At 50.7% G+C, this 115,343-nt stretch carries 98 protein-coding genes, 3 tRNA genes and 1 rRNA gene (1 of these 102 running past the window's edge); 49 read left to right on the plus strand and 53 right to left on the minus strand.

The features are described 5' to 3' along the window. The 6 genes from BM185_RS07095 to BM185_RS07120 form a co-directional block, all read right to left on the minus strand. Positions 1–128 (minus strand): 16S ribosomal RNA (locus BM185_RS07095); the annotation flags it as partial. 522 nt (positions 129–650) lie between these two features. After that, the gene (prpF, locus tag BM185_RS07100) at positions 651–1,829 is read right to left on the minus strand and encodes a 2-methylaconitate cis-trans isomerase PrpF (RefSeq protein ID WP_091961373.1); all 1,179 of its coding nucleotides are present in this window, start codon (positions 1,827–1,829) and stop codon (positions 651–653) included. Positions 1,830–1,978: 149 nt separating this feature from the next. Then, positions 1,979–4,579, minus strand: a complete 2,601-nt coding sequence (gene acnD, locus BM185_RS07105) for a Fe/S-dependent 2-methylisocitrate dehydratase AcnD (protein ID WP_091962700.1) — start codon at positions 4,577–4,579, stop codon at positions 1,979–1,981. A gap of 24 nt (positions 4,580–4,603) precedes the next feature. Then, a complete protein-coding gene (prpC, locus tag BM185_RS07110) occupies positions 4,604–5,758 on the minus strand; it encodes a bifunctional 2-methylcitrate synthase/citrate synthase (RefSeq protein WP_091961375.1) in 1,155 nt (384 codons plus the stop codon). 34 nt (positions 5,759–5,792) lie between these two features. Next, complete coding sequence (gene prpB / locus BM185_RS07115; protein ID WP_091961378.1) at positions 5,793–6,686, minus strand: methylisocitrate lyase; 894 nt, start codon at positions 6,684–6,686, stop codon at positions 5,793–5,795. A gap of 36 nt (positions 6,687–6,722) precedes the next feature. After that, on the minus strand, positions 6,723–7,409 hold the full coding sequence (locus tag BM185_RS07120; protein WP_091961380.1) for a GntR family transcriptional regulator: 687 nt from the start codon (positions 7,407–7,409) through the stop codon (positions 6,723–6,725). Positions 7,410–7,714: 305 nt separating this feature from the next. On the opposite strand from BM185_RS07120, the gene pabB reads away from it, so the two are divergent. Continuing rightward, positions 7,715–9,043: an aminodeoxychorismate synthase component I gene (gene pabB, locus BM185_RS07125; RefSeq protein WP_091961383.1), complete on the plus strand. Its 1,329-nt coding sequence runs from the start codon at positions 7,715–7,717 to the stop codon at positions 9,041–9,043. Here the strand turns inward: pabB and BM185_RS07130 are convergent. From BM185_RS07130 to ppc, 7 genes are all read right to left on the minus strand, one after another. Then, a complete protein-coding gene (locus tag BM185_RS07130) occupies positions 9,040–11,844 on the minus strand; it encodes a response regulator (protein ID WP_091961386.1) in 2,805 nt (934 codons plus the stop codon). The two genes, pabB and BM185_RS07130, sit on opposite strands and share 4 nt — an antisense overlap. Further along, positions 11,828–12,694, minus strand: coding sequence for a nucleoside triphosphate pyrophosphohydrolase (gene mazG / locus BM185_RS07135; protein WP_281247331.1), 867 nt, complete (start codon positions 12,692–12,694; stop codon positions 11,828–11,830). Before mazG ends, BM185_RS07130 begins: the two co-directional genes overlap by 17 nt. A gap of 15 nt (positions 12,695–12,709) precedes the next feature. Next, complete coding sequence (gene relA / locus BM185_RS07140; protein ID WP_091961389.1) at positions 12,710–14,968, minus strand: GTP diphosphokinase; 2,259 nt, start codon at positions 14,966–14,968, stop codon at positions 12,710–12,712. 33 nt (positions 14,969–15,001) lie between these two features. Continuing rightward, positions 15,002–15,910 (minus strand): cysteine synthase CysM, encoded by a 909-nt coding sequence (gene cysM, locus BM185_RS07145; RefSeq protein ID WP_091961392.1) that lies wholly within the window; start codon positions 15,908–15,910, stop codon positions 15,002–15,004. A 41-nt stretch (positions 15,911–15,951) separates the two neighbouring features. Beyond that, positions 15,952–16,416 carry a YaaR family protein gene (locus BM185_RS07150; protein ID WP_091961394.1) on the minus strand — a complete coding sequence of 155 codons (465 nt, stop codon included), beginning with the start codon at positions 16,414–16,416 and terminating at the stop codon, positions 15,952–15,954. Further along, positions 16,413–16,937: a DUF2489 domain-containing protein gene (locus BM185_RS07155; protein ID WP_091961397.1), complete on the minus strand. Its 525-nt coding sequence runs from the start codon at positions 16,935–16,937 to the stop codon at positions 16,413–16,415. The genes BM185_RS07150 and BM185_RS07155 overlap by 4 nt, the downstream gene beginning before the upstream one ends. Before the next feature lie 90 nt (positions 16,938–17,027). Next, entirely contained in the window at positions 17,028–19,682 is a 2,655-nt protein-coding gene (gene ppc / locus BM185_RS07160) for a phosphoenolpyruvate carboxylase (RefSeq protein ID WP_091961399.1), read from the minus strand. A gap of 153 nt (positions 19,683–19,835) precedes the next feature. On the opposite strand from ppc, the gene BM185_RS07165 reads away from it, so the two are divergent. The 5 genes from BM185_RS07165 (at position 19,836) to BM185_RS07185 (ending at position 21,131) form a co-directional block, all read left to right on the plus strand. Beyond that, positions 19,836–19,912: transfer RNA gene (locus BM185_RS07165), tRNA-Met, on the plus strand. A 91-nt stretch (positions 19,913–20,003) separates the two neighbouring features. Further along, positions 20,004–20,079 (plus strand) — tRNA-Asn (locus tag BM185_RS07170). Positions 20,080–20,116: 37 nt separating this feature from the next. Then, positions 20,117–20,192 (plus strand) — tRNA-Asn (locus tag BM185_RS07175). Positions 20,193–20,281: 89 nt separating this feature from the next. Then, positions 20,282–20,689, plus strand: coding sequence for a hypothetical protein (locus BM185_RS07180; RefSeq protein ID WP_091961402.1), 408 nt, complete (start codon positions 20,282–20,284; stop codon positions 20,687–20,689). Continuing rightward, positions 20,682–21,131: a YqaA family protein gene (locus tag BM185_RS07185; protein WP_091961405.1), complete on the plus strand. Its 450-nt coding sequence runs from the start codon at positions 20,682–20,684 to the stop codon at positions 21,129–21,131. Before BM185_RS07180 ends, BM185_RS07185 begins: the two co-directional genes overlap by 8 nt. A gap of 6 nt (positions 21,132–21,137) precedes the next feature. Here BM185_RS07185 and BM185_RS07190 read toward each other — a convergent pair whose 3' ends face one another. Continuing rightward, a complete protein-coding gene (locus tag BM185_RS07190) occupies positions 21,138–22,445 on the minus strand; it encodes a M18 family aminopeptidase (protein WP_091961407.1) in 1,308 nt (435 codons plus the stop codon). Positions 22,446–22,607: 162 nt separating this feature from the next. Between BM185_RS07190 and BM185_RS07195 the strand changes: the two genes are divergently transcribed. Then, positions 22,608–24,680, plus strand: a complete 2,073-nt coding sequence (locus tag BM185_RS07195; protein ID WP_245751727.1) for a carboxy terminal-processing peptidase — start codon at positions 22,608–22,610, stop codon at positions 24,678–24,680. Positions 24,681–24,716: 36 nt separating this feature from the next. Here the strand turns inward: BM185_RS07195 and BM185_RS07200 are convergent, their stop codons facing one another. Next, complete coding sequence (locus BM185_RS07200) at positions 24,717–25,454, minus strand: class I SAM-dependent methyltransferase (RefSeq protein WP_091961410.1); 738 nt, start codon at positions 25,452–25,454, stop codon at positions 24,717–24,719. Between the two features lie 140 nt (positions 25,455–25,594). Here BM185_RS07200 and miaB point away from each other — a divergent pair, with 140 nt between their 5' ends. The 6 genes from miaB to BM185_RS07230 all read left to right on the plus strand — a co-directional run bounded on the left by miaB (position 25,595) and on the right by BM185_RS07230 (position 32,837). Continuing rightward, positions 25,595–26,947: a tRNA (N6-isopentenyl adenosine(37)-C2)-methylthiotransferase MiaB gene (gene miaB, locus BM185_RS07205; RefSeq protein ID WP_091961412.1), complete on the plus strand. Its 1,353-nt coding sequence runs from the start codon at positions 25,595–25,597 to the stop codon at positions 26,945–26,947. Between the two features lie 31 nt (positions 26,948–26,978). After that, a complete protein-coding gene (locus BM185_RS07210; RefSeq protein ID WP_091962707.1) occupies positions 26,979–28,082 on the plus strand; it encodes a PhoH family protein in 1,104 nt (367 codons plus the stop codon). Beyond that, positions 28,079–28,588, plus strand: coding sequence for an rRNA maturation RNase YbeY (gene ybeY / locus BM185_RS07215; RefSeq protein ID WP_091961415.1), 510 nt, complete (start codon positions 28,079–28,081; stop codon positions 28,586–28,588). Before BM185_RS07210 ends, ybeY begins: the two co-directional genes overlap by 4 nt. Further along, positions 28,585–29,463 (plus strand): CorC family transporter, encoded by an 879-nt coding sequence (locus BM185_RS07220; protein ID WP_091961419.1) that lies wholly within the window; start codon positions 28,585–28,587, stop codon positions 29,461–29,463. The genes ybeY and BM185_RS07220 overlap by 4 nt, the downstream gene beginning before the upstream one ends. Then, positions 29,453–30,976, plus strand: a complete 1,524-nt coding sequence (lnt, locus tag BM185_RS07225) for an apolipoprotein N-acyltransferase (protein WP_091961421.1) — start codon at positions 29,453–29,455, stop codon at positions 30,974–30,976. The genes BM185_RS07220 and lnt overlap by 11 nt, the downstream gene beginning before the upstream one ends. A 304-nt stretch (positions 30,977–31,280) precedes the next feature. Next, the gene (locus BM185_RS07230; RefSeq protein WP_091961424.1) at positions 31,281–32,837 is read left to right on the plus strand and encodes a methyl-accepting chemotaxis protein; all 1,557 of its coding nucleotides are present in this window, start codon (positions 31,281–31,283) and stop codon (positions 32,835–32,837) included. 10 nt (positions 32,838–32,847) lie between these two features. Here BM185_RS07230 and BM185_RS07235 read toward each other — a convergent pair whose 3' ends face one another. Together BM185_RS07235 and BM185_RS07240 are read right to left on the minus strand one after the other, a co-directional pair. Beyond that, positions 32,848–33,378 carry a zinc ribbon-containing protein gene (locus BM185_RS07235; RefSeq protein WP_091961426.1) on the minus strand — a complete coding sequence of 177 codons (531 nt, stop codon included), beginning with the start codon at positions 33,376–33,378 and terminating at the stop codon, positions 32,848–32,850. Positions 33,379–33,412: 34 nt separating this feature from the next. Beyond that, entirely contained in the window at positions 33,413–35,134 is a 1,722-nt protein-coding gene (locus BM185_RS07240) for a bifunctional protein-serine/threonine kinase/phosphatase (protein ID WP_091961429.1), read from the minus strand. Positions 35,135–35,327: 193 nt separating this feature from the next. Here BM185_RS07240 and ppa point away from each other — a divergent pair, with 193 nt between their 5' ends. Then, positions 35,328–35,855, plus strand: coding sequence for an inorganic diphosphatase (gene ppa, locus BM185_RS07245; RefSeq protein ID WP_091961432.1), 528 nt, complete (start codon positions 35,328–35,330; stop codon positions 35,853–35,855). Here ppa and BM185_RS07250 read toward each other — a convergent pair. Then, the gene (locus tag BM185_RS07250) at positions 35,843–37,795 is read right to left on the minus strand and encodes a putative bifunctional diguanylate cyclase/phosphodiesterase (protein WP_091961436.1); all 1,953 of its coding nucleotides are present in this window, start codon (positions 37,793–37,795) and stop codon (positions 35,843–35,845) included. The two genes, ppa and BM185_RS07250, sit on opposite strands and share 13 nt — an antisense overlap. A gap of 112 nt (positions 37,796–37,907) precedes the next feature. Between BM185_RS07250 and BM185_RS07255 the strand changes: the two genes are divergently transcribed. Further along, the gene (locus BM185_RS07255) at positions 37,908–38,300 is read left to right on the plus strand and encodes a DUF3135 domain-containing protein (RefSeq protein ID WP_091961439.1); all 393 of its coding nucleotides are present in this window, start codon (positions 37,908–37,910) and stop codon (positions 38,298–38,300) included. Here BM185_RS07255 and BM185_RS07260 read toward each other — a convergent pair. Both BM185_RS07260 and BM185_RS07265 read right to left on the minus strand, forming a co-directional pair. Continuing rightward, positions 38,297–39,196, minus strand: a complete 900-nt coding sequence (locus BM185_RS07260; RefSeq protein WP_091961441.1) for a LysR family transcriptional regulator — start codon at positions 39,194–39,196, stop codon at positions 38,297–38,299. The genes BM185_RS07255 and BM185_RS07260 overlap by 4 nt on opposite strands. A 99-nt stretch (positions 39,197–39,295) precedes the next feature. Then, positions 39,296–40,702: a solute carrier family 23 protein gene (locus BM185_RS07265; RefSeq protein WP_091961443.1), complete on the minus strand. Its 1,407-nt coding sequence runs from the start codon at positions 40,700–40,702 to the stop codon at positions 39,296–39,298. A gap of 373 nt (positions 40,703–41,075) precedes the next feature. Between BM185_RS07265 and ppnN the strand changes: the two genes are divergently transcribed. Continuing rightward, positions 41,076–42,461, plus strand: a complete 1,386-nt coding sequence (gene ppnN / locus BM185_RS07270; protein ID WP_091961445.1) for a nucleotide 5'-monophosphate nucleosidase PpnN — start codon at positions 41,076–41,078, stop codon at positions 42,459–42,461. Positions 42,462–42,572: 111 nt separating this feature from the next. Next, complete coding sequence (locus BM185_RS07275) at positions 42,573–42,863, plus strand: hypothetical protein (RefSeq protein ID WP_091961448.1); 291 nt, start codon at positions 42,573–42,575, stop codon at positions 42,861–42,863. Here the strand turns inward: BM185_RS07275 and BM185_RS07280 are convergent. Beyond that, on the minus strand, positions 42,847–43,302 hold the full coding sequence (locus BM185_RS07280) for a flavodoxin domain-containing protein (protein WP_177203505.1): 456 nt from the start codon (positions 43,300–43,302) through the stop codon (positions 42,847–42,849). The genes BM185_RS07275 and BM185_RS07280 overlap by 17 nt on opposite strands. Positions 43,303–43,379: 77 nt before the next feature. On the opposite strand from BM185_RS07280, the gene BM185_RS07285 reads away from it, so the two are divergent. Further along, entirely contained in the window at positions 43,380–43,577 is a 198-nt protein-coding gene (locus tag BM185_RS07285; protein ID WP_091961453.1) for a DUF2788 domain-containing protein, read from the plus strand. A 49-nt stretch (positions 43,578–43,626) separates the two neighbouring features. On the opposite strand, the gene BM185_RS07290 is transcribed toward BM185_RS07285, so the two are convergent. Continuing rightward, a complete protein-coding gene (locus BM185_RS07290) occupies positions 43,627–43,941 on the minus strand; it encodes a hypothetical protein (protein WP_091961456.1) in 315 nt (104 codons plus the stop codon). Positions 43,942–44,165: 224 nt separating this feature from the next. Here BM185_RS07290 and bioA point away from each other — a divergent pair, with 224 nt between their 5' ends. Continuing rightward, positions 44,166–45,428, plus strand: coding sequence for an adenosylmethionine--8-amino-7-oxononanoate transaminase (gene bioA / locus BM185_RS07295; protein WP_091961459.1), 1,263 nt, complete (start codon positions 44,166–44,168; stop codon positions 45,426–45,428). Here bioA and BM185_RS07300 read toward each other — a convergent pair. From BM185_RS07300 to BM185_RS07310, 3 genes are read right to left on the minus strand one after another with little or no spacing between them, the layout of a single operon-like run. Beyond that, positions 45,410–48,013, minus strand: a complete 2,604-nt coding sequence (locus tag BM185_RS07300) for an EAL domain-containing protein (protein ID WP_218149414.1) — start codon at positions 48,011–48,013, stop codon at positions 45,410–45,412. The genes bioA and BM185_RS07300 overlap by 19 nt on opposite strands. 34 nt (positions 48,014–48,047) lie before the next feature. Then, positions 48,048–48,860, minus strand: coding sequence for a response regulator (locus BM185_RS07305; protein ID WP_091961462.1), 813 nt, complete (start codon positions 48,858–48,860; stop codon positions 48,048–48,050). 40 nt (positions 48,861–48,900) lie between these two features. Then, positions 48,901–49,230 (minus strand): hypothetical protein, encoded by a 330-nt coding sequence (locus tag BM185_RS07310; RefSeq protein ID WP_091961465.1) that lies wholly within the window; start codon positions 49,228–49,230, stop codon positions 48,901–48,903. A 253-nt stretch (positions 49,231–49,483) separates the two neighbouring features. Between BM185_RS07310 and BM185_RS07315 the strand changes: the two genes are divergently transcribed. Next, the gene (locus BM185_RS07315) at positions 49,484–51,199 is read left to right on the plus strand and encodes a FapA family protein (protein WP_091961467.1); all 1,716 of its coding nucleotides are present in this window, start codon (positions 49,484–49,486) and stop codon (positions 51,197–51,199) included. On the opposite strand, the gene ung is transcribed toward BM185_RS07315, so the two are convergent. The 5 genes from ung to BM185_RS07340 are packed head-to-tail and all read right to left on the minus strand — an operon-like array spanning position 51,196 to position 54,445. Further along, positions 51,196–51,885, minus strand: a complete 690-nt coding sequence (ung, locus tag BM185_RS07320) for a uracil-DNA glycosylase (protein WP_091961469.1) — start codon at positions 51,883–51,885, stop codon at positions 51,196–51,198. The two genes, BM185_RS07315 and ung, sit on opposite strands and share 4 nt — an antisense overlap. Further along, positions 51,882–52,499, minus strand: coding sequence for a riboflavin synthase subunit alpha (locus BM185_RS07325; RefSeq protein ID WP_091961473.1), 618 nt, complete (start codon positions 52,497–52,499; stop codon positions 51,882–51,884). The genes ung and BM185_RS07325 overlap by 4 nt, the downstream gene beginning before the upstream one ends. Before the next feature lie 15 nt (positions 52,500–52,514). Next, on the minus strand, positions 52,515–53,087 hold the full coding sequence (locus BM185_RS07330) for a 2-hydroxychromene-2-carboxylate isomerase (RefSeq protein ID WP_091961475.1): 573 nt from the start codon (positions 53,085–53,087) through the stop codon (positions 52,515–52,517). Positions 53,088–53,115: 28 nt separating this feature from the next. Further along, positions 53,116–53,604, minus strand: a complete 489-nt coding sequence (locus tag BM185_RS07335; RefSeq protein ID WP_091961478.1) for a hypothetical protein — start codon at positions 53,602–53,604, stop codon at positions 53,116–53,118. A gap of 1 nt (position 53,605) precedes the next feature. Then, positions 53,606–54,445, minus strand: coding sequence for a TatD family hydrolase (locus BM185_RS07340; RefSeq protein WP_091961480.1), 840 nt, complete (start codon positions 54,443–54,445; stop codon positions 53,606–53,608). Between the two features lie 100 nt (positions 54,446–54,545). On the opposite strand from BM185_RS07340, the gene BM185_RS07345 reads away from it, so the two are divergent. From BM185_RS07345 to BM185_RS07360, 4 genes are read left to right on the plus strand one after another with little or no spacing between them, the layout of a single operon-like run. Then, a complete protein-coding gene (locus tag BM185_RS07345) occupies positions 54,546–55,502 on the plus strand; it encodes a chemotaxis protein (protein ID WP_091962712.1) in 957 nt (318 codons plus the stop codon). Beyond that, positions 55,499–57,403 (plus strand): ATP-binding cassette domain-containing protein, encoded by a 1,905-nt coding sequence (locus BM185_RS07350; RefSeq protein WP_091961482.1) that lies wholly within the window; start codon positions 55,499–55,501, stop codon positions 57,401–57,403. Before BM185_RS07345 ends, BM185_RS07350 begins: the two co-directional genes overlap by 4 nt. 32 nt (positions 57,404–57,435) lie before the next feature. Next, positions 57,436–58,443 (plus strand): diguanylate cyclase, encoded by a 1,008-nt coding sequence (locus BM185_RS07355; protein WP_091961485.1) that lies wholly within the window; start codon positions 57,436–57,438, stop codon positions 58,441–58,443. After that, positions 58,443–58,970 (plus strand): YgjV family protein, encoded by a 528-nt coding sequence (locus BM185_RS07360; RefSeq protein ID WP_091961487.1) that lies wholly within the window; start codon positions 58,443–58,445, stop codon positions 58,968–58,970. Before BM185_RS07355 ends, BM185_RS07360 begins: the two co-directional genes overlap by 1 nt. Positions 58,971–59,001: 31 nt before the next feature. Here BM185_RS07360 and BM185_RS07365 read toward each other — a convergent pair whose 3' ends face one another. Further along, positions 59,002–60,177, minus strand: coding sequence for a PQQ-dependent sugar dehydrogenase (locus tag BM185_RS07365; protein ID WP_091961490.1), 1,176 nt, complete (start codon positions 60,175–60,177; stop codon positions 59,002–59,004). Between the two features lie 137 nt (positions 60,178–60,314). Between BM185_RS07365 and BM185_RS14660 the strand changes: the two genes are divergently transcribed. The 3 genes from BM185_RS14660 (at position 60,315) to BM185_RS07375 (ending at position 61,944) form a co-directional block, all read left to right on the plus strand. Further along, complete coding sequence (locus tag BM185_RS14660) at positions 60,315–60,488, plus strand: hypothetical protein (RefSeq protein WP_177203506.1); 174 nt, start codon at positions 60,315–60,317, stop codon at positions 60,486–60,488. Further along, positions 60,481–60,906 (plus strand): bacteriohemerythrin, encoded by a 426-nt coding sequence (locus tag BM185_RS07370; protein ID WP_091961493.1) that lies wholly within the window; start codon positions 60,481–60,483, stop codon positions 60,904–60,906. Before BM185_RS14660 ends, BM185_RS07370 begins: the two co-directional genes overlap by 8 nt. Positions 60,907–60,990: 84 nt before the next feature. After that, positions 60,991–61,944 (plus strand): bile acid:sodium symporter, encoded by a 954-nt coding sequence (locus BM185_RS07375; RefSeq protein ID WP_091961495.1) that lies wholly within the window; start codon positions 60,991–60,993, stop codon positions 61,942–61,944. Positions 61,945–62,011: 67 nt separating this feature from the next. Here BM185_RS07375 and BM185_RS07380 read toward each other — a convergent pair whose 3' ends face one another. Then, a complete protein-coding gene (locus tag BM185_RS07380) occupies positions 62,012–62,896 on the minus strand; it encodes a LysR family transcriptional regulator (protein WP_091961497.1) in 885 nt (294 codons plus the stop codon). A gap of 100 nt (positions 62,897–62,996) precedes the next feature. On the opposite strand from BM185_RS07380, the gene BM185_RS07385 reads away from it, so the two are divergent. Then, positions 62,997–64,193, plus strand: a complete 1,197-nt coding sequence (locus BM185_RS07385; RefSeq protein WP_091961500.1) for an MFS transporter — start codon at positions 62,997–62,999, stop codon at positions 64,191–64,193. A gap of 157 nt (positions 64,194–64,350) precedes the next feature. Here the strand turns inward: BM185_RS07385 and BM185_RS07390 are convergent, their stop codons facing one another. Further along, on the minus strand, positions 64,351–65,109 hold the full coding sequence (locus BM185_RS07390) for a sulfite exporter TauE/SafE family protein (RefSeq protein WP_091961502.1): 759 nt from the start codon (positions 65,107–65,109) through the stop codon (positions 64,351–64,353). A 74-nt stretch (positions 65,110–65,183) separates the two neighbouring features. Here BM185_RS07390 and BM185_RS07395 point away from each other — a divergent pair, with 74 nt between their 5' ends. Further along, a complete protein-coding gene (locus tag BM185_RS07395) occupies positions 65,184–65,828 on the plus strand; it encodes an MBL fold metallo-hydrolase (protein WP_091961505.1) in 645 nt (214 codons plus the stop codon). On the opposite strand, the gene BM185_RS07400 is transcribed toward BM185_RS07395, so the two are convergent. Further along, positions 65,825–66,169, minus strand: coding sequence for a 4a-hydroxytetrahydrobiopterin dehydratase (locus BM185_RS07400; RefSeq protein ID WP_091961508.1), 345 nt, complete (start codon positions 66,167–66,169; stop codon positions 65,825–65,827). The genes BM185_RS07395 and BM185_RS07400 overlap by 4 nt on opposite strands. Before the next feature lie 107 nt (positions 66,170–66,276). Between BM185_RS07400 and BM185_RS07405 the strand changes: the two genes are divergently transcribed. The 7 genes from BM185_RS07405 (at position 66,277) to BM185_RS07435 (ending at position 75,805) form a co-directional block, all read left to right on the plus strand. Beyond that, positions 66,277–67,392: a WD40/YVTN/BNR-like repeat-containing protein gene (locus BM185_RS07405; protein WP_091961511.1), complete on the plus strand. Its 1,116-nt coding sequence runs from the start codon at positions 66,277–66,279 to the stop codon at positions 67,390–67,392. 12 nt (positions 67,393–67,404) lie between these two features. Next, entirely contained in the window at positions 67,405–69,744 is a 2,340-nt protein-coding gene (locus BM185_RS07410) for an efflux RND transporter permease subunit (RefSeq protein WP_091961514.1), read from the plus strand. A 167-nt stretch (positions 69,745–69,911) separates the two neighbouring features. Continuing rightward, positions 69,912–71,981, plus strand: a complete 2,070-nt coding sequence (locus tag BM185_RS07415; RefSeq protein WP_091961517.1) for an NHL repeat-containing protein — start codon at positions 69,912–69,914, stop codon at positions 71,979–71,981. 2 nt (positions 71,982–71,983) lie between these two features. Further along, on the plus strand, positions 71,984–72,241 hold the full coding sequence (locus BM185_RS07420; protein ID WP_091961520.1) for a hypothetical protein: 258 nt from the start codon (positions 71,984–71,986) through the stop codon (positions 72,239–72,241). A 50-nt stretch (positions 72,242–72,291) separates the two neighbouring features. Next, on the plus strand, positions 72,292–73,914 hold the full coding sequence (locus BM185_RS07425; RefSeq protein WP_218149415.1) for a methyl-accepting chemotaxis protein: 1,623 nt from the start codon (positions 72,292–72,294) through the stop codon (positions 73,912–73,914). Positions 73,915–73,945: 31 nt separating this feature from the next. After that, positions 73,946–74,647: a crotonase/enoyl-CoA hydratase family protein gene (locus tag BM185_RS07430; protein ID WP_091961527.1), complete on the plus strand. Its 702-nt coding sequence runs from the start codon at positions 73,946–73,948 to the stop codon at positions 74,645–74,647. Positions 74,648–74,899: 252 nt separating this feature from the next. Continuing rightward, positions 74,900–75,805, plus strand: a complete 906-nt coding sequence (locus BM185_RS07435; RefSeq protein ID WP_245751728.1) for a homocysteine S-methyltransferase family protein — start codon at positions 74,900–74,902, stop codon at positions 75,803–75,805. Between the two features lie 4 nt (positions 75,806–75,809). On the opposite strand, the gene BM185_RS07440 is transcribed toward BM185_RS07435, so the two are convergent. Further along, positions 75,810–76,349 (minus strand): NUDIX domain-containing protein, encoded by a 540-nt coding sequence (locus tag BM185_RS07440; protein ID WP_091961530.1) that lies wholly within the window; start codon positions 76,347–76,349, stop codon positions 75,810–75,812. 168 nt (positions 76,350–76,517) lie between these two features. Beyond that, positions 76,518–77,447, minus strand: a complete 930-nt coding sequence (locus BM185_RS07445; protein WP_245751729.1) for a LysR family transcriptional regulator — start codon at positions 77,445–77,447, stop codon at positions 76,518–76,520. A gap of 124 nt (positions 77,448–77,571) precedes the next feature. On the opposite strand from BM185_RS07445, the gene BM185_RS07450 reads away from it, so the two are divergent. After that, entirely contained in the window at positions 77,572–78,567 is a 996-nt protein-coding gene (locus BM185_RS07450; RefSeq protein ID WP_091961533.1) for an NADP-dependent oxidoreductase, read from the plus strand. Between the two features lie 177 nt (positions 78,568–78,744). Here BM185_RS07450 and BM185_RS07455 read toward each other — a convergent pair whose 3' ends face one another. Beyond that, positions 78,745–79,080, minus strand: coding sequence for an Mpo1-like protein (locus tag BM185_RS07455; protein WP_091961536.1), 336 nt, complete (start codon positions 79,078–79,080; stop codon positions 78,745–78,747). A 259-nt stretch (positions 79,081–79,339) separates the two neighbouring features. Here BM185_RS07455 and murI point away from each other — a divergent pair, with 259 nt between their 5' ends. Further along, positions 79,340–80,221: a glutamate racemase gene (gene murI, locus BM185_RS07460; RefSeq protein WP_245751730.1), complete on the plus strand. Its 882-nt coding sequence runs from the start codon at positions 79,340–79,342 to the stop codon at positions 80,219–80,221. Positions 80,222–80,252: 31 nt separating this feature from the next. Then, the gene (gene trmA, locus BM185_RS07465; protein ID WP_091961539.1) at positions 80,253–81,395 is read left to right on the plus strand and encodes a tRNA (uridine(54)-C5)-methyltransferase TrmA; all 1,143 of its coding nucleotides are present in this window, start codon (positions 80,253–80,255) and stop codon (positions 81,393–81,395) included. Here the strand turns inward: trmA and BM185_RS07470 are convergent. From BM185_RS07470 to BM185_RS07510, 9 genes are read right to left on the minus strand one after another with little or no spacing between them, the layout of a single operon-like run. Then, entirely contained in the window at positions 81,392–82,621 is a 1,230-nt protein-coding gene (locus BM185_RS07470) for an FAD-dependent oxidoreductase (protein ID WP_091961544.1), read from the minus strand. The two genes, trmA and BM185_RS07470, sit on opposite strands and share 4 nt — an antisense overlap. Positions 82,622–82,679: 58 nt before the next feature. After that, on the minus strand, positions 82,680–83,108 hold the full coding sequence (locus BM185_RS07475) for a secondary thiamine-phosphate synthase enzyme YjbQ (protein ID WP_091961547.1): 429 nt from the start codon (positions 83,106–83,108) through the stop codon (positions 82,680–82,682). A 12-nt stretch (positions 83,109–83,120) separates the two neighbouring features. Further along, positions 83,121–84,653: a nitric oxide reductase transcriptional regulator NorR gene (gene norR, locus BM185_RS07480; protein ID WP_091961549.1), complete on the minus strand. Its 1,533-nt coding sequence runs from the start codon at positions 84,651–84,653 to the stop codon at positions 83,121–83,123. A 25-nt stretch (positions 84,654–84,678) separates the two neighbouring features. Continuing rightward, on the minus strand, positions 84,679–86,184 hold the full coding sequence (locus BM185_RS07485; protein WP_091961552.1) for a BatD family protein: 1,506 nt from the start codon (positions 86,182–86,184) through the stop codon (positions 84,679–84,681). Then, positions 86,181–87,767 carry a vWA domain-containing protein gene (locus tag BM185_RS07490; RefSeq protein ID WP_091961556.1) on the minus strand — a complete coding sequence of 529 codons (1,587 nt, stop codon included), beginning with the start codon at positions 87,765–87,767 and terminating at the stop codon, positions 86,181–86,183. The genes BM185_RS07485 and BM185_RS07490 overlap by 4 nt, the downstream gene beginning before the upstream one ends. Then, complete coding sequence (locus BM185_RS07495) at positions 87,760–88,686, minus strand: VWA domain-containing protein (protein WP_091961561.1); 927 nt, start codon at positions 88,684–88,686, stop codon at positions 87,760–87,762. Before BM185_RS07495 ends, BM185_RS07490 begins: the two co-directional genes overlap by 8 nt. After that, positions 88,665–89,150: a DUF4381 domain-containing protein gene (locus BM185_RS07500; RefSeq protein ID WP_177203507.1), complete on the minus strand. Its 486-nt coding sequence runs from the start codon at positions 89,148–89,150 to the stop codon at positions 88,665–88,667. Before BM185_RS07500 ends, BM185_RS07495 begins: the two co-directional genes overlap by 22 nt. A 35-nt stretch (positions 89,151–89,185) precedes the next feature. After that, on the minus strand, positions 89,186–90,103 hold the full coding sequence (locus tag BM185_RS07505; protein ID WP_091961568.1) for a DUF58 domain-containing protein: 918 nt from the start codon (positions 90,101–90,103) through the stop codon (positions 89,186–89,188). Further along, positions 90,100–91,059, minus strand: a complete 960-nt coding sequence (locus tag BM185_RS07510) for an AAA family ATPase (protein WP_091961570.1) — start codon at positions 91,057–91,059, stop codon at positions 90,100–90,102. The genes BM185_RS07505 and BM185_RS07510 overlap by 4 nt, the downstream gene beginning before the upstream one ends. 177 nt (positions 91,060–91,236) lie before the next feature. On the opposite strand from BM185_RS07510, the gene BM185_RS07515 reads away from it, so the two are divergent. Genes BM185_RS07515 through BM185_RS07525 form a run of 3 tightly spaced genes read left to right on the plus strand, consistent with a single transcriptional unit; the run spans position 91,237 to position 96,984 of the window. Beyond that, positions 91,237–96,090 (plus strand): NAD-glutamate dehydrogenase, encoded by a 4,854-nt coding sequence (locus BM185_RS07515; protein WP_091961573.1) that lies wholly within the window; start codon positions 91,237–91,239, stop codon positions 96,088–96,090. After that, a complete protein-coding gene (locus tag BM185_RS07520) occupies positions 96,071–96,331 on the plus strand; it encodes a DUF2835 family protein (protein ID WP_143089496.1) in 261 nt (86 codons plus the stop codon). The genes BM185_RS07515 and BM185_RS07520 overlap by 20 nt, the downstream gene beginning before the upstream one ends. Before the next feature lie 14 nt (positions 96,332–96,345). Then, on the plus strand, positions 96,346–96,984 hold the full coding sequence (locus BM185_RS07525; protein WP_091961579.1) for a response regulator transcription factor: 639 nt from the start codon (positions 96,346–96,348) through the stop codon (positions 96,982–96,984). On the opposite strand, the gene BM185_RS07530 is transcribed toward BM185_RS07525, so the two are convergent. From BM185_RS07530 to exaC, 3 genes are read right to left on the minus strand one after another with little or no spacing between them, the layout of a single operon-like run. Continuing rightward, entirely contained in the window at positions 96,973–98,349 is a 1,377-nt protein-coding gene (locus tag BM185_RS07530; protein ID WP_177203508.1) for an ATP-binding response regulator, read from the minus strand. The two genes, BM185_RS07525 and BM185_RS07530, sit on opposite strands and share 12 nt — an antisense overlap. After that, positions 98,336–99,505, minus strand: a complete 1,170-nt coding sequence (gene nosP, locus BM185_RS07535; RefSeq protein ID WP_091961585.1) for a nitric oxide-sensing protein NosP — start codon at positions 99,503–99,505, stop codon at positions 98,336–98,338. Before nosP ends, BM185_RS07530 begins: the two co-directional genes overlap by 14 nt. Then, positions 99,477–100,997 (minus strand): acetaldehyde dehydrogenase ExaC, encoded by a 1,521-nt coding sequence (gene exaC / locus BM185_RS07540; RefSeq protein ID WP_091961589.1) that lies wholly within the window; start codon positions 100,995–100,997, stop codon positions 99,477–99,479. The genes nosP and exaC overlap by 29 nt, the downstream gene beginning before the upstream one ends. Positions 100,998–101,186: 189 nt before the next feature. On the opposite strand from exaC, the gene BM185_RS07545 reads away from it, so the two are divergent. After that, the gene (locus BM185_RS07545; protein ID WP_091961592.1) at positions 101,187–102,212 is read left to right on the plus strand and encodes a quinone-dependent dihydroorotate dehydrogenase; all 1,026 of its coding nucleotides are present in this window, start codon (positions 101,187–101,189) and stop codon (positions 102,210–102,212) included. Between the two features lie 83 nt (positions 102,213–102,295). Here the strand turns inward: BM185_RS07545 and BM185_RS07550 are convergent, their stop codons facing one another. Beyond that, positions 102,296–103,999 (minus strand): DEAD/DEAH box helicase, encoded by a 1,704-nt coding sequence (locus tag BM185_RS07550; protein ID WP_091961594.1) that lies wholly within the window; start codon positions 103,997–103,999, stop codon positions 102,296–102,298. A gap of 312 nt (positions 104,000–104,311) precedes the next feature. On the opposite strand from BM185_RS07550, the gene BM185_RS07555 reads away from it, so the two are divergent. Both BM185_RS07555 and BM185_RS07560 read left to right on the plus strand, forming a co-directional pair. Further along, a complete protein-coding gene (locus BM185_RS07555) occupies positions 104,312–105,340 on the plus strand; it encodes an efflux RND transporter periplasmic adaptor subunit (RefSeq protein ID WP_177203509.1) in 1,029 nt (342 codons plus the stop codon). Further along, positions 105,337–108,444 (plus strand): efflux RND transporter permease subunit, encoded by a 3,108-nt coding sequence (locus tag BM185_RS07560; RefSeq protein ID WP_091961601.1) that lies wholly within the window; start codon positions 105,337–105,339, stop codon positions 108,442–108,444. The genes BM185_RS07555 and BM185_RS07560 overlap by 4 nt, the downstream gene beginning before the upstream one ends. A gap of 149 nt (positions 108,445–108,593) precedes the next feature. Here the strand turns inward: BM185_RS07560 and epmA are convergent, their stop codons facing one another. Next, complete coding sequence (gene epmA, locus BM185_RS07565) at positions 108,594–109,553, minus strand: EF-P lysine aminoacylase EpmA (RefSeq protein ID WP_091961604.1); 960 nt, start codon at positions 109,551–109,553, stop codon at positions 108,594–108,596. Positions 109,554–109,565: 12 nt separating this feature from the next. Continuing rightward, positions 109,566–110,132, minus strand: a complete 567-nt coding sequence (gene efp, locus BM185_RS07570) for an elongation factor P (RefSeq protein WP_091961607.1) — start codon at positions 110,130–110,132, stop codon at positions 109,566–109,568. A gap of 48 nt (positions 110,133–110,180) precedes the next feature. On the opposite strand from efp, the gene epmB reads away from it, so the two are divergent. Together epmB and BM185_RS07580 are read left to right on the plus strand one after the other, a co-directional pair. Continuing rightward, positions 110,181–111,230 (plus strand): EF-P beta-lysylation protein EpmB, encoded by a 1,050-nt coding sequence (gene epmB, locus BM185_RS07575; RefSeq protein ID WP_091961611.1) that lies wholly within the window; start codon positions 110,181–110,183, stop codon positions 111,228–111,230. Positions 111,231–111,250: 20 nt separating this feature from the next. After that, complete coding sequence (locus tag BM185_RS07580) at positions 111,251–112,906, plus strand: hypothetical protein (protein WP_091961614.1); 1,656 nt, start codon at positions 111,251–111,253, stop codon at positions 112,904–112,906. Between the two features lie 3 nt (positions 112,907–112,909). On the opposite strand, the gene BM185_RS07585 is transcribed toward BM185_RS07580, so the two are convergent. Next, a complete protein-coding gene (locus BM185_RS07585) occupies positions 112,910–113,218 on the minus strand; it encodes a Rieske (2Fe-2S) protein (RefSeq protein WP_091961616.1) in 309 nt (102 codons plus the stop codon). A gap of 319 nt (positions 113,219–113,537) precedes the next feature. Between BM185_RS07585 and BM185_RS07590 the strand changes: the two genes are divergently transcribed. After that, complete coding sequence (locus BM185_RS07590; protein ID WP_091961619.1) at positions 113,538–114,200, plus strand: TorF family putative porin; 663 nt, start codon at positions 113,538–113,540, stop codon at positions 114,198–114,200. A 199-nt stretch (positions 114,201–114,399) separates the two neighbouring features. Next, positions 114,400–115,343, plus strand: the 5' portion of a protein-coding gene (locus BM185_RS07595; protein WP_177203510.1) for a porin. The gene runs 19 nt beyond the window's last position; only the first 944 of its 963 coding nucleotides appear in the window; the start codon lies at positions 114,400–114,402; the stop codon falls past the right edge of the window.

Consider the following 115,343-nt stretch of genomic DNA (forward strand, 5'->3'; position numbering starts at 1 on the left):
TTCCCATGCATTACTCACCCGTCCGCCGCTCGACGCCTGGGAGCAAGCTCCCATCGTTTCCGCTCGACTTGCATGTGTTAGGCCTGCCGCCAGCGTTCAATCTGAGCCATGATCAAACTCTTCAGTTTAAAATCATCGATTCTTTAAGAGAATCAAACTTGGCTCAAGGGTCAAACGAATAATTGAGATCCGAAAATCTCGACGAGTCGCTTGCCTTGATGTTTTAGTGACTTAACTGGCTTCCTAGATAAAACCCCGAAAGGTTTTGAAAGTCCAGCGCCTCCAACCCATCCCGCAAGCGCCCACATGAATGTACCTGATGCTTTCTTAAAGAGCGTCGATTCATCTTCGAATCAAGAGGCAACATCTTACCACTGTTTTTGCCCCCGTCAAGCGTTTATTTTCGCTTGCTGCTGTTCAGGTTCTTGCCTCGGCTTGCCCCTGACAGCGAGTGCGCATTCTAGTGATTTCATTTATTAGCGCAAGCCTTTTTTGCTTTTTTTTGGAAAAAAACTCTTACTCCCAGCTTATCCTCAAAGTAACCCACAAGGTTATTCACAACAGCTATAAAAAAAGGCACCCAAGCCTATACTTGGGTGCCTTCAGTAGCACAAAAAAACCGGGGGCTTTTAGCGTGATTCAGACCTTTTTTAGAAGGTATCGCCAGGAATTCTGACCCAACCTTCCATGATCACGCGCGCACTACGACTCATCACGGCTTTCTTGGCAGTCCATTGACCATCGACTTCTTCTGCAGCAGCTCCCACTTTCAGGGTGCCAGATGGATGACCAAACACCACTTCTTCACGGTTGCCACCGCCAGCAGCCAGATTCACCAAGCTTCCTGGGACTGCAGCCGCAGTTGCAATCGCGACGGAGGCCGTACCCATCATGGCATGGTGAAGCTTACCCATAGACAAAGCACGAACACAGAGATCGATTTCACTTGCTTTGATTTCCTTACCACTGGAAGCCGAGTAATCGGTGGGCGGTGCGACAAAAGCAATCTTAGGGGTGTGCTGACGGTTGGCCGCCTCGGCAAGATCTTTGATCAAGCCCATCTTCATAGCGCCGTAAGCGCGCAGCTTTTCAAAACGCTCCAAAGCCTTGAGGTCCGAGTTGATATCCTTTTGTAACTCCGTGCCCTGGTAGCCGATATCGGTTGCATTAACGAAGATGGTCGGAATACCAGCATTGATCATAGTTGCCTTGAGGATTCCCTCTCCTGGAACTTCCAGATCATCAACAACATTTCCGGTTGGGAACATGGAGCCTTCGCCATCAGCGGGATCCATAAATTCAATGACGACTTCCGCAGCAGGAAAGGTGACTCCATCCAGTTCAAAATCGCCGGTTTCCTGCACTTCGCCGTTGGTGATCGGCACGTGAGCAACGATGGTTTTTTGAATATTCTTCTGCCAGATGCGTACCGTGCAGATGCCATTTTCGGGAACCCGCGCAGAATCGACCAAACCCTTACTAATAGCAAAAGCACCCACAGCACCGGTGAGGTTGCCACAGTTGCCTGACCAGTCAACAAAAGCTTTATTAATCGCAACCTGACCAAACAGATAGTCAACATCATGATCTGGCTGTTCGCTTTTCGCCAGAATCACGGTTTTGGAGGTACTGGACGTTGCCCCACCCATACCATCAATCTGCTGACCATAGGGATCAGGACTGCCAATCACCCGCAGCAGCATCTTGTCACGCGCCTCACCAGGCACCTGAGCGGCCTCTGGAAGATCGGTGAGACTAAAGAAAACACCCTTGGAGGTTCCACCACGCATATAGGTGGCGGGAATTTTAATCTGGGGAACACTGGGCATAAGTCGCTCCGTTCGAAGAGTTTTACAGAGCAACACAGGGTGGGTGCTTCAGACACGCCGTAAACCCTTCCCTGGCAACAGACGGTCTGTCACACCCACCCTGATTGCTTCTGTCCGGGCCGTCTAACCGTCCCGGCAATTATGAAAGATCAGACGCTACCTTCCAGGAAATCCTTGGCAAAACGCTGGAGTACACCACCAGCGTTATAAACGCTCAGTTCAGCCTCGGTATCCAAGCGGCAGGTAACAGGTACTTCAACCTGTTCGCCATTTTTACGGTTGATCACTAGAGTTAGCTCAGCGCCTGCTGCGATCTTACCTTTGACATCAAAGGTTTCCGTACCGTCAATCTTATAGGTATGACGGGTATCGCCTTCTTTGAACTGCAAGGGAAGAACACCCATACCCACCAGATTAGTACGGTGGATGCGCTCAAAACCCTCAGCAACGATGGCTTCAACACCGGCCAGGCGTACGCCTTTGGCAGCCCAATCACGCGAAGAGCCCTGACCATAGTCAGCGCCAGCAATAACGATCAGCGGTTGCTTGCGTTCCATGTAGGTTTCAATAACATCCCACATGCGCTTGACTTCCCCTTCTGGCTCCAGGCGTGCCAAAGAACCCTGCTTAACCTTGCCATCCACTACAGCCATCTCATTGATCAGCTTGGGATTGGCCAGAGTTGCACGCTGAGCCGTCAGGTGATCACCGCGGTGGGTTGCATAAGAGTTGAAGTCCGCTTCAGGCACACCCATTTTATGTAGGTACTCACCCGCTGCTGAGTCCATCATGATCGCATTGGAAGGCGACAGGTGGTCGGTGGTGATGTTGTCAGGCAGTATCGCCAGCGGACGCATACCTTTCATGGTGCGCTCTGCTGCCAGGGCACCTTCCCAATAAGGCGGACGGCGAATATAAGTAGACTGAGGACGCCAGTCATAAAGTGGGCTGGCCGCCTCTTCGCCCCGATCCAAATCAAACATAGGAATATAAATCTGTTTGAATTGCTCAGGCTTAACGTGCTGACTCACAATGGAGTCAATTTCTTCATCAGAAGGCCAAAGATCTTTCAAGGTGATGGGGTTGCCCTGCGCATCAGTACCCAGTACATCCTGCTCGATATCAAAGCGGATGGTACCAGCAATGGCGTAGGCAACAACCAGAGGCGGTGAAGCCAGGAAAGCCTGCTTGGCATAAGGATGAATCCGACCATCAAAGTTACGGTTACCAGACAGCACTGCCGTAGCATAGAGGTCACGTTCAATAATCTCTTCCTGGATTTTTGGGTCCAGAGCACCGGACATGCCATTACAGGTAGTACAGGCGTAGGCCACGATACCAAAGCCCAACTTTTCTAGTTCTGGCAGAAGGCCTGCTTCTTCCAAATAAAGACGCGCTACCTTAGAACCAGGAGCGAATGAAGACTTGACCCAGGGCTTACGCACCAGACCCAGTTCATTGGCTTTCTTGGCGACCAGGCCAGCTGCCACCACGTTACGTGGGTTAGAGGTATTGGTGCAGGAGGTGATGGCGGCAATAATAACTGCACCATCAGGCATCAAACCCTGAGCTTCCTGCTGACGACCTTCTTCCAGATCACCGGAAATACCCCGGGCAGCCAGGTCTTTGGTCGAAACCCGGGCATGCGGATTGGAAGGACCAGCCAGGTTACGACCCACTGCAGACAAATCAAACCTGAGTACCCTCTCATACTCAGCCGTTTCCAAGCTATCGGCCCAAAGACCAGTCGTTTTGGCAAAATGTTCAACCAACTCAACCTGTTCAGGCTCACGACCGGTCAGTTTCAGATAGTCGATCGTTTGTTCATCAATAAAGAACATGGCCGCCGTAGCACCATACTCAGGTGTCATATTGGAAATAGTGGCACGATCACCGACAGTCAGGGTTGAGGCCCCTTCACCAAAGAATTCCAAATAAGCACCTACCACGCGCTCTTTGCGCAGGAACTCGGTTAGCTCCAGGACAATATCGGTTGCGGTAATGCCAGGCTGACGTTTGCCAACCAGTTCAACACCCACGATGTCCGGCAGACGCATCATCGAAGGATGACCCAGCATGACGGTTTCAGCTTCCAGACCACCCACACCGACGGAAATAACACCCAGGGCATCAACATGCGGCGTATGCGAATCCGTACCCACACAGGTATCTGGATAGGCCACACCATCACGGGCCTGAACAACAGGTGACATCTTCTCCAGGTTGATCTGGTGCATGATGCCGTTACCAGCAGGGATCACATCGACGTTTTTAAATGCGGTTTTCGTCCACTCAATAAAGTGAAAGCGGTCTTCATTACGACGGTCTTCAATGGCACGGTTTTTTTCGAAGGCATCCTCTTCAAAACCTGCGTGCTCAACAGACAGCGAGTGATCCACGATCAACTGAGTGGGCACCACGGGATTGACCTTGGCAGGATCCCCACCCTTCTCGGCAATGGCATCACGCAGACCAGCCAGATCAACTAGCGCTGTCTGGCCCAGAATGTCATGACAAACGACACGGGCAGGATACCAAGGAAAGTCAAGATCACGGCGGCGCTCAATAAGTTGTTTGAGAGAATCGGTCAGAGCTCCAGGCTCGCAGCGGCGGACCAGCTGCTCGGCCAGAATGCGCGAAGTGTAAGGCAGCTTCTCATAAGAACCTGGCTGTATGGCTTCGACCGCTGCACGCGCATCAAAGTAATCCAGCGAAGTGCCTGGAAGAGGCTTGCGATATTCAGTATTCATCATTTCAGTAACCTATGGGGTTGATCAGCTGCGCTTGTCAATGGAAGGCACACTGCGAGGGCCTTCACCGACATAGTTGGCATTGGGACGAATGATCTTGCCGTCAATACGCTGCTCAATAATGTGAGCACTCCAGCCGGAGGTGCGCGAAATGACAAACAGCGGCGTAAACATATCTGTGGGCACGCCCATCATGTGGTAGCTGACTGCGGAGAACCAGTCCAGGTTGGGGAACATTTTTTTGATTTCCCACATCACGGATTCCAGGCGCTCAGCTATGTCATACATCTTGGTATTCTGCTGTTCTTCAGACAGCTCTTTTGCTACCTGCTTGATCACCTTATTACGTGGATCAGATACCGTGTAAACCGGGTGCCCAAAACCAATGACCACTTCCTTACGACCCACACGCTCACGAATATCTTCTTCAGCCTGTTCGGGGCTGTCGTAGCGTTTTTGGATTTCAAAAGCGACCTCATTAGCACCGCCGTGTTTAGGACCACGTAGAGCACCTATCGCACCAGCAATACAGCTGTAGAAGTCAGAACCTGTACCAGCAACAACACGGCCAGCAAAAGTAGAGGCATTGAACTCATGCTCAGCATAAAGAATCAGCGAGGTGTGCATTGCCTTGACCCAGGATTCACGGGGCTTCTCACCATGCAGCAGATGCAGGAAGTGACCACCAATAGAGTCATCATCGGTTTCCAGGTCAATACGCTTGCCGTTATAGGCAAAGTGGTACCAGTACAGCAGCATGGAGCCCTGGCAGGCCATCAGCTTGTCAGCAATATCACGCGCATCCGGGTGGTTGTGGTCATCTTTTTCAGGTTTGACACAGCCCAAAACGGAAACGCCGGTACGCATCACATCCATAGGGTGGGCTGAAGGTGGCAATTGTTCCAGAGCTGTTTTAACCGCAGCAGGCAGGCCACGCAGAGCTTTCAGCTTGGTTTTGTAGGCTGTCAATTCAGCAACGGTTGGCAGTTTGCCGTGAACCAGCAGATAAGCAACCTCTTCAAATTCACACTTCTCGGCCAGGTCTAAAATGTCATAACCACGATAGTGAAGCTCATTGCCGTTGCGGCCCACTGTACACAGAGCAGTATTACCCGCAGCAGTTCCAGACAGAGCAACCGACTTTTTAGGTTTAGGCTTTACCTGAGTGTTCTCGGACATGACTTTCTCCTCGTTATCTTGTTATTAGTAGGCGTTATTTATTTTTGCCCTGGGCAAAGAGCTCATCCAGCTTTTGTTCGAAATCGTGATAGTTCAGGAAATCATAGAGCTCCATGCGGGTTTGCATGGTATCGATCACTGCTTTTTGATCACCATCATCCAACAGGTGCTGGAAAACATTGAGAGCTGCTTTGTTGGCAGCACGGAAGGCTGACAGCGGGTAAAGCACCATGGTGGCACCATTTTCTGCCAGCTCTTTCTTATTAAACAGGGGCGTTGCACCAAATTCAGTGATATTGGCCAGCAGATGGGCACCACCGATGCCTTTAGCAAAGGCTTTGTAATCTTCCAGGGTGTGCACTGCTTCAGCGAAGATGCCATCAGCGCCAGCATCCAGGCAGGCTTTGGCGCGCTCTACAGCGGCTTCCAAACCATCTTTCTGGAACGCATCAGTACGTGCCATCACAAAGAAATCAGGATCGGTTTTGGCATCTACTGCCGCTTTAACTCGATCCACCATTTCATCCTGAGAAACAATTTCCTTGTTGGGACGGTGACCACAACGCTTCTGGGCAACCTGATCTTCAATATGTACAGCTGCTGCGCCCGCTTTTTCCATCTCTTTAACCGCACGGGCAATATTGAAAGCCCCACCCCAACCGGTATCAATATCAACCAGTAGTGGTGTTTCTACAGCACTGGTAATACGACGCACATCTTCCAGAACATCATTCATACTGGTCATGCCCAGATCTGGCAGTCCATAAGAAGCATTGGCCACACCACCACCGGAAAGATAAATGGCCTGGTGACCAACACGGGTAGCCATCATGGCGTGATAGGCATTAATAGTGCCGACGATTTGCAAAGGGTTATTTTCTTTGAGGGCCTTACGAAAACGCCCACCTGCAGTCAGTTTCTGGGACATGGTTTTTTCCTCTTTGTAAAATAGGTAAGACTGGATTTATCGTGAAAGTGCTTGCTGCTCGCGCAAGCGCTGCTCGACGTTATCTCTGGAGGCACGGATATGCCTTCTCATCAGCATTTCTGCCAGCTCTTCGTCGCGTTGCTCTATTGCATCCACAATGCGGTAGTGCTCCTGAAAAGCCCGCTTGGGACGGCCGCTGGTGGCACTAAAGCGGTAACGGTACATACGCACCAAGTAATAGAGCTCACCACAGAGCAGTTCACTCAGCTTGCGGTTTCCACTGCCATTCACTATGCGATAGTGGAAATCCAGATCACCTTCTTTTTGGTAATAAGCTAGGTTTTGTTGCAGCTCAGCCTGGTTCTCGTGCTTTTCCAGCAAGGCTTTAAGGCCATCTATTTCATCCTGGGGCATCTGACGGGCTGCCAGACGGCACGCCATTCCCTCCATGGCTTCGCGTACTTCGTAGAGCTCCAACAGCTCATCCAGAGAAAGAGAAACAACCCGGGCGCCGACATGGGGAATGCGAGTCACCAGATGACGACCTTCCAAACGCCGCATGGCTTCACGCAGAGGCCCTCGGGAAATACCATATTCTTTCGCCAAACCCGGTTCTGTAATTTTGGTACCTGGCGCAATTCCACCTGTCACTATCGCATCCTGCAGCTCTTCAAAAACCCGATCGGCCAGGGTTCGGCTGTCCAGAGTTGCTTCCTCATTCATAGGTAGGTCTGCCATAAAATATTGTCAACAATATTGATTTGAGTTGCACTGTAGACAACAGATCCTCGGACGTCAATTAAAACCTTAGTCTAAAATTCAGGAGGTTACAGGGTAGGTGAATGATTATTAAAAGCTTTTTACTGGCACGCACCAAAGAGACACAGGCCTAGGAATCACAAGTTGTCGACAACCAGGGTTCAACTAACCGGGTTGCTGCTTCTCCTTAGCTAAGCTAGGCGACTTTTAGGTGACTTATCACGTAAAATGCCGCCCTTGTTCCTTATCAGGGTTTACAGGAGTTTTCTTTGCGCTACCAACAACTGCCCTATGCCAGTGATACAGCCCTGCTTGCTGCTATCAGCCACCTGCAATGGCCTGCTTTACTTGCAGGTAGCCATAAAGGGACCAGTGCCGGCCGCTATTCCATTGCCTGTGGTCAGCCCACGCGCAAACTGGAAATCACTCGCCCTGAGCAAAAGGACCTACTCCAGGATTTACGCTTAGCTGATACCAACACTTTTCCGCCAGCTCCCGTTGAGCTGCCCTTTACCTACGGCTGGCTGGGCTACTTTAGCTATGATGCCGCCAGGCTCTTGGAACAGCTGCCAGAAATTGCTAAAGATGACCTCTCTTTACCCTGGGTTCGTTTGGGTTTTTATGAATGGTCTCTGGTCAGTGACCACCAGACTCAAACGACTTGGCTAAGTGGTTTTTTCACTGACCAGCTGGCAGAAGAACTACAAACAAGACTGCAAGGCGGGCCTGAAATTCAACAAGGTTTTAAGCTGACTTCTGATTTTGTCAGTAATATGAAGGAAACCGAGTATCGCGCTAAATTTGCTCGGGTTCAGGAGTATTTGCATGCAGGCGACTGCTACCAAATCAATCTTGCTCAGCGCTTTTCAGCAACCTTTGAAGGCTCAGTTCTTGATGCCTGGCAGCAACTCAATAGCGCTATCCCTGCCCCCTTTTCAGCCTTCCTGGATTATGGCGATCAACAGCTGTTGTCCCTGTCACCTGAGCGTTTTCTTAAGTGCTCAGCAGCCGGTGACGTTGAAACCCAACCCATCAAAGGCACGCGTCCCAGAGGAAGAAATCAAAAAGAGGATCTAGCGCTTGCCGAAAATCTACTGAAGAGCACTAAAGACCGGGCTGAGAATCTGATGATTGTTGACTTGCTTCGCAACGACCTGGGGAAAGTCTGTCATGCTGGCAGCATTCGCGTACCCGATCTTTTTACTCTGGAGAGTTATAATTACGTCCACCACCTGGTTAGCCGTATTACCGGCCAGCTCAAGCCCCCCTACCAGCCACTGGATTTGTTAACCGCCGCTTTTCCAGGTGGTTCCATCACTGGTGCACCCAAATTGCGGGCCATGGAAATTATTGAAGAGCTGGAACCCTGTCGAAGAAGTGCTTACTGCGGATCAATTGGTTATATCGATTTCAGTGGCCGCATGGATTTCAATATTGCTATACGCACTTTTATTGCCACCGAAGGCAACTTGCATCTATGGGGAGGTGGCGGGCTGGTCGCTGATTCCAGCCCTGAAGATGAATATGCCGAAACCCTTCACAAGGTAGCGCGTCTGCTTAGAGTTCTGCAGCCAGACTTTGCTTCCGGTTTCAGTTAACCGCTTCCAGTAATCGAACTGGTATGCCAGTCAGCTCTATATCCATTTTGCTTCCATTCCAGCAGCCTTTCAATTTCCTGAAAGAGTTGCTCTAAACTGATAGCTACCAGGCGATGCTGTTTGGCTTTTAATTGGGTTTCCAGGGCTTCTGTTAACTGGGCAAGGTCAGGCACTCCACAGTAACGACTGGCACCATGTAAACGGTGCACCGCATCAATCAATGCCATTTCCTGTTCGTTGGCCAAAGCCTGCTCGATTGCTTCTTTACTCTCCTCCAGTGAAGCTAGTAATAAACCCAGCAACTCATCAGCTAACTCTGGCCTTCCTGCTGCCAAGCGTACTCCTAAATCTCTATCTACCGGGCAAGGAACAGCCACTTCTTCTAAAGCCGGATAGCTCAGATTTTCACCCAACCAACGATGCAAAATATCCGTTAAAAGCTTTTCATTCAGGGGTTTGATCAAGATGTCATTGAGGCCCGCTTGCAGCCAACCAGCACGCTCTTCAGCAACAGCATGAGCGGTTAATGCAATAATCGGCAAGCTGCGATATTGGTGCCCCAGTGAACGTATCCTTCGTGTTGCTTCCACGCCATCCATTTCCGGCATCTGAATATCCATCAAGATAAGATCAACCGGCTCTTGTTTGACCACTTCCACAGCTTCCTGTCCGGTACGCGCCTCACAGGTTTCATAACCCAATTGCTGCAAGAGAGTGACCAGCAACAACAGGTTCGAAGGCGTATCATCAACAGACAGAATTTTTGCCACTGCCTGCTTCTTATCCAGTTTAAATGGGTTTTCATCCTGTTCACTGGTCAGATATTTCTTGGGCAAACTCTGCTCCAGAAGGATACTCAGAGCTTCCTTCAGACGGTTTCCGGACAAGGGCTTTAGAAGCAAGTGCTCACTAACCTTTGGTCTAAAGCGCGCATGAACTTCAGGTTCTGAGGTATTTAAAAGCAGTAGGCAAGACAGCTGGTGGCTGCGTACTTGCTCTAGCACATTAAGCCAGCTGCTGGAAGCTGCTTCATCGCTATTCATACCCACCAACGCCAAGTCTATCGGCTGCTCCTTAACTGCTTGTAGGAGGGCTTCGGGTGATTCAGCGGTAATCACTTCAGCACCCCAGTTACTTAATTGATGGCTCCAGGCCTGGCGTGTTAACCGATGGGTTTCTAAAACAGCCAGCTTGCGTCCTTCCAGCCAAGGCTGAGGCTCAGGAGCTGCCTCGACCACCTCAAGCGGCAGGGTAAACCAGAAGGTCGACCCTTCACCCACTTCACTGTCCATACCTATTTGCCCACCCATCTGCTGCACCAACTGCTTACAGATCGCCAAGCCCAAACCGGTTCCGCCAAACTGGCGTGTTTGTGAAGTATCTGCTTGAGAAAAGGCCTGGAAAAGCTTTTGCCGCTGGGCAGCATTCAAGCCTACACCGGTATCAGTAACGGCAATACGCAGGGAGCTTTTATGGCCAACAGTCAAATCGCCTGGTTCTTCATCATCCAGCATGATCCGAACAACCACTTCCCCTTGCTCGGTAAACTTCAAGGCATTACTTACCAAATTGCTCAAGAGTTGCTTAAGACGCAGGGGATCACTTTTAACCAACTGAGGAACATCATCATAAATCAGCCCCAGCAAATCCAAGTTTTGCCTATGGGCTTGGGGAGCAAGCATTGCCAGGGATGTATCCAGTAGCTCCCGGAGGTCCACAGCCTCTTCTTCCAAAACCAGTTTGCCTGCTTCAATTTTGGAAAAATCTAGAATATCGTTAATGATACCCAGCATGGTTTCCGAAGCACCAAGAATATGGCCCAGGTATTCTTTTTGACGGACGTCCAGGTGGGTACGTGATAAGAGGTTAGAAAAACCGATAATGCCATTCAGTGGCGTTCTGATTTCATGGCTCATATTGGCCAGGAATTCTGATTTGATTCGGCTGGCACGCAAAGCATCTTTGCGTGCTCTATCCAGTTCAATGTTTTTAATTTCGATGGTTTCCAGGCTGCGGGATGCATCCTCACGCACCTCTTCAATGGACTGCAAGAGCTGGTCTTCGCGCTGACTCAGCTCTCCAGTCAGGCTGCCGATACTTTGCTGAAGACCCTGAAGTTCTTGAATTGCTGAGGTAGGCAAGCTTGGTGGCTGCTCACCTTCGGCAATTTGTCCCAAAGAAGTTGTCGCCAGATCCAGGCGTTGGCCCAGATAACGTGAAAGATACAAGAGCAAAAATAAGCTCAATACAAACAGCAGCAAAACCAAAAGGCCGCCCATCAGCAAGAGTCGATATTTGTTGAGCAAAGTAGGTGTTCGTGAGAGCTCCAGTTCAGCCCAGCCCAGTAAGAGTGAGTTTTCACCGGCTTGCAGACGGCTTAAATCCCGACCTGATGAAAGCTGATAGATGGGTTCGATAAACCTCAGGGTTTCCTGCTCGACTGCCAGTTGTGATTGATTGGACCAACGTAGTTCCTGATTGCTGCTTTCTAGGGGCCGCATACTTGGCCCAGCATGCAAGAGACTGGAGCGCTGGCGATCATAAATGGAAAAAGCCCGAACATCAGCCGTTTCCAGAAGCTGTTCAGAGAGGCTGCGCAGTTGTGGCAAGCGGTCGGTGTCTTCGAGTTGCACCGCCAGGCTAGGACCAAGGTTTTTGAGAGTTAAGCGCCCGCGTTCTATCAACTGTTCTTCCAAGCTGGAAAAATAGCTTTGCAGCAGCCAGCCTCCGCCAAGCAGAATCAATAGCCAGACGGGTAAAAAGCAACAGATTAATAACCAGTTTCTAAGTGACAGGGGCATTCCGGCTTTCCTTGCGCTTGGCTTCCTGCCAGTAACCTTCCAGGGTTTGCAGGGGAACACGGGTGGCTGGATTGCTCTGACGCTCTTCAGTTAACATCTGACCCGCTGCGGCACTGAGCGCTTCAACTTCGCGAAAGCGCCGCTCAAATTTGCGGTTGGTTGAGCGTACAGCGGTTTCCGGGTCTACCTTGAGGTGGCGGGCCAGATTGACACTGGCAAAGATAAAGTCACCCACCTCATCAACAACTGCGGCCTGATCGCCAGAAGCAAGGGCTTCACGAATTTCAGCCAATTCTTCTTCCAGCTTATCCAACACCTGGATCGCTTTGCCCCAGTCAAAACCGACCCGTGCTGCCCTTTTTTGTAATTTAAGGGCCCGGGTTACAGCAGGCAGGTTACTGGGCACACCATCCAGCGCTGAAACGGCTGCCTGCTTCTCTTTGCGCTCTTCAGCTTTGATGGCTTCCCAGGTATTTTTAACCTCAGCTTCACTTTTAACCTGGTCACCTGCCCGGCTTTGCAAATGGCCTTCAGGAAACACATGGGGGTGGCGACGCAGAAGTTTCCGTGTCAGTTCATCAACCACCTGGTGAAAATCAAAGCGTTGTTCCTCTTCACCAAAGCGCGCATAGTAAACAACCTGAAACAGCAGATCACCCAGCTCTTCTTTAAGGTGGTCCAGGTCACCCCTTTCAATACAGTCAGCGACTTCATAAGCCTCTTCCAGAGTGTGGGGTACGATTGTTTCCCAGCTTTGTTTGAGATCCCAGGGGCAACCGTCCTTGGGATCACGCAAACGGGCCATCAGGGTTAACAGATCTTCAAGCTTGTATTCAGGGGCCTTGGCCACAGGCAGCTCCTTTAATCAGTGTTTTGAGTTCTGGCGAAAACGTTGAACATCAACAACATTGGGCAACTGGTTAAGACGGTTAAGCACCTGCCCCAAGGCTTCCAGTCCCGCCACTTCAAGGGTAATCAAAATATTGGCCAGATTTTCTTTTTTATCTGTCAAGGTGTTCACGGAAAGAACATTCACCTTTTCATTGGCCAATATCAGGGTAATGTCTCTCAACAGCCCCGTTCTGTCCCAGGCCTTAATGCGAATATCCACTGGGTACATCTGGGTTTTCTTATGACCCCACTCAACATTAACCAAGCGATTGGGGTCTTCAGCCCTCAGTTGGTTAACATTGCTACAGTCCTGACGGTGAATGGTCACGCCCCGGCCTATGGTGATATAGCCTACAATATCGTCACCAGGCAAGGGTTGACAGCAACGTGCCATCTGGGTCATCAGGTTGCCAACACCCAGAATCGTAATATCGTCTTTACCACTCTCTTTACGACTGCCTGGGCGGGTCAACAAACGGTCCAACTGATCCAGATCTTCCGTTTCACCAAACAAGTGTTGAGCCATGGATAGGACCTGACCAGGCCGCAGATCACCTGCGCCCAAGGCAGCAAAAAGATCTTCTTCAGCATGCAGGTTCATTGCCTTGGCCAGAGCATCAAGGTCCAACCCCTCCAAACCCAGGCGTTTGAATTCCTTCTCGATCAGCTGACGCCCCTCTTCAACATTCTTGCCTCTATCTTGAAGCTTGAACCACTGCTGAATTTTGGCCCGGCAGCGTGAGGTTTTCACATAGCCCAATGAAGGGTTAAGCCAGTCACGACTGGGAGCCCCTTCCCCGCTGGTGGTCAGAATTTCTATCTGCTCACCGGTTTTCAGGCTGTAATTCAAGGGAACGATGCGACCATTGACCTTGGCACCCCGACAACGATGACCGATTTCTGTGTGGACACGATAGGCAAAATCGATAGGGGTTGCATCCTGGGGCAGGTCAATAACATGGCCATCGGGCGTAAATACATAAATTCTATCGGGTGCTACATCATTTTGGAGCTCTTCACGAATGCCTGAAGCATCGCCCACTTCTTCATGCCATTCCAGAACCTGGCGCAACCAGGCAATCTTTTCTTCATAGGCATTACTTTTTCCGGCAGCATCAGTGCCCTTATAACGCCAGTGTGCACACACACCCAGTTCAGCTTCATCATGCATTGCATAGGTACGAATTTGCACTTCCAGAACCTTGCCTTCAGGCCCTATCACCGCAGTATGCAAGGAACGATAACCATTGTCCTTGGGGGTCGCTATATAGTCATCAAATTCATTGGGAATATGCTTGAACATTGAGTGGACAATACCCAGCACGGCATAACAATCTCGCACCTCAGGGACCAATACCCTGACCGCACGCACATCATAAACCTGAGAAAAATCGATCTTCTTGCGCTTCATTTTGCGCCAGATTGAATAGATATGCTTGGCACGCCCCTGTAGGTCGGCATTGGCAATACCCTGTGCTTGTATCGCATCTTCCAGCTGCTGGATGACCTTTTGGATATAGCCATCACGATCCAGGCGCTTTTCGGCCAAAAGCCGGGCAATGTATTTGTAGCTATCTTCTTCCAGGTAGCGGAAAGACAGGTCTTCCAGTTCCCACTTGATATGACCTATTCCCAAGCGATGTGCCAGTGGGGCATAGATTTCAAAGACTTCACGGGCAACCCTCAAACGCTTCTCACGCGGTGCTGTCTTGACTTGACGCAAAGCACAGGTGCGCTCAGCCAGCTTGATCAAGGCCACACGAACATCATCAACCACAGCTACCAGCATTTTACGCAGCTGCTCCAGTTGGTTTTGTTTTTGGCCAAAGGCGGGGGTATCGGTGGTTTGAATCTGGCTGATTGCAGCCATTTGCTGAACACCGGCAATCAGAATGGCGACTGTCTTACCAAATTTCTTTTCAACCGCTTCCAGGCCTAGCAGCTCCTCCCTAACACCACGGTAGAGCAAAGCTGCAATCAGGGTGTCATCATCCATACGCAGCTCGCCGAGAATGTCCGCCATTTCCAAACCAGTACGAAAGTTGCTTGCTCCTTCATACCATTGACGATTTTCCTCCCTGGCTTTGCGCTCTAAATCTGCAGCCAGTTCACAAGCCTGACGGACACGTGCAGGGTCACTTAGGTGTACGTCATCCTGGAGGTGGCAAAGCCAGAGATCCAGATCAACATTGCCATCCTCTTTCAGAGGCTGGTCATCTCTTACTTTTACCATGGTGTTTCCTGTTCAGCCTGGGTGAATTCATTGTTAGTGTTCAGCAAAAACACCCGTTGATAGATAGCGATCACCCCGGTCACAAATAATGGCCACGATCACGGCATTCTCCAAGTGTTCAGCCAGACGCAGAGCACCGGCAATAGAACCACCAGAGGAAACACCGGCAAAAATACCTTCTTCACGAGCCAAACGGCGCATGGTTATTTCGGCTTCCTGCTGGCCAATGTCGATGACCTGATCAACACCGGAGGGATCAAAAATACTCGGCAGATATTCTTCAGGCCAGCGACGTATTCCGGGAATACTGGCCCCTTCTGAGGGCTGCAGACCAACAATCTGCACCTGCGGATTTTGTTCTTTCAGGTAGCGGCCCGTCCCCATAATGGTGCCTGTGGTACCCATGGAACTCACAAAATGGGTCACCTTGCCCTGGGTCTGCTGCCAGATTTCCGGGCCCGTTGTTTTGTAATGTGCCAAGGGGTTATCGGCATTGCCAAACTGGTTTAAAACCTTACCACGCCCCTCTTGCTCCATCTTCAAAGCCAGGTCCCGCGCCCCTTCCATACTTGCTTCCTTGCTGACCTGGATGAGTTCAGCACCATAAGCCTGCATCGACCATTTGCGTTCTTCTGATGAGTTTTCCGGCATGATTAGAATCATTTTATAGCCCATAACCGCAGCAGCCATTGCAAGGGCTATACCGGTATTGCCGGAAGTGGCTTCAATAATCGTATCGCCCGGATGGATATCACCTCTGGCTTCGGCTTCGCGTATCATCGAAAAAGCCGGTCGATCCTTGACTGAGCCTGCAGGATTGTCGCCTTCCAGCTTGGCCAAAAGCGTATTATTGCGTCCGGCAGTCATGCGCTGTAAACGAACGAGAGGAGTATTGCCAACCAAATCTGCTACGGTTGGCCAGGGGGAAAGGCTAGTGGTCATACCGAAATCTAACTCCAAAATAACTGTACGGGAGGCAGGGCTCAGGACAAGAGGTCAACCACCAACCCTTTGATGTTGAACAGTCGCCGACTAATCGCCATGCGATCCTTTTGTTGATCCATCACCAAATGTAAAAGCTCTTCTGCTTCTTCATCAAGCTGACGAATAACCTGATGACGGTCTGCCGGGTGCCAGCCAGGACCGACGTTATCCACTTTAAAGCCGCCTTTGACGACCTTGGCGACCAAGTTAGACAGAAGGGTTCGAAAAACTTCCAGATTTCCGATAGTCGGGTTCCTTTCCAGCTCTTCTCCCGCCTTACCAAGCAGCTCTTGCAAATGTTTGAGTTCTTTTTTTAGTTCGCTGCGACCACCCACTGAAACCTGCTGCATCAACTGCTCATTAAAGCTGTTTTTCTTTTCTTCTGCCTTATCTGACTTAGCTGCTGCTCGCCCTTTTTGTCCAGGAGAGCGCAGATTTTTCATCAGTGTATTGACAGGGATCATGCTTTTTTACCGGCCGCTGCTGCATTGACAAACAAGGCATCAGAAGGCTTGACGCCCTGATCCAGACAGAACTGACGCAGAGCCTTGGCCCCTTCTTTGATTTGAGCTTCATACTGCTCTTCCAAAGCACGCCTTTCCTGATCCTGTTTTTCTTTTTCTTCACGAGGCAAGTCTTCACGAGCCTGGTGAGTTGCCAGGTGGCGAGCCTTTTGATGGACTTCATCAAAAACCACCAGATCCTTACGCAGAACGTGCCCACCTTCATCCAGCAGGTCGAGAAGCACACGAATTCTCAGGCAGCCTTCCGTTGGATTGACCTGCTCATCCTGAACAGCACGCGCCAGTATCTCAAGACTTTCAAGCAGGTTACTGCGAGCTTGTTGCAGTTCTTTTTCTTGAGCTTCCTTGGCTAAACCAGCCTGACGCTTGGCTTCCAAATGCAGATGCAGGGCATAACCGGCCAGAGGGATCAAAAAGGCAATGGCTGCCGCCAGAAGTATTGCCGCCGTATCTACAGTCATGTCGAACCTCTCTCCAGTTGTTCAGGTCAAAATAAAAAAAGGGGGCCTGAATTCAGCCCCCAAGGATAGCAGATAGGAAGATTGAGGGCACTAGCCGGTATTGCGTAAACCGGCCGCTATACCCGCCATAGTCACCATTAAGGCTCTTTCCAGAGTTTCTGGCTTCACATTCACTGAGCACTGACCGTCCGTTTCACAAGCACGCACACGCAACAAAAGTTCAGCCTGCAACTGGTGCAAGGGAATGATGTAAGGGTTACGCACATGAATGGCCTGCCGGGTTAAAGGCACCAGCTCCAAGAGCTCCTGCTGCTCACGCAATTCCAACAAGTGAGTCATTAGATCACTGACCCGCTGACGGAGTTCCTGACCTAGGGGTTTTAAATCCTCTTCAACCAAAACATCTTCGTACTCTTGAACCGATGGCAAATCGATTTTTGCCAGCACCATTTCCAACATATCGATGTTGCTGGCAAAGAAAGGCCAGCCTTCGATCATTTCCCGCAATTGCTCAGTTTTTCCTGCCTGAATGGATTCAATCAAAGCTTGATCACTGCCCAACCAGGCTGGCAGCATCAAGCGCACCTGGGTCCAGGCAAAAATCCAAGGAATTGCCCTTAGGCTTTCAATACCACCTGAAGCCTTACGTTTGGTCGGACGGCTACCCAAAGGCAGCTTGGCCAACTCCTGCTCAGGGGTCATTTGTCTGAAGAAGCGCACAAAGTCAGGGTGTTCTCTAACCAGGGCGCGATAACTGAGTACTGAACGTTCAGCCAGCTGGTTCATCAGTGCCCGCCACTCAGGCCGGGGAGCCGGAGGCGGTGCCAGAGTGGCTTCGAGAACAGCACTGGTGTAGACCTCCAAAGCGCGTTCAGCCAGCGCAGGCAAACCAAATTTAAAGCGAATCATCTCGCCCTGCTCAGTGACCCGTAACCGCCCCTGCACTGAGCCAGGAGGCTGGGCAAGGATGGCCGCTTGTGTAGGTCCACCACCCCGACCCACAGTACCGCCACGACCATGGAAGAGGGTGAGATGCACCTGATGTCGGGCACAAATCTCGGTAACGGCTTCCTGAGCACGATATTGGGCCCAGGAAGCCGCCAACTGGCCAGCATCCTTGGCTGAATCTGAATAACCAATCATGACTTCCTGGCGGCCAGAAGAATACTGCTGATACCAAGGCAGGGATAACAGTTGATCAATCACTTCGGGGGCTCTATCCAGATCCGCCAGAGTTTCAAACAAGGGCACTATTCGCAGTGGACGATCCACGCCAGCGGTTTTCAACAGAAGCGCAACGGCCAGAACATCTGATGGCTGGGCTGCCATGGAAATAATATAGGCACCCAGGGCATCAGGACGCTCACCGGCCAGCACCTGACAGGTGTCCAGAACCTCTCGGGTTTCATCACTGCAAGGCCAGCTGGCTGGAAGCAGTGGCCGCGGGTTATCCAGCTCTCGGGTTAAAAATGCAATCTTTTCCTGTTCACTCCAACTGGAGTAATCCCCCAGACCCAGGAAAGCTGTGGCCTCTGCCAAGGCCTGGCGGTGCCTGGGAGCTTCCTGGCGCACATCCATGCTGAGCAGGTTCATGCCAAAGACGGCCAGTCTGCGTAAAATGGATTTCAACAAGCCATCCGCAATCACCTGCATGCCTTTTTCGCACAGGGATTCATAGCAAAGCAACAGTGGCTCTCTCAGACCATCGGCATCAAAAATAATGCGTTCATCATCGTAAGGCTGGCCATCCAGACGTGCTTTCAACCAGTCCAGCGTTGCCCGCAGCCTTTCTCGCACTTCTCCCAAGAGCACCCGGTAGGGTTCTTTGACCGGCCCCACACGACTGATTAAGGCATCACTGGCTGCATGCATGGATAGCTCAGAACGCAGCTGATCAATATCACGATGATAGAGGTCGGCCGCCATCCAGCGGGACAGCCAGAGCACTTCCTGGGTAATTCTTGCGGTCACTCTGGGATTGCCATCGCGATCACCCCCCATCCAGGAGGCAAAACGTATCGGTGCTGCATCCAACGGCAGCTTGCTTCCCGTCAAGTCTTCGAGCTGTTCATCCAGAGCCTGGTAATAAGCAGGTATGGCATCCCACAAAGAATTTTCAATCACTGCAAAGCCCCATTTGGCTTCATCCACTGGCGAAGGCCGCTGACTCCGAATCTCATCGGTATGCCAGGCTTGGGCAATTAGTTCTTCCAGGCGCTTAAGAACGAGAAGGCGTTTTTTCTCATTGGGTGCATTTTCATAATGATCCAGGCAGGCATCCAGAGCATCATACTTTTGAATCAGGGTCCGCCGACTAACTTCCGTAGGATGGGCCGTAAATACCAATTCCACCTGCTGGGTTTTTAATGCTTCGAAAATTTGCTGGGAGGTAATGCCTTGGGCTTTTAGCTCTTCAAGCAGACGGCTAAACCCTGGCTGCTCACCGCGACGATAATCCTCCACTACTCTTTCTCGTGCCCGGTAGTGCTGTTCCGCCGCATTGGCAAGGTTTAAAAACTGGGTAAAAGCACGGGCTACAGGCAGCAGCTCATCATCCTTGAGATTATCCAGTGCCTGGCTCAATTCCTGATGCGAAGCCTCGCCCTGGTGCACTTTTTTGGAAAGCACCCGAATCGATTCAATCAACTCCAGAAAGTCTTCCCCCAGAGCAGCACTCATCGTGTGCCCCAGGCCTTCACCAAGAATTCTAACCTGTTCCCGCAAGGACGCATCCAGATTGGTCATTAGAGCCTACCCTCTTGATTTGAAATCAACTTGTCTGCATCAACTTTGGCACGGCCTCGCAGGTGCAGCAAGTAAAAAGAAATAAAAAAATATGCCCGATTTTGCTTTCAAGGCTTGCTAAATGCCTGAACTTGCTTATAATGCGCACCCGTTGGCTATGTAGCTCAGCTGGTTAGAGCACATCACTCATAATGATGGGGTCCCCTGTTCGAATCAGGGCATAGCCACCAACTTTTGCATCAGGCAGTTATTAAAGCTCAAGGGGTTGACCTGAAAGCTTTTTTACCTAGAATGTAGGCCTCTGCAAAGTAAGTCCAAGATTCCCGGATAGCTCAGTCGGTAGAGCAGTTGACTGTTAATCAATTGGTCGCAGGTTCGAGTCCTGCTCCGGGAGCCAAAGCTTACTCAGATCCAAGTGCAAAAGTATCTAATGTTCCCGGATAGCTCAGTCGGTAGAGCAGTTGACTGTTAATCAATTGGTCGCAGGTTCGAGTCCTGCTCCGGGAGCCATTTAGACTTCCCCCAGCCTCACCTTGAAAGTTTGCAAATCCTAACCAGCTGATTAAGATAACAAGTCTTCACTCAATAAAGGTTAGTGAATGCCTTCATCTTCGTCACTGCGCCCTCCTTGCCCACCCGGTGTTTGCGATTGTCAGCGCGAACAACTTCTGGCCGACCCTGCAAGTGACCTGAGCATTCTGCGTTTGACCCGTAAAGAGGAAAAACGCCTTCTGGAACGTCTGGAAGAATTAACGTCTCTAGAAGACCTCAACCACCTGCAAAAGCGTATGCAAGAGCAGTTGGGCATAGAATTAAAGATTTACCCGGGTCCCAATGAAGTGCGCAGCCCCAGAGGGCTGGTATTCGAATTTTCAGAGCAGCCCGGACTCTGCCGCAAAATTCGCCAATCCTTACCCACAGCCATCAGACGCAGCATGAACCAAAAACCGGAAATTCTTTACCAACTCCTTGATAGCTACGACCTCTTCGGCAACCACCATGCTTGAAGGTTTTTTCTTTACCTATCCACTGGTCTGGGTTTTTGTGATCAGCTTTCTATCGGCAACGCTCTTGCCCGGTGGATCCGAAGCCTTAGTCATTGCACAAAGCTGCTTGGGGTTGGCGCTGTTTCCTTTGTGGGCTGTAGCCACAGTCAGCAACACCCTGGGCTCCTGGGTGAACTGGATCCTGGGGCGCTACCTGTTGCGCTTTGAACACCGGCGCTGGTTCCCGGTTAAACCAGAGCAGCGAATGAAAGCCGAACGCTGGTTTGCCCGCTGGGGCGTCTGGTCACTTGTTTTTGCCTGGCTTCCTGTTGTCGGCGATCCCCTCACCCTGGTTGCCGGTGTACTCAGGGTTCACTGGCTTCCTTTCTTGCTTTTAGTGGGTCTGGGCAAGGCTCTGCGCTATGCCGTCATTTTGGGTGTCGCCGCACTGGCCGGTTGCTAAGCAGTCCTAAACTCTAGCCGCCTGAATAAAAGCCACCAGGGCCCTGGCCAGATACCAGGGGTCCTGACTCCCCACGGTTTCACGGATCGAATGCATTGCCCATTGAGGCACACCCACATCCACCACACGAACTCCCAGGCGGGTTGAGGTCAAAGGGCCTATAGTACTCCCGCAGCCCATATCAGTCCGCACCACAAAACGCTGGCAAGGAACCTGCGCCTGACGACACCAGGCATCAAATAGAGCACTAGTTTCACTGGAAGTGGCATAACGCTGATTGGCATTAATTTTAATGACCGGGCCAGCATTTATTTTCGGGCCATGGTTTTCGTCATGCCGGTCTGCAAAATTGGGATGCAGGGCATGGGCATTATCACAGGAAATCATCAGTGAACGACTAATCAGCTTTTGATAAGAAGCTTCATTGCCTGATGTCAGGCGTCTTAGCACGCTTTCCAGAAAGGGACCTTCGGCACCCAAAGCAGAAGCACTACCCACCTCTTCATGATCATTACAAATCAAAAGGCTGGTGGCATCCTGGGTTTGATCACAAGCAATCAAGGCTTCCATACCAACATAACAGGACAGGAGATTATCCAGCCGGGCTGAAGCAAGGTACTCCTTATTCAAGCCCACATAAGCTGGTGGCTGAACGTCATAAAAACTGAGGTCATAATCCACTACTTCAGTCACCTGTCGACCTTCTGCTTCCAAGCAGGAAGCCAGCCACTGACGAAAAGCAAAAAGCGGGTTTTGGCTGACATTCAACTGCCCCAAAATGACGGGCAGATGTTTCTGAGGGTTGGCCTCAACACCCTTATTAGCTTCCCGATTAAGGTGAATGGCCAGCGAAGGAATAATAGCCAGCGGCTCCCTGGCATCAAAGAGGGCTTCCTGGATTTGCCCCTGAGCATCCAGGTAGTGAACCTGGCCCGCCAAGGATAGGTCACGATCAAACCAGGGATGCAACAAAGCGCCGCCATAAACCTCCACGCCCAACTGCAGACAGCCATTACGAAAAATTTCTGCTTTGGGCTTTACCTTCAAACAAGGGCTGTCGGTATGTGCACCCAGCATGCGAACGCCAGTCTCTTGCGGCTCTTGCAAGCCCTGGCGCCAAGCGACTATAGATTTACCACCCCGAATAACCAGATAACCCTGACCCGGCTCTAACGACCAGTCTTGATCTTCCTGTAACTCCTGAAAACCAGCTTCTTGCAACTGGCGGCGCATCACTTCAACCGCATGAGCCGGGGTCGGGGAGGCCTGTAAAAAATGGATCAAACCTTGATTAAAAACGTCCAGTTGCTGCATTTCTCTACCTTTTTACTCAGTGAACACTTGTTGTAACTTGGTAACCTCGGGGCTGTCATCAACCGCTGCATGGGTTATGCTTGAGGCTATTGATAAAACTTATTCTATTTTTAAGACTCTACAGCTAGTAGTTTCCAACCTGTGCACAGGAGTACTAACCGAATGCAAACCGTTCTATTGCGATGGGTTTTCATTAGCCTGCTGACGCTGACTCTAGGTCTGGGTCTGAGCTTGCAGGCTAAGGCTGAAAACTCATCGCGTGAGTATACACCGCTGACCGAGCTGGAACCCAGTAGCTCACAGCGTCAGGTTGCCAAAGAAATCACACGCTTGCTGACCTACCAGCATTTTGCCGATATCACCCTGGGTAGTGAACTTGAAAAACAAACGCTTGAAAACTATCTCAAACAACTAGACCCCAGCAAAGCCCTTTTGGTTCGCAGTGAAGCTGAAGCCCTGCTCAAGCGCACTGATGAACTTGAAGCAGCTCTACTGGAAGGCAAGCTGGAATTTGCCTATGAGATCTATGTTGAAATCACTGGCCGCCACCAAGAGCGTTTGGAACAAAATCTCATGCTGCTTAGAGAGCAGCTGGATCAATTTGATTTTGAAAGCGACCAGCGTTTCCAGGCCGACCGACGTGAACTGGAATGGCCCGAAACCCAGGAAGAAATAGATACTTACTGGCAGCAGCGCTTAACCCATGAGCTCTTGAGCCTGATGGATGCTGAGCAATCCATTGAAGAAGCCCGCGACCTCTTGGTTCGTCGCTACGAAAACCGCCTCAATCGTTTGCGTCAAACCAACAGCAATGATGTCTTCCAAAGCTTCATGAATGCTTTCACCACCACTATTGATCCCCATACCGGCTATATGACGCCAAGAAGCAGCGACAGCTTTAATATCCAGATGAAACTGTCACTGGAAGGCATAGGCGCCATGTTGCAAACGGACAATGAATACACCAAGGTTGTCAGCCTGGTGCCTGGTGGTCCCGCAGATCGCCAGGGTGAACTTGCGCCCACAGACCGGATCATCGGTGTTGGTCAGGATGAAGATGGTGAAATTGAAAATGTCATAGGTTTGCGCCTGGATGAAGTCGTCGACAAAATTCGTGGCCCCAAAGGCAGTATTGTTCGCCTTGAGGTACTGGCTGCCGACAATACCGATAGGCGTATTATTGAAATCGAGCGCAATGCAGTTCAACTTGAAGACCAGGCTGCCAGTAAACGCATTCTGGAAACCCAGGTTGATGGCGAAACCAAACGCATCGGCGTGATTGAAATTCCTACCTTTTACTTGGATTTTGAAGGCCAGCGCACCAGTCGCAGCGATTACCGCAGCACCACCCGCGATGTCAGACGCCTGATTGATGAACTCAAAGAAGAAGGCATAGATGGCCTGGTCATTGATTTACGCAACAATGGCGGTGGCGCCCTTCAGGAAGCTAACAGTCTGGTTGGCTTATTTATTCCCCGCGGCCCGGTCGTCCAGGTCAAGGATGCTGATGGCAATGTGCAAATTCTGGGCGATAACGATGGCCGAGTGCATTATGACGGCCCCTTGAGTGTGGTTATCAACCGCCTGTCTGCTTCAGCGTCTGAAATTTTTGCCGGTGCCATCCAGGATTACGGGCGGGGCGTGGTTGTCGGCCAGCAGTCTTTTGGCAAGGGAACCGTGCAAACCATTCTTGATTTAAGTGAAGGTCAGCTGAAAATTACCCGCGCCAAGTTCTACCGCATTTCTGGTGGCAGCACTCAACACAAGGGAGTGATTCCTGACATCAGCTTCCCGCCCTTATTTGACCCTGAGCGCATAGGGGAAAGTGCTTCAGAAAATGCCCTACCCTGGGATCAAGTCAGCCCGGTTATTCCTCCACGCGAGTCACCCATTAAGGCACGCCTGGATGACCTCAAGGCCCTGCATCAAATCCGTATTCAGGAAGATCCCAACTTCCAGTTCCTGATTGCCCAGTCTGAGTGGATGCAACGCCATAATGGTAGCCCCAGCATCAGCTTGAACCGTGAGCAACGCCACCTGGAAAAAGAAAAGGAAGAGGCAGAGCAGTTAGCTATGGAAAACCGTCGCCGGGAAGGCTTGGGTCTGGAACAGCTCAGCAGCTTAAAAGATGAAGAGCCTGAAAACCCCCATGATCGTGAGCCTACGCCTATTGATCAGGCCATGCTCGAAGAAGCAGGGCGTATCCTGATGGACTTTGCCCGACTTAACCACTAATCAATCGTTGTTTGGGGGCAAGGAAGCCCGCAAATTTCAACTGCTTGCCTGCCTGGCCTCACAGGCATCACCCGGCAAACGACCAAAGGCTTTAGGGGTTTTACGCTTCATCAAATAGACTTCCTCAATTACGCCGTCACCCCGCTCCTCTCTCTGCAACCGTTCTATCCTAAAATTCGTTCCATAAAGCCGATCCACTTCTTCGGCACTGATATTAAACGGCGGGCTCAGCCGCTCTTCAGGTGCCTGGCGGGTTACCAGCAGGATTTGTGCACCTGGTCTTAGGCATTGGGCAAGAAAAAAGGCATAGTTCTGGCGGGTTGCAGGGGGTAAAGCAACCAGGGCAGCCCGATCATAAACCGCATCCACCGAGCGCAGCATTTCCTGACGCAAATGAAAGACATCACCTGCCACAAACAACAAAGCCCCTTGATAAGCAAGATACAAGTCTTTTTGCTGTGAATAACGCACCGCTTCCTGGCGAGTTGCCAGGAAGTCTTCTTGCGCTTTGCGGGAAAAATCCACCCCGATCACATCATGCCCTTCCGATAAAAGCCAACTCATATCCAGGCTTTTACCGCACAGAGGAACCAGGACTCTGGCTTCAGGCGCGAGCTTTAAACGCGACCAGAAACGCTGCAAATGCCGGTTAACCTGAGACTGATGGAAACCCAAATCTTCTTCGCGCCAAACTTCTTCCCAGTAGGCTCTATCCACACCACCTCTCCTGTTCATCAAACTATCCACCAAATCTGTGGATAAACTTGTCAGCATCTCTAGAATAACCAGCCCGGACCCAGTAGACCAGCCTGGATCTGTAACTGATGAAATTTTGTTCGCTGGCCCTGATCAGCCATCCACCTGTATAATCGCTGCTCTTTAATGCATTCAAAGCAAAGGTTGGTTATTCACTCATGACTCAGGTCAGCACTCAAGCCCCCAGTAAGAAGCTCTTCATCAAAACCCATGGTTGCCAGATGAATGAATATGATTCTGCGCGCATGGCTGATTTGTTGGGTGTTTCCCACCAGTTAGAGTTAACCGATAACGAAAATGAAGCCGACGTTATCCTTCTCAATACCTGCTCCATTCGTGAAAAAGCCCAGGAAAAAGTCTTTCACCAACTGGGGCGCTGGAAGCAACTCAAGGAAAAGAACCCTGAACTCTTGATCGGTGTTGGCGGCTGTGTGGCCAGCCAGGAAGGTGACAAGCTACGCCAGCGCGCGCCTTTTGTGGATATGGTTTTCGGTCCCCAAACCCTGCATAGGGTTCCAGAGATGATCGATGCCACCCGCTCCCAGAAGATTCCTATGGTCGACGTTACTTTTCCAGAAATTGAAAAGTTCGATAATCTACCTGCGCAACAAGTGGAAGGGGTCACTGCCTTTGTCTCTATCATGGAAGGCTGCTCCAAATACTGTACCTTCTGTGTTGTACCCTACACTCGTGGCGAAGAAGTATCCCGGCCCTTTGAAGCTGTCATGAAGGAAATTCAACACCTTGCCGATGAGGGTGTCCGTGAAGTCAATCTGCTTGGTCAGAATGTCAACGCCTACCAGGGCAGCAATGTATCCGGGGAACTCATTGACCTGGCCGAACTGATCAGTTGTATTGCCGCTGTTGATGGCATTGATAGAATCCGCTTTACCACCTCTCACCCGGTGGAGTTTTCCGATAGTCTGATCCAGGCCTACAAAGACATCCCTGAGTTGGTTAGCCACCTGCACCTACCTGTACAGTCAGGCTCGGATCGCATTCTGGCCGCCATGAAGCGGGGCCACAACCGGGATGAGTACATCAACAAGATGGAACGCATCAGGGCCAACCGCCCCGACATCAGCTTTTCATCTGACTTTATTGTCGGCTTTCCCGGCGAGACAGAAGAAGACTTCCAGCAAACCCTGGATTTAATTCGTCGCATTGGTTTCGACCTCTCCTTCTCTTTTGTATACAGTGCACGCCCTGGTACTCCTGCGGCTGAGCTGCCTGACAACACCCCTGAGCAGGTCAAAAAAGAACGCCTCTACCAATTGCAGGCACTGATCAACGAGCAGACCCAACAGATTGCCCGACGCATGGTCGGCACCCGCCAACGTATTTTGGTAACCGGCTTGGCACCCAAGGACCCCGGACAGTTTTCAGGCCGTACGGAAAACAACCGCGTGGTCAATGTCTCTTCCGACCAACCAACCGATTATATTGGTGAATTTGTTGATGTCATCATTGAAGAGGCCTACTCTAATTCATTAAGGGGACGTCTTGCCTAATTTCATCCATCAACCAGAGGACAGCAACCGCTTGAACCGACCACAACAAGAGTCTGAAACTGCAAAAACCAGCAACCAAAGAATTGTCCAGCTCGCACTTCAGCCAGCAGATAATCAACGTCTGGCTAATCTCTGCGGCCTCCAGAATGATCATCTGAAATTGATTGAACAACGCCTGGGAGTCAACCTTCGTAACCGAGGACATGAGTTTCAGATCACTGGTGAAGCACGCCGAGCCAATATCGCAGCCAGCCTTCTGGAACAGCTCTACAAGGATACGGCCAACGAAGACCTCAATCCGGAAAGCATTCACCTGCACCTGCAAGAAGCTGGATTGGAAGCCCTGGAAGAAGAAGGGGTAGCTGATAACGCCACCCAGCAGATCAGCCTGCGTACGCCAAGAATTACCATCAAGCCACGTGGCAGCAATCAACAGGCTTACGTTAATACCATACGTCAGCAGGATATTAACTTTGGCATAGGCCCTGCTGGCACAGGCAAAACCTACCTGGCCGTGGCCTGTGCGGTTGAAGCCCTGATGAAGGATGAAATTCGCCGTATTCTGCTGGTCAGGCCTGCGGTTGAAGCCGGTGAAAAGCTGGGCTTTCTGCCCGGCGACCTGGCCCAGAAAATCGACCCCTATCTGCGTCCACTCTATGATGCGCTCTATGAAATGCTTGGCTTTGAGCAAGTCGGAAAAATGATTGAAAAAAACGTCATTGAAGTGGCTCCCTTGGCGTTTATGCGGGGTCGCACTCTTAACAATGCCTTCGTTATTCTTGATGAAAGCCAGAACACCACCCGCGAACAAATGAAAATGTTCCTGACCCGTATCGGCTTTGGAACCACGGCTGTCATCACTGGTGATATTACCCAGGTTGACCTGCCCAAGGGCACCCATTCAGGGCTTATTCATGTTCTGAAAGTATTGGATGAAGTTCAGGGTATCGGCATCACCCGCTTTGAAAACCGGGATGTTGTTCGCCACCCCCTGGTACAGCGTATTGTTGAAGCCTATGACAACAGTGAAGAAGCTGAAGAAATAGAACGCCAGGCCCGGGAAGCGCAACGGCAGGAAGAAAGGGCCCAGCGGCAGGAAGCCTTTATCAATCAGGCCGCAGGTAAAAACTCATGACCCCCTGGGTTGATATCCAACTGGCAACCAGCCAGCCTGAGGTCTGCCCAGATCTCAATCAATTAACAACCTGGGTGCGGCTGGCTCTGTTGCCATCCACACCTGAAGCCTGCGAATTAACCCTGCGCTTTGTTGATGATGAAGAAAGCCAACAGCTTAATGCAAGCTACCGGGGCAAGAACCAGCCAACCAATGTGCTTTCTTTTCCTTTTGATGCAGACATTGATTTGGCCGCTGAAGGTGAGTTAACTTTACTGGGTGACCTAGTCATCTGTGTTCCCCAGGTGCTGCGTGAAGCCGAAGCACAGCAGAAGCAGCCTCTGGATCATTGGGCGCACCTAGTCATTCATGGTACTTTGCATTTGCAAGGCCTGGATCATCAGGAAACTCTTGAAGCAGAGGCGATGGAAACCTTGGAAACACAACTTCTGGCAGAATTAGGAATTGCTGATCCCTATGCCAGCCCTGAAAGCAACAAGCAGCAGGTTGACTCACTAGAGCCATGAACGAAGACCGATCGAGCCGGGGGCAACCCCCGAAAAACTGGTTTGACAAACTCCTTGCAGCCTTTACTGCAGAACCCAAAAATCGCCAGGAACTGGTTGATTTTCTCAAGGACGCTTCTGAACGTCAGCTCATAGATTATGAAGCCCTGACCGTCATTGAAGGGGCCCTACAATTAACCGACATGCAAGTGGGCGATGTTATGATTCCCCGCTCCCATATGGTTGTCGTGGGCATTAACCAGCACCCCCGTGATTTTCTGCCTACCCTGATTGAATCAGCTCACTCACGGTTTCCGGTAATTGGTGAAACAGCGGATGAAGTCCTGGGTATTTTGTTAGCCAAGGACCTGCTGCCATTAATTATTGATCATCAGGCTATGGAGAACTTTGATATTCGCCAAGTGATTCGTCAGGCCACTTTTGTTCCCGAATACAAACGCCTCTACTCCATGCTGCGAGAATTCCGTGAAACCCATAATCATATGGCAATAGTGGTTGATGAATATGGTGGAACTGCAGGCTTGGTTACCATTGAAGATGTTCTCGAACAAATTGTTGGGGATATTGAAGATGAACATGATGTCGAAGAAGAAGCCGATATTCGTGCTGCTGACCAAGGCACTTACTTGGTTAAAGCCTTAACCCCCATCGATGATTTTAATGAGTTCTTCAAAATGAATTTTAGTGATGAAGAATTCGATACACTGGGCGGCATCGTTATGCAAAAGTTTGGCCATCTGCCACGCCGAGGCGAAACTGTTGTGCTGGACGGCCTGGAGTTCGCGGTAATCAATGCTGACAACCGGCGAATTCGACTATTACAGGTGCGCCAACTCAGCCAGGATGAAATAGCTGCCCTACCCGATGAAGACTAAACTGGCCCGAAGCCATCAACAACTGCTCGCTCTAGTTGCTGGGGCCAGTATCACCCTGGCTATGGCACCTTTTCATATCTGGCCGCTGGCTCTCTTCGCCCCTGTTTCTCTATTACTGCTGCTGAACCCACTTAAACCGTCGCAAGCCTTCGTTACAGGCTGGTTTTTTGGTTTTGGTGTTTTTGCCAGCGGGGCTTCCTGGGTGTATGTCAGCATCCAGGTTCATGGTAACACACCGGTTCCCTTGGCTCTGGTGATGACTTTTGCTTTCGTCACCGGGCTAGCACTTTTCTTTGCTTTGCACGCCTGGATCTGGCAGCGTTTTCTTAGTGGCAGCGGATGGCTGCTCAGTTGGCCAGCCCTCTGGGTGCTCATGGAAGCCTTTCGATCCTGGTTCCTGACCGGCTTTCCCTGGTTACTGCTGGGCACTGCGCATCTGGAAAGCCCTTTAAGCGGCTGGGCCCCGATTGGCGGTGTTTACGCAGTGAGTGGCCTGAGCCTGCTGATAGGCCTGCTGGTGGTTTGGGCACTACGCCCTCAGTGGTTCCCAGCAATCCTGCCTCAAACTTCTGCTACCAAGCCCTTAAGGGCAGTAGCCCTGACCCTGGGTGGTCTGCTGTTGGTCAGTGGTCTACTCCTCAAGCCCCTGGACTGGACGCAGCCTCAAGGTGCCCCTCTGCAGCTAGCCTTGGTTCAAGGGAATATTCCGCAGGAAGAGAAATGGGACCCCAATAAGCGCCAGGAAATCATCCAGCAATACCTGAACCTCAGTGCCGAAGCCGGTGAAGTGGATGTCTTACTTTGGCCAGAAACAGCCTTGCCACTCACCCCACCACTGGCTCGCCCCTTTTTGCAAGAAGCCGTGGAACAGGCAGGACCAGATGCAGCTCTGGTAACTGGTCTCGCTTCAAGAGTTCCCGACCAAAATCGTTTTTACAATAGCCTGATTACTGCAGGGGAGGCTGAAGGGGATTACCACAAGGTACAACTGGTTCCCTTTGGTGAGTACCTGCCTCTGGAAGACTGGATAAGGGGTGTCATTGCCTTCTTTGACCTCCCTATGTCCAATTTTATTCCAGGTCCTGACCACCCCTCCCAACTAACCATCAAAGATACCCAAGTTGCGCCCTTAATCTGCTATGAAGTCGCTTACCCAGATTTCAGTGCCCGCCAGGCCCTTGGCAGCCATTGGTTGTTAACCGTCTCTAATGACAGCTGGTTTGGGCGCTCTATTGGACCCTTGCAACATTATCAAATAGCACGCTTCCGAGCCTTGGAAACCGGCCGGGAAATGGCCAGGGCCACCAATAACGGCATTACTGCTGTAATCGATCATCAGGGCGGTATCAAAGCCGAGTTAGAGCAGTTCACGACAGGGGTACTTACAGCCGAAATCCAGCCCCGCACAGGCACCACGCCTTTTATGCACCTGGGCTCCTGGCCACTTTTTATTATCTGCCTGACTGGCTTGGCTTGGAAAACACTCCCCCGAAGAAGTAGCCGCAAGCCTTAACTTTACTCATCCACATAGTGTTTATTTTTGTATCTCGGTTGATGTGCATCAAACATAAAATCACCATGATAACGATGGCTTTCAAAACAATCTCTTGGCGTAATAAATTAATATAAAATTAAACACTCTAGCCAAAAGTATTATGTAAAAAGATGCTTTTAAATAGTTTCAATAGCATTAATTTGATTGACTCAAAATCTTAGATAACGATAATGGCGCCGGGCACAGTTAGAAATACAAAATATTAAAAAATGACCTGCAGAGCTTACCGTGATCCACTCAACCAATTGGCTGCTATTAGACGATGCGAAATAACCAACCTGTCACCCAAAATGAATCCAAATACCCTGCAGGTGTCCGCCTGGTCTCAACAACAGACCTGAGAGGTATCATTACTTATGCCAATGCTGACTTTTGTAAAGTCAGCGGCTACAGCTTAGAAGAACTGGTTGGTCAAAACCATAATATGATTCGGCACCCTGATATGCCCGCTGAAGCCTTTGCTGATTTATGGGCTACTCTTAAAGCTGGTGAGTCCTGGATAGGTGTTGTCAAAAATCGTTGTAAGAATGGTGATTATTATTGGGTCGATGCCTATATCACTCCAATTTATCAAAATGATCAAATCGTTGGCTATCAATCGGTCAGAACCAAACCTTCCAGCCGTCGTGTAGCCGATGCCAACCGTCTCTATCAGCGTTTAAAGCAAGGCAAACCCACGCATAGTCGCCCACTTCCCCTCCTGCATTTGAACTTAATTGGCCTGGCTTTTTTAGCCCCCTTGATCACCTGGCTGGGAATGCAATGGGCAGCTAATTTTGCCTGGCTCTGGTTAGCCCTGCCGTTGCTTAGTGGCTGCCTGGCCTGGCTGGCACTCAGCCCGGTACGGGAGTTAAAACAACTGGCCCTCAAGGTCGTTAACAACCCCTTGGCACAAAAAGTATTTACCCAAAGGCGGGATGAAACAGGCGCAGCCAGCTTGGCTTTCTACACCTACCGCGCCAGAACCCGAACCATTCTGGGGCGCATGGACGACACTCTTCAGGCGCTGCGTGACATCATTGGTCAACTCAATATCCAAGTTCAAACCAATCATCACAATCAGGATGAGCAAGAAAAAGACCTTGAACTCATTGCGACAGCCATTCATGAAATGTCTGCCAGTATTCGTGAAATCGATTCCAGTATTCAGGAAAATAGCGAGCATATTGAAAGCTCGAATAATACCTGCCGAGACGGCCGGGAAAAAATTGAAGCCAGCTCAGTGAAAATCCAGCAAGTCTGCCAAGAGTTGGATAAAGCCTCCACTGAAGTCGATAAACTCAGTAAAGCCAGCGATGAAGTGGATCAGGTGATGGATCAAATTGCGGGTATTTCCGAGCAAACCAACCTGCTGGCTTTGAATGCTGCCATAGAAGCGGCCAGAGCTGGGGAGCAGGGGCGAGGCTTTGCGGTAGTGGCTGATGAAGTTCGCCAGCTTGCTGCCCGCGCCCAGGCCTCAACTGAAGACATTCGCCAAACTCTGGAACAGATTCGCGGTATCGTCAGCACCGTGGTTGGTCAAATGGAAACCAGTGGCCAGCGGGTGGGACAAACTCGCGAGCAGATCGAGCACTCCATTGAAAGCTTTAGAGCCATAGAAGAAGCTTTTGGCAATATTACACTTCGTGAAGCCCAGGTAGCTTCCGCTGTCAGCCAGCAGCGTTCGGTAGCCGATGAAATCGATCAGCGCATACTATCCATTCGTGACCAGGCAAGCAGCACCCTGGAAAGCTCTCACAAAGCGACCCTGGCCCTTGAAGAACTCAAGAGCCAGGGGCAGCAGTTGGAATCAACCATCAAAGCTTTTTCTTATGTCTAGAATTTAGCAATCAGGCCTGGATATCCAGAGTCTTACGGATAAAAATTCTTTCTTCACAACGGTGGCAGGGTTCCAGTCGATGAGTATAGCTGACTTCAATCTCCTTGCCACAGTTGGCACAGGCAAAGAGTCCTGCCATGGCTAATTCGCCAGCATGATAAAGGGTGGGGTCTTCACGGCTATCCAAGTCTTCCTGAAGGGTTCGGGCGTCAACCAGCGAAGGATCTGCAACCTGGCGTAGCCAGTGCATAAACTGCTCGCTGAGCATACTGGTTTCTTGCGCTAACCACTCTTTAACACCCTTTTCTGTTGATGCCAGGTGGCTGCGCAAATCCTTGAGGTCTCGTTTCATCCATTGACTAAGAAGCGCTGCTTCCTCGCGAGTCACCCTTTCCAGCTCCTCCTCGGTTTCAACCAGGCGCTCGATTTCCTTGTCGATATCCAATTCTTCACTGGTTTTTTCGACTTCCAAGCGCACCTTGTAAAGACGTTCCACCAACTGATCATATAACTGGGCCAGACGTTCTGCTTGGTCACTCATGATCTTCTCCTAATTCTGTAAAGGCTTCTTTCTTTTAGTAAAACAAACTTAACAGCAAAAGCAAGAGCAAAAGGCCCGCCAAGCCTTTCCAAAAAGCCAGCAGTTGGTCACTGCCGCCAGAAGTCTCCTGATCCGTAAGGTACTCGGGATTGGGTTTTTTCAGATCATAAATAAATTCAGAGAGACGGCGATAACGCAGCTCAGGGTTAGGCTGCAAGGCTTTGCGCAGAGCCGCATCCATCCACACAGGCAGCGAAGACTCCAGCTGAAAGGCAGGAACATACTCTAGACGTGAAAAATCCACCTTGGAATTTAAGTTTTCCAATTGCCCCTCATAAGGGCGCTGCCCGGTCAAAATTTCAAAGGCCAGGGCCGCAATTGAAAACTGATCTGCACGCTCGCCAGGATCACGACCCAGACGATACTCAGGCGCGGAATAGGGCGTTAACCCGACTCGGCGCGCCAAAGTCAGCAAGGGTGGCAAGTCTTTCATACCGGCAACGCCACAAGCGGCAAAATCAACCAGTTTAATAACCCCCTGAGGGTCAACCAGAATATTTTGAGGGGTTAAGTGCTGGTGTATGACCTCCCGTCGATGCATCGCACGTACTGCTTTGGTCAATTGTTCAATTAGATCCAGCCTCACTTTCAGGTCGGCATCCGGGTTTTCGCGCAGCCAAGTATCCAGGGTCCGTCCTTGAATAAACTCCATCAAGTAATACAGCTGGGTTCTGGGCCGCGATAAATCCACCACCTTGGCCACATAGGGCGAACTGACCCGATCCGCCACCCACTGCTGCATAATAAAGTGAGCAATAAATTCTTTTTTCAAGGCCAGCTGAGGTGAAGGGGCCTTCAATACCAGGCTACGGGCTGTCTGAGGATCATAAACCCGATAGATACGACTGGTGGCACTGCGTGATAAAACCTCTTCCACGCGATACCCATCCAGCTCATCACCCGCCTGCAGCTCTTCAGGTACAGGCAGGTTAGAATAAGCCACACCCAAATTATCATTGGCTTCATGGGTAACCTGATCAACCCGCATCAGCTGGAAACAGAAGTTATAGCTGGAATAGCCACGTTTGCTGGCTTTTTCCATGGCCTTCTTGAGGATGACATCACAGGCCTGGTTAAGGTCTTCTGGAAATTCACGTATCAACTGCACAAAATCAGAAGGCATCAGGGTGCCTTTTACTGCCTGGGTGGTAAACAGAAAGATATCGCCCTGTTTGACCTTAAAGTTCAGATAATCAATATCCACACTGGGGTCCATGCCCAGGGCACGGGAAGGATAACGGTAACCGCCCATGTAGGTGGTGTGTTCACGGTTGAGCTGCTGAAATTCAGCGCCTCGCAAACGATAAACCAGTGTATCCCCCATGTGGAACAAATGACCCTGACGCCCTTTGATAATTAAGGTGCTCAAAGAGCTGATATAGCTACCATTGCTCACACTACGACTTTGCGCATATAGCCAGGAGTTAAGTGCAGAAAGCACCTTGTTCGCTGAGGTTTTCGTATCCCAGTTATCCGGAGTGGCAAAGTAATCAGCCATAAAGCCACGGACACAGGTTTCCCCGGCCTGCTTTGCCAAAGCATTACGCCAGGTCGAGTCGGCAATAATGCCAGCAACCCCTTTGATTGCCAGCTGAGAGTCCCGCGGATGGCAGACTGCCATTGATGAACGGGCACTGCGTCTGTCCTGTGCCAAATAGGACTGGCCGTAACTGACCCTTAACTCACCCAATTGCATTGCTGTGTTGATAACCTTTATATCGAATTAGGCAAAACGCCATTGCTGCCCAGTATCACCCGACCTTCGTTAACTTCCAAGTAGCTTACTGTTATCCCTTGGTAGTGTTATTGCAGAAGCCATTGGAGTTATGCGGGGCAGGAACGTATAATTCCCACGCTAAATTTTTTCACTTCTATAGGGTCTAAAGCTGATGAGCTACAACAAGATTCCTGCGGGTAAGTCTCTTCCTGATGATATCAATGTCATTATCGAAATTCCGGCGAATCATTCTCCGGTAAAATATGAAATTGATAAGGATATGGACGCGCTGATCGTCGATCGTTTCATGGCCACACCCATGTTTTATCCAGCCAACTATGGCTTTATCCCTCAAACCCTGAGCGATGATGGTGACCCTCTGGACGTGCTGGTGATTACCCCTCACCCGGTCGAGCCAGGTAGCGTGATTCGCTGTCGTCCTGTGGGCGTACTGAATATGACCGATGAGTCAGGTGCAGATGCCAAGCTGATTGCCGTTCCTCACCCCAAGCTCAGCTCAGAATACAACGGCATCAATGACATCAATGATGTACCTGAGTTGCTGCGCAAGCAGATTGCCCACTTCTTTGAAAACTACAAAGATCTGGAAGAAGGCAAGTGGGTCAAGGTAGAAGCCTGGGGCACAGCTGACGAAGCCCGCGCTGAAATCAAAAAGTCTGCAGCAGCTTACAAAGGCTGAGGCAAAGTAGTTTGCTGGTTGTTTTTCAGCCAGAGCAGGAGCTGGTCAGCGGGCAAAGGTCTGCTGAACCAGTATCCTTGTGCTGTCGGGCAACCTTGATTGGTTAGAAATTCTTGCTGTGCCCTGGTCTCTATCCCTTCAGCAAGCACTTCCAAATCCATTGCCTTGCCCATGGCAATAATCGCCGCAACTATCTCACCACCGGTTACATCACTTGGCAGATCCTTAATAAAACTTCGATCGACCTTTAACTTGTCAATCGGCAGCTGCTTTAAGTAGGCCAAGGAAGAATAACCGGTTCCAAAGTCATCTATAGCCAAAGCCAGGCCAAGGGACTTCAAGCGCCGCAGATCACTTTCTGCCTGATCACCACGGCTGATCAGGGCCGTCTCGGTAATTTCTAGCTCCAAGCGCTCAGCCGGAAATTGCGTGGATTTCAAAACACCCGCAATCTGACTGACCAGTTGAGGTTCAGCAAATTGCCTGGGAGAGAGATTAACTGCCAGAATACCAGGGTCGATCCCCAGATCCAGCCAGCCTTGGAAATCCTTAATGGATTGACTCAACACCCACTCACCCAGAGCGCCTATCAGCCCGCTCTGCTCTGCATGGGGAATAAATTCCATTGGCGGAATCAATCCGGCGTCAGGGTCCTGCCACCGCATCAGCGCCTCTACGCCTTTGCATTCACCGGTCTGCAAGTCGATCAGGGGTTGATAGTGAACACGCAGCTCATCATTGCTTAAAGCTTTGCGTAAACGAGCTTCCATGGACAGATATTGCTGCGCTTTTTCGGTTAATTCCTGGCTGTAACTTGAATAGGTATTGCGGCCTGAGTCCTTGGCTTTATAGAGCGCGGCATCAGCATTACGTAACAGCTCTTCAGGGTTACCGGCATCTTCAGGGTAAATACTAGTGCCTATGCTGGCGGTCATCCAAATCTGCTGGCTGGAAGCCAATTCAAATGGCTCTTTGATGACATCCAGCACCTGAGCGGCCAACTGGTAAAGCTCATTTGAATTATGCATTTGTTCTAAAGTCAGCAAAAACTCATCACCACCCAAGCGGGCCAGCAAACACTTGTCACCAAAATGATTTTGCAAGCGCCGTGCAACAGCAATAATCAGCTCGTCTCCGGCCTGATGCCCCAGACTATCGTTAAGTGTTTTAAAACCATCCAGGTCCAGAAGTAAAGCTCCGACCTTGCGATTCCAGCGCCCGGCACGAATCATGGCATTTTCGAGCTGCAAAGAAATAAAGCTGCGATTGGGAAGGTCCGTTAGGGGGTCATAGTGAACCAGTCTTTGCAGTCGGGTATTACTTTCTTCCAACTGACTAACATCCGCAAAAACCACCAAATAACGATTATCGCCATCACCTTCAATCCGATTAATCGTCACCCAAAGATGGCAATGGCTACCATCCTTGCGCCTTTCCTGTATACGGCCTTGCCAATGCCCCAAACGCAGTAGCTGTTTCCAGATTTCCCGATAAAAAGCTGAGGTCTGATCACAATTAACCAGAAGGCTCAGGCGTCGCCCTTTCAGGTCACCTTCACGGTAACCAAGAATGGTTTGCGCTGCCGGGTTCATACTTTGAATTCGTCGCCGTGTATCCAGCAACAGTAAGCCTTCATTGGTTGCTTCATAAAAAACACCGGCCTGCTGAAGCTGTTGGCTGGTTTTCATTAGCCGCTTAATTAATTTGTCTTGAACCTTCAAGGCTCGGTACACCAGCCAAGCAATTAACAAACTGCTTAAACTAATAAAAATCAGTCCTTTACGCGTCTGCAGCTGCGTTAGGGTTGAAGGGTCTAAATTCAGGGAGTCGATAAACGCATCACTATAGATAATCCACAGGGCACTGACCACGGCATAGATGCCTGCCACCTTCAGTACTGGAGACAGCTTGGCTAGAGATCGGTGACCGGGCAATTTCATAGATTTCCTTAAACAGAAGCCAGAAAACAATTTCTCAGCATTCGGCAAATTTTTTTCTATGCTTAGTATAGAAGACTAGTAAAGTTATTGTGCACTTGGCGAGGATAACACCATGCGCCCCTCTGCCCTACCCTGTTTTGACGAGCTGTTGGAGTTAGCCAGGAACTCACCAGAAGACTTGGAGGCTTTGCGTCGTAAAATGACATCAGAAATTCTCAACAGTACCCTTGATAATGACATGCGCCAACGCTTGGAGCAGCTGGCTTTCCGTATAGATGCGGAAAGGCGCAGTGGTCGACCTCCCCTGGCTCTCTGTATCCACTACTCCAGTTTAATGCACAGTCAACTTGCTCATCTCAGCCAAGAGCTCAGCAAGCTGTTTAACAACCCTTGCCCCCAACAACCCGGCAAGCCTCTTCTTGGCGAGCTCAAGCAGAAGGCCCAACAAAAAAACAGCAAGGTAATTTGTCTGGATCAATATCGGAAGGGTCAAAAACCGGCTTAATTGTCAGGACGTGAACTACTCACCTGACGCCAATGCAGATATTCATCCAATAGATGCTGATAACGTTCAGCAAGCTGCTCCTTGGCCCGCCTGACCGTGTAAACCGGCCAGGAAACCTCTTCTGCCAAATGCCACTCGCGGGTCTGTTGCTGCCAGGGTGAGGCCTCCCAAACACTTCTGGGTAGCACACTGAAACCCAGACCACGGGCAACAGTATCCAAAACCAGCTGCACCTGATTGACGTGGCTTCGCTCTGTCAATTGATGAAAGCCTTTGAATTCATGTGGAAAATTAGCTTTCAGCAGCTTACTGGCATGTTCCTGACCTTCCTGGTGACCAATAAATCCCAAACTCAGCAGCTCTTGAAAGCTATTGCCTTGAAAATCTGCAGGCACTATAACAACCAGAGATTCTTGAAGGTAAGGCTCACAAATCAAATGAGGATGCTGCTGTTGGCTGGAAACCAGAGCCAAGTCTATCTTGCGCGCCTGGACCCACTCCACAGCCTGTTGATTATCCGCGAAAGTAAAATGTAAGCGTAACCGGGGATGGTTTTTCAGATAGCCCAAGGCAAAGGGATAAAACAACATTCCAAAGGTTTCGACACTGGCAAAACGACATTCCCCCCCTTCGACCATCTCCTGCTCCAGGGTATGACGAAACTGCTCATGTTCCGCAAAAAGTCGCAGCGCATAGTCATAAACCTGGCGTCCGGCTTCTGTCAGCTCGAAGCGTTTACCCTTTCTATCCAAAAGTGGCAGACTAAAATAATCTTCCAACTTACGCACATGCTGGCTAACCCCTGGCTGAGTCATACCCAGTTTGCGTGCTGTTTGTGTGAAGCTTCCTGTTTCCACCAGAGTAATAAAGGTTTTGAAAAAAAGTGCGTTGAACATCCGCTTTACCAACTAGAAAACTTATTTCAAGCATAACAAAAAACCCCCGGCCAGGGATTGGCCAGGGGCAAAGAAAATCTAAAAGATAAAATACAGCAGCTAGCTTTTCGCAGCTTCCGGGCTGTCGTCATCCACTGGCATATTATCCTCCACCTTGATCGGCTCCTCCGTGTCCTCTGAAGCTTTTTTACGGCCACGGTATTCAATCATAAAGTAAAGCACCAGGCCCGCAGCCAGGCCCCAGGCAGCGCCATGAGTCGCCAAGACAACCCCCATGATGCCTGCCACCCCCATAGAAGTCGCATTGTCGATCTGCTCAACAGCCACCGCAATACACAGATAACCCGTGATCAGCAGGGTAATCGACAAGGCAATGGGCAGCACGGGACGGAACATAGTCACCAGCGGTAATAGGAAAAGGGCAATAAAGCCAACAATCCAAAACACCGAGGCACCCGAATAAATGCTGTCCATAGCTTTGCGACCATAGCGATAACGCTCAGCAATGGTGGCCATGACTCCTGTAAACAAGGGGCCAGCAAGGCCAGGATAGGGAGCAAAGAAAGAATGGATGAGGTTACGTATGCCAGTCACTAAGTGCACTCGGTCGACATTCACTTCTATCTTCTCGTCAGGACGCAAATGGTCAACTCGCTTAATCAAACTCTGACCAACAATAATGTCACCAAAAGCAATAATATAAGCAATAATAGCCGTGGGTATTGCCAGCATCAGCAGCTCCACACCTGGAAAGCCAACACTAAAGGGCAAATAGGCCCAAATACCTCCAAAATCAGGGACATTGATTCCCCATTCCACATTTGGCAGGGGGTATTCGGCTAGGCCCCAACCAATTGCCATGGTGATCAGCATCCCGGGAACCATGCCATAACCGGCAATCAGCTTGGCCCAGCGATGCTTCTCCGTCCAGTCACGGAAGGAAAGCGAAAACAGCACATAAGCAGTCACCAAACCACCAATACCCAATGAAATAGGTGTGGAGTAGAGACGTCCACCTTCACTGATCTCACCACTGATTGCGGCAATGCCTGCACCCAGCAGAATACCGGCTTTAATGGAGCTGGGAATATTATTAACCAGCTTGGAACCTAAACGGGTTATCGCCATAAACAGGAAAATAAAGGCAACAACCAACTGCAGAGCAACCAGTGCACGTATGGCATCAGGGCCCGGCTCATAGTCACTCAGGTAGAGCAGAACAACGGGGATTGCTGGTGTAATCCAGCCAGGTACAAAGGGAACACCCAGTAGGGTGGGCAGCATAAAGCCGATACCGCAAACCACCACAAAAGCCAGGGCAACCTCATAAGGCAGACCCAAGTATTGTTCCAACAAAGGAATCATGCCCATGGCAATGACAAACATCACCAGAGCCTGGATGGTTTCAGGAATTTCCCAACGATAATGAATAAAGGGTAAGCGAATTTTAAAGGGGCCCGCAGCCCAGTAAGGCTGCTCTTCCCCGTACTTTCTTTTCAGGAGCACGTCTCTAGTTCCTTGTTTAGGTTTGTCTTTACACACGGAACCGACGTCACTTTACTGTTTTTGTAGGTGTGATCGTTCAGCAGGGCTTTTTTACGTGGATACTTTAGTAAATCCTATACGACCTTGGATTAGTAATACTTAATGCTAAGAGGTCAAAAAACCCTGAAAACAAGTAAAAATCTGCCAGAAACCTGGGATCTGCCTGGATTTAGCGATAAACACCCTATTTTATTCCTGATAAATTTAATCCAAATTACCCGATCAGGCGGCGGATGTTTCACTCGACTTTGAATTGATTGAGTTTTTTTACAGAAAAAACCTGAGTGTTTGCTTTATGATAGGTCATCCGTTGTTTGTATAAGCAGGAGTTCCAATGCCACGTAGGTTCGAGTCAACCACCAGTGTCGATGCCCTGGTTTCTCCAGAAGGAAGCCTGGAAGTACTTTCCCAGCATGAGGTCAATCGTCTAAGAGACACCTCCCGAAATGGTCATCATGATCTTTTGCGCCGCTGTGCTTTGGCGGTACTTTCTTGCGGCAGTCCTCTGGATGACAGCAAAGCCCTGCTTGAACTGCACCCCAACTTCGATATAGAAGTGCTGCAACAGGATCGGGGAATCCGCTTGCAAATCACCCAAGCGCCTGGCGACGCCTTTGTTGATGGCGTCATGATTCGTGGTATCCGCGAGCACCTGTTTGCGGTGCTGCGTGATCTGGTTTATGTCAGCAATGAAATTGAGATCAACCCCCGCTATGACTTACATAGTAGCCAGGGCATAACCGATGCGGTGTTCCACATTCTCCGCAATGCGCATGTACTCCGCACTAATCATCTGCCTAACCTGGTGGTCTGCTGGGGTGGACATTCCATCTCCCGTGAAGAATATGAATACACGAAAGATGTCGGCTATCATCTCGGGCTGCGCGGTTTGGATATCTGTACCGGCTGTGGGCCAGGCGCCATGAAAGGCCCCATGAAGGGTGCCAACGTTGCCCACGCTAAACAACGCACCCCAATACGTCGCTATATCGGTATTTCCGAGCCTGGCATCATTGCTGCTGAAGCACCCAACCCCATAGTTAACGAACTGGTTATCATGCCGGATATCGAAAAGCGCCTGGAAGCCTTTGTACGCCTTGGACATGGCATCATCGTCTTTCCCGGCGGTGTAGGTACTGCAGAGGAAATTCTTTACCTGCTGGGCTTGCTGAGCAATCCCGAAAACCAGCAACAACCCTTCCCCGTCATTTTTACCGGACCAGCCTCTGCCGAAGCCTATTTCCGCCAGATCGACCTCTTTATTCAGCAGGTTTTTGGTGAGGAAATGCGCCAGCGTTATCAAATAATTATTGATAACCCGCCGGCGGTTGCCCGAGCCATGAAACAGGGTATCAGCCAAGTAACTGAATACCGCCGCCAACTCAATGATGCTTTCTATTTTAACTGGCGCTTGAAGGTCGACCTGATTTTCCAGGAACCCTTTGAGCCGACTCACAGCGCCATGGCCGAGCTGGAACTCAATCAAGAGCTACCCACCAACCTGCTGGCTGCCAACTTAAGGCGCGCTTTTTCCGGCATAGTGGCAGGCAATGTTAAAGAGCAAGGAATTCGTGCCATTGAAGAAAAAGGCCCCTTCCAGATTCAAGGTGACCCCAAGCTGATGAGATCCCTTGATCAACTGTTAAGAGCCTTCGTCAGTCAAGGTCGCATGAAGTTGGCCGGTGATACCTACAACCCCTGCTATGAAGTTATTAGCTAAAGCTGCAAAATTTGACATAAAAACCACCTGCAACTACAGCAGGCTTTTTTGTTAAGCTGTAAACTTTAATGCGCCAAAATTGGGACAGGTTTCAAAGCGGAGAAGCACGCAATGGTTGATATGAGCAAAATGAAGGAGGAAGCCCTTCGTCGTAAGCGCGAACATGAAGAAAAAGAGTTGCGCCGACAAATGGCTTCCTCCAAGCCCCGTTCGGCTTCCCGCCGTTCCAGTGGAAGTCGACGTGGTGGCCGTAGCAACCCTTCTGCGCAAAGGGCCCTGGCCCAGCAACAAAGAACCCGCCCCAAAAAGCGTAAGCGTTCCATTAGCCGCTGGGTATTGGATATTCTTCTGGTTCTCGGGGCTCTACTGGTTCTGGTAATCTTCCTTAGCCCGTTTCGCTAACTTTTTGTACCCAGGCCGAAATCCATTCATCAGCACCTTCACTGGCATCAAAAAATTCTAAAGCATCCAGCTCAAGCAGAGGTAGCGATCGCTTGGCACCCAGGTCTGCAAAGGTTGCATCCATCAGCTTGCCCGCTGCACAAAAGCTGTCACCGTAGGAAGAGTCCCCCAAGGCTATAACAGCATAGGGCAGGCCAGCAAGATTAGGTGGCTGTTTGCTAAGTTCTTCATACAGGGGCAGCAAAGATTCCGGTAACTCTCCACTTCCTGTTGTTGACGTCACCAGCAGCAGTTGGTCAGCCTGCAGTAGCTGGTTGCTGTTTGGCATTTCAGTAAGGTTAACCTGATGCCCGGCATTACTGGCTGCTTGTGCAGCACCCTCAGCAACCTCCAAAGCCCCGCCATATACACTACCCACTAGTATCTGAATCGCCGCCACCAGCATCTCCTTATTTACAAAAAGCCTAAAACCAAGTATTTTACTGGGTTTTTATCTGGAGATTCAAGCAAGAAGCCATGCATTACACTGAACTGGAAGCTTTAGCCATGCCAATTCTGATTGGTGGCTTGGTACTCTTTATGGGATTTATCGTTTGGGATTTAGCCAAGCAATCTAAAGCGGGACGCTTTGGTACCCTGATCCTTTTTTTCGCCTTGGGCCTGGGCGTAGCTGGATTTATCATCAAGTCCGTTGTGGTTGCCCTGATCAATTAAAAAAAAGCCAATTCTTGTGAATTGGCTTTTCCAGAAAATGGCTGTGGGTTCACATAATTTCGTTGAGCCGTTCCTGCCAGTCCTGCGTCAATTGCTGGCGTTTGTGCGCATGCTCTAGCATAACCTTATTGAGCTCACAAAACATGTCAGCACACTCAGTACCCAGATCAAAAGGGTTGCTACTTTCAGTACCCTTCATGCAAGCACGGCTCAAGGTAAACCAAGCATCCCAGTATTGGCGCATAGCTTCCATTTCAGTTTCCATTAAGACTTCCATGCCTTGCACCCAATGACGCTGAAATTCCAGCATAGGTAATTGCTGTTGGTGCATTTGTTCCTTGAAGGTATCTATAACGCTTTGCATAAAACCTGACCTCCGAAGTTTCGTTTATAGTTGTGAAATTTACCGCCCCAGGACCCGTCCTACTTTTCCCCTCTCATCCCTATAGTAATAATGGTACCTAGATCAAAAAGATGCCACTGCATTTTATGAGGGAAATCATAAAAAAGTCACAAACTACTTCTGACTTGTCAAACCCGGCTCAATCCTGTTAACTTTTACAAAAATTAAAGTTAACAGGCCTCCCTATGTCTTCACCGCTTTGGTATCCCTACACACAAATGCAAAACCTTCCTGAGCCACCCCTGGTGACTGGTGGCGAAGGCCCTTGGATACATCTTGCCGATGGCAGGAAGCTCTTGGATGCAACCAGTGCCTGGTGGTGTCTGATTCATGGCTACAGGCACCCGAAGATGGATGCCGCCTTGCATCAACAGGTGGATCAGCTCAGCCATGTCATGCTCGGTGGCCTTACGCATCAGCCCGCCCTGCAACTGGCTGAGAAGCTGGTAGGCATTACCCCTGAGGGGCTGGACCGGGTGTTTTTTAGTGATAGTGGTTCGGTTGGTATAGAAGTAGCTATGAAAATGGCCGTGCAGTATCAACTCCAACAAGGCCAGCAAAAACGCACCCAATTAATGGCGGTGATGCGCGCCTATCATGGTGATACCAGCGGCTGCATGGCCTTGTGTGATCCTGAAGAAGGTATGCATCAGCTGTTTTCAGGGTGGTTGCAGCAGCATCCTTTTACCCCGGCGCCCAGGGCAGGATTTAATGCTTCACCGGATGACCCTCTGCTGCTGGAAGATTTGGAGCTGCTCAGAGCCAGTTTTGCCCAGCAACACACCCATCTGGCGGCCTTTATTGTGGAGCCCCTGCTCCAGGCGGCAGGTGGTTTTAATATGTATTCACCGCTATGGCTGCGAGAGGTACGCCGCCTCTGTGATCAGTATGGCGTACTGCTGATTTTTGATGAAATTGCCACAGGATTTGGGCGTACCGGCAGTCTTTTTGCTTGTGAACAGGCAGAGGTTACACCAGATATTCTAGTGATCTCCAAGGGGCTAACCGGCGGCTATCTTGGCTTGGCCGCGACCCTGGCTAGTGAAGCTGTTTTTGAAGGCTTTTATGGAGACGCTTCCAGGGCCTTTATGCATGGCCCCACCTTTATGGGCAATCCCCTGGCCTGTGCAGCAGCGCTGGCTAGCATCAGCATTTTTGAAGAAGAGAACTACCTGGACAAGATAGCCCGACTTAACCAGGTACTGCATGAAGAACTGGATGACTTTACGGCACCGGGTGTGGAATCCACCCGTGTTTTGGGTGCTACAGGTGTCCTTGAAGCCAGCTCTCCCGAGCGCTTAAAAGGCTTGAAAAGCTACGCTCTGGACCAGGGTGTTTGGTTAAGGTCCTTTGGAAGTTATGTCTACACCATGCCCAGCTATGTAATTCAACCTGAGCAATTGCGTGAAATTACTCAGGTAATGAAAGGCTATTTTGAAACCAGCTGAGAAAAATCCGGCCACAGCTGTTGGCTATCCACCCGAGCCAACCAGGCCCCTATCTGCTCAGGCAAAGCCGGCCTTGCCATCCAGAAACCCTGACAAACCGGGCAGCCCAGTTTTTGTAACAGCTCAGCCTGGGCCGGGGTTTCCACCCCTTCGGCAACCAGTTGCAAACCCAGAGCCTGGCCCATGGCAATAATCGCTCTCACCAACTGTTCATCTTCACGGTTTTCTGGAAGCTCACGAATAAAGCTGGCATCAATCTTGAGCGTAGTGATGGGTAGTTTGCGCAAATAGGATAAGGAAGAATAACCGGTTCCAAAGTCATCAATAGAAACCTGGATGCCACCGGCTTTCAGGTCACGAAGTAGCTGATGTTGCACATCTTCTTCGGTTAAAACCAAGCAGCTTTCTGTCAATTCCAGCTCAATTAATTCAGCGGACAGGCCATAGCTTTCAAGACGTTTAAACAGACGCTCAGCAAAGCTGGAATCAACCAGTTGTCGGGCAGAAACATTGATCGAAACCTGAGGCAACCAAGACGAAACCTCCTGCCACTTTACGAGCTGCTGGCAAACCTGATCCAAGACCCAGTCACCCAGACTTTCAATCAAGCCCAGTTTTTCTGCCAGGGGAATAAAGTCAGCAGGCGACACCTCGCCTAAATCAACATCCTGCCAGCGCAGTAAGGCTTCCATACCAACCCAGCGCCCACTGTCTACATCAATTTTTGGCTGGTAGGCCAGGTAGAGAGACTCCTGATCCATGGCCTGGCGTAAACCATGCTCCAGAGCAAGGTCGGTATAGTTGCGCTCGCCCATCACGGCATTGTAAAAACAAAAATTGTTGCGGCCAGCATCCTTAGCCCGATACATGGCTGTATCCGCGTGCTTCAGGAGAGTTTCTGCACTATCGCCATCATCAGGAAAAACACTAATCCCAATGCTGGTCGAAACCACCAACTGGTTTTGCATAATATTCAGGGGCTGGGTCAGTGCATGAATCAGGCGTGAAGCTTCGGTTTCAAGCAAATGGAGGGTTTCTACCTCAGGTACCAATACCGTGAATTCATCCCCACCCAGGCGCGCTACTGAATCTCCTTCATTGATATTGGCTTCCAGGCGTCGCGCTACTTCTTTGAGAACTTCATCACCCGCCAGATGGCCCAGAGTATCGTTAATCCTTTTGAAAAGATCCAGATCCAAAAAAAGCACCGCCATCTTGTGCTTGTGTCGCTTGGCTGAAGAGAGGGCTAATTCCAAACGATCAATCAACAGGCGACGATTAGCCAAACCGGTGAGATCATCATAGTAAGCCAGAGTATGGATTTGCTCTTCTTTGCGCTTGCGGTCAGTAATATCACTAAAGATGGCTGCAAATTGCAAAATACGCCCTTCTGAATTGCGTATCGCTGTAATGGTCAGCCATTCAGCAAAAATTTCACCATTTTTACGACGATTCCAGATTTCTCCCTGCCAATAACCCTGCTCCTTCAAACTAGCCCACATGGCTTGATAAAAATCTTTATCATGTAAACCTGAACTCAGTAAGGCTGGCGTTTTACCGACGGCTTCTTCGGCACTATAGCCTGTCAGAGTGGTGAAACTGGGATTAACAGCCTGAATTTTCCCCTCGGCATTGGTGATTACGATGCCATCCAGAGAGGTTTCTATGACTTTTTGAGCCAGCAGCAGATACTCGGTTGAAGCCTTTAATGCCTGATCTCTTGCTTCTATCGCAGCACGCAGCTGATTGACATACTCATACTCAATGCTCGCCAGAATGTCATTAAAGGATAAAAGCCCGCAGATTTGCTCCAGAGGTTCTCCGGACTCATCACATTCCAAAACACCCAAATGGCGAAAGCCTTTTTCACGCAGTAAATCAACGGCCTTGAGCAGACTAAGGCTTCGTGGCACACAGAAAAGCTCATTGTGAACCAGGTCCTGCAGGCTGGTTGCAGGCAACTCTTCTGCTAGCAGTGCTACCAAGTCTCTTTCGGTAATGATTCCGGGTGGCTTACCCCTGCCCCGCTCAATAATAGCCGCTTCCTTGCCTTCTTCTTTCAGGCGGCTAACGGCTTCAGAAATACTTAAACTGGCATAAAGACGCAAGGGTAGGCTATGAATACTGGAGCCAACATTGCGCATTAAAAGATAGTGTTCAACCCCCTGGTGGCGAACGATGTCTGACTGGGTCAGCATACCTAGGGGCTGTTCTTGTTCATCCACTACAAGTAGACGACGCAACCCCCTAGACTTCATCACTGAAGCGGCTTGACTGAGCAGAGTGGTGTGTTGGACGTAAACCACCGGTGAACTCATCAGCTCACGGATAGGTGTCTCTAGCAGATCAGCACGATTGAAATCCAGTTTGCGGGTATCACCTTCACTCCAGATACCCAGCAGCTCTCCCTCTTCAATCACCAGGATGCAACTCACTGCAGCCCGGCGCATGCGCCTAGCCACTTCACCCAGCGGTAAACCCGGCTCACAGGTCAAAAGGCCGCTATTGACCAAACCACCCACCTGGGGATCATCACCCAGTTTGATCGCTGATAAATCCTGCGCGGCACTATCAATCAGTTTCAACTGCTAACTCCAGCCATTGTTGGTCTTGTCGATTTCAACTGGCATCAGGCTCAAGTAACGAGATCAACAGGTTGCGGACTTGGCTAACTTCAAAGGGTTTGTCACAAATGGCCGAAACACCCGCTTGGCGCACACTGGCCAAGCGCGACTCATCTTCAGATGTGACCATCATGATCGGCAAATGGGAATAATCAGCGGACTGGCGAATATGACCAATTAAGGCTTCGCCATCCATCACCGGCATATTGTAATCCGTGACGACCAAATCATACGCTGCCTGCTGAAGACACCCTATCGCTTCCTGACCATTAACCGCTTCATCAATATGCTCAACACCAATTTGCTGCAGCACTCGACGCAAATGATTGCGAGCCATACGGGAATCATCAACCAAAAGCACCCTGAGGCTGGTGATATCGTATAGCTCCAGTTCCACCTCTTCATGGGTCAGGTATTCCAAAGTGGTCACCAGCGCTCGCTGCAAATCAGTGCGGTCAAAGGGTTTCGGCAAGAGAGCCAAGACCCCCGCCTGACGAACGGCTTCCAGATTTTCACGCTTTTGTTCACTGGAAACAACCATTTTGGCCACTTCCGACAGGCGGCTATCCTTTTGCATCAAGGCAAACAGCTCGTGCGCATCAGCATCGGGCAAATAGAGGCTGCTAATAATCAAATCGGGAACAAAAACACGCATTCGCATCAGAGCTTCACGAGCTGTGCTCACCGCTTCCAGGGTTTTGATACCCTGGTCGGTCAGCTGCTTTTGAATCAAACGCCTTTGTGTGTTCGAGGGTTCAACCAGCAAAATCCCCAAATCATCCAGGGACAGGCTTGCAGTGACTTCCATTCTTGATATCTCCAAAAAAGAGGTTTCCAGAGGTTAGGGATTAATGCTGTCTCGGTTTACGAGGCAACCCCGGCTGATAAATATCATCACGATAAATAAGCCGTTTGGTTTCTGTGCTACGTTCAGGAGTAAGACTGAAAACAGCTTCACGCAGGCGGAACAGCCTGCGTCCCTGGGTCCTGGCCAACTGCATTTGCACCTGACGCGGCAAGGGTGGCAAACGTAATGCTTGACGATCTTCTGCCCAGAAAGTTGCCTTATCCAGCATTAGACTCAGTAGGTTACGCTGATTGGTTTTTAACTCAACCAACAAAGTCAAAGCGATTAACTGGCGGGCACGACGGATTTTGGCTAAACGAGTCATGGCCATAACTGAAATTCACCCCTTGAAGTTTTATTTGTCTATCATAAACCCTTAAAGGCATCGAGTCAGTGCTGATTTGTCGCGGCGGAAAACTACAAAGCGTCACAAATTATGAATCTAATGCCCTAGGTTTGCATTTACTGGCAAGTTAAGATCAACTTAGGTATCTTTTTCATTATTGCATGGACAAGAAGAAAAGGTTGCCGATTAGGGATTACAGGCAACAACAAAAGCTAGCAGGCCGCATCGGGATAATTTCATGGAACCACTGACAGATGAAGAGCTGATGCTGAGCGTACCCACTCCGGACGAGTTGGGCCTCAGTTTTCGTGAAGAAAAAGAAACAGGTGACTTCTACGCTACCTATGAGCCGGTAGGAATCACCCAACCTCTAGAGCCTGAGCAGTTTCCTCAGGTTATGGAGATGGCAGGCTTTGACCCTAAGGAATATCCCGTCGATCCTGCAGCCCTTTCAATTTTCTTGGACGCAATGCGCCGGGGAGAATCCTGTAATCAGCGTCTAGGTGGACCTATTGATGCCCGCCCTGAGGTTTTTGCCAGCCCTAACCAAATGCTTGCCGGTGTTGTCATTCACCCCCCTCAAGGTAAAGGTAAAGACCTAACCCGTGACACTTTGGAGCAGGCTTTAAAGCAATCCAAAATAGTCCGCGGCCTGCTCGAAGAAAGCCTAAAAGAACTAACCAGCGAAACCACGACAGCGGCTCTTCGTGAAACCCAGAAGCCTGTCTGTATGGTCGTCGCCTACGGTGAGCCTGCCTATGATGGCACGGATGCCTGGCTGGAAACCCTCATTGAAGATATTGCCGACCGTCGGCCACAAATGGACGAAGACGGTAATGTCAATTTTCTGGAATTGGGTGATTTTCCCCATGTCGAAGCCGAGCAGGCCCTAGTCAGGCGCCACCCACCCACAAATGGTAAATCAGGCTGGACAGTCACAGGCCGAACCATCAAGGGGCGCAATGGTAAGGATCTAACTCTCAAACCCAAGGATGATAGCGTCAAACTGGCTGAGGGTGATGAAAACCTATTGCTGTCCACCACTACTGGCATGCCGGTGGTCCACGACAAAGGGGCCCATGTAGAGCAGGTCCTTCGCCTTGAAAACGTTGGTCTGAAAACAGGGCATGTGCGCTTTGATGGCAGTGTCCATGTCAAAGGCAATGTTGACCCAGGCATGAAAATTGTTGTCACCGGTGACGTCAAAGTGGGCGGACTGGTTGAGGCGGCTTACATCAAAGCGGGTGGCTTTATAGAAATTGGCGGCGGTGTCATCGGTCGCAAGCAAGCTGATAAGGACAAGCATCCAGAAGCCAAAAAAGATGATGATGCCAAGGGCAAGGTCAATGATGCTTACCTAAAAGCGGGAACCCAAGTCAAAGCAAGATTTATTCAAGAAGCCAAGGTTGAGGCTGATCAGGAAGTTATTGTCCAAAAACAAATTCTTCATTCAGAGATTACTGCAGGCATCAGAATTGCCATGCCTGGACGCGGCACTATTGTTGGCGGTATTGCCCGCGCCAAAGAGGTCATTGATGTGGGTGTTTCCGGTGCCATGGCTAATGTTCCTACCCGCTTGATTGCTGGTGAAACTGGCGACATCAAGCAGCGCATAGCTAACGTTAACAACCAGCTAAAGCAGTTGGAAGTTCAACGCCAGCAACTGATGGATATCGTTGCCAAGATCAAAAAACTGCGCAAGCCCATTACTGAAGAAAAGAAACAGCAGATCATAAAAGCGCGTGATGGCCTGAACGAAAAAGAAAATACGCTCTATGATTTGATGGCTGAACTGGAGAAGGAACAAAAAGATCGCCAGTCAGCCAGGGTTCAGGTTAGGGTCACCTGCTATCCAGGCACTGTGATTCACCTGGGTGAAGATGAATTCTCACCCCGCAATGACCTGGGTAAGGTAACCTTCGTATTACGTGATGGTGAGATTATTATGCGCTAAACCCCTGGGGGCAACTGCCACTTGATGGCCGCTTGCCCTTGGGCTTCCAGCCAGGCATTGGTGTTGGAAAAGTGACGACAGCCCAAAAACCCCCGATGTGCCGATAAAGGCGAAGGATGGGGGGCCTCCAAAACCAAATGCTTACTCCGATCCACAAACCCGGCTTTTTTTCTGGCGGGACTTCCCCAAAGCAAGAAAACCAAACCCCGATCCTGATTATTCAAAAAATCGATCACCCGATCGGTAAACTGCTCCCAGCCCTGGTTGCGGTGGGAATTTGCCTGCCCTGCCTCCACGGTCAGCACAGAGTTGAGCAGGAGAACGCCTTGTTGTGCCCAGGGTAGCAGGCAGCCATGGCCGGGTGGCTGAACGCCCAGATCGCTTTGCAATTCCTTATAAATATTTTGCAAGGAAGGAGGCACCTTGACGCCAGGCTGAACAGAAAAACTCAAGCCGTGTGCCTGTCCCGGACCGTGATAAGGGTCCTGCCCAAGAACCACCACCTTGACACCGGCCAAAGGGGTTTGCCAAAAGGCATTAAACCAGTGTGATGAGTGAGGATAAATCAGCTTGCCGGCAGCCTTTTCATGGCGCAAAAAATCACGCAGGGCTTGCATATAAGGCTGTTGAAACTCCTGCCCCAAAACCTGCATCCAGTCATCCGGCAAAGGCCGTTTTTCCGTCATGCCAAACCTCTCTGCGCCAGCACCCTCTCGACGGTATCCACGGTGACCTGCGTTTGGGGATCAACTTCAAGATTGACCGGAGTTCCTTCAGGCATCTCGCCGAAGGTGGTTGCCCGCCGGGTTTCCGGAATCAGATAAACACTAAAGCTCTGCTCGCCCACCTCAGCAATGGTGAGGCTGCAGCCATTTAAACCGATGTAACCCTTGGGGAAGATATACTTCATCCAGGTAGAAGGAACCGAGAATTCAAGACGCAGGTTGTTTTCATCCATTTCCTGGCGACCCGTCAAGGTCACTTGATCGATCACATGGCCTGACATCAAATGACCGCCAATTTCATCAGAAATGCGCGCAGCCCTTTCATAGTTGACGCGACTACCCACTTGCAACTGACCCAGGTTGGTCAGACGCAGGGTTTCAATCATGGCATCAAAATAAACTCTTTCATCCTGCCAATGAGTGACGGTTAAGCAAACGCCATTGATAGCCACACTGGCGCCTACTTGCAAGCCTTGACGGGCAGGCTCAGGCAGGTTGAGCGCCAGGGTACTCAGATTGGTTTTTTGTTCCAGCTCGGCCACTTCAGTGACCCCTTGCACGATTCCGGTAAACATACCCTTAATTACCCTTTAACTAGACAGCAAATCGGCTTCCAACAGGTGGATACGATCACTGCCAAAATAGATTTTATCTTTCCAGATGAGCGTGGGTGCACCAAAGGCACCACGACTTATGGCTTCAGCCGTAAAGTCTTTCAGGGCCGTTTTAGCAACCTCTTCATCAGCCAGACCAGCAATTTTTGTACCCAAGGCCTCCAAAGCCACCTCAGGTTGTCCCAGATCCTGACCCTGGCCCCAGTAAAGATCGAAAAGCTGCAGACTTAAAGCAGGGCGTTCAGTTGCCGGCAAGGCAGCCAGGGCACGCTGAACTTTCAGGGTATTGGTTGGAAAAACTTCAGGGAAGGTGTAGGGAACCTGATAATAGCGCGCCAAACGGGGCAGGTCTTCTGAAAACATATAGCGCTTTTTGGATTCCAGACTCAAGGGTGCCTTGTTACCTATTTCTTTAAAAAGACCGCCCAGAAAAATAGGCCGCCAAGTCACTTCAGCTCCGGTTTTCTTTTCCAGTTCAGCCAACTGGACTGCAGCGAGATAACTATAGGGACTAACTATGTCATAATAAAAATCTATTTTTTCACTCATAGTAACAACTCCGGGTTAAGTATTCGCTCTAGTCGGAAATATCCGGCTGATCACCGGTTAGAATAACATGGGCTTCCAACAGGGCACGGACCTGATCTTCTGCACGGCTCGGGTCCAGCCCCAAAAACTCCATAGCTTCCCGGCGGGTTTCCTGCCAGGTGTCAGGATCATCATAAAGCTCCAGGGCCTCAATCAACTGAAAACCCACTTCCTGGTCAGCCGCGGCAAAAAGCTTAAGTAACCAGGCTTCCTGGGGATGCAAGGCATCGACATAAAGCACATCATCTTCCTGGTCATAAAGCAGTTCACGAACCACCTCATCAGCGGCATAGCCATGTAAATCAAGGTCCATAGCATCCTTGGTTACCAAGCTGGCTTCATCTTCGCGCCAGTCTGCATCCGGATAAATCAGGGCTTGCTTGATGCTGCCATCAGACAAGGACCAGGCGATACTGACGGGGTAACTTTGTTCATCATCTGCAGCCCCTTCAAGGGCAATAAAAGTAGGCAGGCTCATGTCAGGTTTCCATTAAAAAGCTGTCAGGCAAATTGAACAGGGTTTGCGCATTGCGACTGGTTTGCAGTGCAAGCTGCGCCGGGGCTTGCTGACGTATCTCAGCCAGTTTGGCGAGCACCCAAGGCAAATAGGCTGGCTCATTGCGTCCTTTTTTAGGCTTGGGTTTAAGAGTGCGTGGCAGTAGCCAGGGGGCATCGGTTTCTATCAATAAACGTTGTTCGGGGATAGAAGGGAGTAGCGGCCAAAGGTGCGTACCCCGCCTTTCATCACAGATCCAACCGGTAAAGCCCACATAAAGATCCAAATCCAGGTAGCCAAACAGGCTTTTACGCTCTCCGGTAAAACAATGCACAACGCCGCCCGCCAGATCATCCCGCCAGCTTTTGAGGATATCCAGTAGGGTTTCTCCGGCATCCCTTTCATGGATAAAAAGCGGTTTGCCTGTCTCTGCTGCCAATTCCAGCTGCGCTTCAAAGGCTTTTTTCTGTTCTTCCGGGGTAGAGAAATTGCGATTGAAATCCAAGCCCGTTTCACCAACAGCAGCAACGTTCGGACTTTTGAGCAGAGCCCGGATATGAGCGCCCACTTCATCATTCCAGCAGGAAGCCTGATGGGGGTGGACACCTGCGGTAGAACGCAGGCTCAAGGGGTCTTCTTCAACCAACTGCAGGGCAGCTTCACTGGTCTGGACATCAGTACCGGTGAGCAGCATACCCGTGACTCCAGCTAGCCTTGCTTTTTCAAGAACCTCGGGCAAATCCTTGGCAAAAGCTTTATCGGTTAGATTGACACCTATGTCGACGAGGGGGCGAAGGGGTTCAGAAAAGGGTAATAAGGCCATGCAAATATTCAACCTGAGTAGTCAAGCTATCAATTTTTCTCTAGTATGTCAGAAAATTAAACTGATAAAAGTGTTACTTCAATCGCAAGAGGAAAGACCCATGGCCGGGGTGTTAGACAGTGTAGACTCCAGAACGCGTCTGGTTGGACAGAACCGTCTTGAACTTTTGATGTTCAGGCTGCACAGCAACCAGTTGTTTGCTATCAATGTATTCAAAGTACAGGAAGTCCTGCGTCTGCCCAAAATGAATAGCCTGCCCGGCCATCATCCTCATGTTGTGGGTGTCGCTCATCTGCGTGGCCAGGCCGTTTCGGTAATTAATCTGGCCCAGGCCATAGGTATGCCCGCCCTCGAGCCTACTGAAAACAGCAATCTCATCGTTACTGAATACAACTCCACAGTTCAGGCTTTTCTAGTGGGTAGCGTTGACCGGATCGTCAACCTCAACTGGGAAGACATCATGCCGCCTCCACGTACCAGTGGCCGCCAGCATTACTTGACTGCCATTACCCGCCTTGATGACAAGATTATTGAAATCATTGATGTTGAAAAGGTACTGGCTGAGATCAACCCCTACAGTGTTGCTCTGGATCCTTCCCAACTGGAAGAAGAAATTGTCGAAGCCGCCAAGGATATGGAAATTCTTATGGTCGACGATTCACCCACAGCCATTTCTCAGGTCCGCCAAACGCTTGAGCCTCTGGGTATCATTTTGCACACAGCAACCAATGGTAAAAAAGGCCTGACGATCTTAAAAGACTGGGCTGATGCCAGCGAAGAAAGTGGTCAACCCGTTTCAGAAAAACTGCTTATGGTCATCACCGATGCAGAAATGCCGGAAATGGACGGCTACAGCCTGACAACTGAAATCAGGGAAGACAAGCGCTTGAAAGACCTGTTTGTCGTCCTACATACCTCCATGTCCGGTAACTTCAACAAGGCCATGGTACAAAAGGTTGGCTGTGATGATTTCTTATCCAAATTCCAACCCAAAATGCTGGCCGAACTGGTTGAAAATCGCGTTCGTGACCGTGCAGGACTTCCTAAAGCACAATGACTCTAATTCGTTTTGAAAATCTTCACCTGGCTTATAGCCAGACGCCGCTATTAAATGATGCCACGCTCATTATTGAAGAAGGTGAACGTATGGCCCTGCTGGGCCGCAATGGCGCTGGCAAATCGTCCCTACTTAAACTGGTTGCCGGTGATATCCAGCCGGATGGCGGCAGCCTGTGGCGCAAGCCGGGTTTAAAAATTGCCACCTTACCCCAAGTACTCCCCGCTGCTGATGATCGCGGTGTCTTTGAAGTGGTTGCCGAGGGCCTGGCAGAAGCTGGTCGCCTTCTTGAAGAGTTCCATCACATTACTCACCTGCCTCCTGATCAGGTTGATCTGAATCGTATGGATGAACTCCATCATGAGTTGGATGCCTGTAATGGCTGGGCACTCAGTCAGCGAGTTGAACAGCTGCTCAAGCGGCTTCACCTTAACGGTGAAACTAGGATGGCGGAGCTTTCCGGAGGTTGGCGCCGACGTGTTGCTCTGGCCCAGGCTTTGGTTAGTGAACCTGACCTCCTCCTCCTTGATGAACCCACCAACCATCTGGACATAGAAACCATCCAGTGGTTGGAAGAACAGATAAAAAGCTTCCCCGGCGCAGTGCTGCTAATTACCCACGATCGTACTTTTATGCAAAATCTTGCGACACGCATGCTAGAACTAGATCTGGGTGAAATCATCAGTTGGGAGGGCCGTTACCAAGACTTCTTGGAATTCAAAGCGCACCAACTGGAAGTTGAAGCTCGCCATCAAGCCGCTTTTGACAAGAAGCTGGCCCAGGAAGAGGTTTGGATACGCCAAGGCATTAAAGCACGTCGTACCCGCAATGAGGGACGGGTACGAGCCCTTAAAGAGCTTCGCAAACAACGCTCAGAGCGTTTGCAGCGCCAAGGAAAAGCAGACATCCAACTGGAAGCGGCTGACAAGTCAGGCAAGCTGGTTGCAGAGCTGACCCATGTTAGCTATAGCTTCGACAACAAGCCCGTCATCAAAAACCTGACCACCAGTATTCAACGTGGTGACAAAATTGGTATTCTTGGCCGCAATGGTGCTGGAAAAACCACCCTGTTAAAGCTCATCCTTGGTGATCTGGAGCCGCAAGAAGGCAAGATCAAACATGGTACTAAACTCGAAGTTGCCTACTTTGACCAATTGCGTGGCAAGCTAGATCCTTCTAAAAGTGTTCTTGATAACCTTGCTGAAGGGCGCACCAGTGTCACCATCAATGGCCGTGACAAGCATGTTATTGGCTACCTTCAGGATTTTCTCTTTACTCCCGAGCGGGCGCGCCAGCCCGTCAGTGCGCTTTCCGGCGGCGAACAGAATCGCTTACTGTTAGCCAAACTCTTTGCCCAGCCAGCCAATCTGCTGGTCATGGATGAGCCAACCAACGATCTGGACCTGGAGACCTTGGAACTCCTTGAAGAATTGCTACTCAACTATGAAGGAACCCTTCTGCTGGTCAGTCACGACCGGGCCTTTCTGGATAGCGTGGTTACCGGCATTCTTGCCTTTGAAGGTGAAGGCCTGGTCCGTGAGTACGTTGGGGGTTATCAGGACTGGATTCGCCAGGGCGGACGTTTTCCAGCGTTGGATACCTCTGCAGCTGAACCAACAAGCAATCAAGGGACCAGTGAACCTGTACCGCCAACCAAACCAGAAGCGGCTAAAAAAACCAAAAAACTCAGCTATAAGCTACAAAGAGAATTGGACCTTCTGCCAGGAGAAATCGAACAACTGGAAACCCAACTGGCTAAAGTACAGGGCCAGATTGGTGACCCAGCCTTTTATCAAGGCAGCCCAGATCAAATTGCAGCCACTTTGCAGCAGGCAGAAGAAATCCAGCGGAAACTGGATGCCAAAATGGAACGCTGGATGGAGTTAGAAACAGAAGACTAAAACCCCTTGCTGGCTTCCGGGAGAGTACCCTCTTGAAAGATAACAGTCACCTATCTGAAGTGGGTCAAGCTTTTATCCGTTATCTTGACCTCTACTTTATCGAAAGGGATCTTGAGGCTTCCCTTAAGCTGCTTCATCCAGCCATCAAAGGCTATGGCACAGGTCTGGATGAACGCATCTTTTCTCTAGCCGATGCCAAAAAGGTTGCCAGCCGTGATATTGAGCAGGCACCCAATCCTGTTCACTATGAACTCACCCAACTGCTCGTAGACCAACCCAGTGATCATCTGGGTCTGGTCACCTGTGAACTGAATATCAAAACGCGCATTCTTGACCAGGAGCTGAAACTAAACAGTATTCGCTGCTCTTGTGTGCTGCTTAACAAAAAACAGAACTGGCTGCTCTACCACCTGCACCTTTCCCTACCCACCAATGATCATGGTGAGGGTGAGTCCTACCCGATCAAGGAGCTGGAAGAAAATAACCAGCTACTCCAGCGCCTAGTCAGTGAAAAAACACAAGAACTGAATCAAGCTTTGCAAGAAATCAGCCAATTAGCGGCAACCGACCCGCTGACAGGTCTGCACAATCGTCTGCAAATCGATAAAATTCTGGGACAGGAATTCTTGCGGCTGGACGTCGAAAAAACCGATTTGGCGATCATTTTGATTGATCTGGACTACTTCAAGGATATCAATGATTACCACGGCCACCTAATCGGTGATCAGGTTCTACAAGAGGTTGCCCAGCTTTTTCAGGATCATATTCGGCCGCAGGATTTTGCAGGGCGCTGGGGCGGTGAAGAGTTTATCATTATCTGCCCACAACTGGATCAGGCCCAAGCCCTGCTGCTGGCAGAAAAGCTACGCAGCCAACTCGCCAGCCACCTCTTCACTCTTCCGGTGAGCCAAACAGCCAGCTTTGGTGTTGCCCAGTATCAACCAGGAGATACCCGGGCCAGCTTGCTACAGCGCGCCGATCAGGCTCTCTATCTTGCCAAGGAAGCGGGCCGTAATCGTGTCAGCAGTGGACCCTTTTAATGACCCTCACCTGGGTTGCTGGCCAGCTGGCAGGGCTCGTTGCACTGGGATTTTGCTTGGCTGGATTTGCCAGCAAACAGGATGACCGCCTACTGGTTCTGTTGATTTCCGCCAATATTGCCTTTGCCCTGCAATTTATCTTTTTTCAAAGCTGGACAGCTGCTGTCCTGACCCTGCTGGTCATTATCAGAATACTTTTAGCCAGACGCTATCCGGGCAATCTGGCCCTAATGAGTGGGTTACTACTGGCTAACTTCCTGGCAGCTGCCCTAACCTGGCAACACTGGATCGATATCCTGCCCCTAACAGCGGCCACCCTGGGCACCTTCGGCATGTTTATGCTACGCGGTATCCCCCTGCGTATTCTTCTGGGTATGGCCGCTTTCTGCTGGCTGCTCAACAACCTGCTAATCGGCTCCTTTGGCGGCAGCCTGGCCGAAGGCCTGATCGTGGTGACCAACATCTTCACTATCTGGCGGCTGGCGAAGCTGCAAAAAGAAAAGCAGCTATCGAGCCGAGAGGCTTGAGTACAAGCAAACCTCTTGGTTAAAACAAACTTTAAGGAGCCACCAGCCTGAGTAGTGGCGCTGAGCTGTCATCGACTAGCACATAAATCTGGCCACTTTCTGGATGAACTCTTACATCACGAATACGATAGCCCAGATCCATCAGCATTTCGTGTTCGCGAATGGGTTTATCCGCTTCCACCTCAAAGCGTCCCAGATAGCGATGGCGCAGATTACCCATCAGGAGTTGGCCTTCCCACTGGGGAAATTCATCACCATAGTAAATAGCTAACCCTGAAGGTGGAAAACCTTCGCGGCCTGAATCACCATAATGGCCTTTCAGCCAGTAGTAAACCGGATTGATGGTGCCTTCATCATCCGGAGGTAAGGCACCTATCGTCCGTCCTGTACGATATTCAGTACCATAGGTGGCACGAGGCCAACCATAGTTACCACCTGGGTGGTTGATGATATTGATTTCATCACCATTTTGCTGACCGTGTTCGTTTTGCCACAAAAACTCTCTTTGTTGATCCCAGGCCATCCCCTGCGCATTACGATGTCCATAGGTGTAGATGGCATCCAAGGCCTGGTTGTCATCAACAAAGGGATTATCAGTAGGAATACTGCCATCAGCATGGAATCTTAAGGTCTTGCCCCAATTGGACATCAAATCTTGAGCGGAGTCTCTTTCACGACGATCGCCAAGGGTCATATAGAGGTAACCCCGGTCATCAAAAGCCAAGCGGGAACCAAAGTGACCATTACCTGAAGAGTAGGGCGTGGCTTCATAAAGAAGTTCCCAGTCATCCAGGCGCTGCTCGTCCAGGTTAAGGCGTGCTCGTCCCAGGTGAGTGGCATAACCTCGACCCTCAGGATTGGCAGCAGCAAAGGTCAAATACACCCAGTTTTCACCTTGATCAAATTCAGGGTGTACGGCGACATCCAAGAGTCCTCCCTGCCCTCTGACAGCCACTTCTGGCAGACCTTCAAGTGAGTGAGGATTTCCATCAGCCGGGTTCAGGTAGAGTAAACGACCGGGGCGCTCAGTGATCAAGAGCGCAAAGTTTTCAGAAGCGGGTAAAAAAGCCAGAGCCCAAGGCTGGTCCAGGTTTTCCTGTAAACGTTCAACTTGAAACTCTGTAGCCTTGGCCTGACTCGCCAGAACCAAAAAAACAACGGCCACCAGAGTCGGTAGCGTCCAGCGGGAAAAGGTTAAAAAAGACATGAGGCCTCCTAACAGCGAATCACTTCTTAGCCTAGCTAGAGTTTTATAATTTAAAAAGCTCCGTTACCACTCAAACTCTTCCAAAAGTTTATCAATGTCTTTTAATCGAGCTGCAATTAGACAGGGATACACCCAGAATGTTGATTAATGACATTGTTTATGGGGCAGGAAATCCGGCAGGATGGGCGTATATTCAGGAGCCCACGGCCAAAGAGGCCAAGTTTTTGCAACGCCAGGGGTTTGAGGTACTCGATATCAACCACGAGGACTGCCTGGAAGCTGTTTTACAAGAGGTCGCAAACCATGCCTGACATTACCCCAACACTTAGACTGCAACACTATGACCTGCCAGCCATGGACAGAGCCCACCACCTGTTCACCGCTTTGCTGGGTGCGCTTCCGCTGGTGTCTAAATCTGCCCTGCCCTGTCTACTCAACAACCTGCTAATAAATGTGCGTGATCATTTTGATCAGGAAGAGCGCTTTATGCTGGCAACCAGCTTTCATGCTTACGATGCGCATCGCAGCCAACACCAGCAGCTGATTTCCCTGCTCACTCATTATCAACACCAACTGGAACTGGGTGAAAATCTTGACCCACTGGAACTGCATATGCAGCTCTGTAGCTGGCAGGATGAACACCAACAAAGCTGGGATGACCCCCTGGCTCAACACCTTCGCCAAGCTAATCGTTGGCAGGGTACGAAACAGGCATCGCAAGTGGCCTAATTTATATTCTTTTACTGTCCCGCACCCTTACGGGTGCGGTTTTCTGCTATCTTGGCTGCTGGATTTAATCTCTTCGGTTTTTTCATGCAGCGTATTTCACTGGAACGCCACCAAGTCTGGATTTATCTGACCGCCATCGGCTGTGGCCTCCTGCTGGGTCAGCAACAACCCGCACTAAGTCACCTTGCTGAACCCCTACTATGGCCTGCACTGATCCTGCTGCTTTATACCACCTTTGTGCAGGTGCCTCTCCTACATCTGCGTGCTGCCTTCCACGACCGACGCTTCATGCTTGCCGCCTTGTTGGGCAATTTTCTACTGCTACCGCTACTGGTCTGGTTACTGATTCAGTGGCTGCCGGATAATCCGATATTGCGGCTAGGTGTGCTGCTGGTTTTGCTAATGCCTTGCACCGACTGGTTCATCACCTTTACCCAACTCGGCAAGGGCAGTAGCGCCCATGCCTTGGCGCTGGCTCCCATCCTCTTGCTGTTACAGCTGCTGCTACTTCCCGTTTATATCTGGTTGCTGGGCGATCTTGATCAGTCATTATCAGGGCTGGGGCAGCAGTTGCTTCCAGCACTCTTGGTAATCTTGCTACCTCTGCTACTGGCAGCTATAACCGAACGCTGGATGGAAAAGCAGCCTCAACGCCTGGTTTGGCGTGAACATCTGGGCTGGGGCCCGGTTCCTCTGCTGGCCGGCGTCATTTTCCTGGTAGCCAGCATCCAGGCCAGTGAGGTGTTGGAAGTGATCCAACTTCTACCCCACCTGGTCCCTGTATTTATTGCTTTTCTACTTCTGGCTCCCTTGCTGGCCAAGGCGCTCACTAACTTGCTTCGTTTACCTCAAGCCCAGGGTCGCACCCTGGCTTTCAGCTTTGGCACCCGCAACTCTTTTGTGGTACTGCCGCTAGCCCTGGCTTTGCCTGCTGGTTGGGAACTGGTTGCCCTGGTCGTGGTTTTGCAGTCACTGATTGAACTACTGGGAATGATTGTTTACCTCTGGTGGATGCCGCGATTACTGACTCAAAAGTAACCTTGTCGGTAAAACGACAATTTTTATCGCCTGAAAACTAGCCCTTCAATGCCAAAGTGACTGCTTGCTAGTCCGCTGCCACTTCAGCATGTTCCAGCAGGAAGTCGACAAAAGCACGGTCGGCAATGGATTGATAGGCCCCTTTTTTCCAGGCAATCGACATATCCAAAAAGACGGGTTCTTTAAAGGGTACAGCCACCAAATCCGGTTCATCTTTCAAGACCAGCTTCAAAAAGACAGTGATCCCAAACCCCTGACGAACAATGGATTTAGTTAAAGGAATCAGATTGGATTCAAAGGCTACCCGAGGTTCCATGCCTGATTTCTCACAAATACGATCAATGAATTCCCGGTGAAAATAACCTTCTTTAAACAGCACCAGCTCTTCCTGTAGAAATTCTTCATAGGTTACAAATTCCTGCTCGGCAAAGGGGTGATCCTGAGGCACACAAACCACCATTTCTTCACGCAGGAAAGATACCGCTTCCAGATCATTAGGCACGCGGTCAGCAACGATCACCCCAACATCCAGAGTACCTTCACGTATTTTCTTCTGGATGCTACGGGTGCCATCTTCAAAAACGGCCAAATTAAGATTCTGATGGCGATGTTTGAAGGCCATCAGAATGGGTGGAAAATAATAGGAACCCAGCATGCTGGGAATACCAATACGCACCTCTCCCTTCGTCAGGCCACGGGCTTCATTCAGAGCCAGCTCAGCAGCTTCGGTTTCATCCAGAATCCGGCGAGCATGTTCTAGAAGAATGGCCCCTTCAGCTGTTGGTTTGACGCGCTTCTCACCTCGATCCAGCAGCGACAAACCCAACTGCTTTTCCATATTACGTATCGACATGCTAACCGCTGGCTGAGCAACCCCAAGGCGTTCAGCAGCCAGGGTAAAACTACCCAAATCAGCAACGGCAACTAGGTAACGTAGGGGACGAATATCCATAAATCAGCCTTATTTTTGAAATTCAATGAATATATTTTGCTTATTTATCTGCGACCAGTAAAGTGGCATTTCGTTCAATTGCAAGGATTTGCCAGCAGTTATGATCGAAGAGAAAACACCCGCTTTCTGGCGAGCAACCCTGGCACTTTGCTGTGGGTCTTTTATGATCTTCAGCAATCTTTATGTCACCCAACCTCTTCTTCCAGAGTTTCAACAAGCCTTCGGTATTTCTACTCTTCAAGCCAATGCCTCTCTGGCTGTTGCAACCTTGATGCTGGGTATTTCACTCTTAATCTACGGCCCTTTATCGGATGCCTTAGGCCGTCGTGGCATCATGTTGATCACCATGCTGGGTGTGGTCTTAACAACCTTTGCCCTGGCTTGTTCGCCTAACTACACCTTTCTGGTTATCCTGCGTGCTCTACAAGGATTTTTATTGGGTGGTCTGCCTGCTATTGCCATAGCCTATATGGGAGATGAATTCAGCAAAAAAGCCCTGGCTGTCGCTGTTGGCATTTACATTAGTGGCAATACCCTGGGTGGCATCGGGGGCCGACTCTTCTCAGGCTTTATGGCCGATGCCTTTGGCTGGCAAGCCAGCTTTCTTTTTGCTGCCGCTTTGTCTTTGCTCTGTTTGCTAATCTTCTGGTGGGCTTTACCTGCATCTTGTCACTTTAAACCCAAGCAGATCAGTTTGCCAGGTATGCTTAAGGATCTGGGCAGCCACCTGCGCAACCCTTTACTGATCAGCGTTTATCTACTTGGCGGGTTGAATTTCTTTATTTTTATCAACCTCTTCAGCTATGTAACCTACCTACTGGCCGATGACCCCTGGAGACTAGGTTCTAGCCTACTGGGCATGTTATTTATTACCTATCTCAGTGGCACTCTGGCGGCTTCCATCTCTGGCCGGGTTGCAGCTTACCTGGCACAACCCCTGTGCATGGCTCTGGGTGTTATTATCCTGATGCTCGGCAGTCTATTAATGTTGATTCCATCTCTTTGGGCGATTTTGACTGGCTTGTTAATCAATAGCTTTGGGTTTTTCTTCTGCCATTCCAATGCTTCCAGTTGGGTCAGTCGCCAAGCGACCCACGCCCGCGCCAGTGCCAACAGCCTCTACCTGGTTTTCTACTACCTGGGTGCCAGCACAGGCGGCTTCTACCTGGACCCCTTCTGGAAAGCCCTACACTGGCCCGGCGTGATTCTGGGTTCTCTGTTAATTTTACTGATCACCCTGGGGCTCAGCCTTTGGCTATGGCGGCAAGATCCACGTTCACTGAGTCAAATAAACTAATCAACACTTCAGGCCTACTAAGTGACAAGCGCAGTCAGGTATTAAATGCTCAGGCTGTCTGCAACAGGAAGTTGCAGTCAGAGCTTACAGGGACGTATTTACGCGTCCTGAGCATTAATACCTGACACCAGCGCTTATAACCCCTTCAGGCTCAGCATCAAACCAGCGCCTGCCAAATCAAACGCAAAGCTAATAAAGTCAGCAGGATATTGAACCAGCGCCCAAAGTTATCGTTACTTTGGCGGGCCAGGAGTTTTAGCCCCACCCAGGTGCCCAAAGCGCCAGCCAGGATCATCAGCAACAAGAGCCCCAGCCAGTCTACAAATACAAAACCCGCTGCACCAAAGACCACGGCTTTGGGCAGGTGCTGAACACTCATCAAGGCTGCAAAATTAGCCACTATTCGAAAACGATCGCCTTGATGCTGTTGTTTGACGAAGGCTGCAACCAGTGGGCCTGTTGCTCCCACAAACATACTGATAAACGTGGTAATGCCAGCAGCTACAAAGCTCCCCAAACGGCCCAAAGCGAGGGGAGGCACCTTGGGACCCCAGCAGAGAAAAAGAATAAAGCCGGCAATACAGAGTTGCAGCAGCTGCGTTGGTAGTTGTACCAGGAAAAGGCTGGCCAGCCAGGCTCCCAAAACAGCGCCAGGGGTAAAAGCAGCCAGGAGTTTCCAATCCAGGTGTCGCCAGGTCATAAGTGCACGATTGGCATTAGAGCCCAGCTGTACCATGCCATGCAGGGGAATAATGGCAGCCGGTGGAACCGCCAAAGCCATGATGGCGAGTAGAAGCACACCCCCACCCACGCCCAGCGCAGCGGTGACTGCGGAAGTTGCTCCTGCTGCCAAAATAAGCAGCCAAGAAGTCAGGTGGGTGAGTTGTTCTGGAAAGATATTGGTTAACAGGCTCATGATCTCTTCACTGTGCTCTTGACTGTCGCATGTTATCCTTTGCCACTATAAAGAGCCAATCAGTGGAGTTCTTCATGCTGAAGTACGAAATCATTCCTGTTACACCCTTTGCACAAAATGCTACTTTGGTTTGGTGCGATCAAACGCAAGAAGCCGCCATTATAGATGCCGGTGGTGAAGTTGATCGTCTGCTGGAGGCTGTTGAAAAACATGGTCTCAAGCTCACCAAGCTATTACTCACTCACGGTCATATTGATCATGCTGGGGGTGTGACTGATCTGAAAGCCAGAACAGGCGTGCCCATTATCGGCCCGCAAAAAGAAGATCAGTTTTGGTTGGATGGTCTGGGTGAGCAAAGCCGGATGTTTGCTTTCCCTGAAGCCAAGCCCGTGACTCCAGACCAGTGGTTGGAAGACGGTGATCGTGTCAGCCTGGGTCAATCAGAATTTCAGGTCCTGCACTGCCCTGGCCATACGCCCGGTCATGTTGTCTTTTTTGATGAAGAAAACCAGATTGCCCAGGTAGGCGATGTGATTTTTGCCGGTTCTATTGGTCGGACTGACTTTCCCAAGAGTGACCACCAAGCCTTGATCACTGCCATTAAAGAAAAGCTTTTGCCTTTGGGTGATGAAGTGCGCTTTATCCCCGGCCACGGCCCCATGTCCAATTTTGGCGAGGAAAAGCGCAGCAACCCCTTTGTTAGCGGCCGCTTTGGTTAGTAAACACCATCACAACGGGCTGCCAGGATGAAGTCATTCCTGTGCAGTCCTTTGATTTTATGTGTCCACCAATGAACGGTCACTTTTCCCCATTCCGTCAATATCTGAGGGTGATGGTTGGCATCTTCGGCCAGCTCTCCAATCTTGACGGTAAAGTCCAGGGCTGCAGAAAAGTCGGGGAAAGTGTAGACCCGTTCCAGGCGCTTCACTCCATCAATTTCTACCAGGGACCAAGCAGGCAAGCGTTTCAATTGCTCTTGCAGCGCTTGCCCTTCAATCTTGGGTGCATCAGCGCGGCAGGCTTCGCAGGCCAGATCTGCCAAAGAATTTTCTGCATTCATCGTGCACCTCCCAATAACAACAATTTTTAAACGAGCGTTTGTCTGAACGCCCGGTTTAGTGCTAGAGTTAGTCACTAGCTTCAGCACTATAATAAAGGAGCAACTCCATGTGGCTGACCCATCGATTTTCACTAACCAGTTTAGTCGCTTTTTTCCTGTCTGGGGTTTTGATTGCTTCAAATACCCAGGCCAGTGACACCTTACTTCGCCCAGCACTCATGTCTGACAAGGTTACTCAGTCCTTGTTATTGGACATTACCTCAGCGGGTGATCGCCTCGTTGCTGTCGGGGAAAGAGGTCATATTATTTTTCGAGATCCTGATCAGCAATGGCAACAGGCCCAGGTGCCGGTGATTGCCCATCTAACGGCCGTGGACTTTCCAACTCCACAGCTAGGCTTTGCTGTAGGCCATGAGGGGATCATTTTGCGCTCTGAAGATGCGGGTGAAAGCTGGGAATTGGTCCATCATGAGTTAGTAGTCGGTCCAAGACGCGCTCAAGAAAAGATTCCTGATGCTGAAGCTGCTTTGGAAGAAGCCGAAGAAGTCGGTGATCTGATGGATATTGAAATGCTGGAAATGGAGCTGGATGACCTTTATTTTCTGGCTGAAGCCGATGAAGTTCCCCCTTTGCTGGATATCCACTTCATCTCATCTGAACAGGGGTTTGCACTGGGTGGCTATAATCTTTTTCTGGTAACAGAAGATGGTGGCGAGACCTGGACTTCCCGCAAAGAAGCCCTGCCCAATCCTGAAGAACTCCACAACAATGCCATCGCCAGAGATGCCACAGGACGCTTATTTATTGCCGGTGAGCGAGGCAGCATCTACCGCTCCGAAGACCAAGGGTTAAGCTGGGAAGATATTTCTCCTGGTTATCAGGGCTCTTTGTTTAGCATTTTTGCAACCCGAGATGGCCTGTTGGTGACCACCGGCCTGCGCGGCAATATTTTTATTAGTCGCGATGGTGGCGAAACCTGGATGCAGCCGGATAACCAAGCCGAACAGACCCTGAATGGTGGCCTGCTGATGGAGGATGGTCAGTTATTGATTATCGGCCAGAATGGTGAGTACCTAATTGGTAATAGCGATCGTTTGGTTCACCAAACCCTGCCAGGTCGTTTTTCTCTGCAAGCCGTTGCCAGTCAGCAAGGTGAAATCTTTGCTGTAGGTCGGGGTGGCGTGCATCGACTGCCTTTACTTTTGCCAGCTGCCAGCCGTTAAAGGAAGCCTTTCATGAACAAGAACACTAGCCTCAACAAACCCAATTCTCAGGCTCCCTGGATTGAAAATTTGTTTTTCAATTTTCGTCCACTATGGTTGATTTTCTTCCTGATTATGACCGTTTTTCTTGGCTCCCAGGCGATCAAGGTTCAGCCTGAAGCCAGTTTTGAAAAGCTCATTCCCTTATCCCACCCCTATATTGAAAACTTTATGGAGCGGCAGGACGATCTTCAGGGGCTGGGCAATGCGGTACGTATTGTGGTCAGCGTCAAGGATGAGGACGAAGACATCTTTACCGCCGATTATATGCAGCGCCTGCAGAAGGTTTATGATGAAGTCCGCTTCCTGCCCGGTGTCGACCAGGCCGCTGTTCGCTCTCTCTGGGACCCAGCCGTACGCTGGACTCAGGTTACTGAAGAGGGTTTTGAAGGTGGAACTGTTATTCCAGATACCTACGACGGCTCTCCTGCCAGCCTGGAGGTTCTGCGTGAAAATGTTCTCAAGTCCGGTCAGGTCGGTATTCTTATTGCCAACAACTTTCGCTCAACCATAGTCCTGGCTCCTCTGGTTGAACAGGTTGATGGGGAGCCCCTTGATTACCAAGCCTTTTCTCATGCCCTGGAAGATATTCGTGAGCAGTTCAGTGATGAGAACTTTGATATCAAAATCATCGGTTTTGCCAAACTGGTTGGTGATTTGATTGATGGCGCCACCCAGGTTGCTTTCTTCTTCTTGGTTGCGCTGGCAATCACTTTTGTTCTCTTGTTTCTTTATTCACGTTGCTTTAAAAGTTCGATTATTCCCCTGGCTTGCTCAGTCGTTGCGGTTATTTGGCAGCTAGGTCTGTTAAAACTCATGGGTTATGGCCTGGATCCCTATTCCATGCTGGTGCCCTTCCTCGTTTTTGCCATAGCTGTTTCTCATGGCGTGCAGGTCATCAATGCCACAGCCATAGAAGCTTCCCACGGCCATGACCGCATTACCGCAGCCCGCTTGGCTTTCCGCAGCCTCTATGTGGCCGGGATTCTGGCTCTGGTTTCAGATGCCATAGGCTTTACCACCCTCTTGTTCATTGATATCCAGGTCATTCAGGAACTGGCCATTGCTGCTGCACTGGGTGTTGCAGTGATCATTCTGACCAATCTGATTCTGTTGCCCCTGGTAATGTCCTATCTGGGTGTGGGCAAAACCAGCGTCATCCGTGCTGAGCGCAAACGTCAGGAAGTTTCTCCTGTCTGGCACAAGCTGTCCTTTTTCACCCATGCCAAAGTAGCGCCCTGGTCACTCCTGGCTGCGGTACTGCTGGGTGTTGCCGGGATAATAGGAAGCGCTAACCTACAGATCGGTGACCTGGATGAAGGGGCACCTGAGCTGCGCCCAGATTCCCGCTACAACCTGGATAATGCCTATGTGACCCGCAACTATGCGACCAGTGCCGATGTCCTGGTAGTCATGGTGGAAACCCCCGAACAGGGCTGTGTTGCCTATGAAGCTTTGGAAGCAGTAGACCGTCTGGAATGGCAAATGCGTAATCTTGATGGCGTTCAGGGCAGTATGTCCCCGGCCTATGTCACCAAACGGGTTATTGCAGGTTTCAATGAAGGCAACCTGAAGTGGGAAGCCCTGTCACGCAACCAGTTCATTCTCAACCAGGCGATGAGCAATCTGCCTGCTGGCATGGTTAACAACCGCTGTGACCTGCTACCCGTGATTCTCTATCTGGAAGATCACAAGGCCGATACTCTGGTCAGGGTGACGCGTGAAGTGGAAGCCTTTGCTGCTGAAAACAACTCCGAGCATGCTCAGTTCCTGCTGGCAGCCGGTAGCGCCGGTATCGAAGCGGCCACCAATGAAGAAATTGCCCGTGCGCAAACCTTCATGCTGATCTTTGTTTACGCTGTAGTAGCTTCCCTGGTGTTGATTACCTTCCGCTCCTGGCGAGCCGTAGTGTGTATTGTTGCTCCCTTGGCTCTGACCTCCATTCTCTGTCAGGCACTGATGGCGCAATTGGGTATCGGGGTCAAGGTAGCAACCCTGCCGGTTATCGCTCTGGGGGTCGGTATTGGTGTCGACTATGGTATCTACATCTACTCACGCTTGCGCCAGTACCTGCGTGAAGGTGAAAACCTTCAGGATGCCTACTACCACACCCTGAGATCCACGGGTAAAGCGGTTAGTTTCACTGGCTTGACGCTGGCCATCGGTGTCGGCACCTGGGTCTTCTCACCCATCAAGTTCCAGGCGGATATGGGTATCCTGCTCACCTTCATGTTCCTCTGGAATATGGTCGGTGCCCTGTGGTTGCTGCCCGCCTTTGCTCGCTACCTGCTTAAGGACCCCAGCAAAGCTTAAGATGTTACTGCAGCAGGGCCTGATATAAGCCCTGCTGCAGTGCAACAAACCTTTGCCTTTGGTACTTTTTTGTTAATATGTGATCTGCTGCCATCAATTATTAATCTCTAGGGTATATGCTTGCCTCTGATGCTTTAAGTTAAATTGATACTCATCAGGAGAGACAAGTGATTTCATATCTAACCCATTTAGGAAAAACACTTGCCCCTCTACCGCCTCTTCCCGCGCCTGCCCAAGGCCAGCTTTCTCTCAATACCCCTGTAGGCTCCTGTGTTGACCACTTCAAGCATGTTTGGCTAGCCGATACCGCACATAACCGCCTACTGATTTTTGACCGCGAGCTGGAACAGCTGCTAGCCAGTTATGGCGAGCTGGGAAACCGGCCCGGTGAATTCAACATGCCCTTTCGGTTGCTGGCCCACCCTGAAAAGCCCTGGATTTATGTCACTGACATGGCCAACAAGCGTATTCAACTTCTTGAATACACCAACAATCTTCAAATCCGGCTGATCAAAACCTTTGGTGATGACTTCCCACTTCCGCTTACCGGACCTAATGGAATTGTTTACCACCAAGGCAAGCTGTGTATTGCTGATGAGTTTTATGAGGGTACTGATGGTGAAAGCCGCCTGGTTATTTGTACTGATGAAGGCCAGCATCTAAATGACATCCACCAAATTCACTACCCACAAGCCGATAAAGACCCTGTTCAGTTACTTTGGCCACAAGGCTTAACCCTGGATGATCAAGGCAACATCTATATTGCCAATACCGGCTTTAACACCCTGGTGCGCTGTGATTGGCAAGGCCAAGCGGTCCCCTTTCCTGAAAACAACAAGACCTATATTGAAGGTCTGGAGTTAACCCGGGATGTCGCTTGCATTCAATCCCGCCTGCTCATTCCCGGCGGCGAAGCCAATGCCATAGCCATCTATGACCTTCAGGGTAAAAAGCAAGGACGCCTACGCGGTTTCTTTGCTCCTATCCAAATCACCGAAGCACCAGACCCTGACTGCCTGTTGATTACCGAACCGCTGCTGGCCAGCTTCCAGCTTCATCAAATCGACCTGCATAGCCTGGAGGGAGATGCCAGCCGCTTTACACGTGTCCTAACCAGCGTGGGCGATGACCGTGACCAACCCGGTCAATTCCACTTTGTAGCCTCAGCGGCAGGCGGTCTGGATTACCAAACCACTTCTGAAACTAGCCACTACCAGCCACCTTTCAAAACCTGGTTGGATAAAAAACAGGAAAACTTTGAAAGCCTGACCAGTGGCTGGCCAACACCTGCTTTACGTTCCTGGCTTTATCTGACTTTAAACTGGCAAAACGAATGGATTAGCCGCTGGCAAGATAGCTGGTGGCGCTTACTGCTGGGCCAAGGCATTGAGAACCCCAAGGATCGACTCTGGATCGTGGACTCTGGCAATTATCAGCTGCAAACGACTAATCAGCCCATCCCAGACAGTATTCGACCCACCAGCCGTCCTCTTTTACCCGGCTCCCTGGGCATCGTCTCGCTCAAAACCAAACGCCGCTTGGCTGGGCAGCTGGCTCCTGAAGTTCCCCTATTAGTTGTATGTAACTATCTGACCAGCTTGGTTACTATCTATCAATATCATCCGGTTTTTGACGATTTGGTCCCCTATCGGGTGTTTGGGTCCAAGGGTTCTCTGCCTTGGCAATTGGATAGACCCCAAGGCTTAGCCATAGATCCAACCAATCAGGATATACTGATAGCCGACTCTGGCAATAACCGAATTGCCCGCTGGCGTTTAACTCTGAGTGGCATTGCTGGTCTGGTGGAAGTGTTTGGTCAACCCGGTGATGGTGATGGCGAGTTTCATACCCCTTCAGACCTGTGCGTGGACCCTGAAGGCCAGTGTTATGTAACTGACCAATTCAACCATCGTATTCAAGTGTTTGATCACCAGGGCAAATGGATTCGAAGCTTTGGCGAAGCGGGCTATGCAACAGAGGGAGACCGCTTCTTACTGCCTACCAGTATTGCCTATGAACAAAGACACTTGATTATCTCTGACCTAGTCAATCGCGCTATCAAGATCTTCACCTGCGCTGGTGAGTTTGTTGATAGCTTCAGCGGCTTTGGAGCTGACCCAAACAAAGGGCAACTTTGGATGCCTTATTTGATTCAAGTCAAGAACAACAAGGTATATTTGCCTGATTGTGCACTCAACCGTATCAACATTTACCAATTGAACTTTGGATCTTCCTGACCATGAACACTTTCAAAAAAGCTGCTCAAAAGCGATTAAAACAACAGGGCGGCTCACTGAAGAAACAGAGCACAAGCACTGCAACCCCTGAAGCGGTTTCAGAAGATGCACTGATTCAACTCAGCCAGATGATAGAGGAACTGGAACAACAGAGCCTGACACCCGAATACAGAACACGGCTGTTGCAAAAACTGGAAGCCCTACAAGCTTATCAGCGTCAGGTCTTTCACGGGCAGCTGCCACCCGGACCCTATAATTAAAAAAATTAAATGATAACTTCAAAACTTAAGGTACTAGCATGAAGGGCAACATGAATAACATCTCCATTGCTGCAAGGGCATGGATCATTTTGGGGCTATTTGCTTTAGGACTTCTGGCTAACACGCTTCTGGATGCGTGGAAAGCCCGCGACCACCTTCGCAGCAGTTATGGGCAGGGTGTCGTGTTTATGGTTGAAAGTGCAGTCAACCTGATCGACCACTACTACCAACTCAGTGAACAGGGTGAACTCACTGAGGCCGAAGCCAAAGAGCGCGCTTTGGCAGCCGTATCTGCCCTGCGCTTTGACAATGGCAACTATATCTTCGTCGGCGACAAAGAAGGTATCTCCATAGCCAATGCGGTTACTGCCCTACTCGGCAAAGATATTACCGGCCTACAAGACCCCACCGGCCACTATTTCGTACAAAGCCTTTATGATGCAGCCAAAGATGGCGGTGGTTTTGTGGACTACCAATGGCCCAACGCTGATGATGACAGCCAGCTTGACCCCAAAACCAGCTACGCTGACTTGTTTGCACCCTGGGAGTGGACTCTGGGAACAGGCCTGAATATGGAAGCCTTGCAGGAAGATATTGCTGCTTCCGAACTCCAGTCCATGATCACCGCCTTAATCATTTTGCTGATCCTCTCGATACTGGTGGCCTTCTTTATCCGCAGCATCACTCAGCCCCTAAATCAAACCGTTGCCGCCATGAAAAGCCTTTCTCGTGGCGAAGGCGACCTGACCCAGCGCATGAAAGAAGAAGGCAGCCGTGAGCTGATTGCTCTGGCCCGCCACTTTAATACCTTCATAGGCTCCATCCAGGAAATCATGCAAAGTGTCGCAGACACTGCCCACCAGCTAGCAACAGCTTCTCGCCAACAACGTGCATCTGTCGAGTCCATGGATCAAAGTCTTTCCACCCAAAAGGCTTCTGCAGAAGAATTAGCCAGTGCCATGATGCAGATTCTGGCCAGTGTTGAAGAGGTCACTAGCCGCACGCTACAAGCCAGTGAATCCACTGCCCAGGCAGGTGACGAATCCGAAACCAGTCAGCAAATCATCAACCGTAACATTGATGAAGCCCGCCAATTGGCTCAAAGTATGAATCAGGCCGGAAAAGTCATTAACAAGCTGGCTGATGACAGCCGCAATGTTGATACCGTACTGGAAGTGATTCGCGGCATAGCCGAACAAACCAACCTCTTAGCCCTGAACGCCGCCATAGAAGCAGCACGTGCCGGTGAAGCAGGCCGTGGCTTTGCAGTGGTTGCTGATGAAGTACGTACCCTCTCGCAACGCACCCAGGACTCCACCAGCCAGATTCAATCCATTGTAGAACAACTGCAGGAAGTTGCTGGCCAGGCTGTGAACCTCATGCAAACCGGCGTTAACAAGGCAGAAGCTGCTGCCGACACCTCCACCTCAGCCGGTCATGCCCTGGAAAACATCCTACGTGAAATTCAGTCGATTCAGGCCATGAATGAGCAGATAGCTTCTGCTTCAGAAGAGCAAAGCAGTGCTGTAGAAAGCATCAACCAACAGGTTGTTCAGCTTAGTGACCTATCCACAAACGTAGCTACTGAATCCAGTCAAATGGCATCATCCAGCCAGGAACTGACACAGATATCACAAAACCTTCTGGATAAAGTGGGTCGTTTTAAAGTTTAATTTATCTCAGGCCAACTACATAGAGTTTATAATGACAGGAAACAACAACATGCTGGTGAGCTATCAACTAGAGGAAGGCATTGCCACCCTGACCATCACAAACGGCAAGGTGAATGCCCTCAGCCATGAGGTTTTCGCTGAACTGAACGCGGCCCTAGATCAAGCTGAAAAAGATAAGGCCATTGTCATTCTTGCCGGACAAGCGGGTATTTTTTCCGGTGGTTTTGATCTCAAGGAAATGCAAAAAAGTCCCCAGGCTGCCATTGACCTCGTTGCCGTTGGTTCTCGACTGACACGACGTTTGGCCGCCTTCCCCTATCCAGTTATTGCTGCCTGCGAAGGCCACGCTATAGCTAAGGGTGCCTTTATATTGCTGTCCTCAGATTACCGTATTGGTGCCACCGGTGCTTTTCGGATTGGCTTAAATGAAGTGGCTATCGGTATGACCATGCACCATGCAGGCATCGAAATGGCTCGTCATCGCCTCGCCACGCCCTACTTCAACCGTTGCGTTATGAACGCTGAGCTTTTTTCACCTGAAGAAGCCTGCCAAGCCGGCTTTCTGGATGAAGTGCAAGCACCAGACTCCGTGATGTCACGAGCAAAAGAAGTAGCTAAAAACATGCAGCAACTCAACCTTAAAGCCTTTGCTAACACCAAAGTCAAAGCAAGGGCCAGCTACCTTGCGCAACTAGATGCTGGCATTGAAAAAGACCTGCAGCACTTAATGTAACCAGCTAAGCGAGTTCAAAGAATCCAAGGTTACCTCTAGCCTAAAATCAAAAATCCTGTTTTACTCGCAGGACAAACTACTAAAATCACTGGACTCGCTTATGCCATCAACGACCCCAACAACTGCTGCGACGCCACCCAACCGCTTGCCGTGCCGTGGTTGTCTGCCAACCTGCAGTAGCTATGCAACCTGTAACGGTATGCCTTGGCGCCATAATGATGCAAACAAACAAATAGATAAGGTTTAACGTCTGTGTCACAACCAACCCGCAAGCCTCTGCTTTTAGATGGCGGCATGGGCCAAGAGCTAAGAAAACGAAGCAGCCGCCCAGCCACCCCGCTTTGGTCAGCTCAAGTTCTACTGGATGAGCCGCATCTCGTTGTTGAAGCGCATTGTGATTTCATCGCAGCCGGGGCAGAAGTAATCAAGCTCAATAACTACAGCGTTACCCCACTTCGCTTAGCACGAGATGGTAACCCTGAGCTTTTTGAACACCTCCATAGCCTTGCCTTGGCGGCAGCCCATCAGGCCCGCGAACAGATGGGCAAAGAGGTTAAAATTGCTGGCTGTCTGCCACCGCTAGTGGCTAGCTATCATTCTGACAGCGTGCCTGATGATGCGACCTGCGCTGCTGACTACCAGCGACTGGTGGAACAGCAAAGTGCTGGCGTTGATCTGTTTATTATTGAAACCATGTCCTTAATTCGTGAAGCCAAAGCAGCCACCCGGGCAGCGGTTGCGAGCAAGCTTCCTGTTTGGGTTGCCTTTACCGTTGATGACACGGATGGAACCCGCCTTCGTTCTGGCGAAAAACTGCTTGCCGCAGCAAAGGAAGTGCTTGAGTTAGGTGCTGAGTGTCTACTGGTTAACTGCTCATCTCCGGAAGGAGTCACTAGGGCTATGCGAGAGCTTAGCCAACTGGAAGTGCCCTTCGGTGGCTATGCCAACGGCTTTACTTCCGTTGCACCCTTAAAGCCAGGTGGCACAGTCGATCAACTAGCAGCACGCACCGACCTCAACCCGAAAGCCTATGCCGACTACGCTAAGCAATGGATCGAACAGGGAGCCAGTATCATCGGGGGCTGCTGTGAAGTTGGCCCTTTGCATATCGCTGAATTAAAGCAACAGCTAGTGAATCAAGGTAAAGCGACTAATTGAGAACTTAGTTCTCGTTTTGCTCTACGGGAATCAACTCTTTGGAGATTCTTTCCAGCATAAAGGTTTCGCGCTGAATCGACTGCCCCATGGTTTTTTCCTTACGCGCCATAACCTGGCGATTATGCTTTACGGCATCAGAAATTGGAACCCAGAGTGGCCTCATGCCATTGGCAACTTCATAGCCTTCCATGCGGGTAGCAGCTAACTTGGGCGCAACGTCACAGGTAAAAAAATGCGAGGTCATGTGCATCAGGTCAAATTCAGGCTTGTAGTGCGGGCGATATTCTTCGATAAAGCCATAATGCTCCTTGATCTGAATATCCCGCGCGCCCGTCTCTTCCTCCAACTCACGTTTCAAAGCCAGGGTGATATCTTCATCCTGATCCACCCCACCACCGGGCAGGCTGAAGTCGTTATAGCGCTCGGTGAACAGCAGCAGAATCTCATCCTCGCGCAGAACGATACCCCTGGCTGCATGACGTCTTAATGTACGCCCTTCGCGGCTGGTTAATTCTGGGTGGATAAGTTGCTTGAGCAGTTTCATGGCGGCATCCGGCAATCAGGTCAAAAAGAGCCGCAATTCTACCGGTGCCTCGCCTTCTTTGCACGGATTGATGAATCTGCACTTTACGAGCAGGAGCAACAGCGCCTTACAAATATTCCCGTGACGATCACAGCAAGATCAATTTACAGAAGATGAGAAAATTCAGCCTTAAACCGACAACCGGGGCACTTCAGCCACCAGAAAATCCACTGCAGCCCTTATTTTTGGCACCTGATAACGCACCTGCTGATACAGCAGATAAATGGCCAAACCGGGTTGCGTGGTGACCTGCAAGCCAGGAGAAACCACCACAGGCACCAACTCACCCGTTTCTAGATAAGGCTTCAAAACCCAGGTGGGCAACATCAAAATACCTTCGCCTAAAAGCGCACGCTTCAGTAGCCAATGTCCGGCATTGGAGGTCGCCACACTGGGAGCCGATACATCCTGCCAACGGCCCTCTAACTCACAAATCCAGCGGGTCGGCCCTTGAGGCGTACGAAAATACAGCCCCTTGTGATTTTTCAATTCCAGTGGGTGGCCTGGACTGCCATATTCGGCTAAATAGGCAGGCGCAGCCACCGCAATAAAATCATTATCCATCAGCTTGATAGCAACCACCCGAGCATCAGGCGCATAGCCACCGCGAATCGCAATATCCACGTCATCCCGATCCAGCACACTCAGCTCATCACTGAGCGTAATATCCAGCTGAACTTGGGGATAACGCTGATTAAAACGATCCATCAGGGGCAGCAGAATCTGTTCACCAAACCCTACAGTGGCACTCATTCGCAAGCGGCCCATGGGTTCGGTTTGATACAAGCGCACGGCTTCATCCGTTGCATCCAGCTGCGCCAGCACCTCAGTGACATCCCGATAATACCGCTGACCGATTTCAGTCAACTTCACCACGCGGGTTGATCGGGTCAAGAGCGTCGCTTCAAGAGAAGCTTCCAGGTCAGCTACCCGCCGTGACAAGGAAGAGGGAGGCACCCGAAAGTGTTTTGCTGCCTGTGAAAAGCTTTTCGTCTCAGCAACCTTCACAAAGTATTTGATGGCTCTTAACTGATCCATAACCTCAAAACCACTCGTCATTATTGTCTTAAAAGCAATAGATATTCGCTTAATCAGGGGTTTTTATCAATTTTTATATCGCAATAATAGACTTAGGGCACACCCACTTGCCTCCCTAACATCAACCTCAACAGGAGCCACCTTCATGAAGCACTACACCGCCATCAATCTAATCAAACGTCCAACCGATAGCCTTGGGCCTGAACTCTTTGAAGTCGTCGAAAAACCGGTTCCTGACCTGAGCGAAGGTGAATTTCTGGTTCGCCAAACCCATATGTCACTCGACCCCGCCATGCTGGGGTGGATGTCACCCGATACTGAAAGCTATATCCCCCGAGTCGAACTGGGTAGCGTTATGCGCTCTTCTGGGCTGGGTGAAGTCATCGAATCTAACCACCCTGAATACGCTGAGGGTGATCGGGTAATGGGTATGTTTGGCTGGCAGGAAATGGCCGTTTGCACCGGCGAAGGCATCAATAAGGTGGACGCATCCCTTCCCCCAGAAATGCTGCTATCCATTTTTGCACTACCCGGTTTAACCGCCACCCAAGGGCTCTACTCCATAGGCAAACCCCAAGCGGGCGAAACGATCGTGGTATCCGGTGCAGCTGGCTCAGTTGGCTCCATCGTCGGGCAACTGGCCAAGGCAGACGGCCTGAATGTGATTGGCGTTGTGGGTAGCGATGCCAAAGCCGACTGGATCATTAACGAACTAGGCTTTGATGGCGCTGTGAATTACAAAACCGACGACCTAGGTGCCAAACTGAATGAACTGGCTCCCAAAGGCATTGATGTATATTTTGAAAATACCGGCGGCCCGATACAGCACCGAGTCTTTGAACGCATGAATGCCCATGGACGCATCGTCGTCTGCGGCATGATTGCCGACTACACCGCCAGCGAACCCAGCCCTGGCCCCAACTGGATGAACATCATTAGAAAACGCCTACACATTCAGGGTTTCACCATGCCAGACCACCTGGACAAAACACCCGAACTTCTGGCAAAGCTCACCCCCTATGTACAACAGGGGAAAATCAAATACCGCTCCCACACTCTGAAAGGACTGGAATCCGCCATGACCGGACTCAACCTGTTTTTTACCGGTGAAAACCAAGGAAAACTGATTGTGGAGTTGTAGTAATCAGTGAAAGACTAACAGTGGCCTGACCACTGTTTTTTAAGAGTTAGGCACGCAGCAGGTTGATAGTCCATGCCTAAAAGACCACCACTTTGATTATCATCCTGCTGGCGTGCCTCAATAGGCTGAGTTGCTTGGCTTACACCCGCAACAACAGATAAATGAGGATCAATGGGTTCAGAAGCGCAGCCGACCTGTCAGCACATCTTTTAGCATCACAAAGTCACCAGCAAAGCTATACAAAGGGTAAGTAAAGGTCGCAGGCCGGTTGTGCTCAAAGAAAAAATGCCCAACCCAGGCAAAGGCATAGCCGATAATGAGCACTGTAGGCAACCAAAGCCACAGCCCCTGAACCACTAGAGTGATAGCTGCCAATAAACTTAAACTAGTTCCCACCACATGGAGACGTCGACAGGTGCGATTGGAGTGCTGCTCCAAGTAAAACGGATAAAACTCTGCAAAAGATTGGTAACGCTCTCCCTGAGGCTGCTTGTTCTCATTGTCATTCTGCATAGATGTATTCTCCTCTCCTACTAATTGAATCCTTAGAGTGCCAGCCTTTCCAGCGCTAGTGTAACCCTGGCAAGAGCAAGCACAGCAATCGGCATCCCTTTTCGGTTTGAGTTGTTACACAGCAGTAAGTTGGAAACCTCTGTGTAAACACAAAGCACGCCTGCCGTGCAGAGAACAATTGTTTGCTGACCTCCATTTGCTGTCAGTCCACTTACAGGCGTAAAATGCACGTTTGTTTCTTCTGCCTTCAGGACTTATTTTGACCGCTGCCGTCTGCCCTACATCACAAGTTTTGCCTGGCCCGATTCTGGTATTTGATTCGGGCGTCGGTGGTTTGTCGATTGTGGAAGCCTTGCGTGAGCGAATGCCGGATCTACCGCTGACTTATGCCTGTGATAATGCCGCCTTTCCTTATGGCCTCAAATCGGATGCCTGGTTGTTGGAAAGAGTGCCCGAAGTGGTCGCGCGTTTGATTGAACAGGTGCAGCCTTGCTTGTTGGTGGTCGCCTGTAATACCGCCAGTACGGTGGTTTTGCCTGCCTTGCGTGAACGCTTTCAGTTGCCCGTGGTGGGTGTGGTGCCTGCGATCAAGCCAGCAGGGTTAATGACGCGCTCTGGGCATATCGGTTTGCTAGCCACTCAGGGCACGATTCAGCGCCCCTATACGCAGCGCTTGATTGAAACCTTTGCCGGTGATTGTCAGGTGACGCGGGTAGGCAGTAACCGTCTGGTTGAATTGGCTGAGGAAGCCATGGCTGGTCGTGAAGTACCCGATGCCACCCTGCTGGAGATCTTGCAGCCGTTTCTGGAAGAGCCACGCCTGGACACCATGATTCTGGGCTGCACGCATTTTCCTCTGTTGCAAAAGCAGTTAGCCCGAGTCGCTGAAGAAGCCGGTGCCCAGCATTGGCAGTGGGTGGATTCCGGCGCGGCCATTGCTCGGCGGGTACTGCATTTACTGGCCGAAGCCGGTTATCACGACCCCTGTTGTTCAGATACCTTTGCCCGCAGTTGCTGGCTAACGGCACCGTTAGAGCCCAGCAGTCAACTGCCCCTGGCTTTACGCACTTTTGGCTTCAATCAACTTCAGCAGTTATCCCTGTCGCAAGCTAGGCCTCAGACAGCAACCCTAGACCACTAAACCTTCCATTCCAGAGAGTTTTTCTACAATTATGGCTTCCACCCTGCCCCAGGTGACCCCCGAACTTTATCCTCAGTTACTCGATGCCAAGGCTCAACGCCTCAAAGCGCTTTTTCAGGCCTTCAATCCACCTGAGCTGGAAGTCTTTGCTTCGCCACCCAGTCATTACCGGATGCGTACTGAGTTTCGGGTTTGGCATGAAGGTGAGGATCTTTTCTACATCATGTTTGAGGTGGGCGAAGACCCGAAAAAGGATCGTCGTCAGGTGCGCATGGATAACTACCCGGTGGCCAGTGAAGCCATTAATGACTTGATGCCCAAGCTGCTGGATGCCATTCGTGATCGCCCACTGCTCAGGCGCAAGCTGTTTCAGGTGGAATTTCTTGGCAGCCTGTCCGGGGAAATGCTGATCTCGATGATCTATCACCGCAAGCTGGACGAAGAATGGGAAGTGGCCGCTCGCCAACTTCAGGATGAATTGGGGGTGATGCTGATTGGTCGTGCGCGCAAGCAGAAGATCGTACTGGAACGGGATTATGTGCTGGAAAAGCTACAGGTCGGTGAGCGCCAGCTAACTTACAAGCAGGTGGAAGGCAGCTTCACCCAGCCCAATGCCCGTGTCTGTGAACAGATGCTGGCCTGGGCACGCGATGTCAGTGCACCTTTAGAAGCGCCTGTAGGAGCGCAGTCCCTGCGCGATCAACACCTGCGCGATCTGGTGGAGCTTTATTGCGGCAACGGCAACTTTACCCTGGCGCTGGCGGAGAACTTTCGCAAGCTCTTGGGTACGGAAATCAGCCGCACTTCCGTGGCTGCTGGCCAGTACAATATTGAAGCCAATGGCATTGATAATGTCCGCATTGAGCGGATGTCTGCCGAGGATTTTTCTGCTGGCCTGCAAGACCCGGAATCCAAGGCTGCGGTTAAATTCAACCTGGCCGAGTATGACTTTTCCACCGTGCTGGTTGACCCGCCGCGTGCCGGACTGGATGCCGCCACCCTGGAGCAGGTCAGCCGTTATGAGCGGATTATTTATATTTCCTGCAACCCTGAAACCCTGGCCGAAAACCTGGAAACCCTGAGCAAAACCCACTCAATCCAGCGTTTTGCCTTCTTCGACCAATTCCCCTACACCGACCATGCCGAAGCCGGGGTTTATTTGGTAAAGCGTTAGTCCAGTAGCTTGACGACGGCTTCGGCTGAGGCCACAGCGGATTCCAGCAGGGGCACGCCTTCACTGGCCCAGGAGCCGCAGAAAAAGACTTTACGACCTGGTTGCTGGTGCCAGGCATTCAGCTGACGATAGACCTGAGCCATGCCGGTGTGAACAACGGCTCTTTGTAGCGGAATACAGGCCAGAGTATCATCGGCGCGGGGTTCGTAGAGCGGATTCCAGGTCTGGAAGATGGGTGGCTTGCCTTCCAGGGTGGGTTCCACGGCATTAACCCAAACGGTAAACATGGGCTTGCGCAGTTGTTCGTCCATTTGGAAGTTTAATGCCGTCCAGTCATCACGCCTGGCCGGCATGAAGCGTTCATCACGATGAATCCAAAGCTCGCCGGAATCATAACGCACCCGATCCAGCAACCGGCGTTCCAGGGCAAATTGCTGCTCGTCCAGAAAATCCAGTTGATTGGTTTGCAGCGCCAGGATAACCCGGTCGAAGAGTCCGCCTTCACCGCGTTCATTTTCAACACGCACCTGATCCTCTTCATAGCAGACGCGCTTAATAGGGCTGCCGGAATAAAGGGGCAAACCTTCGGCCAAGCCCTGAACCAGTGCGGAAGTACCGCCCTTCAGCCGACACAGGGAGCCATTATGAAGAATACCATCCAGAAGCTGTAAAAGCTGACCAGCAGGCCAGGCGAGCAGATGCCTTTCTTCACAGGTACAAATGGTGGTCAGAATCGGTAGTATCAAACCGCGCCAGAACAGCGAGTCCAGTTGCTGGCGATCAAGCAGCTCTTCCAAAGTCTGGCCTTCAGCACCTCCATCCAGCCGGTTTGTCAGCTGTTTGAGTTTTTTCAGACCCAGCGCCAAGCGCAGGCTTTTAATATTTAAATAGCGCCAGGAACCGGCAAAGGGCACTTCCGTACCCGGAAAAGGGCCACTGCGAAACCAGGTTTGCTGACTCACCCAACTACAAGACAACCAGGTCGGACTGCGAAAACTCCCCACTCCTACCTCTTCGGCCAATTGCAATACACTCGGCCAAGCCTCTGGACTCATCACCCTTAAGGGTGCATCCACGCGCCCTCCGTCGACTTCCAGCATATGTGCATCCATTCCATAACCCTGCCAAGCTTCAAATAGCGTCACCTGATGCCCTAGCTGGCGACTACGATAAGCAGCGGCTAAACCCGCCATACCACTACCAATGACGGCAACCGATAACGACATGGTTTCTCCTTAATCAATAAAACACCTATTCATCCTAGCAGGCTGCTAGATGAGAGGCTTAGTTTTCCCCCTGCAAAGTAGCAACCACTCGGCGGCTGCCACCCTGGTTGCGGTGCTCACAGAGGTAGACCCCTTGCCAGGTGCCTAGGTTCAAGTGTCCATCGGTGATGGGCAGGGTCAGTGAGGGGCCAAGCAGGCTGGTTTTGAAGTGGGCAGGTAGGTCGTCGCTGCCTTCGTAGGTGTGTTCATAACCTGGCTGGTTTTCCGGCACCAGGCGGTTGAAGAAGACTTCAAAGTCGCGCCTGACGGCGGGATCGGCATTTTCATTGACGGTTAGAGAAGCTGAAGTGTGTTGAATAAACAGATGCAGCAAACCGCAGCGGACTTGTTGAATTTCCGGTAATTGGGCCAGCACTTCATCCGTAATCAGGTGAAAGCCGCGTTTCCTGGGTTGAAGTTGCAGCGTTGTTTGTGTCCAGTAAGACATGCCTACCCCCATTTATTTCAAATTCAATCTTTTTGCCAGTTTATGTAGGTTGCTGGAATCCACATCCAGTAGGCGCGCAGCTTTTGACCAGGAGCCTTGCGTGGTTTCCAGGGCTTGTTGAATTGCCTGGCGCTGGCAGAGTTCAACCTGTTGCTTTAAAGGCAGCAAAGAAGGACTCCCTGCCTGTTGTTGTTCTGTTGGTTCTGACGCTGGGCTAGGTTCTATATCCAGGTCAAGTTCTTTAGGCTCCAGGGTAATCCAGCCATTGCCAGTGGAGTTCTGACGCGCCAGAGTTTTCAGGGCGGCCCGGCTGATCACATGCTCCAGTTCGCGAACATTACCCGGCCAGGGATACTGCAGCAGGGCTTTTTCTGCCGCTGAGGAAAGCCGTAGGCAGCGCAACCCCAAACGTCGGGCATTGAGTTCCAGAAAGTGTCCAGCCAGAAGCAGAATATCTTCTGGCCTTTCGCGTAGCGGTGGCAGGGGCACTGGATAAACCGACAGACGGTGATAAAGGTCAGCACGAAAATCACCGTTTCTGACCCCTTCCTGTAAATTACGATTGGTGGCCGCCAGGATGCGCACATCCACCTGACGCGTGGCATCCGAACCCAGACGCTGGATTTCACCACTTTGCAGAACACGCAGCAATTTGGCTTGAATGCTTAGTGGCAACTCTCCCACTTCATCCAGCAACAGGGTGCCACCATTAGCCGCTTCAAACTTGCCTGGCCTGTCTTGGTTGGCACCGGAAAAAGCACCCTTGCTATGCCCAAAGAGTTCGCTTTCTGCCAGAGATTCCGGCAACGCAGCGCAGTTAATATGTACCAGCGGTTTTTGCGCACGTTGCGAATGCTGGTGAACAAAGCGGGCAAAAAGTTCTTTACCGACCCCGGTTTCACCCAGCAGCAAGAGCGGCAAATCAGATTGAGCAACAACATCTAATTCCTGTAAAAGCCTTGTCACTAGCGGACTTTGGGCAATAATCTCAGAGCTGCCAGAAGAGGCGGAAGCCATAAAAATATCTTTCTGGCGTGACAGGCCACGCAAGCTCGTACGCTCCTGTTCCAGCTGAGTCATACGAATCAGCGCTTCAACCAACAGAGTGAGGTATTGCAGTTTTTCTTTAGCCGTTGCGTCAAAGGTGCCTGCATTCAACGAGTCCAGAGTGAGGAGGCCCCAAAGCTGACCATCCAAATAAAGACTCGTGCCCATACAGTCATGCACAGGCAAAGGCTGGCCTTCCAGAGAATCCAATAAACCATCATAGGGGTCTGGCAAGGGTGTCTGGGGTTCGAACAATAAAGGATCACGTTGTTCAAGAATGGCTGCCAGACGCGGATGCTGACTGATTTTAAAGCGCCGGCCCAAGGCTTCCTTGACCAGCCCTTCCACAGCAAGAGGCCTTAACTGGTCCTCTTCTTTTTTTAGCAGGGCAACAGCACCACACTGAAATTCTTCTTTTAGGTTACGAAGCAAGCGCTGAAAGCGAATGGCCTGAGGCAGATTTGTTGTCAAATCAGCTAGCAGTAACGAACTCAGCATGGTTCTGGCCGTATCTCCGATCAGGTTAGGGATTCAAGGGTGGCAGCGGAGTGGTTACTGACGTTGCTTGAGTCGCCAGCAGTTGCTGCTTAATAGCCTTGCGTGTGGGCAGTTTGCCTGCTGCTGCCTGGACCAGTAAAGGCTGAGCCTGTTCTTCCAGGTTGAAGCGTCTAACCAGTTCCAGCAATTCAGCATGGCTCCAGGTTTCCGGCCCTTCTTTTAGATGTTTTTTCAGGCGTTGGCGCGCTTCTGCCTGGTAGATCTTCCAGGCAGAAGCAGCTAATGAAACCAGCAAAAAGCCAGCCAATAAAAAGATCAATAAACGCGACCAGTTGGGCGGTGGGGTCGCACTTTCGGATTCAATGGCAGTATAAGGAGCTTGTAACGGACCTCTGAGCGACGCTTGAACGGGCAACACTGGCAGACGAATTTCTTCTGTCCTAAGCTGTCGGGCACCTGTATCCCACCAGTGTACTTTCAAGGGGGGTAATTCCAGTTTTCCTTCCTGTTGTGGATAAACCAGTAGGCGCTGGGTCAAACTGGCGGCAAGATAACCATCTATCACCCGATCACGACGCTGTTCCGCCAGAGGCTCCACCCGAACGCCAGGAAAGGTTAACGATTGGAATACAGGCAGATTGCGTGCCTGCTGGCCGACAGCATCAAATTCTATAACCAGTTCCAGGGGTTCATCAACCAAGGCTCTATTGGGTGATCCCTGCCAATGGGCAGCCAGTACCAAGCCTTGCGCAGGCAGCCAGGCCGCATTTTCGGGCCAGTCTTCAGGAAAGGGTAAGAGGGTTAGTTCTATCTCCGAGGTTTCTGCCTGATAGCGATCCGCTTCGCCCCGGCCGGGAAAATCCAAACGGCTGGAAAAATAGCGCGGTAGAATGCGCACTTCTTCTGATGAACTAACTTGAATGATTTCACGCCAGCGGGCTTCTTGCCAGTTGACCCCTCTTTGATTGAAGCCTTGCTCTTGTTCACTCAGGGTACGTGCCTGACCGCCTTCCACTTCCATCGGGCTGAGTCTGGGTTCTCTTGGGTAGCCTTGGTAGCGAATAATCAATTCATAGAGCAGGGCTTCACCGGGATAAACTTCTGTACGATCTACCCGATGTTCCATTTCCAAGGGCTGGCTGATTCGCCTTAGTGGCTGGGTCTGCTGAGGGGCCGCCTGGATATCCAAACGTAGCTGCTGGGCCGGGCGCCCATCGACGCGCAGGGGTGGCAGGCTTAACTCCCTGTCACGACTTAGGGCATCCTTATGCTGCCAGCGCAACTGCCAACGATGCTGGTAAAAGCCGCGTGGCAAGCGTTCAACCTGATGTTCTTTGCTGATTAATTCCAGGTGTTCTTCCCAGGCTTGGGGCCAGCGCAGCTCCAGCTCTTCTGGCCGGCTGCTGCGGGTTTCAACCAGCATTTCCAGCTCTCCACCCGCCTGAATACGGGGCTTATCCAGGGTCATTAATACGGCCTGAACCGGTGATGCAATTAAGATGCCAAAGAGCAGGAGCCAGAAGTTTTTCATGACTCCCTCTCCCTCAGCTCATTCCGAAAACGATTGCGCAGTAAACGCCAGGGGTCTTCCTGAAGTTGCTCAAGGGTTTCCTGCTGCTCTTGGTTCAAAGGCAGGCAATCCGGGCATTGGGCGCGCTGGGGCTGCCAATCTCTGGGTTGATCGCTGGGGTCTTCCTGGCTGTCTTGCGGAGCCGGTTCTTGGGCTTGGGCATCCCCACATAAACCTGCCAGGTTTTCTTTAGAAGGCAGTGGCTTGTCACTAGCAAGGTGCTGTGCAAGCTGATAATTAATGCAGTTATCTTCACGCTCCGGATCTTCGGCTTTAACCTCCTGAAAGTAGTCCAAAGCCTTTTCTGGCTGTTCTGCAAATAGCCAGGCGGTTCCTGTATTGAACAATAGATCCAGGCGCTTTTGGGGAACGGCAGGTAGCTGCTTGATGGCCTCTTCATAGGCCAGGGCAGCCTGGGTGTAATCGCCCAGTTGAAACCAGGCCTCAGCCAGTAAACGAGGTTTCGATGTTTTATCCAGTGTTTGCTGAGGCTCTGCATTACGTAGCGCTTGCCAAGCTTGGTAATCTTGGTTTTGCCAGGCCCAGGCGGATGGTGAAGCTAGCAACAGTTGACCTGCCGCAGCCATAGACAAGAGTAAGGTGAAGGGGTGACGCAGCTTGAAGGATGCAGGCCAGGGTTGCCCCAGGTATTGCCAGAGCACAAGCAAAAGAGCGGGAATCAGTAACCAATGTCCCCATTCACGAAACGCTTCCAGCTGGGCTGTTTGCTGTTGACTGGCCGGTCCGGTGGCCCGGTTGATTTGTTCCAGGTAATCCGTTGCTTGACGTGGAGTGATCAGAGTTAGCGGCAAACCTTCGACACTGGCTTCCTGCTGCCGACTGATTTCGTCATTCGTCAGTATTAACAAAAGTTCAGCTGCAGCCGGTTTGGCTTCCAGTAGTCGCTGCAGGTTTGCTGTCGATGGCAAGCGGTCGGTTACCCAGAGCCAATAGAGCGCGGCGTTCCCTGCTTTACCCTCAGCAACCAGGCCGGTTTGACTAGCTAAGCGCAAAGCTTCACCGGGTTCATCACCACCTCTGGGCATAACTGTCGGGTGAGTCAGGCTCATTAATTGTCTTAGGGTTGCCGCATCGGGTGTCATGGGGCTGGCTAGATGAGCACTGCCTGCATAGAAAATCAGTGCGGTTTGCCCTTGTTGGCGATTATTCAAAAAAGGCACCAGCAGCTGCTGGCTGGCTTCCAATAATCGCATCGCATCAACCTGCCCGCGCTCTGGTGGAGCCAGGCGCTGAATGATTACAACTTCCTGGTGCAGTCGCTGTGCACTACTCAAATCAATAGAAGAGCCAGGGCCACTTAAGACCAGGGTAAACAGCAGAGCAAGCAGGCCAGCCAGCAAAGGTTCGGGCAGACGGTTTGAGGTTGATTGTGAGGCTTGGCCGGTTAATAAGCGTTTGGCCAAGCCTGGTGGTAACAGCTCTTGCCATCGACTCTCGTGAAAGTGCCGAAAGGCCAAGCGCAACAACCAGAAAATCAAGGGCGCCAGCAGAAGCAACCAGGGGCGGGCAAAACCATCAAACATAGGCACTCCGCCACCAGGACCGTCTTAGTCGCCAGGCTGCCAAAACCAAAGCCGCCAGAAGTAAACCAGGATGCAAGGGTGTTGCCGGACTAAAACGCTCAGTTACGGTTGCCGGTTCCAGATCGTCCAACTGCTGGTAAACGCCATCCAGTTCTCGGCGATTAAAGGCGGAAAAGACCTTGCCGCCGGTTGTTTCTATGGCCGCCGCCATATCCGGCTCAGGACTCAAGGAAACCACAATCAAATGGGTGCGTATCTCTGCCTGAGCCGCCATGCCCAAAGCTTCATTTGGACTTAACGCTCCGGCATTATTAGCACCATCGGTCAGCAACAGAATCGCTGGCTCTCCTTGAGCACGGCCCACTGCCTGCAAGCCAATACCGACAGCATCTCCTATGGCTGTTCCTGGTCCAGCCATCCCAGGCCGCATGGCATTCAACTGTTGAACCAGCAATTGGTGATCCAAAGTTTTGGGCACATAAAGATAGGCCTGTCCGCCAAAAACCACCAAGCCTATGAGGTCCTGGCTACGTACACGGACAAAGCTTTCCACGACTTCTTTGACGTGATCCAGACGGGTCCGCCCATCCATGATTTCCTGCATGCTGCCGGAAACATCCACGACCAGCATGAGTTCACGTCTTTGCTGTTGAATTTCAATTTCAGGCTGCTGAAATTCGGGGCGCATAGCAGCCAAAACCAACAGGCACCAAACCCAGAACCAGGGATTGATGCCCGACTTAAAGCGTGCTAACCAGGAATTTTTTTGCTGGCTTACTTGATGAACAGGCAGCTTCAAGGCGGCCTGAGTTGCAGTGCCCCAACCCAGGCATCGCGCCAAGTAGCCCAGCAGCCAGGGCAGCAAGAGCAGGACGAAGGCCCAAGGCCAAACCAGAGTTAGGTTTGCCGACGTATCCATGCCCTAACCAATTGTTGAAGGCTTTGTGCATCAAAGCGATCCGGCTCAGCCTGATAGGCACCCCAGGCCAAAACCCGGCCACTGCCTTCACGAAAACCCGGATCTTCACTGCGTTTGCGACCACGACTCCAATCCAGAAAATCCAACCAGTCTTCTCCGGTCAAGGAAGCAACCTTTTCACGATGAAAGTTTCTAACCGCAATACGTCTGAGCAGTAGGTTGATTTCATACAGGTAGCGTTGAGGATCTCCGCTTTCTTCAAAACGCTGTTGAATGGCTTCCAGCTCCTTGTAAGCGTAGCGCCGTGTTTTGGTTCTTTGAAACCAGCGCCACCAAATAGCAAGTCCTATCAACACCAGCAAACCCGCAGCCAGCGCCCAAACCCAGGGTTCAGGAGGCCATTGGTCAGGTGCAAATGAAGGTACTAGGGGTGCTGCCAAGTCTTTCAATTCTTCAAGATTCATAATTACTTTTTCAATTCCCATCCCCGCAAGGGGTGTTATTTTAACCTGACTGAGGAAAGTTTCCTGTTGTATCCGGGTAACAGCTGCGTCATCAGTTGCTTTTCATTCCGTGTGGAAATTTCCAGATAACGTCCACGATGTCCCAGCGCTTGGCGCAACGCCTGCTGATGTCCACGAAATTCACTGGACCAAGTGTTTCTCAAGCGATTGGTTAAGGCCTGCCGCTGGCCTCGAATCTCAATCTGGGCATCAGTTTGGGGCAAGTGGTCATCCCAAGGGTCTGTAAGCTGAATAGCCATCAAAGCATATTTTTGGCTCATCAAGCGTATCAAGGGGTAAGCCTGAAAACCTCTGAAATCACTGATCAAAATAACCAGACTGGCACGCGGCAAACGCTGGCGAAAGGCGGCCAAAGCCTGATCCATTTGATGGGGTCGCTGCGGTTGAAGTTCACCCAACTCCTGGTTGCAAGCAGTTAAACGCGCCAACCAGCGCATAAAAAGTGGCTGACCAGCCGCCGGGCTTTCCCAGTAACCCCCTTGGTCTGTTTCTATCCAACCACCAATTTTTTCTTTGTCTTGCAGTGCAGTCCAGCCCAATAAAGCGGCCAAGCGAGCTGCTATCACTGCTTTGCTGGCCAGAGAACCAAACTGCATTTGCGAAGTCTGATCAACAAAAAGTGCCACCGGGCGCTGGTGTTCGGCCTCATACAAGCGCGTATAAGCCTGGCCTTTGCGCGCAGTGACTTTCCAATCCAAATAACGCGGATCATCACCCGGCTGATAAGCCCGCACTTCACGAAAGTCCAGGCCACGGCCAACCTGATTCATTACCCGGCCTTCAGCACCCGGCAAAGGGCTACGCAAGAGCTGCTGCAAACTCAAAGCGCGGGCCGCAGCCTTTAAACCATAGAGTTCACGAAGGCTGACTTCCAGGGCAACGTCTGCTTTCATGCCACTGCGACCAAACTCAAAAGGCGCTGGATGATAGCATCCCGGCTGACTCCTTCGGCCTCGGCTTCAAAACTCAACAAGAGTCGATGACGTAAAATATCCGGGACCAGCAATTGAATATCTTCCGGCAGCACTTCCTTGCGCCCTCTCAACCAGGCCAGTGCCCGAGAACAACGGTCTAAAGCCAGACTAGCCCTGGGGCCTGCACCCAGCTGTAACCAACTGGCCAGTTGCTGATCATACTGACCTGGACGGCGTGTTGCTTGTACCAGATCAACGATATAGCGTTCCAGGGGTTCAGCAAGAAAGACCTGAAGACTTTGCTGCCGGGCCATTTTCACTGCCTTAGCCGTCAAGGGGGCTTCGGCAGCAGTAGCTGCTTCCCGTGCTTCATTGCGTACCAGACGCAAAATAGCCAATTCTTCTTCACTATTCGGGTAGCTCACCCAGGTATGCATCAAAAAGCGATCCAACTGGGCTTCTGGCAGAGGGTAGGTGCCTTCTTGTTCCAGGGGGTTTTGGGTCGCCATAACCAAAAACACCTCATCCAGGGCTCGGGTTTCCCCCCCAATACTAATTTGACGCTCTGACATGGCCTCCAGCAAGGCCGACTGAACCTTGGCCGGTGCCCGGTTGATTTCATCAGCCAACACCAACTGATTGAACAAGGGGCCTGGCCGAAAACTGAATTCACCCGTCTGGGGACGAAAGACTTCTGTACCCGTCAAATCGGCAGGTAGCAAATCCGGGGTAAATTGAATCCGCTGAAAACTGACCGCCAGTTGTTCGGCCAATTGCTGGATGGCCCGGGTTTTCGCCAAACCCGGAGCCCCTTCAACCAGCAGATGCCCATCTGCGAGCAGCGCGACCATCAGGCGTTCAACGAGTTGCTGCTGCCCGATGACTCGACTATTGAGGGTTTCCTGAATTCGGGTAAAACGATCATGGACACTCATCGTCTCTGGTCTATCCTTTAGTTCAGTAGTTTCCTGATAAGCATCCTGCATGCAAAGGGAGCATGATGGCTTGCCAGAAAGCTTTTTAAGCGTTTTGATGGGGCCTAGCATAGCACGTCATTGGCTGCTGGAATCAGCCTGCAGCACTCGAAAAAGTACAATAGGATTGGAGTTACCATGCAAAAAATGCAGACCGCCTTACTGGAGTTAATCGGTACGCTCAAAGAACCCCTGGCACGACACCTGCCCGAACAGACCTGTGATCAGATTTTAGAGTTTGCCAGACGCCTGTATGAAACGGCGGCTGTTGATGAACTTTCACTCTGGCCTGATGAAACCTTTTACGGCACCACCGTTTCCCTGTGGAACTTTTTTCAGGATTTTGGCCAGGCCAAACAAGGTCGTTTTTTAGAGCCCAAAATTAAGATCTTCAATCCGGATTTTGAAAAGGATGGCTGGCAATCGACCCACACCATGATTCAGGTGCTGAACAGCAACATGCCGTTTTTGGTCGACTCCCTACGCATGGAGCTGAACCAACGTAACCTGACCCTGCACACCATTCACAATGCCATCCTGCATACTGAACGCGATGCCAAAGGGCACTTTAAGCAGCTTCACCCGAAAGCGGCCACCAAAAGTCAGGCTGAATCCCTGATACTGATTGAAATCGATCGTTTAAACGAACAGGAAATTCAGGATTTACAGAAGACTCTGGATGGCATTCTGATCGAAGTACGCACCGCTGTTACTGACTTTACTGCCATGCGTGAAAAAGCGCTGGAAGCCAGTAAAACGTTAGAAGACGACAAGCTTCAGACCCTGCTGGGCAAAACACACGACCCCAAGGCCATCAGCGAAGCAGCCGAGTTTCTGCAGTGGCTGACTGAAGATCACTTTACCTTCCTGGGTTATGACGAGTACGAACTTCAGGAAAAAGATGGCACCCATGAACTCTGCCCGGTTGAAGGTTCCGGCCTGGGGCTTTTGCGCGGTCATGAACATTGGAGCAACTGCATGCCTGGTTCTGCCGTGCATGACAACCACTTTGTCCTGATTCCAGACCTGCTAACCTTTGCCAAGGCACCGGAAAAAGCCCGTGTTCATCGGCCAGCCCACCCGGATTTTATCAGTATTAAAACCTTTGATGACAAAGGCCAAATCAAGGGTGAAGTCCGCTTTATGGGGCTTTACACCTCTGCAGTCTACATCCAAACACCCCGACAAATCCCTGTGCTTCGTCAAAAAGTGGAAGCTGCGGTGGAAAAAGCAGGTATGCAGCCTGATGCCCATAATGGCCGCCAGCTGATGCAAATTCTGGACGTTTATCCGCGTGATGATCTGTTTCAAATCAGTGTCGATGAACTGACTGCAACAGCCCTGGGTATTTTCAATATTCGTGAAAGGCGCAAGGTACGAGTCTTCATCCGCAAGGATAGCTACGGCAAGCTCTATTCCATTCTGGTTTATATGCCCAGAGACATCTACAGCACTGAAATCCGTCAAAAAACCCAAAAGGTGCTCTGTGAAGCTCTGGATGCGGACTTTGTTGAATTCACGACCTATTTTTCTGAATCCATCCTCTGCCGCACCCAATATATTTTAAGCTTTCGGCATGACGAACCGGCCGACTATGATGTACGTGAAATTGAACAGCGGGTTATTCAAGTCACCCGCTCCTGGGATGACTCCCTGCATTCCGCTCTGGCAGAAAGCCTGGGTGAAGAAAAAGCCAATCGTCTTCTGCGTCTATACAAAGAAGGCTTCTCGGCGGCCTACTGTGAAGACTTTAGTCCTCGCCATGCTGTTAACGACATTCAGCACTTTGAAGGTCTCAAGGGTGATCAAAAGCTGGCTCTGAGTCTTTATCGCAATGTTGAAGAAGCTGATCAGCTGCGCTTCAAGCTTTACCAAAAAGGTAAACCACTGCTCCTGTCTGATGTCTTGCCGGTACTGGAAAACCTGGGGCTTAGAGTTCTGGGCGAACGTCCCTATGAAATTTACCGTGAAGAGCAGACCTGCTGGCTGCATGACTTCTCCCTGGATATCGCACTCAAAGGCGTGGAAAACCTGGATCTGACCAAGATCAAAAGCATCTTCCAGGAAGCCTTCCTGAAAACCTGGCAGGGCCAAGCTGAAAGCGATGCCTTCAACCGCTTGGTTCTGGCTGCAGGGCTAAACTGGCGTGAAGTCGCGCTCTTGCGTGGCTATGCCCGCTATATGAAACAAATTGGCTCTACCTTCTCTCAGGACTATATAGCAGCCACTCTGGTCAGCCATCCAGACTTGGCCCGCAAGCTGGTAGATCTCTTTGATGTACGCTTCAACCCGGATCGCAATGAAACTGAAGAAGCCTACGTTCAGTGCAAGCAGAAAATCGACCAGGCTCTGGAAAAGGTTGCCAGCTTAACTGAAGACCGTATCCTGCGCCGCTATGTGGAGCTGATTGAAGCCACCCTGCGCTCCAATTTTTATCAGTTGGACGCAAGTGGAGAAAACAAGCCCTACATCAGCTTCAAACTGGAACCCAGTGCCATCAGCGACATGCCTCAGCCACGTCCGCGTTTTGAAATTTTTGTTTATTCGCCACGCGTTGAAGGGGTACACCTGCGTTACGGCAAGGTCGCTCGGGGCGGCCTGCGTTGGTCGGATCGCCATGAAGACTTCCGAACTGAAATCCTGGGCCTGGTTAAAGCCCAGCAGGTTAAAAATGCGGTCATTGTTCCTGTCGGTGCCAAGGGCGGCTTTATTTGCAAACAGCTGCCTGATACCAGTGATCGTGAAGCCTTCCAGGCTGAAGGGATCGCCTGCTACAAAACCTTTATTTCCGGCTTGCTGGATATCACGGATAACCTGAACCAAGCAGAGGTACTGCCTCCACCCAGAGTGGTTCGTCGTGATGAAGACGATACCTATCTGGTTGTTGCTGCAGACAAGGGAACAGCCACCTTCTCTGATATAGCCAATGAGATTTCTGCCGATTATAACTTCTGGTTGGGTGATGCCTTTGCCTCTGGCGGCAGTGCCGGCTATGACCACAAGAAAATGGGCATTACCGCTCGCGGGGCCTGGGTCAGTGTTCAACGCCATTTCCGCGAACTGGGCCTTAATGTTCAGAAAGAAGAGTTCACAGTGGTGGGTATTGGTGACATGGCCGGCGATGTTTTTGGTAATGGCATGCTGCTGTCCGAACATATTCGTTTGGTTGCAGCCTTCAACCACAAGCATATCTTCATTGACCCCAACCCGGACGCTGCCGCAACCTTTAAAGAGCGCCAGCGCATGTTCAAGGAAAGATCCGGCTGGGATGATTTCAATAAATCCCTGATCTCAGAAGGGGGTGGAATCTTCTCACGCGATGCGAAAAGCATTAACCTCAGCCCTCAAATGCAGGAGCGCTTTGGTATCCAAGCCCAAAAACTGACACCGGCCGAACTCATTACTGCTCTCTTGAAGGCACCCATTGACCTCATCTGGAATGGCGGCATAGGCACCTATGTTAAAGGCCGTGATGAAACCCATGCCGAAGTGGGTGATAAAGCCAATGATGTGCTGCGCATTGATGGTCACCAGCTTCGCTGCCGGGTTATTGGTGAAGGTGGCAACCTAGGCTTCACTCAAAAAGGGCGTATCGAAGCAGCACGAGCAGGTGTCCGTTTTAACACTGACTTTATCGATAATGCCGGTGGGGTGAACTGCTCTGACCATGAGGTCAATATCAAGATTCTGCTTCAGCAGGTGATGCAGGCTGGCGACCTGACCCGCAAGCAGCGTGATGAGTTGCTTGAAGAAATGACGGATGAAGTCGCCGAACTGGTGCTCAATGACAACTACAACCAGGCGCAGGCCCTGGCAATTGCCGAGCTGGATAGCCGTAACAGCCTAGGCCACTACCGCCGTTTGATTTCCACCCTGGAAGCCGAAGAAAAGCTGGATAGAGAACTGGAGTTCCTACCCAGTGATGAAGAACTTCAGGACCGCGAAGCCGAGCGTGCCGGCCTAACCCGGCCTGAGCTTTCCGTGCTCCTGGCTTATGCCAAGGCAGATATCAAAAATGCCGTCCTGGACTCTGAAGTCCCTGAAGACCCCTGGCTAGGTCAGGCCCTTAAAAAAGCCTTTCCCCAGGTTATTCTTGAGCGCTATGCCCAGCCTCTTGAGAACCACCGGCTGAAACGTGAGCTAATCACCACCATGTTGGTTAATGAACTCATAGATCACATGGGGATTACTTTTGTGCACCGGCTCAAGGATAACGCTGCACTCAGCGTACCCGATATCGTTCGTGGCTATGCTGTTGCCAGAGATGTGTTTGATTTGACCCATATCTGGTCTGCCATTGAAAGCCTGGATCATCAGGTCGATGCCAGTCTGCAATTACAGTTAATGCATGAACTGACCCGCATGATGCGCTTAGCTACCCGTTGGTTGATCCGTAACCGCTTTGCTGGCCTCACCGCTCGTGAAGCAGTGGATTATTTTGCACCCAAGGTGCAAATGATTACCGAGCAAATTGCCCAGCGCTTAACCGGCGATGAAAAAGAAAAATGGCAACTGGCCTGTGATCAATTGGTTGCCAAGGGCGTACCCGATGAGCTGGCGGCCCGCCTGGCGGGTATCAACCACCTCTACTCAGCCTTAAATATTGTTCAGGGTAAAAGAGAGACCAGCCAACCCCTGCCCCAGGTCACCGAAGCCTATTTCCTCTTGGGTCAGCAGTTACAATTGCCCTGGCTGAAACAGCAAATCGTTGATCTGCAGGTGCATGACAGCTGGGAAGCCCAGGCCAGGGAAGCCTACCGGGATGAGCTGGATGATCGCCATCGTCAGTTGACCATTAGCCTGTTGATGCTGGAAGACGGTGCCAGTGATTTGGAAGCCCGACTTGAACAATGGCTCAAACACTATGCCCCTCAAGTCGAGCGCTGGCAAAACCTCTTGCATGAAGTCAGAGGGGGAACTAATGTAGGCTATCCGCTGTTTGCTGTCGCCATGCGTCAGCTGGCAGTTTTGAGTGTCACTGATACCGAGTAGCCAGAACTTCAGACCCATGCCCAGCGTCTATGTACGCCTGAAAATGAGCGTTAGTGAATGCCTGGAGTTTTACCAAAGCCAGGCACCTAACGCTCGAACCTACACAATCGAAGGGCGCAGCGTTATCTTTCCCAGGCGTTTACTGCGCACCATGGTAGACAGCCAAGGCATCAATGGGTTGTTTCGTATTACCTATGATGATCAGGGGCGCTTTGTGTCAATTGAAAAGGTTTCCACTTAGGAGAGGAGCCAAGGGTGAACACCTTTCTAATTGCTGATGACCACCCCCTGTTTCGTGAAGCCATGATGGATGTCGTGGCTTCCACCTTTCCTGGTTCCCAGCTTTTACAAACTGAAAACCTTGCCAAGACTTTGGAAGTGACCCAGCAAAGGGAAGATTTGGATTTACTCTTGCTGGATTTAAAAATGCCCGGCATGCAGGGTTTCGAAGGCATCAAACAAATTCATGCCCAACGCCCCACCCTTCCAGTTGTCATCATCTCTGCTGAGGATGACCGCCAGGTTGTTTTAGGTGCCATGAATGCAGGCGCGATTGGCTTTATCTCCAAGGCTTCACCCCGCGAGGAAATGGCCAGGGCGCTTCAGCAATTATTGACCGGCCAGGTTTACTTGCCCTCACACAGTATTCGCCAGACTGACCTGGAAATCACCAGTAAAGAGCCTCAACCCCTGGCCTGGCAACAGCTGACCAAAAAGCAGTTGGAAGTTCTGGAGCGTATGGCACTGGGTGAATCCAACAAGCAGATTGCCTGGCACCTGAATATTGCTGAAACCACAGTGAAAGGCCATGTTGCCGCCATTATGAGTAAGCTGGGAATCAAAAACCGGGTTCACCTGGCCTTAACAGCACAAAAACACTTCTCAACCCAGTAACTGGTTTAATGCCTGGCGCAAACGCAAAGGCCTGACTGGCTTGTAAAGCAGCTGATAGCCCTGACGCTTCACCTCTGCCTTCAGCTGATGGCTGTGATTAGCCGTGATCACCAGAACCGCCAGCTCCCTTGGTAAACGACCTGCCAGCAAAGCGGCCACATCCAAACCGGAAACCTCAGTATCCAGATGATAATCCACAATCAATAACTGAGGCCCTTCCTTCTGGCTGGCCAATTCTTCCTCCAGTTGTTCGGCAAGGGTTGCTGTGGTCACCTGGCAGCCCCAGGATTCTAGTAGCTTTTGCATACCTTCACAGATGGCGGCATCATTGTCCAAAACCCAAACCTTGGCTCCCTGCAAACGCTGCTGCTTAATCTGAAAGGCTTCATTGGAAGGCTGCGCTCTTTCCACACCTTCTGCCAAAGGAACCTGAACACTGAACATCGACCCCCTGCCCAGCCGGGAAGCGACCTTGATTGGATGCCCGAGCATGCGCGCCATCTTATCGACGATAGCCAGCCCCAGTCCCAAACCCTGGTCCTTGCCATTAGCAGGTTCTACTTGTACACGCTGAAATTCATCAAAAATATCATCCAGGCGATTTTCCGGAATGCCCAAACCGGTATCCCAGACTTGAATCAACAGGCTGGCACCCTGGCGGCGGCAACCCAGCAGCAGACGTCCGCCTGCTGGGGTATAACGCAAACCGTTAGCCAGAAAATTACGTAAAATGCGCGCCAGCAGATGCTGATCAGTTTCTACCCAGGCCTGGGTTGTCACCCAGCTCAATGTCAGCCCCTTACTGGCTGCAACCTGTTGGTATTCAGAACCCAGATTATTCAGCAAATCAGCCAGGCAAAACCGGGCCTTATCCGGCTGCACAGCACCCGCATCCAGCTTAGAAATATCCACCAGGGTTCTAAGCAGGGATTCAACATCATTCAAGGAGCGACTGGCTGAAGTGACCAGTTGCTGAATTTCAGAAGACAGCTGCTTCTCTTCCAGGGCTGAGGTAAAAAGCCGGGCAGCATTCAGAGGCTGTAAGAGATCATGGCTGACAGCCGCCAGAAATTTGCTTTTGGAAAGGTTGGCTGCTTCAGCTTCCTGTTTGGCTTCCAATAAACTCTTTTCCATCGCCTTGCGTTCACTGATTTCCAGGTGGAGCTGAGCATTCAACTGGGTCAGTTCGCTGGTTCTTTCTCTAACCTGTTCCGCAAGGGCTGCTGCATGTTCAAAAGCAGCATAGGGAGCTTCAGATAAACTGCTGCCTGCTTCGACCCGCTCAATCAATGCCTGATTGATTTTTTGTAGGCGCAGATTCTCTTCCTGAAGCTGATGGAGTTGATCCGATTCATTGGCTGGCATCGCCTTCCCCCAGCACAACTCCGGTAAAGGTTTGGTTGACGTGCAGGCCAGCATGGTGCTCGCCATAGGTATTAAAGCCTATGACCCGGTGTTCACGCAGAAAGGCTGAGGCAGCCTCCTTTTCGTCCCTTTGTTCACTTTCCAAACGCCTTAAAAAACAATCACATCCCAGGGTCATCAAGGGCTTACCAATACGTGACTGGATACCGGCAAAGCGCCGCTGTAAATCCGGTAACAGGGGTTGGGGTTGCATAGCCGTCAGTACGCTGCCCTTACCCACCGCACAGTAAAAAGTCAGACTCAGGTCAGCATGAACTTTTTGAATGGAGCGAACATAAAAATCCTGGCCCAATTTAACGGCCAATGGATGCAGCGCAAAGGTCAGAGGGGAAAGTTTGGCAACAGCCACACCGGTCAGCTCAGCATAAACTTCAGCCGCAGGCCGGGCATTTAATTCATAAACCCGGCGCTGCACCGCATCGGCTTCGGTGACGACCAGTTTAGTCTCCAAGGGCAGCATATGGTGGGTGGTAAAAACTTCAAAAGGCAGGTGGGTGGTAAATAAAATCAACACGGCAGCTTGGGTATGAAAAGCCCCTTCCACAAAGACGTGGGTATTAGCGAGTTGAATATCATCCCCAGCTGAACCACCAAAATGTGGAATACCGCCCAAGGCGGCATTGAGGGCAACCAAGGCTAATTCTTCCTGGCTGGACAAGCCATCAAACAAGGTCATAGCAAAATGCTGACCCTGACCGGCAAAGTTCAACTTGCTGGTTGCCAAGAGCTGATTAACCTCTTTTTGTGCCTCTGCCAGTGAAAAGTTTTCCAAGGGTTGAATCAAGGTCATGGCCAGTGAAAAGGCTTGCTGACTGAAACCCAGAGCCGTTATCGAACCCTGCGCATAACCCTGCAAACCCAGTTCTCCGGCTGTGGTGCAACCCACCAGTTCCTGCGCAGGAAAAGCCTGGTTGAGTGCTTCAGCCAGTTGTGGCAAAGGGTATTCCGCCGAGCAAAAGAAAACCACCCAGCGTAAATCCGGGTGGTTAAGTTCAGCAGCCAGTTCAGCTGCTGCCTGCCAGGGGTCACTTTTGGAAGTGCTGGCAGCCAGCAGCGGTGAACGGATTTTAGAAAAAGCCCATGGGGTTGACGTCATAACTAACCAGCAGGTTTTTGGTTTGCTGATAATGTTCCAGCATCATTTTGTGATTTTCACGTCCAACCCCGGATTTCTTATAGCCACCAAAGGCTGCGTGGGCTGGATAGTGATGATAGCAGTTGGTCCAAACCCGGCCTGCTTCAATACCCCGACCCATGCGGTAGGCACGGTTCATATCTCGCGTCCAAAGACCGGCTCCCAAGCCAAATTCGGAATCATTGGCAATGGCCAGAGCTTCCTCTTCATCCTTAAAGGTAGTGACCGAAACCACGGGGCCAAAGATTTCCTCCTGGAAAACACGCATTTTGTTATGGCCTTTAAACAGGGTCGGTTGAATATAGTAGCCCTTGCTGAACTCATTATCCAACTGCTCCTTGCCGCCACCCATCAACACTTCTGCACCTTCCTTGCGGCCAATTTCAAAGTAGCTAAGGATTTTATCAAACTGCTCCTGAGAGGCCTGGGCGCCCACCATCACTTCGGTATCCAGAGGGTTGCCACGCTTGATTTGCTGGCTGCGCTCTATGACTTTGGCAATAAAGGGCTCATAAATTTCTTCCTGAATCAGCAGGCGTGAGGGGCAGGTACAGACTTCACCCTGATTGAAAAAGGCGAGTACCACCCCTTCTACACACTTGCTCAAATAACTATCTTCATGATCCAGCACATCGTTAAAGAAGATATTGGGTGATTTACCGCCCAGTTCGACTGTGGAAGGAATGATGTTCTCAGCAGCACATTTCATGATGTGCGCACCGACAGGCGTGGAACCGGTAAAGGCAATCTTGGCAATGCGCTTGTTGGTAGCCAGGGCTTGGCCTGCTTCCACACCATAGCCATTAACCACGTTCAGAACGCCTTCAGGCAAGAGGTCTTCAATGACTTCAATAAATTTCAGAATTGACCAAGGCGTTTGTTCGGCAGGCTTAAGGATCACACAATTGCCGGTTGCCAAAGCAGGTGCCAGTTTCCAGGCCGCCATCAAGAGTGGGAAATTCCAGGGAATGATCTGGCCCACCACGCCCAAGGGTTCGTGGTAATGATAGGCTACGGTGTTCTGATCTATTTCACCGATGCTGCCTTCCTGGGCACGGATGACACCCGCAAAATAACGGAAGTGATCAACCGCCAAAGGAACGTCAGCGTTGAGTGTTTCACGAACAGCCTTGCCATTGTCCCAGCTTTCGGCAACGGCTATAGCTTCCAGATTCTGTTCCAGACGGTCGGCTATTTTTAACAATAAATTGGAACGCTCCGTCACTGAGGTTTTTCCCCAGGCTGCTTTAGCCTTGTGCGCTGCATCCAGCGCCAGCTCAATATCCGCTTCATCGGAACGTGGAATTTCGCAGAAATTTTCACCGGTCACTGGGGAAACATTTTGAAAGTACTGCCCCTTGACGGGAGGTGTCCACTGGCCGCCAATAAAGTTTTCATAACGGGGTTTGAATTGGGTCACAGCCCCTGGTTGACCCGGTTGTGCATAAATCATGATACTTGCCTCTTGTTTTTGTAATGGGATGAAAACACCTGAACAGTTCAGGACTCTTTCATCCTAGTGCCTAAGCGCCCTTTTCACCCTTGTGCTTTGGCACTGAAAAAAACAGTACTTTGGTACTGAGTCCGCTTTACTCGTCAGCACTGCTATAATGGCCACAAAACTTTTCGACAGGGATCCTTCATGTACTCACTGGCACGTAAACTTCTCTTTAGCTTCTCGGGTGAAGCCGCCCACCAACTCGCGCTGGAAAGCCTGGATGCTGCACATCGCCTGCGTTTGACGCGACCTTTCACCGGTACACCCATTCATTCCCCGGTTAAAATCATGGGCCTGGAATTTCCCAATGCCGTCGGCCTGGCTGCAGGTCTGGACAAGAATGCCGACCATATCAACAGCCTGGGCAGCCTGGGCTTTGGTTTTATTGAAGTGGGCACAGTGACCCCCCGCCCCCAGCCTGGTAATCCCAAACCCCGTCTCTTCCGTATCCCGGAACAGGAAGCCATTATTAATCGCATGGGCTTTAACAATAAGGGGCTGGAGCATCTGTTGAAGCAGGTCAGAAAACGCCACTTCCCCGGACTCTTGGGTATTAACCTGGGCAAGAACCTCAACACTTCGGTTGAACAGGCTGTGGATGATTATCTGTTGGGGCTGGAAGGGGTTTATCAGGAAGCAGATTACGTCACGGTTAATATTTCTTCACCCAATACGCCGGGCTTGCGCAGTCTGCAATATGGTGAAGCTCTGAAAGACCTGCTTAAACCGCTCAAGGAAGCACAACAGCGACTTGCAGACCAGCACCAGCGTTATGTGCCTCTGGTCGTTAAGGTAGCACCTGATATGAATGATGAAGAACTACTGAGCCTGGCCAGCACCCTGCGCGAACTGAAACTGGATGGAGTCATAGCAACCAACACCACCCTGGACAAAACAGCCGTTGAAGGCTTGAAATATGGCAATGAAGAAGGTGGACTTTCGGGTCGACCCCTGACTGAAAAAGCCTGCATCATCACCCGCAAGCTGACTGAAGCTCTGGAAGGTGAACTGCCAATCATCGGAGTAGGCGGTATTTTTTCAGCTGAAGACGCTGTAGAGCGAATTAAAGCAGGCGCTGATTTGATTCAACTCTATTCAGGCTTTATCTACCGAGGCCCCTCGCTCATTCACGAATGCGCCGAAGCCATAGCGGCGATCAAAGAATCCTAAACAGCCCCCCCCCAAAAAAAAGCCCGGCTCTTGGAAACAAGAACCGGGCTTTTTCAAGCTGAGTAGAACTCAGCCTTTAGCAATTAAGCTGAACGGCGACGGATCGGACGTCCACCATCATCATTACCAGGCTTGCCACTAAAACCTTCACGGCTGGTCAGGTTCAGAGGCACACCACAAACGCGGACCCGGGAAAGCGCCTGAAAAACAGCTTTAGGCATGCCTTCAGGTAGATCCACAGTACTGAAATCCTGTTGGATATCAATACGGCCAATGTTGCGGCTGGAAATGTTGGCTTCGTTGGCAATCGCACCGACGATGTTGGCAGGTTTAACGCCATGTGCGCGGCCAATAGGCATGCGGTAGCGTTTCATACCGGCTTCAGGATCGCGTGAACGACCGGCACCCTTACGGGCAGCACGCGGGCCTTCATCACGACGTGGCGCACGCTCACGAATCGGACGGGGTTTAACGTCCTCAACAAACAAAGGCGTGTTGCCCTGAACCATCTTGGCCAAGGCCGCTGCTATCTGCAGAGGCTCGGCTTCCGTTTCGGCCTGAATTTCTGCAACCAGCTTCTGGAAATCTTCCAGACTGCGGGCCTGCATGGCATGTACCACCTGCTCCTTGAACTTGTCCGTGCGCTTGGCATTGATCACTTCGGCCTTGGGCAATTCCATGGGCTGAATTTTCTGACCTGTACTGCGCTCCAGATTGAACAGCAAGCGTTTTTCACGCGGCGTCACAAACAGGATCGCCTCACCACTACGACCAGCACGACCAGTACGACCAATACGGTGTACATAGGATTCGCTGTCATGGGGTGGATCAAAGTTGATAACGTGGCTGATACGTTCAACATCCAGACCACGAGCAGCAACATCAGTAGCGACCAGAATATCCAGTTGGCCACGCTTGAGTTTTTCTACTGCTTGCTCACGCTGGGCCTGAGCCATGTCACCGTGCAGTGCAGAAGCTTTGAAGCCGCGACCGTTCAGGAACTCAGCCAAATCACCACAACCCGCTTTGGTACGAGTAAAGATGATGATGCCATCGGATTCTTCTGCTTCCAGAATGCGTGTCAGCGCTTCTTGTTTGGGTAGGCCATTCGCCATCCAAACACGCTGACTAACGGTGTCCGCGGTGCGTGCCTTGGCAGCAATACGGATTTCTTTGGGGTTTTTCAGGTGACGCTGGGCAATGCGACGGATGGCTTCAGGCATGGTTGCTGAAAAAAGCACCACCTGACGCTCCGCTGGAGTCTGCTCAAGAATCCATTCAACATCGTCAATAAAGCCCATGCGCAGCATTTCATCTGCTTCGTCCAGGACTAGGGTTTTCAGTTCGGATAGATCAAGACTACCGCGACGCATGTGGTCCATAACGCGGCCAGGTGTACCCACAACAATTTGGGCACCGGAGCGCAGCGAACGGATTTGTTCACGATATTCAGCGCCGCCATAAAGGCTGGCGACTTTAACGCCCTTCATATGAGCGCCGTATTTTTCAACCGCTTCAGCTACTTGCTGAGCCAGCTCACGTGTGGGAGCGAGCACCAATACCTGAGGCAAACGAACCTGGACATCCAGGCGTGCCAATATAGGCAGTGCGAAAGCAGCTGTCTTACCCGTTCCCGTTTGAGCCTGACCCAAGAGGTCATGGCCTTCCAGCAACAGAGGAATTGTCTGCGCCTGGATAGGGGAAGGAGTTGAGTATTCAATGGAAGAAAGCAAAAAGTCAGGAAGGCCCAGCTCGTCAAAAGCGGGCAGGCTTGCGTCATTAGACATCAATTGTACCTAAGTTACAGATAAACGCAGAGGCGGGCGCGGGCCCGATACACAATCAAGAAAGGGCAACGTCTGCCTGATGCAGGGAACACATCTTTCAGTCGATGTGTTGAAGTTGGACGGCTATCTTAGCATGCTTCCTCTGGCTAGGCTAGCTGAATTCATTTTTTCGCACTGGACTTATCACAGGATTGCATGGTTGACACACTCCTGATACAAGATGGAGCTAGCCTACACCTTAATAAGGGTGAACCTTTTGAGCGCGGCGCTGACTTAAACTACTCACATGACTTTTTCCAGACAGTTGATTTTATGAGAAAACATCTGATACTTCCCGGTCTGATCTGTGTTCTTGGCCTCCTCGTTTTCCAAACGGCCTGGGGCAGGGGCGTTGCCGTCACCCTGGCCGAAGTGGAAGCCATGACGATCAGTGAGCGCCTTTATGCAACAGGGAGCCTGCAAGCTCGCTACTCATCAGAAATCCGGACTCAAGTCAGCGGGCGCATCACTCAACTGAATTTGGAAGACGGCCAGTTTGTAGAGGCCGGTGACCTTCTCGTCCAACTGGATGACCGGGAGCCCCAAGCACGCTTAATGCAAGCTGAAGTCAATTTACGTGAAGCCCAACGCCAACTGGATCGCTATCAGCGTCTGGTCGCCACCCAATCCATTTCACAGGATCAGCTGGATGCCCAGCAAGCCAGCGTTGATACAGCAAGAGCCCAGCTACAAGCCCTGCACGCAGAAATCGAACACTACGCCATCAAAGCGCCCTACAGCGGCTTTCTTGGGGAACATGACTTAACACCGGGTATGCTGCTGGATGCTGGACAAACCCTAACCACCCTTGATGATCTCAGCCAAATGCGGGTTGATTTTTCGCTTTCTGAAAGGCACCTGTCCAGGGTCGCACCAGGCCAACAACTCCTTGCCAAGGTTGCTGCCTGGCCGGACCAGGAATTTCGTGGCGAACTCACCTTTTTAGGCACCCGTATCGACTCTTCAACCCGGAATTTACAAATCCGGGGCCGTATCAATAACCCTGATCAAAAACTGCGCCCGGGCATGCTGGCAACCCTGACCCTGGAAACCGCCCCGCGCATGACACTGATGGTGCCTGCGCGCAGCCTCAGCTACGAGGGCAGCAATAAGTTTGTATTCATGGTCAATGCCGATAAACAAGTGGTTCGACGCCCGGTTGAAGTAGGGCTGACCCGCGCCACTCAAATTGAAATCCTTTCAGGCCTGAAAGCAGGGGATCAAATCATAGACCAGGGTGTCGTGAAGGTTCGAGAAGGCACTGCTGTCAGGATCGTTGATCAGCAGGATGATGCTTCATGAAGCTTTCTGAAACGGCAATCCGCAGGCCCGTTTTTGCCTTTGTTATCAGCTTACTCCTGCTGGTCTTCGGGCTGATTGCCTGGCAAAACCTACCTCTGCGCCAATACCCCGATGTGACCAACCCCCAGGTTACAGTGATGACCAACTTTGACGGTGCCTCACCCGAAGTGGTTGAACTTCAGGTGACCAACAATATTGAAGACCAGTTGGCTGGCATTGAAGGCATCGAATTTATTGAATCCAACTCAGCGCGGGGCGTATCACGCATCGTCATTACCTTCAATGAAAGGCGTGATCTGGACAATGCAGCTAATGACGTGCGTGAGGCTGTATCCCGAGTCACCCGAACCCTACCGGATGATGCCGACACGCCTCGCGTGCAAAAGCGCAATGCTGTAGCCGACGCCATTCTTTATATTGTTCTCGGCAGTACTGACATGGATACCCTTGAGCTCAGTGATTATGCCGAGCGAACTCTTAAAGACCGCCTAACTTTGGTCAGTGGTGTTAGCAATGTCAGGCTTTTAGGTGCTCAGGACTATGTCATGAGGGTTGAATTGGACCCAGATGCTCTTAATGCGCGAGGTCTGACAGCAACAGACATAATCAACAACTTGAGAGAAGAAAACATGGAGTTGCGAGGGGGTAACCTGGAAGGCCCCCAACGTACACTCCAGATTCAGGTTAGCCGGGATTACAATACCCCTGAAGAATTTGAACGCTTAATCCTGCATGCTGAACGAAATAATATCTTGCGGCTGGGTGATGTTGCCAATATCTATACCGGCCCGCGCGACACCAACCAACTTTTTCGCTCCAATGCCCGCAATGTGGTTGGCCTTGCCATAGAACCCATTTCCACCGCCAACCCCTTGGAGGTGGTTGCCGCTGTACGCCAAGAAATTGAAGCCTTTCGGCCTTTTCTTCCCGAAGGAGCTGATCTGGGCACCACCTACGATACTTCTATATTTATTCAAAGTGCGATTGATGAAGTTTATCTAACCCTTGGCCTGGCCATGGCACTAGTGGTATTGGTTATTTTTATTTTCCTCGGCAGCCCCAGAGCAACTTTAATTCCTGCTGTTACCGTTCCCGTCGCCTTGATTGCAGCCTTTATTGGTATTTATATTTTTGGCTTTTCCATCAATCTGATGACCCTCCTAGCTTTGGTCTTGGCTATCGGCCTGGTGGTTGATGATGCCATCGTGGTCCTGGAAAATATTCACCGTCATCTGGATGAAGGTAAACCGCCCCTGCTGGCCGCCTGGGTCGGTATCCGCGAGGTAGGCTTTGCGGTTATCGCCACCACCACAGTGTTGATTGCCACCTTTGTGCCCATTATTTTTTTGGAAGGTACGGTAGGTCAGTTTTTCCGGGAATATGCCCTCACTCTCGCCACCGCTGTGGCTTTTTCCAGCCTCATCGCCCTAACCCTGTCACCGGTTCTCTGCTCGAAACTGCTCAAAGCCCATAGCCGGGGAGAGCGTAAACGCTTTATTCACCGAGGCCTGAATCAGTTGGAAAAGGGTTACCAGCGATTTCTAGCCTTTGGTTTGCGTCACCGCTGGCTGGCTCTGGTACTACTGATTGGTGCCCTGGGTGCCACTGGCTGGGGGTTCAATAGCCTGCCCAGAGCCTTTGCTCCACAAGAAGATATAGGCTCAGTGTTTGTCTTCGTGCGCGGCCAGGAAGGCGCCAGCGCAGAGCGAATGCGTGAATCCATGCAAGAGGTTGAAGAACGGCTCATGCCCTTGTTGGATGGCCCTAACCTCAACAATATCACTCTGCGCTCACCTGGCTTTTCCACTCAGGGTGATAATTCAGGTTTTTTGATTCTAAGCCTTAAACCTTGGAAAGAAAGGCCTGATTCCGCTTTTGACATGCTCCAGGAAATTCGTCGACAGGTCGCTGACATTCCGGATGTAACCATCTTCCCCAGAGTCCGCTCCCCCTTGGGAAGCAGTGGCGGCACACCAGTAGAATTTGTTATTGGCGGCAGTAGCTATGAAGAAATTCTGGAGTGGACGAAAATCATCAGAGAAGCGGCCCAAGAAAACGCTGGCCTAGTGGATTTGGATACCGACTTCACCCAAACCCAACCCCAACTGCGCGCCCGTATTGATCGAGAAAGAGCGGCACAATTGGGTGTTTCAGCCCAAAGGCTGGGTGAAACCCTGGAAGTAATGTTGGGTGGACGCTCAATTACCCGTTTTGAAGAACGCGGGCGCGAATATGATGTTTGGCTAGTTGGGCAACCTACGGCTCTGCGTGAAATTGAAGACCTGGGTAAATTACAACTGCGGTCCAATAACAGCGACCAACTCATCCGCCTGGACAATCTGGTGACCTTTGAAGAAATCGGCGAAGCAGCCCGCCTACCCCACTACAACCGTAACCGGGCCATCACCCTCTCAGCCTCCCTGGCTGATGGCTATTCATTAGGCGAAGCCCTGGATTACCTGGATCAGCTGGCAACGGAACTCCTACCCGAATACGCAGTGATTGACTACAAGGGTGAATCGCGACAATACCGTACCAGTTCAGCGGCCATAGAAGTCATTTTCATTATGGCTCTGGTGATTGTCTATTTGGTTTTGGCCGCCCAGTTTGAAAGCTTTGTGCATCCCTTTGTGGTCTTGCTAACTGTTCCCCTGGGACTGGCAGGAGCCATGCTGGGCCTTTGGTGGACAGGTGAAACCATCAATATCTACACCCAGTTGGCGATGATCATGCTGATCGGCCTTTCAGCGAAAAATGGGATTCTGATCGTGGAATTTGCCAATCAGCTCAGGGATCAGGGGCTGGAATTCAATGCCGCCGTCATAGAGGCAGCACGTCGCCGTTTGCGACCCATCCTGATGACTGCCACTACCACCTTAATAGGCACCCTGCCTCTATTGCTGGCCTCAGGTGCCGGTGCCGAAAGTCGCCAGGCTATCGGCCTGGTGGTTTTCTCCGGCGTGGGTCTGGCAACCATCATGACCCTGGCAGTTGTCCCTCTGACCTACAATCTACTCGCCAGGAACACCGGCTCCCCGGAAACCGTGAGTCGCAAACTGGAAGAAGAACAACGCCAAACCTACCAACAGGAAGGGGAAGCCTAGACTAGAGCTTGGGCATAAATGGCTGGCTATAGAGGGAGCAAGAGTGAGCTTTTTCAGGCTGTCTGCAACAGGATGTTGCAGCCAGAGCTTACAGGGATGTATTTACGCGTCCTGAAAAAGCTTACCTTGCTAGCTCATCACGAAACCTTTTAGCAGCGGCTTATTGAAAACGCCTGAACCTGATCCAGGCTTTCAGCACCCGATGCCAGCATGACCAGGCGATCAAACCCCAGTGCAATGCCACTGGTATCCGGAAGTCCAGCTTGCAAGGCCAGGAGTAGGTTGGCATCGGGAGTTACTTGAGGACGTCCCAGCCTTGCGCGCTGTTGGTTATCTTGAACAAAGCGCTCAGCCTGCTCTTCAGCCGAGGTCAGTTCCTGGTAGGCATTGGCCAGCTCTATGCCCTGAACGTAAAGCTCGAAACGCTGAGCAACCGGAAAGCCTTCATCATCTTTCTGGATGGCCGCCAGAGCAGCCTGACTGGCCGGAAAGTCAGTTAAAAAGACTCGCCCTTGCTGTTTGAGCGCTGGCTCAATTTGGTGACTAATCAGCAAATCCAAGCAAGCGTCCCTATCCAGGTCTTCAGCACGAATGCCAGAGCAAGCGTGGCTGGCTTTACGTAGTTCCTGCAAGCTGGCTGCGAAAGGGTGCAAGCCAACCACCTCCTGAAATGCCTGTTTATAGCTGAGCTGCTGATATTCCGCAGTTCCCAACAGCTGGTTAACCAAAGCGCAGGTTTCTTCTTGCAGTTCCTCCAGGCTCCAGCCCGGTCGATACCATTCGAGCATCCAAAATTCCGGGTTATGGCGCCAGCTGTGTTCGCCATTACGAAAACAGGGTCCCAATTGGTAAATAGGGCCGCTACCGGCTGCCAGCAGGCGTTTCATAAAAAATTCTGGGGAAGTTTGCAGGTACAGGCGCTGAGGCTCAGCCAGACCTTCCAGACAGGTAGTGAAGGAGTCCAGAAAGGGGTCAGTCGAGCCGCCTGAATTGAGCAGGGGCGTATTTACCTCAAGGACTTGGCGTTGAGCGAAGAAGTCCCTTGTTAGCGACAGCAAGCGGGCACGCTCTTGAAGCTGTGCCAGGGAAGTGCCCGGTTGCCAAGTCATCAGGAAGCGGAATTAAGCGCGGCTAACGTATTCGCCCGTACGCGTATCAATTTTCAGCTTTTCGCCTTCATTGATAAACAGGGGCACACGCACCACAGCACCGGTTGACAGGGTTGCTGGCTTGGAGCCCCCTTGAGCGGTATCGCCTTTCAGGCCTGGGTCGGTTTCACTGACTTCCAGTTCGATAAAGTTAGGCGCTGAAACGTTAATCGGAGCACCATTGTAGAGAGTGACCGTGTAAACTTCCTGCTCTTTCAACCATTTGGTGGTGTCACCCATGGCTTTTTCATCAGCACCGATTTGCTCAAAAGAGCCATCAGTTTTCATAAAGTGCCAAAATTCGCCATCGGAGTACAAGAACTCCATATCAATTTCCATGACATCGGCAACTTCAACATTATCGCCAGACTTGAAGGTTTTTTCACCGACACGTCCTGTCATCAGGTTGCGGAATTTTACACGAGTAAATGCCTGACCTTTGCCAGGTTTGATATGCTCTACATCCATCATGGAACAGGGGTCGCCATCCAGCATGACTTTGAGGCCGCCCTTGAATTCGTTGGTTGCAACGTTTGCCATAATAATCTTCTCTGAAATGATTCCAAAACACGAAAAATCCGGTCGCCAATGATACCCAAAACCCAGGCCAGTAACCACTTAACCCTGATCGAAAAAAGCGAAGGCACTCCCCAGTGGAGCCAGGAGCTAGGTCAGGCCCTGCGTAATCCCCTTGAAATTTGTCAGCGACTGAACTTAAACCCGGAAGACCTTCCCGGTGGCCGGGAAGGCTTAGAACAGGGGCATCAGCTCTTCTCCAGCCTGGTTCCTCTGCCTTTTTTGGAGCGCATGGAGAAGGGCAATCCCAAGGATCCGCTGCTTTTGCAGGTTTTGCCTGCCCTGGAAGAACAGCAAAAACAGCCGGGGTTTGTGACTGACCCCTTACAAGAAAAGCGCTTCAATCCGCTGCCAGGTTTGATCCACAAATACCGCTCTCGGGTTCTCTTAACCCTATCCGGTGGCTGTGCGGTCAACTGCCGTTACTGTTTTCGCCGTCACTTTCCCTATGCTGAGAACACTTTGAGCAAAGCTGCCTTGCAAAAGGTTATCGCTTACTTGCAGGAGCACCCAGAGATCAATGAGGTGATTTTTTCCGGAGGCGACCCCCTGGCGACTCCCGATACCCGGCTCAGCGAGATTGTCAGTCAACTGGAGCAGCTTCCCCAATTAAAAAGATTGCGAATTCACTCGCGTCTTCCAGTCGTACTGCCATCCCGCGTGGATGCAAAGCTATTGAGCTGGCTAAAAGCGACCCGCTTACAAACCATCCTGGTTCTTCATATCAACCATCCCCAGGAGTTGGATCAATCACTGATCCAGGCATTGCATGAACTTAGGACAACCAATAGCATCCTACTCAATCAAACCGTGCTTTTGAAAGGTATCAATGCGAATGCAGCAGTCTTGACCCAACTTTCTGAACAGCTCTTTGCAGCTGGGGTTCTGCCCTACTACTTGCATACTCTGGACCCTGTTCAAGGAGCAGCACATTTTGCTATTCAGGATCAGGAAGCCAAAGAGATTTATGCCGAATTGTTGGCTAATCTGCCCGGTTATCTGGTGCCCAAGCTGGTTCGCGAGTATGCTGACCAGCTCAGCAAAACCCCTTTGGGATGGTAATCACGAGGAAGAATAAAAGCATGCGTATGTTGCCACTGGATTTCCCTGAACTCTGCCGCGACCATTTGGAAACCTGCGAGTTGCGTAGAGAAGCCTTGGAAGACTGGTTGCTGACTCTTCCGCTGGCTCATCCGTTAGCCAGTCAGGAAAAGCTTGCGCAGTTGTTGAGCGAATTCAATGAACTGCACTTTCCTCCTCCCAGGCGCTTGGAGTGGCTTAACAAGATTGCCTCTACAGCCACCCGGGTTTGTCAGGATCTGGATGCCACTAACCACTTGGCTAAGGAAGGAGAAGCAGCCCAAGACCTGGATAGTCTGCTTGCTCAAGGCTACAAACGCACCCTGCATGATTTACTCGGTCAGCGTGAGCACTTGCCCTCACAGATTCTGGGTCCCTCTTTGCTGCAAGCGCTTTATAAGGCCACCACCCATATCAGTGCACTTATTCGCCGCTCCTGCCAATTTAGTGTTCCAGCGCCCGAGCCTGCCTGGCGGGAGCTTTATCTGCTCTACCGTATGGCTTGTCAAAGTCGCTTGCAGAAACGCAAAATTCAGCCCCAGGCCCCTTCCAACTGCGAAGAGGCCTACTACCAGGCCCTTCTCCTGGGCATGGTGCAAGCAGAAGTTCTGCGTAGTGATGAGGTGGAACTTATTTATTCCTGGCTGGCTCAGTGGAGTGAGTTACTGGAGATTACGGCGCCAACTTCTGAGCAGGCTCTGTTTCAGGTATTAGCCAGCCAAAACTTTTGTCCTAGACGCAGCCAAAAGCTTAGCAAAATCAATCAGGAGCAGGACTTTGGGATTAACACTCAACCTTTAGCCTTGGAAGTCCAAAGACTACTCGAAGCAGCCACTTCTCCTCTTAGCAACCGGTTACTTCAGCATCTACTGTCCCAAATCAGCAATCATTCAGACCGAAATGCTCCCCGTATTGAAGCTTCGGGTTCAGTCAGCCTGGTTCTGGGCTTAAGAAGCGTTCACTACCACTTGAGTGGCCGCAAAGCATTTGAGCAGCTGGCAGCGGGCGGAAATCTAAGTATCAAAAAGCAAACCAACCCTTTTCTTGATACCACTCCCCTGGATGACCCCTGGGCCGCAGCTCATGACGCCACTGAAAACCTGAGTAGTGGCCAGGTGCAACTGGTCGATATAGATACCTCTGAGCTAAGTACATCAATTGATGATGAACTTAATAAACGCTTTCCGGTTTATCACTTACAGCAGGTCAATACCAGTGCAACAGGCTATTGCTTGGCTTGGGAAGGTGAAGCACCAAGAAACTTGGCTACCGGAGAACTGGTGGCACTAAAAGAAAGCAGTCGTGATCTTTGGCAACCAGCAGTCATTCGTTGGGTACGCCAGGCACCCGGCGGCTACCAGCTGGGCGTTGAGGTACTGCCCAGCCGAATGCAGCCTTGTGCACTTAAACCTGTGATCAAGGTCGGCGACCCTGTGGACTATATGCCTGGTTTTTTGATCCCTGAACTCAAAATTCTGGATACGCCTGCCAGTGTCATTACTCCCCTACTTCCTTTCAAGGAAGGGCAAAAAGTAGACATTACAGGACAGCAGGGAAAGCAGCGCACCAGATTGGTGCGCCTTTTGAGTACGCCGGGTGAATTCAATCAGTTCCAATTGGAAAGCCCAGGACCAGATTCCAGCCTTCAGGCCCATTAAAATTCAACCCTCTACCCAAACATGGCCTTCTTCGACCTTGACAGCAAAGGTTTCTATATCCACATAAGCCGGAGGTGTTAAGGCCTTACCCGTGCGCAAACAAAAACGTGCACCATGACGGGGACAAACCAGCAAACCTGCCTCAATACAGCCCCCCTCAAAGCCTCTACGATCATGTGAACACTCATTGACAACAGCCCTTAACTCCCCTTCAGCCCGAGCAACCAAGAGCTCATCCCCATCATCATTTTCAACAATCTTAAACTGACCATCAGCCAGCTCATCTTCTCTACACACCTGAATCCAGGGCATTTTTTACTCCTCATCGATTGGTCAATAATTTAGCTACTGCTTTCAAATGCAGCCCAAACCCTAATATTATTGTCATCAAAAGCACATTAAAACGCAAAGTTGGCACGGCCTCTGCATTCATTATAAGCGTCACATCTGGATAGGATCTTCAAATCCTAGTAAACAGGTCAATTTTCTGCATAAAAAAGGCTTATCAGAAAAAGACACCTAAAAGCTTTACAGACAGATGAACTTTTGACTAAAGTTTCGCAATTGCGTCATACTACCTATGCTGAATAGCATGATGCATTATGTAAACCACTGAAAAGGAAGTAAAAACATGAAGAAAACGCTTGTAGCCGCCTCTATCGCTGCTCTATCCACAGGTTTTGTTGCAGCTCCAGCCATGGCCGATGTATCTGGTTATGTGATGGGCGTGCTTACTCAGCCAACCGATTCCGATCAGGACACAGCTCTGACCGTTGAAGCCGAAGTTGTCTACAGCCACGAATCCGGCGCCTATGGTGGTGTTTGGTTCGAAACCTACGACTTCCTGGAAGGCGACGATTTTGCTGAAGAAAGCAATATTGAAGTTTTCGGTGGTTATGCTGCTGACCTGACTGAAGAATTTGGCTATGATGTAGGTGTTGCCTATGGTCAGCCTCTAGACAACGAATTTGATCAGGACTACGTTTGGATCTACTTCGGTGGTCTTTACACTCTGGATGCTGATACTTCTTTCAGTGCCTACATCACTTACGACATCGACTCCGATGTTGACTACACCGAGCTGGAACTGCGTGCAGACTACACTGGTGTAGAAGTAGTTGATCTCTATGCTGAATACCTGATCAACCTGCAGGACACTGATACTCTGAACACTCTGGAACTGGGTGTTGGCAAAGAAATCATTCCTCAAAACTATGTTACCGGTGCATTCCGTCTGGACCTGGAAGAATCTGATAACAGCGTTATCGAGTTCACTTACTCTTACAACTTCTAAGTTGTAGTAGTCCAAGTGAACAAAGCCGGCCTCTAGTTAGGCCGGTTTTTTTATGTTCCTGAAAAAACTAAATTTTCCTTTCATAAATCTTTCATCTTCCTGCCGCTGAAGTGTCATTTTCAATTGTTAACTTCCTTTCCGTGAGTTTAGTTCCCCCAACTCTTCGTAAAACGAAGCTAAGCAATAAAGGAAAATGACGATGAAAAAAACGCTACTTGCCTCTGCTGTAGTTGCCTCTCTAGCTGCAGGTGCCGCTCAAGCTGCTACCATCTATGAAAGTGACAACGGCAATACCAAAGTCGATAGCTATGGTCGTGTAATCACAGCATTAGTAGCTGATGATGGTGACAACAGTATTGATGACCTCGGTTCGCGCATTGGTTTTCGTGCCAGTGACAAGATCAACGATGATCTAACTGCTTTCGCCCGTGTTGAGTTTCGCTTTCAAGGCGACGAACGCCGCCGTGGCAGCGATACTGGTAATGACCGCATCTTCAATGACTTACGCAACACTTATGTAGGTGTGCAGGGTGATTTTGGTAAAGTCACTTTCGGTAATTTTGATTCCATTTATTTCCAATCTGTTTCTCATGTAATGGATCTTTTTGAGAACGCAGGTTACAGAGCTTTGAATGCTGGTTCACAAAATGCTCGTGGTGACACTGTTGCTTTTGAAACAGCTGACCTGGGTGGCATGCAGTTTGGTGTTTCTGCTAAGCATTATGCTGAAGGCGCCACTAACAGCGGTGACGAAGAGTGGAACCTTATGGCCTATGGTGAGTTCACCATGATTGATAACCTCACCTTCGCAGTTGCTTTTGACCAGAACAATGAGGATGCTGAAGGTGGCGAAGACCCCATCCTGGGCGCCAGTGCCAGCTACTCAATGGATGATCTGACTGCATCCGTCCTGTTTGAAACTTCCGGTGATTTACTGCACCTAGCTGCAGGCGGCAGCTATGCTTATGGCAGCGGTGATCTTTACGGTATGGTTTCCTTCCTCGATGACGGCGATGAAAATGGCCTAGATATCGCAGTTGGTGCTAACTATAAGTTCTCACGTGCTTTCCGCACCTTTGGTGAGCTGGCAGTAGGCAATGATAAAGTTAGTGGCATCGGTGACAAAAACATCATTACAGTCGG

It is taken from the genome of Marinospirillum celere (assembly GCF_900112235.1).
GTDB classification, from domain to species: domain Bacteria; phylum Pseudomonadota; class Gammaproteobacteria; order Pseudomonadales; family Halomonadaceae; genus Marinospirillum; species Marinospirillum celere.

Bases quoted from the DNA above. Each gene is read 5' to 3' on its own strand.
- BM185_RS07180 (WP_091961402.1), top strand. From the start codon at position 20,282: ATGCCTTCATCTTCGTCACTGCGCCCTCCTTGCCCACCCGGTGTTTGC.
- BM185_RS07560 (WP_091961601.1), top strand. From the start codon at position 105,337: ATGAAGCTTTCTGAAACGGCAATCCGCAGGCCCGTTTTTGCCTTTGTT.
- cysM (WP_091961392.1), bottom strand. From the start codon at position 15,910: ATGACCACTAGCCTTTCCCCCTGGCCAACCGTAGCAGATTTGGTTGGC.
- ppc (WP_091961399.1), bottom strand. From the start codon at position 19,682: ATGACCAATCTGGATGCGTCCTTGCGGGAACAGGTTAGAATTCTTGGT.
- BM185_RS07185 (WP_091961405.1), top strand. From the start codon at position 20,682: ATGCTTGAAGGTTTTTTCTTTACCTATCCACTGGTCTGGGTTTTTGTG.
- BM185_RS07325 (WP_091961473.1), bottom strand. From the start codon at position 52,499: ATGTTTACCGGAATCGTGCAAGGGGTCACTGAAGTGGCCGAGCTGGAA.
- bioA (WP_091961459.1), top strand. From the start codon at position 44,166: ATGTCTTCACCGCTTTGGTATCCCTACACACAAATGCAAAACCTTCCT.
- BM185_RS07130 (WP_091961386.1), bottom strand. From the start codon at position 11,844: ATGCCCCTGTCACTTAGAAACTGGTTATTAATCTGTTGCTTTTTACCC.
- BM185_RS07515 (WP_091961573.1), top strand. From the start codon at position 91,237: ATGCAAAAAATGCAGACCGCCTTACTGGAGTTAATCGGTACGCTCAAA.
- BM185_RS07345 (WP_091962712.1), top strand. From the start codon at position 54,546: ATGGCCGGGGTGTTAGACAGTGTAGACTCCAGAACGCGTCTGGTTGGA.
- BM185_RS07255 (WP_091961439.1), top strand. From the start codon at position 37,908: ATGCGCCCCTCTGCCCTACCCTGTTTTGACGAGCTGTTGGAGTTAGCC.
- BM185_RS07275 (WP_091961448.1), top strand. From the start codon at position 42,573: ATGGTTGATATGAGCAAAATGAAGGAGGAAGCCCTTCGTCGTAAGCGC.
- BM185_RS07400 (WP_091961508.1), bottom strand. From the start codon at position 66,169: ATGAATGCAGAAAATTCTTTGGCAGATCTGGCCTGCGAAGCCTGCCGC.
- epmB (WP_091961611.1), top strand. From the start codon at position 110,181: ATGATACCCAAAACCCAGGCCAGTAACCACTTAACCCTGATCGAAAAA.
- BM185_RS07150 (WP_091961394.1), bottom strand. From the start codon at position 16,416: ATGATCCCTGTCAATACACTGATGAAAAATCTGCGCTCTCCTGGACAA.
- efp (WP_091961607.1), bottom strand. From the start codon at position 110,132: ATGGCAAACGTTGCAACCAACGAATTCAAGGGCGGCCTCAAAGTCATG.
- BM185_RS14660 (WP_177203506.1), top strand. From the start codon at position 60,315: ATGTTGATTAATGACATTGTTTATGGGGCAGGAAATCCGGCAGGATGG.
- BM185_RS07475 (WP_091961547.1), bottom strand. From the start codon at position 83,108: ATGTCTTACTGGACACAAACAACGCTGCAACTTCAACCCAGGAAACGC.
- BM185_RS07530 (WP_177203508.1), bottom strand. From the start codon at position 98,349: ATGCCAGCCAATGAATCGGATCAACTCCATCAGCTTCAGGAAGAGAAT.
- BM185_RS07375 (WP_091961495.1), top strand. From the start codon at position 60,991: ATGCAGCGTATTTCACTGGAACGCCACCAAGTCTGGATTTATCTGACC.
- BM185_RS07230 (WP_091961424.1), top strand. From the start codon at position 31,281: ATGCGAAATAACCAACCTGTCACCCAAAATGAATCCAAATACCCTGCA.
- BM185_RS07510 (WP_091961570.1), bottom strand. From the start codon at position 91,059: ATGAGTGTCCATGATCGTTTTACCCGAATTCAGGAAACCCTCAATAGT.
- BM185_RS07505 (WP_091961568.1), bottom strand. From the start codon at position 90,103: ATGAAAGCAGACGTTGCCCTGGAAGTCAGCCTTCGTGAACTCTATGGT.
- BM185_RS07120 (WP_091961380.1), bottom strand. From the start codon at position 7,409: ATGAATGAGGAAGCAACTCTGGACAGCCGAACCCTGGCCGATCGGGTT.
- BM185_RS07155 (WP_091961397.1), bottom strand. From the start codon at position 16,937: ATGACTGTAGATACGGCGGCAATACTTCTGGCGGCAGCCATTGCCTTT.
- norR (WP_091961549.1), bottom strand. From the start codon at position 84,653: ATGCTGAGTTCGTTACTGCTAGCTGATTTGACAACAAATCTGCCTCAG.
- BM185_RS07470 (WP_091961544.1), bottom strand. From the start codon at position 82,621: ATGTCGTTATCGGTTGCCGTCATTGGTAGTGGTATGGCGGGTTTAGCC.
- BM185_RS07315 (WP_091961467.1), top strand. From the start codon at position 49,484: ATGGAACCACTGACAGATGAAGAGCTGATGCTGAGCGTACCCACTCCG.
- prpC (WP_091961375.1), bottom strand. From the start codon at position 5,758: ATGTCCGAGAACACTCAGGTAAAGCCTAAACCTAAAAAGTCGGTTGCT.
- BM185_RS07240 (WP_091961429.1), bottom strand. From the start codon at position 35,134: ATGCAATTGGGTGAGTTAAGGGTCAGTTACGGCCAGTCCTATTTGGCA.
- BM185_RS07285 (WP_091961453.1), top strand. From the start codon at position 43,380: ATGCATTACACTGAACTGGAAGCTTTAGCCATGCCAATTCTGATTGGT.
- BM185_RS07405 (WP_091961511.1), top strand. From the start codon at position 66,277: ATGTGGCTGACCCATCGATTTTCACTAACCAGTTTAGTCGCTTTTTTC.
- BM185_RS07485 (WP_091961552.1), bottom strand. From the start codon at position 86,184: ATGAAAAACTTCTGGCTCCTGCTCTTTGGCATCTTAATTGCATCACCG.
- BM185_RS07235 (WP_091961426.1), bottom strand. From the start codon at position 33,378: ATGAGTGACCAAGCAGAACGTCTGGCCCAGTTATATGATCAGTTGGTG.
- BM185_RS07380 (WP_091961497.1), bottom strand. From the start codon at position 62,896: ATGGATATTCGTCCCCTACGTTACCTAGTTGCCGTTGCTGATTTGGGT.
- ppa (WP_091961432.1), top strand. From the start codon at position 35,328: ATGAGCTACAACAAGATTCCTGCGGGTAAGTCTCTTCCTGATGATATC.
- BM185_RS07410 (WP_091961514.1), top strand. From the start codon at position 67,405: ATGAACAAGAACACTAGCCTCAACAAACCCAATTCTCAGGCTCCCTGG.
- BM185_RS07585 (WP_091961616.1), bottom strand. From the start codon at position 113,218: ATGCCCTGGATTCAGGTGTGTAGAGAAGATGAGCTGGCTGATGGTCAG.
- miaB (WP_091961412.1), top strand. From the start codon at position 25,595: ATGACTCAGGTCAGCACTCAAGCCCCCAGTAAGAAGCTCTTCATCAAA.
- BM185_RS07370 (WP_091961493.1), top strand. From the start codon at position 60,481: ATGCCTGACATTACCCCAACACTTAGACTGCAACACTATGACCTGCCA.
- BM185_RS07340 (WP_091961480.1), bottom strand. From the start codon at position 54,445: ATGGCCTTATTACCCTTTTCTGAACCCCTTCGCCCCCTCGTCGACATA.
- acnD (WP_091962700.1), bottom strand. From the start codon at position 4,579: ATGAATACTGAATATCGCAAGCCTCTTCCAGGCACTTCGCTGGATTAC.
- BM185_RS07430 (WP_091961527.1), top strand. From the start codon at position 73,946: ATGACAGGAAACAACAACATGCTGGTGAGCTATCAACTAGAGGAAGGC.
- BM185_RS07260 (WP_091961441.1), bottom strand. From the start codon at position 39,196: ATGTTCAACGCACTTTTTTTCAAAACCTTTATTACTCTGGTGGAAACA.
- BM185_RS07490 (WP_091961556.1), bottom strand. From the start codon at position 87,767: ATGTTTGATGGTTTTGCCCGCCCCTGGTTGCTTCTGCTGGCGCCCTTG.
- lnt (WP_091961421.1), top strand. From the start codon at position 29,453: ATGAAGACTAAACTGGCCCGAAGCCATCAACAACTGCTCGCTCTAGTT.
- BM185_RS07495 (WP_091961561.1), bottom strand. From the start codon at position 88,686: ATGGATACGTCGGCAAACCTAACTCTGGTTTGGCCTTGGGCCTTCGTC.
- BM185_RS07310 (WP_091961465.1), bottom strand. From the start codon at position 49,230: ATGGCCATGACTCGTTTAGCCAAAATCCGTCGTGCCCGCCAGTTAATC.
- BM185_RS07500 (WP_177203507.1), bottom strand. From the start codon at position 89,150: ATGAATCTTGAAGAATTGAAAGACTTGGCAGCACCCCTAGTACCTTCA.
- BM185_RS07330 (WP_091961475.1), bottom strand. From the start codon at position 53,087: ATGAGTGAAAAAATAGATTTTTATTATGACATAGTTAGTCCCTATAGT.
- BM185_RS07550 (WP_091961594.1), bottom strand. From the start codon at position 103,999: ATGTCTAATGACGCAAGCCTGCCCGCTTTTGACGAGCTGGGCCTTCCT.
- BM185_RS07390 (WP_091961502.1), bottom strand. From the start codon at position 65,109: ATGAGCCTGTTAACCAATATCTTTCCAGAACAACTCACCCACCTGACT.
- ybeY (WP_091961415.1), top strand. From the start codon at position 28,079: ATGACCCCCTGGGTTGATATCCAACTGGCAACCAGCCAGCCTGAGGTC.
- trmA (WP_091961539.1), top strand. From the start codon at position 80,253: ATGGCTTCCACCCTGCCCCAGGTGACCCCCGAACTTTATCCTCAGTTA.
- BM185_RS07190 (WP_091961407.1), bottom strand. From the start codon at position 22,445: ATGCAGCAACTGGACGTTTTTAATCAAGGTTTGATCCATTTTTTACAG.
- BM185_RS07350 (WP_091961482.1), top strand. From the start codon at position 55,499: ATGACTCTAATTCGTTTTGAAAATCTTCACCTGGCTTATAGCCAGACG.
- BM185_RS07220 (WP_091961419.1), top strand. From the start codon at position 28,585: ATGAACGAAGACCGATCGAGCCGGGGGCAACCCCCGAAAAACTGGTTT.
- BM185_RS07450 (WP_091961533.1), top strand. From the start codon at position 77,572: ATGAAGCACTACACCGCCATCAATCTAATCAAACGTCCAACCGATAGC.
- ppnN (WP_091961445.1), top strand. From the start codon at position 41,076: ATGCCACGTAGGTTCGAGTCAACCACCAGTGTCGATGCCCTGGTTTCT.
- BM185_RS07200 (WP_091961410.1), bottom strand. From the start codon at position 25,454: ATGCTGACAAGTTTATCCACAGATTTGGTGGATAGTTTGATGAACAGG.
- BM185_RS07365 (WP_091961490.1), bottom strand. From the start codon at position 60,177: ATGTCTTTTTTAACCTTTTCCCGCTGGACGCTACCGACTCTGGTGGCC.
- BM185_RS07555 (WP_177203509.1), top strand. From the start codon at position 104,312: ATGAGAAAACATCTGATACTTCCCGGTCTGATCTGTGTTCTTGGCCTC.
- BM185_RS07305 (WP_091961462.1), bottom strand. From the start codon at position 48,860: ATGGAAGTCACTGCAAGCCTGTCCCTGGATGATTTGGGGATTTTGCTG.
- BM185_RS07590 (WP_091961619.1), top strand. From the start codon at position 113,538: ATGAAGAAAACGCTTGTAGCCGCCTCTATCGCTGCTCTATCCACAGGT.
- exaC (WP_091961589.1), bottom strand. From the start codon at position 100,997: ATGATTTATGCACAACCGGGTCAACCAGGGGCTGTGACCCAATTCAAA.
- BM185_RS07455 (WP_091961536.1), bottom strand. From the start codon at position 79,080: ATGCAGAATGACAATGAGAACAAGCAGCCTCAGGGAGAGCGTTACCAA.
- prpF (WP_091961373.1), bottom strand. From the start codon at position 1,829: ATGCCCAGTGTTCCCCAGATTAAAATTCCCGCCACCTATATGCGTGGT.
- nosP (WP_091961585.1), bottom strand. From the start codon at position 99,505: ATGACGTCAACCCCATGGGCTTTTTCTAAAATCCGTTCACCGCTGCTG.
- BM185_RS07385 (WP_091961500.1), top strand. From the start codon at position 62,997: ATGATCGAAGAGAAAACACCCGCTTTCTGGCGAGCAACCCTGGCACTT.
- BM185_RS07580 (WP_091961614.1), top strand. From the start codon at position 111,251: ATGCGTATGTTGCCACTGGATTTCCCTGAACTCTGCCGCGACCATTTG.
- BM185_RS07395 (WP_091961505.1), top strand. From the start codon at position 65,184: ATGCTGAAGTACGAAATCATTCCTGTTACACCCTTTGCACAAAATGCT.
- relA (WP_091961389.1), bottom strand. From the start codon at position 14,968: ATGGTAAAAGTAAGAGATGACCAGCCTCTGAAAGAGGATGGCAATGTT.
- BM185_RS07445 (WP_245751729.1), bottom strand. From the start codon at position 77,447: ATGACGAGTGGTTTTGAGGTTATGGATCAGTTAAGAGCCATCAAATAC.
- BM185_RS07545 (WP_091961592.1), top strand. From the start codon at position 101,187: ATGTACTCACTGGCACGTAAACTTCTCTTTAGCTTCTCGGGTGAAGCC.
- BM185_RS07420 (WP_091961520.1), top strand. From the start codon at position 71,984: ATGAACACTTTCAAAAAAGCTGCTCAAAAGCGATTAAAACAACAGGGC.
- BM185_RS07335 (WP_091961478.1), bottom strand. From the start codon at position 53,604: ATGAGCCTGCCTACTTTTATTGCCCTTGAAGGGGCTGCAGATGATGAA.
- prpB (WP_091961378.1), bottom strand. From the start codon at position 6,686: ATGTCCCAGAAACTGACTGCAGGTGGGCGTTTTCGTAAGGCCCTCAAA.
- BM185_RS07360 (WP_091961487.1), top strand. From the start codon at position 58,443: ATGACCCTCACCTGGGTTGCTGGCCAGCTGGCAGGGCTCGTTGCACTG.
- epmA (WP_091961604.1), bottom strand. From the start codon at position 109,553: ATGACTTGGCAACCGGGCACTTCCCTGGCACAGCTTCAAGAGCGTGCC.
- BM185_RS07250 (WP_091961436.1), bottom strand. From the start codon at position 37,795: ATGAAATTGCCCGGTCACCGATCTCTAGCCAAGCTGTCTCCAGTACTG.
- BM185_RS07440 (WP_091961530.1), bottom strand. From the start codon at position 76,349: ATGAAACTGCTCAAGCAACTTATCCACCCAGAATTAACCAGCCGCGAA.
- BM185_RS07195 (WP_245751727.1), top strand. From the start codon at position 22,608: ATGCAAACCGTTCTATTGCGATGGGTTTTCATTAGCCTGCTGACGCTG.
- BM185_RS07290 (WP_091961456.1), bottom strand. From the start codon at position 43,941: ATGCAAAGCGTTATAGATACCTTCAAGGAACAAATGCACCAACAGCAA.
- BM185_RS07425 (WP_218149415.1), top strand. From the start codon at position 72,292: ATGAATAACATCTCCATTGCTGCAAGGGCATGGATCATTTTGGGGCTA.
- ung (WP_091961469.1), bottom strand. From the start codon at position 51,885: ATGACGGAAAAACGGCCTTTGCCGGATGACTGGATGCAGGTTTTGGGG.